The following is a 115343-nucleotide window of genomic DNA, read 5'->3' as shown; positions in this document are numbered from 1 at the left end:
ATTCCCAAAAACATAAACAACACATTTTTTGGTTTGAAGCAATTCTGAAAGTAAAACGAAGATTTCATTATTGACTTCAAAATTATTCAAAGGTTTTGCCTTCGGAACAAATAAGGAAATAAGAATAGTTTCGAAATTTTCCAATCCTTTTTTGATGGATGAAATATCTGAAATTTCCAGATTTTCAAAAGCAAATTCTGGTGAAGGTAATTTTGAATTTAAGGTTTTGAAAAAAGTATTCTCAACATTTTTATATAAACTCAATTTGGCTAATTGATTGTTTTTTTGAGATCCAAAAATTAGTTCAGAAATAGAATGATCAATAACTTTTGTAATGCAATTTTCGGCAATTTCAAGATTTAATTGAGAGGCTTTTTCGAAATTTAACTCGCCTGTTGCAGCAAAAGAATCATTTAAAAGACCCACTTTTTCTTTCGCATTCCTAATTCTGTTGAAACTTTCTTCGATTCTATCCGGCGAAGCATTTTTAAGAATGGTTTCAATTCCTTCGGGAACATTTTCGGCGAAGCATAAAATATCATTTCCGGCGTTGAAAGCTTCCCATTCCAATTCGCCTTTTGTTTCATACAATTTAGAAACGCTGTGCATGTTTAGTGCATCAGAAATTACCAAACCATCGTAACCCAATTTCTCACGTAAGAGCGTTTCGATAATAGGTTTTGATAAAGTTGCCGATGTGTTTTTTCCGTCATTCAAACTCGGAACCGCCAAATGCCCAATCATAATCGAGTCGACATTATTTTCGATTCCTTTAATGAAAGGATATAATTCGTTTTCTAATAATTCTTCAAGCGTTTCATTTAAAACCGGCAATCCCAAATGCGAATCGACATTGGTGTTTCCGTGTCCGGGAAAGTGTTTCAGACAGCCTAAAATGCCAACTTCCGACATTCCTTTTAAATATTCGACAGCAAAATCAGCGACTTTCTTTTTGTTTTCACCAAAAGAACGATACCCAATAACCGGATTATTTGGGTTATTGTTGATGTCTGCCAAAGGCGATAAATTGTAATGAATTCCGGCGGCTTTTAAGTCCTGACCAATTTGTTTTCCAACTTCGTAAACCAAATTAGCTTTGTTTTCCGGTAAAGCGCCAAGCGTAATCGCGTACGGATATTGCGGAGTTTTTTCGATACGCATCGCCAAACCCCATTCGGCATCAATACTAATTAAAAGTGGGATAGAAGCCGCTTTTTGGTAACGAACAATCAAGTCTTTTATTTTTTGATAACTATCGTCATTAAAAACAACTTTTTTCTTGCTTTCATAATTCGTTGCAGCACTCGCCCGACTGTGAAAAAAGTCAATCCGCCAATGTTGTGTTCTTTAATCAAACGTTCGGTTTCCTGAATATTTTCTTCGGTATCGTTTATAAAAACAGCAGGAAAAAAGAATTGTCCCACTTTTTGTTTTAATGCTTCGGCTGTCATTTTCATTATTATAAAGTCTTTTTCATGCAAACGCTATTCTCCATTTTTTCATAAGGAGGATAATTCGGAATTATACTGTAACCTGATTTTTGGTATAAAGCAATCGCTTCGGGTTGTTTTTTTCCGGTTTCTAAAACTGTGTAAGGATATTTAATTTCTGCAGCCCAGCGTTCTAATTCGGTTAAAACCTGAGAGGCAATTCCTTTTTTTCGATGATCCGGATGCACGTACATGCGTTTTATTTCCACCGAATTGCTTTCTTTTTCTCTAAAAGCGCCACAACCTACGGCAATGTCATTTTCATAAAAAACAACCACATGTTTTATTTTATCAATTTTATTAAACTGATTATAAAAACTGTGATCTTCTCCGTCTCTAATGGCTAAATCTTTGTCTAATAAAGCAACAAGATTTACAAAATCAAGATCGTCAGAATTGGTTCTTTTCAAAGTAATCATGATAAAACTACTGTAAAATTATTGATATTAAAGCTTACTTTTCTTTTGTTTAGCCAATTTAGCAAGCTGTGCTTTAGTGTGTAAGGCTTTTTCCAATCGGTTTTTAAAACGGAAAAGTTTTGGTAAACCTTCCAAACGATCTTCAAGCGTGATTTCTTCAAAAACAACAATTGCTTTTTCTAAAACCCGAATTTCGTTGTCGATATCGTTTTGGTTTTTGTAGATCGTAGCCAATCTATCGTAAGGATGATTTCCTTTAAAGCTTTCCGCGACATTTTCTTCATATACTTCAATTGCTTTTTCAAAATTTCCTTCCTTTTCGAACTCAGCGCCTTTTAGGTTGCGTTCGTTTTGCAAATTTTCATTGATTTCCATAAGTAAGAGTTTGATTTGGGGTTAAACTTCTTCTGATTTTTTCCCAAAATCTTTTGGGAAAATTAAAAAACGGGACAAAATCAATCCCGGAATTGTCGCCAGCAGAACCCAGATAAAAAAGTGCTGATAGCCTAAATATTGTTGTATATAACCGCTTAACATTCCCGGTATCATCATTCCTAAAGCCATAAATCCGGTTGCAAGAGCATAATGTGCTGTTTTTGATTCTCCTTCGGCAACATGTATTAAAAACATCATAAAACCTGTAAAACCAAAACCGTAACCAAATTGCTCTAAAATAACAACGGCGTAAATATAATAAATAGAAGAAGGGTGAAAAAATGCCAGCAAAATAAATCCGATAATTGGAAGGTGCATCGCTAAAAACATAGGAAACATCCATTTGGTAAGTCCTTGTTTCGAAATAGCAATTCCGCCCAGAATTCCGCCCAGAGTTAAAGCGCCAACACCAAAAGTTCCGTAAATTATTCCAACAGCTTCAGTGTCTAAAGCCATTCCGCCAATATTTTTTGCATCTAATAAAAATGGACTTAGCATTTTAAGCAATTGCGATTCTCCTAAACGAAACAACAAAATAAAAGCCAATACCAATCCGATTTGTTTTTTCTTAAAGAAACTTACAAAGATAGTGGCAAAGTTTTGGTGGTGAACTTCTTTGTTTTCAACCGAATTGATTTCATTTCTTGGTGTAAAAACAAAATTATAAACCGTTATTACAGTCATTAATAAACCAACCGCAATCATCGTGTACGACCATGCTTTTGTATTATCTCCGTATTTATGTTCTAAATATCCGGCAAATAAAACGATTAATCCGTTTCCGGCTAAAAGTGAAAGTCGGTAAAAAGTACTTCTGATTCCGAGGAAAAAAGATTGCTGTTCTTTGGGTAAAACCAATAAATAGAAGCCGTCGCTGGCAATATCATTAGAGGCAGAAGCAAAAGCGGCGACCCAAAATATCGCCAATGTCATGATGAAAAATCCATTGGATGGTACCGTAAAACCGACCAGTAAAAACGCAATCGAAATAAGCAATTGCATCGATAAAAACCATTTTCTTTTAGTTCCGTTCAATTCAATAAACGGACTCCAAAGTGGTTTTATAACCCACGGCAGATATAATAAACTGGTATAAACCCCAATGTCTTCATTAGAAATTCCGAGATTTTTGTACATGATAACCGAAACGGAAATGATGACGGCGTAAGGCAATCCAGACGCAAAATTTAAAAGCGGAATCCAAAACCACGGAGATTTATCTGTTTTCATTCGGTTGTGCAGGTGTATAGATTTTAAATGTCTTTTTTGTGTCGATAGTAGTTGGGGTACTTTCGTTCGCAAAATAATCAATAAAAGTTACAGCGCAAGCTTTATACTGATTCATTTTTTCTGCAGGAATAGAAAATGAGATCGTACCGTCGATTTCATGCACCATAATCTTGTCTATTATCTGCGTTGCATCGTTAGTATTGATTCTCGAAATATGATCTGCACCGTAAACAACGATATAACGAACTTTGGTATTTAACGGCGATTTGATGTTGAAATAATATTTAAGACTGTCTTTTGAAAATTCATTTACCGTTGGAATATCAATTACAATACGCTTTAAATTAGGAACTGCAGGCGGAAGCGCAGGATATTTATATTGATTTTCTTCTAAAAGACGAACGATATCGAAGTTTTTGGTCATGAACCATTTTGAACTAAAATAAGCGCTTCCGCCCACTTTTTTGAAACTTCTGGCGTAATCAATCTGCGTTGGAATTTCACTTACATAATTCCAGCTTTTATCGCCATCGCCTCGAATTTTGTATGAAGCATGACCAATATAAAGAGCCGTATTATTCGAATTTTCAGACCACCATTTTACCAGTTTTGAGTAAGAAGCACGTGGATTATTCATGCTCCAATACAATTGCGGCATAATGTAATCGATCCATTTTTGGTCCATCCATAAAACAGGATCGGCATATAAATCGTCGTAATTGGAAGTCGATTGTGTCTCAGAACCTTTTGGATCCATCGATTTGTTTCGCCAAACCCCAAACGGACTAATTCCGAACTGAACCCACGGTTTACTTGCTTTTATTGTTGTAGAAATCGTATGCACAAAATTGCTCACATTCGCACGACGCCAATCGGCAAGGGATAAACCTGAACCGTATTTTTTGAAAGAAGCCGTGTCGTTAAAAACTTTTCCGGGAACGGTGTAAGGGTAAAAATAATCATCAAAATGAATCGCATCGATATCGTATTTATCCACAACTTCTTTTACCACTTTCGTTAAATGCGTCTGAACTTCAGGCAAAGCGGGATCGTAGTATAATTTCCCACCATATTCGATCATCCATTCCGGATGTTTGAAAATGTCGTGCGTTGGACTCAAAAGACCTTTGTTTAAATCGAAAGTCGCACGATACGGATTCATCCACGCATGAAATTCAAAACCTCTCGAATGCGCCTGCTCAATCATCCAGGCCAAAGCATCATAATACGGAGCCGGAGCCTGACCTTCTTTCCCCGTTAAAAAACGTGACCAGGGCGCCAGTTCCGAAGGATAAAAAGCATCACCAACACTACGAATCTGAACAATTACGGCGTTGTAATTTAGTTTTTTATAAGCATCTAAAATCTCGATAAAATCAGCTTTTTCTTTTTCTACGTTGTCAACGGCGGTTTTTGGCCAGTCGATGTTGACAACCGTTGCAATCCAGACACCTCTAAATTCATTTTTGGGATGCGTCACTTTTTCCTGCGAAAAGGCATTCCATCCAAGGGTTAATAAAAATAGGAGAGAGTATATTAGGTGCTGATTTTTATGCATTTCAATCTTTTTTAAACAGAAATCAAAAATAGTTTTTTTAGCGGACTATAATAAATAATTAAGAAATTATAATTTGTATGCTAATTGTTTGATTTTCATGTGTTTGTTTTTGAATAAATTTACGGTAAATATTAATAATGTATTGTGTGTTGTTTTTTTTGCCACGAAGGCACAAAGGCACAAAGTTTTTTATAAAAAAATCTGCTAAATCTGACCAATCTGCGTGAGAAAATTTTAAGCCACGGATTATAATATTTCACGCAGATTTAAAAAGATTTAAGCAGATGTACACAGATTAATTTATAAAAATCTAAAATTAGATCTGCCTAAATCTGTAGAATCTGCGTGAAAAAAATAATTCACGAAAATTTGTGCAATTTGTGGCAAAAAAAACTTTGTGCCTTTGTGCCTTCGCGGCAAAATCATTTTAATCTGGAAAAGAAATTTTGCCCATCGTAACGGAAGGAATTCCTTTTTTTGTTCCGAAATTAAAATCACCGCCTGCAACCGTTTCATTAGCTAAAAGCGCAAATAAAACTGCTTCTTTAGCATCGCTTAAAATCCCTAAATCATCGCTTTTATAAAATTCGCAAGGCAATAATTCCTTCAGCCATTTTACCAATAACGGATTATTTGCACCGCCGCCCGACATATAAACGTTGAAATTTTCAAGTTCATACGAGGTGTTTTTTGCTGCAAACTGAATCGCTTCGGCAATTGTTTCTGCGCTAAGCCTCGTTAAAGTGGCAAGCAAATCTGGTGCCGAAATATTTTGAAGACTTGTTTTTACCAATGCATTTTCGACAAAACCTTTATTGAATAATTCCTGACCAATTGTTTTTGGGAAGCTTTTCGTGAAGAAAGCATTGCTTTTTAATTCCGTTAAAAGCATTTGATTTACCGTTCCGGTTTGGGCAATTTCAGCATCTTTATCGTAACTTTTTTCAGGGAAATAATGTTTCGTAAAAATGTCTATTAACGTATTTGCGGTTCCGGTATCAGTTACGAAAACTTCCTCAGCGTTTTGGGAAGCAGGTAAATACGTAAAATTCGCAATACCGCCCATGTTGAGCATAATACGGTTTTCGCCTTTTTTGCTAAACAATAAATAATCGCCATAAACAGCCAAAGGCGCGCCTTCGCCACCCGCAGCAACGTGTTTTTGCCTGAAATCAGACAAAGTGATAATTCCGGTTTTTACCGCAATATGATCGCCGTCGCCAATTTGTAAAGTCGCATTTGGGAATTTTTCCTGCTGATGCAAAAACTTTGGAGCGTGCAAAACCGTTTGTCCGTGCGAGGCAATTAAATCGACTTCGTGTGCGGGAATGTTCCATTTTTCGAGACAATTGTTGACCAAACCGGCATGCAAAATCCCGATCCATTCGTTTAATAAAGCCAAATGCTGAAAATCGATCGTTTTCTGTGCAAACACTTTACGGATTTCGGTTTTAATCTCTTCAGAATAACTGATGGTTTCGAATTCAAGAATTTTTACAACCGTATTTTCGCCCGCACCAGAAATGGCACAAAGCGCAATATCAAGTCCGTCGAGCGAAGTTCCGGACATTAAACCTATTATTTTTCGGGTCTCTTTTTGAGCGATTTCGTGCAGCCAACTTATATTTTTATTCATTAAAATGAAGTTTTAGAAAAGCAGTTTTATTTGATAACGCTAAAATCAGATTTATTTGCATATAAATATAGTGAAAAAGGAATTTTTTATTTCTAAAATTCACTAATTCGGAAAAAGTAACTCAATTCTAAAAAGGCTAAAAATGCAGAAAAAGTTTTATAATTAATTGGTTAAGTTTGCCCGGAAATTCATCAGAATTGTTTTGTTGAATTCAAATCATCAATCAAACATTTAATCGTAAAAAACTATGAAAACATTTTTTTATTCTGTTGCCTTATTTATGCTGTCTTTTTGCATAAAGGCGCAGGAAAACAGTCCTTTTACAACAGGATTTGAAGAAACCATCTCTTCAAAAATATTAGGGCAGCAGCGCAAAGTCTGGATCCATATTCCGAATAGTAACGGAGGAAATAAAATTAAAGACAGAGGTAATTATCCTGTCATTTATTTGTTAGACGGAAGCGAAAATTTTAACACCGTTGTGAGTATTACAGAACACATGGCAGAATCGAACCTTTGCCCGCCAATGATTGTAGTTGGAATTTTGCATCAAAACCGATTGGTTGATTTAACAACCGGTACAGATAAAGAATTGCCAGATATTGTGGGCGGCGGCGAGAAATTTATGTCGTATGTCGAGAAAGAATTGATTCCGTATATCGATGCCAATTATCCAACAACGTCGTATAAAACTTTTATTGGTCATTCGCTTGGAGGTTTGACGGTTATGAATACTTTTTTGCATAATCCGGGTTTGTTTAATTCGTATGTTTCTCTTGATGCTTCGTTGTGGTGGGACAATCAAAAAGTAGTGAAAGAAGCCAAAACGATTTTGCCAACTCAAAATTATAAAGGAAAAACATTGTATATGGCAATGGCAAACCGTTTAGAAAGAGGCGTAGATACGGTAAGCGTTCAAAAAGACACAAGCGGAATTACGGGACTTATTCGCAGTAATTTAGCATTTATAAAAGAGTTGTCTAAAAACAAAAAGAACCAATTGCGTTACAAATACAAATTCTATGAAGATGACAACCATCCTTCGGTACGTTTGATTGGAGAATATGACGCGCTTCGATTTATTTTTGAATTCTACAAACTTAAAATTTACGACAGCGAATTAAAAAATCCTGATTTTAAATTAGATTCTTTATTAGTTGCACATTACAAAAATGTTTCTGAAAACATGGGTTATATCGTAAAACCCGGAGAAAGCCAGATTAACAATTTGGGTTACCAAATGATGGGCGCGAAACAATTGGCAAAAGCCGAAACCTTATTTAAACTCAATACCACAAACTATCCTGAAAGTGCCAATTGTTATGATTCTCTTGGTGATTTATATCTTGAAAAAGGCGATAAAGCAAAAGCGATTGAAACTTTTAAAAAAGCTTTAACCCTAAAAGCAATTCCGGAAACGAAAGAGAAATTAGAGAAGTTGTTGAAGGAGAAGAAATAAGATTATTTAATTATATATTAGGAAAGCTCAACTTTGGTTGGGCTTTTTTTGTGGACAAAATCAGGTATTTGTACTTGGTTGTTTAGAATTGTCAATTGATACATTTGAAGAATATGATTTATCTCTACAAATATGGTTTTCCGTAAAAAAAATGTAAATCAACATTCTACATTTGAAAATTGCGTTTATGAGCGAGATGCTCACGCCCCTGGAGAATCATTTTTGCTACTGTGCAGAGAATTGACTAAACCCAGATAATCATTTAAATAGCAATAGAAACACCAATATACACTAAAAATATGGAAGCAGATTTAAAACTAAAACTTGAACAATTACACAAAAGAGTTGATTCATTAAAAGATCAAATTAATACCGAAGAAGCTACTAAAAATGCATTTGTAATGCCATTTATTCAAATTTTGGGATTTGATATTTTTAATCCTACAGAAGTAATTCCAGAATTTATATGTGACATTGGTACAAAAAAGGGCGAGAAAATAGATTATGTAATTAAGAAAGATGGTGAACCCATTTTAATTATTGAATGTAAACATTGGAAAGAAAATGTTGATGCACATAATTCACAACTTCATAGGTATTATCATGTTTCAAAATCCCGTTTTGGAGTTTTAACGAATGGCCATACTTATAATTTTTATACTGATTTAGAAAAACCAAACATAATGGATGAAAAGCCATTTTTTACATTAGACTTGGCAAATATTTCTGATTCCAGCTTAAAAATTCTTGAAAATTTTACCAAAAGCAGTTATAATTTAGAAAATATTTTAGACTCGGCAGAAGCATTAAAATATATAAAAGCAATAAGAAATGAATTTGAAAAAGAATTACAAAATCCGTCTGATGAAATTGTAAAAATGTTAGTAAGCAAATTCTTCAATAAACCATTAACTGCATCAAGGTTAGTAGCTTTTAAAGAATATACAAAGAAAGCTTTTTCTAACTCTATAAATGAATCAATAAATTTCCGGCTTAAAAATGCATTAAATATTGGTGAAACTATTCCATCAAAAGAAAATCAAAAATTATCTTCTGTAGATGAAGAAATTGAAACACCAAGATTTATTACAACCGAAGAAGAAATAGAAGGTTCACAAATTATTAAAGCGATTTTAAGAGAATCAATTCCTGCTAATAGAATATTTTTTAGAGACACACAATCTTACTTTGGAATTTTATTAGATGATAACAACAGAAAACCACTATGTAGACTACATTTTAATTCTGCTAATAAATATGTAGAGTTATTTCACAATGGGAAAGATAATGGTGAAAAGCAACCTTTGCAAAGTCTTGATGAAATTTATAAATTCAAGAAAGAATTACTTTCTACTATAAAGAACTATGAATAAGTAATTACTTGTGATATTTCCGAGGTCTTTTCAATTGTCCTGATTTTCGAAATCTGCTGGCGCGAGCGTCTCGCTCGTGAACACAAAGAATTCCACAATACAAATAAAAAAATAAAAGCTAACAATAATCTAATAAATAGATAAGAGGGATTAATCTATTCTTGATTTAGATTGCGTTCACGAGCGAGACGCTCGCGCCAGCTGGGGCATAATCTGTTCACTTAAAAATTGAAAGGTTCATGAGCGAGAAGCATTCGCCAGTAGCGATGAGTATCTATTTTTTGATCATTTGGAATTAAACTAAATTACAGATGCCAGATCGAATATTTTTAATGGATACATATTAGTATTCATATCTCTAACACATTGTATTACTGCGTATTTGGCAATGTTTGAACGTAAGATATTTACATTGTTTCTTATGTCAGTATTTAAGGGTAAAGTTGACTTAAATGCCATTACAAAAAATATCTCTTTATTCAATATTGAATGAATGAAATTGTTTCTTACAATTAAATTTCCAGTATTGATTGGTTGAGAGTTGTAACTATTTATTATACCATCTAAAAATTCGTATGTTCCTGAATTTTTATCATTAGAAAATCTGGTAGAAGACAGAACAATTTGATTTGAAAGATCTCTTAATTTTCCGTCAAAGCCATTTTTAACATGTATGAAATACATAGAGTCTTGATCTTCATAAAGTAAATCACATAATTCAATATTTTGACTAATTACTTTGTCAAAAACTCTAAAACCGGTAATACCTAAATAAGTCATATTATAGTTACCTTCGGTAATGCCATTTTGCCAACCAATAGTCAAAATATTATCCCTTAAATAATTTTTAGTAATCATCTCTTGACACCTAGTGTTGATAGAATGTATAAAATCGTTTTTAACTTTGTAATAATTACTATCAATTAAAAATATTGGTTGTCCATTAACATTTAATTCGCAAGTAATATGTTGAGTAAACATTGCATGTGTTTTTTGAATAGTTCCTTTAAAACCATATACTCTAATACCTGAAAGAATATAATTAAAAGTTAGTGGATTAAAATCTTTATAGAGAAATTTCAAGCCCTCTAAATAGAGTTTAGTCCTATCATTCCCTGTGTAAAAAGGTATCTGTGTTCCCCTTGAAAAAATCTCATATCTATCACATTCATAAAATTCTTGCAACTTTGACGGATGAACAAAATCTATATCAAGTTTGGAAGGTCTTGCTGCACTGGATGGAATGAGGCGATCAAACATATCGAGCCTAATACGATAATATAATTCAAGTCTATAATCATAATCAATAATGTTCCTATCCTTAACAAGGACAAATGATGTTAAAGAGGTAGTAACTCCTGTGGACAAAACTTCGGACATCATTTTAAATATATTATGTATTTCTTGAAAGTTGACCCTAGCTTTAATACAGAAATATGAGGAAATTTCGAGATAAATTTTATCAGATGTAAAAGGAATAAAATCGAATACAGTATTGATAAGATCTTCACGTAGTATTAAATTAATTTTGCTTGGAATATTTGTAAAATTAAGACTGTCTGCAAGCTTTTGCCCATCTCTAAAAGTTTCACTTTGCTGGCTCAACTTTCCTGAAATACCTCTAGTTGTTATAAAATTTATTACGTCTTCTTGTAGATCGGCTAAATATTCATAAAATTCCAAACCATAGCGATAATTAAGATATCGTGAAATTACTTGAATTCCACTTCCGCCAGCAAAAGCAAAAATTTGATTGTCAATTTCTGCAAAAAGCGCTAAAGACAACTGTTGCACCGTAAAAGTCTCATTAGCTGTTATTCCAGTAGGTAAAAATGAAGCCCAATGAGATTCTTTTTCATCTTCATTATAAATATAAGTATAATAAGTTACAGAATCGATTGATTTTATTGGAACTGGGATTCCATCAGAAGCAATATCACCTATTTTATTTCTGTGTTTATCAACAATGTGTTGAATTATTTCAACAGTAGTTGTAAAATTTCGAAATTCATAAAATGCTTTATCAATCTGAAAAATCTTTATTTCATACTTGGCTTCTGAATCAAAAAAATTAGTCATCCTTACTAGCTTGTTTAATTAATATTATACTTGTTTAAAACAAAGTTTGATGTTTGATAATCAATGATTTTACGGAAATCCATAATCTCACTAAAATTTGTTTTAAACAAGTATAATATTAAATAAGTATAAAGCAATGCGTACTTATACGGGTTTTTAAGAAATTAGAATAAGTAATAACGTGGATTTAAACCACTCTTGGAAGTCTTTAGAAACCAAAAATTTTATTAAAAGTTATGCGCTGTACAAGTAGAGAGACTTTAGAGATCAAGTAGTGGTATAAAAGATCTTATTTATTGGTTAAAAGAGTAAAAGAATTTAAAGTATCTTGGAGATTATCCCATAAGTCGGTACTCGAACTGATTTGTGGTGAATATGATATTTCAATAATAAAAAAATACTTCTCATTTTCTGTAACCATGATCCATTTTTTATTTTGAAATTTTGAGATTTGTTTGTTGAACTTGACATTATTTAAGGTTATTTCGGTACCTGCTAAAATTTGCTTCTCATTTGCAACCAACTTGTCAATATTTAACCCAAGAACCATTGAATAAGATGTGTAAAAACTAGGAAGTTTTAGAGGTGGTGCTAATGAGTCCTTCGGTATTACGGAAAGTAGAAACGCTTCTTTTGCTTCTAAGGAATCAAATCCCAATAATTGTTTTCTGTAATCTAATAGTTCTTCAAAGTATTCCTTTTTTTCTTCAATATCGGTTGTATCATATCCATAGTCAGATGTATCCAAAAGTATTTTACTCTCTTTCTTAATAAAATCATCTATGATGTCATTCCCGGTTTTATCAGTAACAGAGACTATAGTTTTTGATTCAGTGTTTTCAAAATAGTAATATGTGGCATTAAGTATTAATGAACCAATCCTATTTTGTTTTAATCCTGTTTCAATATTTTCTTTAGTCATTAATTTACTATTGATATTGATAATTTTTAATAATCCGTCAATACCTTTTTCAGATTTAATATTTGTCCAATTTTTATTTGGTTTTTTAAATGCAAATCCAAACTCGGAATTGATGAAGTATTCATTTGTGTTTAATGATGATAATGAACTATATGACAACTCATTAATATTTATCTCATTGCCTCCAAGTTTAATACTTAAGCTTGTTTTAGTTTTTATAAATTCAGACAATATACCCAATGCCATTATAACAATTGAAAAGAACATAAATACTTGTGCACTTTTTAAAAATAAAGCATTTGGTTTTTCTTTTTCTTGCTCTCTCTTAATTAATTGATATGACATAAAAGCCAAAAGAAAACCTAAACCAATTGAGCCTATTTTTAAAATTTCAACAATATCTAATTTTTCTAAAATCCCCGTGATTTCTAATGTCCCCATGATATATCTTTTGTAAATTTTATTTAAAAAAATACTATACTAATTTCTTTATAAGTAATTTTTTTCAATTACTTTATTAGATTTTGTGCCGTAAATAAGAGCTATTTAAAGTTGATATAAAAATAGTTTTAACTTTTTCCATTATTTCTGTAATAAGAAATATCAAGAAGCAAATTAGTAATTTAATACCTAAAGTAACCAAGTATATCTACCTGTTTTTATGCCAGTAAAGAAATTAAACAAAAACCTCGACTTTTTACAATCGAGATTTTTCATTATTAAAGTCACAGCAAAAACCTTATTCCAAATTCAAATAAGTATTTAAAATTTCTGCTAATTTATTCAGCCAAAAAAAGCTGTCTTCTAAGTTAATTAGTTCGTTTTTAAGAGTTGAGTCTTGGCGCAGAATTCCTAAGGCAATGATATAATTTAGTTTCCTTATTGCTCTGGACATTTCTTCGGGATCTATGGTGTCATTAAAAAAATTGGTTAGCCTTTTTTCGGCTTCTTTTGAAAGTGAATTTGTACTCATAATCTATGCATTTAGGAAATATATTGGGTGATTATTGACTAAACCTTCTTATAAAACTTAAAGCCCTAGCCCTGATGGGAGGGAAAATCCTTTTGTGGTGAGGTTCACCACAAAAGATTGGAAGGACAGCAGGAAATAGCTTCTAATTAAAAATAAAGATTTTACGTAGGCAATTTTTAATTCAGAACTCCAAATAAAATAAGTCCTATTCTGATACACTTGCGTCTTTTGGTTAATTCTTTTGGTTTTTCACAGTTTTAAATTCGAGGCTTTATAAACGCCTCATTTTAATGAAACTGTTCACGCCATTATTCTTTTTTATAGCCTTGTTTTTCTGGAGTTTAGATAGTACAGCCCAATTATTTCCGGTTCAGTTAACACCTGTTTTTAATAGTCCATATAGTGTCAAACTATCAGATTATGCCACAAGTACCGACACCAAATTGCGGTTAATGATCAATCCAACAGACATTTCGATATCACAGCGACAAGTACGATTGAAACTTTACATTCAGGGAAACGGGATTAATATTCAAAGTAGTGATTACCTGCAGGGACAACGTCCAATATTTATTAATGGAGGAGAATTGCAGACTTTAACCAATACCGATATTTTTACTTTATTCAGACTCGAAAACCTGCAGGGAATTACTGCTCTCCAATACGCCAATGGATTACCCGAAGGCATGTACAGTTTTTGTTTTGAAATGTATGATTTTATCACCAATCAAAAAATATCGCAAAAAAGCTGTGCGAGCTTATATTTGATTTTAAATGATCCACCGCTTTTAAATACGCCACAGAAAAACGAGCAGATCGCCTCGAGCGACTTTCTTAATATCATGTTTACCTGGACACCACGCCAGAAGAACGCAACCAATATTTCGTACAAGTTCGAATTAAAACAATTAGTAGATCCAACATTAGACCCACAGTTTGCATTTCAAATGTCTCCCATTTTATATGAAGAAACACTTTTTGGAACAGCTTTGCTGTACAATTTAAATATGCCAATTCTTATTCCGGGAATGCGTTATGCATGGCGTGTAAAGGCAATATCCACAACGGGACTTTCAGAAAATGCGGTTTTTAAAAATGACGGATATAGCGAGATCTATTCTTTTAAATATACTCAAAAGTGTGATCCGCCAACATTTGCTTTATCTGAAATTGTGTCTCCAACGAGTGTAAAAATAAATTGGCAGGGATTGCCGGATCACAGCAAATATCAGGTTCAATACCGGAAAAAAGCAATCGTAGAAACCAACAACCGAGGCAAGGAAAAAGAGAAAGTCTTTGAGTGGTTCTCTACTTATAGCCAAAATAATCAAGCTTTGCTGACCAATTTAGAACCTGAAACAACCTATGAATTTAAAGTAGGTTCAACTTGTACTTTAGAAGGTGATGGTGTGCAGAGTTTTAATTATTCTAATACGAACACTTTTAAAATTCCGAAAAAAGAAAACGGAATCGCCAGTTATAACTGTGGTATTGTTCCTAAAATTAATATTCAGAATCAAAAACCGCTTACGAATTTAATTCAGAGCGAAACATTTACCGCTGGCGATTTTCCGGTAACTGTTTTGGAACTGCAGGAACAACATAGTCCTTATTCGGGAAAAGGTTATATAATAGTGCCTTATTTGGCGGATACTAAAATTGCCGTCGAGTTCAATAATATTCTTATCAATACAGATTATCAATTGATTAGCGGTGTGGTTGAAACCAGTTATAATCCGGATTGGAAAAATGTTACCGATATTGAAGACTTCACAGGCGAAGGCCAGGGAGGGCAAATTGAAGAAACGGTCAAATTTGAAATAAAAAACATCGTTATCAACGCCAATGGCGATATTGTAGTCAATGGTAAAAATGGGGAACAGGTAACAATTCCGGGAGGAAAAGATACTGTAATCACTGATAGCACAGGAAAAGTATACGGGGTAGACAGCAAAGGAAACGGAAGCAGTCAGGGTACAGAACCTGCGCCCGGAGGAAAACCCACTCCGGAGAATACTGATGGCGTTGATAAAAGTGGTCAGGCAACAGCTTTTACGGCACAAGGAGTTACAATTGCTTTTTCAGGAAATGGAAGTAAATATGCCTTTGATGTGATGCCAAATAACGCAACAGCCACAATACAAAAGTTATATAAAAAAGTGGATGATGCTGCATTACCTTATAAAGCAGTTTTAAATGGAGATACTGATACAGTTGTAGCCACGGTAACCATTACCGATACGATTGTAAAACCGGACAAAATTGTTTTTAAAACCCAAAACGGAGCGAATGTGTCCTTTACCAGAAATGGAAAAACATTTATACTTACTGTAAAAGGAAACCAAACTTATGCAGAAGAGCAAATATTAGCTGTGATTCAGCAGGGTGAAAGATGGAAAGTGATTGGCGCTTTTATGCTGGTTCATATTTCGGCGAAGGAAGTAAATTTGGTTTTAGTCCCATTAAATAAAGAAACTCAAATTCCGCCAAATGCAGAAAATGAGATCAGTGCAGTTTATAAAAAAGCAGGTATTAAAATGAATATTACAAGATCTGAAAAAGTTAATTTTACAGATGCTGATGGAAAAATAGAAGTAGGAGACAGTGATTTTTTTGAAACTTACACAAATGAAGAACAAACGATCAATAATATAATAAAAAAATCCGGTAACTATAAATCAGATTCTTATTATTTAATTTATTCTGATTTGCCTGCAAGTAATCCAGCTATTAAAGGATTTATGGCTCTAAAAGGACAGTTTGGATATGTTTTTGCAAGTGGTGATAATAGAATTGCAGGCCATGAATTAGGCCATGGTATTTTTGGTTTGGAGCATCCCTTTAAAAATAAAACAGAAGAAGGCAAAACGGACTTTTTAATGGATTATGGAAATGGACTAAATCTTTGGCATAATGACTGGAAACAAATTAATGATCCTAAATTTAGATTGTATTTGTTTCAGGGGGATGCTGAGGGGGATTTTAATTCTCTTCTCTATGATATCTCCCAAATTGAAAAAATCGATTTTGAATATGATGATTTAACTCCTGAATCTTATTTTAATTTAGGAAAAGTAGATGTATTTGGTGGTGGAGATAGAATCGTAATAAAAGACAAAACAGGCAGGGTTACAGATTTATTTACTTCACCTAATTATACTCCTGAAATGTGGAAAAAGATAAAACAAAGATTTTGGGTTTACAGCCAAAGTAAAACAACCGAAAGCTATAAATGGAGTAGCGGTTATGAAAATTATACTTTATGGCAAGGCGGAAAAAACAGCAATTTTTATGGAAATATAGGAACTCTAATCATGATTAATACGGGAAAATATCTGTCGTTAGATTTTGACGACTTTAAGCTAAATATGATGGGTAGTATTTATATAGGACCAAGCAATCCGATTGAAAATACAGGTTTCGATATTGTTGTTAAAAAACCGACTTATAATTATGATAGAGAACCACAGGATTTGGTTGATGCATCAGCAAGAGCTCATGATGTAGGATATGATTTTGTAGGTGCCGAGGGAGCTTATGGTGCGACAATGGATAAAGGGCCCTTCAAGCAGACATTCAGCTTGTTCGAAGTGCTAATAAAGTTATTGATATGTATGCAAAGAAAGAAATTGATCCCTTTACTAAAAATCCTATTTCTAAAGAAACATTAGAACGAGCTAAAAAAGTTGTCACATTATTTTCGGTACTGTGTAAAATTAAAGGCATTGATAAAACAGAAAGCATTATTAAACAAAAAGCAATGTCTCAAGCATTAGATGTATGGTTGAGTAATATAAATTTGACAATAAATGATGTTATCAACCCAGTAGATGAAGAAGGAAAAAAACAAAAAAGATATTAGAATGAAAATTATAAAATGGTTGGCTATTTTGAGTTTTACGGCGATTAGTGTTGTTGTATTATACTGGGTTGGTTTTGCACTACTTTTTTCTTACGGTGCAGGAGCTGGGGGAGCAGGAAGGATTACAGCTTATAAATTTAAAGGAGAAGTGAATGATATTAAAGCAGTATTCGATAAAACATTTGATAAAAGAACAATTCATATTCGAGATTCAATAGTGGATGGCGATTATAGAGGAACGTTTGATACAAAACTTTTGATAATAAATTCAGACAAGAGTAATATGCAGTATATTATTAAATTACCGCCAAGTGAGGGAAGTTTTTACTTTTATCTTATTTATATAAATGGTAAAATCAATGATGATTTTGGTTGGTTTTCTATTGAAAAATATAGAGGTATTAATCTATTTGAAAGTGAAATAATAGATCCATTATCTAAAAAGTTTGAAAGAATTGAAGAATAGCAATGCAAAAAAACATATAGATGAATGAATCGGTAATAAGAAAAATATTAAAGTACTTAATGATAATTTTTATTGTAGGGTACGTATTTAATAAACTATTATTCTATGGATTAATTTATATTTACTTTCATCGTCCAGGTCCAAGCGGTCCTGATGAAATGAAAGAATATGAGTTTAATACAACAGTTGAAAACTTAAAAAACGAATTACAAACAATTTCAGATAAATCAATCTATATCTCTCACCAGGACTCGGTTCATGGTAGATCAAAAATAAATACAGTAAGAATATTTAAAGATGGAGAAAAATTAACCTATTACTTAGAATTAGATGAGAGAGAATATGATAAAAATGTTCCCGTTAAGCTAAGTTTGTATTTAATAAATGGCAAAAGCGAAGATGATTTTGGATGGTTTTCAAAAGAAAAAGCAACAAAAATAAAGCTTTTCGAGGATAATATTATAGATCCTTTATCTAAAAAGTTTAAAAGAATAGAAGTAAAGGATTGAATTCGTTTTATGAGATTCCAATATTTAAAAAAGTACTATCAAATAAAAACCTTTGAACCTTTGTCCCTTTGCACCTCTGAACCTAAAAAAAAACTATTTTTGTAATTCATTTTCAGGTAATAAATAAATGTCAATACTTAAGGATTTAGAACAATTATCAGCGTCGTTGGAAGGAACACTTTTATACGATGATCTTCATAAAACGCTTTATTCGACCGATGCTTCGGTGTACAGGATTAAACCAAAAGCGGTTGCCGTGCCTAAAACGATAGCAGATATTAGTAAACTGATCCGGTTTGCGGCGCAGCACAATATTTCGATTACGCCAAGAACCGCCGGGACTTCGCTTGCCGGACAAACGGTTGGCGATGGAATTGTGGTTGATGTTTCTAAGAATTTTACCAAAATCCTGAATTTTGATCCGATTAAAAAAACAGTTACGGTTCAGCCCGGCGTGATTCGCGACGAACTGAATTTGTTTCTGAAACCGCACGGTGTATTTTTCGGCCCGAATACTTCAACTTCAAATCGTTGTATGATAGGCGGAATGGTGGGCAATAATTCTTCGGGAACAACTTCGATTCGCTATGGTGTGACGCGCGATAAAATTGTCGAAATCAAAGGAATTTTAAGCGATGGTTCTGAAGTGGTTTTTAACGAACTGACTTCAGCGGAATTTATCGAAAAAACCAAAGGAGATACGTTAGAAAATAAAATATACAAAAGCCTTTACGACGAACTTTCGGTAAAAGCAACGCAGGATGAAATTATAAAAGAGTTTCCGAAACCTGAGATTCACAGAAGAAATACAGGTTATGCCGTTGATATTCTTTTAAAATCGGATTTGTTTGGCGGAACGGAACCCACAATTAACGTCGGGAAATTACTCTGTGGAAGTGAAGGAACACTTGCTTTTACAACTGAAATTACGCTAAAAGTAGACGATTTACCGCCTGCGAATAATATTATGGTCGTGGCGCATTATCACAGCATTCAGGAATCTCTGGAATCTGTTGTCGTGGCAATGAAACATCATTTGTACACCTGCGAAATGATCGACGATACGATTTTGGATTGTACCAAAACGAATCGCGAACACATCAAAAACCGTTTCTTTTTGCAAGGCGAACCCAAAGCGATTATGATGTTTGAAGTAGCTTCGCACGATGCTGAAGATGCTGAAAATCAGGCGAATGCTTTAGTTACCGATTTAGAAAAAAATAATTTTGGTTACGCGCTCGTAAAAATTTACGGGGCAGATATTGAAAAAGTAAACGAACTTAGAAAAGCCGGTCTCGGACTTTTAGGAAGTATTGTTGGAGACGACAAAGCAGCCGATTCTATTGAAGATACTGCGGTAGAGTTAAGCGATTTGCCAGCTTATATTGCCGAGTTTTCAGCCATGATGTTACGTCACGGACAAGGTGCGATTTATTATGCACATGCAGGTGCGGGAGAACTGCATTTGCGTCCGGTTTTGAATTTAAAGAAAACATCTGACTTAAAACTTTTTAGAACCATCGCAACCGATGTAGCGATTTTGGTTAAAAAATACAGAGGTTCGCTAAGCGGTGAACACGGTGACGGAATTGTGCGCGGAGAGTTTATTCCGTTTATGATTGGCGAAACGAATTATGAACTGCTGAAAAGAATCAAATTAGCATTTGACCCTAATTCGGTTTTGAATATCGGAAAGATTGTGAACGCTTTAAAGATGGACGAAAACCATCGTGTGGTTTCGGGCAGGGTAGAACCGGATATTAAAACGTTTCAGGATTTCTCAGACAGTTTAGGAATTTTACGTGCTGCCGAAAAATGCAATGGTTCTGGTGATTGCCGAAAATTACCATCGGCAGGAGGAGCGATGTGTCCGAGTTATCGTGCGACCAAAAATGAAAAAGAAACCACGCGTGCGAGAGCCAATGCATTGCGTGAATATTTGACGTATTCTGAGAAAGAAAATAAATTTGACCAGAAGGAATTATATGAAGTTTTTGAGTTGTGTGTGAGTTGTAAAGCCTGCGCCAGCGAATGTCCGAGTAATGTAGACGTTGCAACCTTAAAAGCAGAGTTTTTATATCAATACCAAAAAGCAAACGGTTTCTCGACCCGAAATAAGATTTTTGCACACAATGCAAAATTGAATAAAATGGGAAGTTTGTTTCCTTCGATAACCAATTTTATTTCGAATCAGTCGCTGGTTAAAAAAAGTATGGGAATTGCTACGGAAAGACAAGTTCCGCTTTTGGCAAAAAGAACGTTCAGAAAATGGCATGAAAATCATAAACCTACAGTTACGGATTTTCCAAACGGAAGATTGTATTTATTTGTAGATGAATTTACCAATTATTATGATGTAAATATAGGAATCGATGCCTTCGAATTATTAACTAAATTAGGATATCAGGTTCTGGTTATCGACCATGAAGAAAGTGGAAGGGCATATTTATCTAAAGGTTTTTTAGAGGAAGCAAAAAAAATAGCAAATCACAATGTCAATATTTTTAAAGATTTGGTTTTAGGCAATGCACCTTTGGTTGGTCTTGAACCTTCGGCCATTTTAACTTTCCGTGATGAATATCTTCGCTTGGCAGATGATAAGGAAGAAGCAGAGAAGTTATCCCGAAATGCTTTTACGATCGAAGAATTCTTTAAAAAAGAAATTATCGATGGTAAAATTACGCCCGATTTATTTTCTGAAGAAAAGAAAGAAATCAAGATTCACGGACATTGTCATCAAAAATCCTTGAGTTCGGTTGAAGCAACTTTCGCGATGCTGAATTTGCCGAAAAATAATACAGTTACGATTTACAATTCAGGCTGTTGCGGAATGGCGGGATCTTTCGGCTACGAAAAAGAACATTATCAGGTAAGTATGCAAATGGGAGAAGATACGCTATTCCCAAAAGTGCGTGCTACCGCCGAAAATGTTAAAATCGCCGCAGCAGGAACCAGCTGCCGCCATCAAATTTTTGACGGAACAAAACGTGAAGCACAGCATCCGGTAAGTATTTTGAGAAGCTGTTTGCGTTGAGAGATGGCACGCGGATGACGCTGATTCACTTCGTGAAAACGCAGATAAGCGCGGATTTTTTGTTTCACGCAGATTTGGCAGATTTTAGCAGATTTATTTTAGATTTAGCAATAAATAAAATCTGCTTAAATCATTTTAAATCTGCGTGAAAAATTTAATCATTATTTCAGGATTAAAAGAATCTGTGTGAATCCGTTCCATCTGTTAAATCAGTGGGCAAAAAATAATTCGGGAAAATTCGAGAAATTCGTGGCAAAAAAACTTCGTGTCTTAGTGCCTTAGCAGCAAAAAATAATTCCCAATAAAACAAAATCGTTTTATATATTTGAAATCAGGATAATTTTTGCATTATTTGCAAAATAAAAGCATAAAGTCCGAAAGAAATTAATTTTAAACTAGAAAATACAATATGGCATTATCAGGTTTATTCCGAAAAAAGACGGTACAAGATATTCTGAAACAAGTTGCAAAAAACGAAGCAGACGGTCATAATGCGTTAGGAAAGCATTTGACGACCAGAGATTTAACTGCATTTGGAATTGCAGCAATCGTTGGTGCAGGAATTTTTAGTACGATCGGAAAAGCCAGTGCAGATGGTGGGCCAGCCGTTATTTTCTTGTTTTTATTTACAGCTCTTGCCTGTAGTTTTGCCGCTTTTGCTTACGCCGAATTTGCCTCAATGGTTCCCGTTTCCGGAAGTGCTTATACATATTCGTATGTCGCTTTTGGAGAAATTATCGCCTGGATTATTGGTTGGGCATTAATCATGGAATATGCCGTAGGAAACATAACTGTCGCCATATCGTGGAGTGATTATTTTACGGGACTGCTCCAGAGTGGTGGAATTCATCTTCCGCAATGGATTCAGATGGATTATCTAACCGCTTCAAACGGATTTAAAGATGCCACAGCTTTAATGCAGGGCGGAAAATCTTTCGAAAATTTAAGTGCTTCTTTGCAAGCCGCACATACAGCCTGGACAACAGCGCCAACAATTGGATCTTTTCATTTTGTGGCTGATTTACCGGCTTTGTTTATCATTATTTTAATTACAGCCTTGGTTTACCGTGGAATGAAGGAATCTCGTAATGCGAGTAATGTCATGGTTGTTGTAAAACTTTGCATTGTTCTTTTAGTTATTGCAGTTGGGGTATTTTATGTAGATACAGCCAATTGGGATCCGTTTGCGCCAAATGGTGTAAGTGGAGTTTTAAAAGGAGTTTCAGCCGTTTTCTTTGCGTATATTGGTTTCGATGCTATTTCTACAACAGCAGAAGAATGTAAAAATCCACAACGTGATTTACCACGCGGAATGATGTGGGCAATTATCATTTGTACAATATTATATATAGCCATTGCTTTGGTTTTAACCGGAATGGTGCGTTATAATGAATTAAATGTTGGAGATCCTCTAGCGTTTGTATTCGACAAGTTAGACCTAAAATGGATGTCTGGAATTATTGCAGTAAGTGCTGTAATTGCCATGGCGAGCGTTTTATTGGTTTTTCAAATGGGACAGCCGCGTATCTGGATGAGTATGAGTCGTGATGGTTTATTGCCAAAGAAATTTTCTACAGTGCACCCAAAATTCAAAACACCATCTTTTGCGACAATTGTAACCGGTTTTGTGGTGGCGATTCCAGCTTTGTTTCTGAATCTGACAATGGTTACGGATTTATGCAGTATCGGGACCTTATTTGCCTTTGTATTAGTTTGCGCCGGAGTTTTGGTTTTACAAAATAAACCTGAAATTCCGAGAGGAAAATTCAAAACGCCATATGTAAATTCAAAATTTATTATGCCCGTTTTAATGATTGCGGGATTGTACTATGCATTTGCTTTCAACAATAAAGCGACAATGGCTTTCATTAATAATGAAGTACAAACTAACGACGCAACAACAATAATTACTTCATTAGATAAAGAAGAATCTGCAAAAGTTTTCAATTATTTAGAAAGTATCGACGTTAAAAATAAAACTGCAGAAACCTCAGATTTAGAGCATTTATTAAGTCAATACCAAGACGACGAAGCAAAATATGCAGAAGTTGTAAAAGGTTTGCCAATTAGCGATTCTCTAAAATACGAATCAGGTTTCAGCTTATTCAAACACAAAATCCCAATGTGGATTTTCCTTTTCGTTTTAGTTGGATTAGCCGTTTGGGCATTCAGAAAAAACTTGTCTTTAATTCCGCTTTTAGGATTAATCTGCTGCCTTTACATGATGGCCGAATTAAGTGTCTGGAACTGGATTTACTTCACAGTTTGGTTACTAATCGGGTTATTTATTTACTTTACTTATAGTAGAAAAAACAGTAAACTAAACTTCGTAGAGAAGTTATAAGTTTGATTTATAATTATAAATGAAAAGCCGTTCTGAGATTGATCAGAATGGCTTTTTTATTTTGTTTTTTATAAAAATATATTCTTATTTCCTATAGGCTTTTTCTTAAGTTTGCAGCTTGTAAATTTTAATTTAATTTTTTAAACAGATATGAGTTTCCTGAAAAATGTATGGGGCAAAAAAGATGCTCCAATAGAATCGTATAGTGATTTTTGGAATTGGTTTTTAAAACATGAAAAAGAGTTTTTCAAAATTGTTCAGGATGGAAACAATATACATAAAGGGTTTTTAGATAAAATCGCACCAAAATTAGGTGAAATTCATGATGGTTTTTATTTTTTGACCGGAATGTTTAATAATCAAACCGCAGAGTTGATCCTAACGCCAGACGGAGCGATTAAAAATATTTATGTGGTAGAAGAGTTAGTCGATGCGGCCCCAAAAATTGAAGGCTGGAAGTTTACGGCTCTTAAATCTGCATCAGATATTAATGATGTTGGCATAACTTATGAAAATTTTAATTTTGATAAAAGCAATTTAAAATTTTATCCTAATATTCATAACGACTATCCGGACGAAATTGATTTGACAATTGTTTACGATCATTTTGAAGAAGATAAAAAAGCAGCTGTAACAAATGGTGTTTATATTTTTTTGGATAATTACTTAGGAGAATTGCACTCTGTTACTCTAATAGATAATATGAAAGTGGTAGGCACAAATGATATTTCTCAAGAATTAATACCAATCGAAAAATTAAAAGATTATCTAGTTTGGAGAGAAAAGGAGTTTGTCGAAAAATATGAAGGGACAAGACATAATACGGAAAATGATGGTTACGCAACTTTTGAAGGAAAAAGCCAAGAGCGTGGAGTTATTTTAGCAATAATCAATACAACGGTTTTAGAGTGGGATAAAAAAGCATCTCATCCCTGGATTTTTATTGTTGCAATTCCATTTGAAAAAACAGACGAAACAGGTTTGCCTGATGATGTGACGTATAAGTTATTAGATGAAATTGAAGAAGAAATAATGTTTAGCCTGCCAGATTCTGATGGATATCTAAATATTGGAAGAGAAACAGCAAACAATAAAAGAGAAATCTTTTTTGCTTGTAAAGAATTTAGAAAACCACCAAAAGTTGTAGACGCATTAATCAAAAAATACAGCCAGACTTTTGAAATAAGCTATGAGATTTACAAAGATAAATATTGGCAATCTTTTAGACATTTTGAACAAAATTAAAGCAAAAGCCGTTCTGATCGATTTCAGAACGGCTTTTTTATTTTGCTACAGATTAAAACGATTAATAAGATTTTATTTCACGCAGATTTTGCAGATTTAAGCAGATTAAAATAGATTAAAATAGATTTTTTTTAGCGAATTGCAATAAATAAATCTGCGCAGATCTACTTAGATCCTTTTAAATCTGCGTGAAATATCTTAGCGATTCTCTGCGAAAACTCTCGGCGCAATAATTAGTGAAAATTAGTGAAATTCGTGTTTCAAAATTCCTAATTCCACCATACATTCCTTCATCATCTCATAAGTACGCTGAATATCATTATCCAAACCAATCGAAAAACGAATCAAGCCATCCGTCAATCCCATTTCGTGTTGTTCTTCCAGCGGAATTTCACTCGAAGTTGAGGTTCCCGGCGCGCTGAAAAGTGTTTTATAAAACCCTAAACTTACCGCCAAATAACCCAAGTTTCTTGCCTGCATTAATTCCATTAATTCATTGGCTTTTTCTAAAGTTCCAACATCAATCGTCATCATTCCCCCAAAACCATATTCCGGATTAATCATCGTTTTGTACAATTCATGGCTCGGGTGACTTTTCAATCCCGGATAAACTGTTTTTAAACCGTCAGCTTCAAATTGATCCGCCAGAAAATGCGCGTTATGACTGTGTTGTTTAATTCGAATATGCAGTGTTCGAAGATTTTTCATTACCGAAGCCGATCGCAAACTATCCATCGTAGGTCCCAAAAGCATACTTGCACCGGAGTTTACATTTTTCAGAGAATTGATAAATTCTTTAGAAGCACAAGTCACACCGCCAACCGTATCGCTGCTTCCATTTATGTATTTCGTCAAACTATGAATCACGATATCGGCACCCAATTTTGCAGGCGAAACAGACAAAGGCGAAAACGTATTGTCAACCACCAATTTCAAATTATGCTTTTTTGCAATTTTAGCCAAACCTGCAATATCAGCAACTTCCAATAGCGGATTACTTACCGTTTCGCAATACAAAACCTTCGTTTTTGGTGTAATTGCGGCTTCAACAATATCCAGTTTTGTAATATCAACAAAGCTTGTTTCAATTCCGAATCTCGGAGTAAAATTCTTCAAAAAAGCATAGGTTCCGCCGTAAATCGTTCGGCTTGAAACAATGTGGTCACCCGCGCCGCAAAGCTGTAATAGCGTAGGTGTAATCGCTCCCATTCCCGAAGCCGAAACATTTGCCGTTTCTGTACCTTCCATCGCCGCCAAAGCCTGATCCAAATACAAATTACTTGGCGAAGAATGGCGCGAATACAAATAGCAGCCCTCCATATTTCCCTCAAAAGTATCGAACATCGTTTTTGCCGATAAAAATGTATAAGTAGAAGAATCAGAAATTGACGGATTCACTCCCCCAAATTCCCCAAAGTATTGCAAATCCTGAATTTTATCTGCTGGATTAAAGTCTTTCATATGTTTTAGTTTTTTTATTTATAGTTTGTTGTTTATAGTTTGTTATTGCAATTGATTTTTGATATTGCAATTGATTTTTGATATTGCAATTGCCATTGGAATTTGGAATTTTAATTGAAGCTATTCCAGCTTTCCGTTTCAAGTCCTCATAAAAAAGGCAAAGTTTCTAATGGTCTAAAAAGAGCTTCCTCCGGTCGCTTTTTTAGCCCAAGAAACTTTTGCCTTTTTACTCCGGGCTTTCCACTTCTATCAGGGCTAGGACACTCGTTATCAATAGAAATTCTATCCAAAATAACGTCTTAATAGAAAATTAATCAATCATGTGTTTAATAATTAGATTTTAAAACTATTTAAATTAATTAATAAAGATTATTAATCTAAATTTGTTTAAATATTTCCAAATCAATAGATTTTCTTTCATCTGAACAAACCATAAACTATAAATATGACTTTAGACGCCACCGATAAAAAGCTCCTCGTTTTATTACAAACAGATAGTAAAAAAACGACTAAAGAATTATCATTAAAATTGAATCTTTCAGTAACAGCAGTTTACGAAAGAATCAAAAAACTAGAGCGCGAAGGCATCATAAAAAACTACGTCGCATTGGTAGATAAAACCAAAATAGATAAAGGATTTGTAGTTTTCTGTCATCTAAAACTCATTCAGCACACCAAAGAATTCCTAACCAAATTCGAAAGCGAAGTCATCAAACTCAACGAAGTTTTAGAATGCCATCACGTAAGCGGCGATTACGATTACATTCTAAAAGTATTGGTAAAAGATATGGAAGCGTACAGGGAATTTCTCGTAACAAAACTAACCTCGCTTCAACATATAGGTAGCACACAAAGTATGTTTATGATTAGCGAAGTGAAGAATTCGACGGTGATTTTTAAGGAAGGGACTAAGGTTCTGAGTTTAGGAACAAAGGCTCAGAGGTACAAAGTGACAAATTTTTTTTAATTCACTAAGATTTTTAGTTGATATGGTTTTTAGGTTTTTTATTTTGAATTGCCTCCAGCTTTAGCTGGAGATTTTAGGTTTGAGAAGGAAAAGGCTTTAGCCAAATGATAAAGTTTGGCTAAAGCCTTTTATTCTTACCTGTTTTTTACATCCAGCTAAAGCTGGATGCTATTCAATTCAGTTATCGCAAAAACTTTGCGACTCTGCGACTTTGCGAGATTAAAAAAGAAAAACTTAGCGATCCTTCCAAAACTCTTAGCGAACTTTACTATTAAATTAAAATTAAAAAACTTTGCGTCTTAGTGCCTTCGTGGCTAAAACCTCCACCCCAAAATTTCACACAAAAAACATTGAGATTTAAACTTTAAACAAAACTTTATTCCTTAATTTTGTATCGCTAAAAATAAAATTAACAAACTATGAGTTCATTTGACGTAGTCATTATAGGTTCAGGACCGGGCGGATATGTATCAGCAATTCGTTGCGCACAATTAGGTTTCAAAACAGCAATTGTAGAAAAGTATAACTCTCTTGGCGGAACCTGCCTTAACGTAGGTTGTATCCCTTCAAAAGCATTATTATCTTCTTCTCATCATTATGCAGAAATTGCTCATTTTGCAGATCACGGAATCGAGGTTTCGGGAGATGTAAAAATCAATTTAGAGAAAATGATTGCCCGCAAACAAGCAGTTGTAGATCAAACCGTTGGTGGAATCAACTACTTAATGGACAAAAATAAAATTACTGTTTTTACTGGTTTAGGTTCTTTTGTAGATGCAACGCACATTGCAGTTGCAAAAGCTGACGGAACATCTGAAACTATCGAAGCAAAATATACTGTAATTGCTACAGGTTCAAAACCATCTTCTTTGCCTTTTATCAAAATTGATAAAGAAAGAATCATCACTTCTACAGAAGCATTGGAATTAAAAGAAGTTCCAAAACACTTAGTAATTATTGGTGGTGGAGTTATAGGAATCGAGCTTGGACAAGTTTACTTACGTCTTGGTGCTCAGGTTTCAGTAGTAGAATTCATGGACAGAATTATTCCGGGAATGGACAGTTCATTGTCTAAAGAATTGACTAAAGTATTGAAAAAACAAGGAATGAAATTCTACGTTTCTCACAAAGTAAAATCAGTAGAAAGAAATGGCGATGCTGTGGTTGTTCAGGCTGAAAATGCAAAAGGAGAAACAATTACTCTTGAAGGAGATTATTCATTAGTTTCTGTTGGTCGTCGTCCATATACAGACGGATTGAACGCTGACAAAGCAGGAGTTAAAATCTCAGACAGAGGACAAGTTGAAGTAAACGACCATTTACAAACAAATGTTCCTAATATCTATGCAATTGGTGACGTTGTTCGCGGTGCTATGTTAGCACACAAAGCAGAGGAAGAAGGAACTATGGTTGCTGAAATCTTAGCAGGTCAAAAACCACATATCGATTATAACTTAATTCCTGGTGTAGTTTATACATGGCCGGAAGTTGCAGCAGTTGGAAAAACAGAAGAGCAATTAAAAGCAGAAGGAATTGCATATAAATCTGGAAGTTTCCCTTTCAAAGCGTTAGGACGTGCAAGAGCAAGTGCTGACTTAGACGGATTTGTAAAAATTCTTGCTGACGAGAAAACAGATGAAGTTTTAGGAGTTCACATGATTGGAGCACGTACAGCAGATTTAATTGCTGAGGCAGTTACTGCAATGGAATTTAAAGCTTCTGCAGAAGATATTTCAAGAATGAGCCACGCGCATCCAACTTTCGCGGAAGCGGTAAAAGAAGCAGCATTGGCAGCAACAGAAAATAGAGCAATACACGTATAATTTCTTACGTAAATCATATTTTAAACCCGTCAGAATTAATTTCTGTCGGGTTTTTCATTTTATATCAAATTTTAATACCTAAAAAAATATAAACCTGAAGAAAAATTTTGTAAATTAGATGTGTAATTCTGATGTTATCTTTATAATTATAAAAAAGACAACATCATGAAAAATAGATATATAACTCCGGTTTTAATAGGAGCAGGAATTGCACTTTTAATTTATTCCTGCAAATCTAAAATTCCAAAAAAGCTGTTGCTGTCACCAATTTTGATAAAGCAAAGTATTTGGGAAAATGGTATGAAATTGCCAGATTAGATTATAAATGGGAGAAAAATTTAAACAACGTAACTGCCGAATATTCGCTAAACGAAGATGGCACTATAAAAGTTGATAATAAGGGCTATAATGTCAAAAAAGACAAATGGGAAGAAAGCATCGGGAAAGCCAAGTTCGTCAAAAAGGACAACGTTGGTATGCTTAAGGTCTCATTTTTTGGTCCTTTTTATTCTGGTTATAATGTAGTTGCGATAGATCCGGATTATAAATATGCACTTGTTACAGGCGAAAGCCTAAAATATATGTGGATACTTTCGAGAGAAACTTCAATACCGGAAAACATCAAATTAGATTACCTTAGAAAAGCTCAGGAAATTGGTTACGACATTTCTGAATTGGTTTGGGTAAAACAGGGTCAACGCTAAATTATTTTTACCGCAAAGAACACAAAGATTTTAATCTAAGAATATCTTTGAAAATCAAAAAGTTCGCAAAGCTAAATCAATACAAAGCTTTGCGTCCCGAGGCTTCGGGATGTCTTTTTATAAAAGCTAAGAGTAAAAAAAACTTAGCGATCTCTGCGGTAAAAACGCCTTTGATTCATTTTTTTCGATCCTCATAAGTTTTAGAATTGATCCATAAAACAGGATAGGAATTAAAAACAAAACCCGACATTGTAAGTGCCGGGTTTTTTTATGTTTGAGTAAAATTAAATTATGCTTTAAAAACACTTCTGTAATTATCCCAGTATCTGTAGATTAAAAATAAATTAGCAAGGAACAATAGTGCTGCAATTGGCAAACCTTCGGGAGCCAGAAAATAATTGATAAACAAAATGTTTACCGTTATTGGTAAGATCAAAATATTTGCTAATGTTACATAACGTCCGGTTACAAATGCAATTCCGCAAAGCAATTCAATTGATTTAGCCAAAGGCATTAGATAAGTTGAAGCCATTAAACCAACATTGAAGGCTTTAAAATTTCCTGTAGTTTCTGGTTCTGGCATTAAATGGAAAAAATAACTGATTGAAGCAAAAAGCAATAAAAGACCAATCAGGACGCGGATAATAATGGTTGCAATTTTCATAATACTAGGATTTAAGATAGGTTAAAAAATATAATTTATTTTGCTGATAAACATTACAAATTAAAATTCCCTAATAAATAAAAATCTGTTTTTCGGCCAGTTTTATTGAGAATTTTATAATCAATACAATCCTATTTTGGGATTAATTTAATCCTATATCAAATATAATGAATTTTTTCTTATTAAATTGTCGTTTAATTAACAGTTTTATTGTTTTATGATATATTTTCTATAAAGAAAAAAACCTCCCAAACAGATTAATATAAACGGCCAAAGATTTAAGAAGAAGACAAAAATCGCTTCCAGGATATACCAGCCATTTTTAAGAGCATCAATACTCTGAATACCTAAATTAGGTTTGTAGGCATTACTGTCTTTTTCACTTGCAGAAATTTCCTGTTTGATAGTTTCGTTTTGATAAAGCTGTAAAGTAACCGTGCTAAAATTAACCTGATCCTGTAATGATAAATTATCAATTGTTCGGTTATCATTGGCTTCTTTTTGGTTAGCCAAAGTATTTTCCGCATCCATAATATCATTTATTTTCCTGCCTTTTTCATCAATCGCTTTTTCAACCCTTTTTTCGTTTAAGACACTTCTTTTTTGCGAAAGCTGATTGGCTAATAATTTAAGTGAAACATCATCGGCTTTAATGATTCTGAAATCCAGAAAATCAATTTGTCTGGCAATACTTTTTATAACCGTATCAAGTTGCGTATTGGGTACGCGGATCGTAATATTATTTTCTACAGAATATTTAGTGGTTTCGAGTGTGCTGTCCTGACTGATTTTTGTTTTAATCTGATCATGAATGTTGCTTTGTAAATTAGTGTAAGTAACAAAACCTCCAAATTTAGCAACAGCGTTTTCAATTGCATAAGTAGATTTGACAACATTTTTAACCTTGAATTTAATATCAGCCGTTCGAATAAATTTCTGTTTGCTGTCTTTCTTTTCGACCGCTGCTGATGATGAAACAGCCGTGCTGTCTGTAGTTGTGTAATCTGCAGTCGCCTCTCCTAAACTGTGGTCTGCTTTTTTACAAGAAAATAGTAATGCGATGATTACTAAGGCTGTTAAGCCTAATTGTGCAATTGTTTTCATAAAATTTTTTAAAGTTGATTAATGAATAAAGTTTTGAATATCATTAATGATGATTTTTTGTTAAAAAAAATAATTTTGTTAATGCGCGCTAATTCGATATACTAAAAAGTGTGCCAATAATTTTTGAGTATTCTTTTATCGAAGGATTTTTTTGTCGTAATTTTGAAGTCTAAAATTTATACCTTTTTGAGAGTTTCCATTCATAAACATATTCCCCATCCAGAGCAGTTTAAGCAGCAACTTTTGGTATGGTCACAGCAATTTCGCGAAGTCGTTTTTTTGGATAGCAATTCGTATCCGCAAGAATATTCGAGTTTTAATTGTATGTTGGCGGTAGATGCTTTTACGTCTTTAAAAACAGATTTTCATAATGCTTTTGAAGACCTGAAACAATATCAGCAAACCACAAAAGACTGGCTTTTTGGATACTTAACATACGATTTAAAGAATGATGTCGAAGATTTAAAATCAGCAAATTTTGACGGATTGGATTTTCCGGATTTGTTTTTCTTTCAGGCTAAAAAAATATTTATTCTGAAAGAAAATCAGCTTGAAATCCAGTATTTATTGCTTTGTGATGATGAAGTTGAAGAAGATTTTGAGGAAATAGTTAAAAGTGAAAAATTAGAATATAAAAGTCAGGAATCTTTAGAGATCGAACAAAGAATCAACAAAGAATTTTATATCGAAAAAGTAACAAAAATGTTGAACCATATTCACGCAGGGGATATGTATGAAGCCAATTTTTGTATGGAATTTTTTGCCGAAAATGCGATTATAAATCCGCTTGAAAAATTTCAGAAACTGAATGAAATCTCGCAAGCACCATTTTCTGTTTTCTTTAAAAATAACAAACAATATTTACTTTCAGCATCTCCTGAGCGATATTTGAAAAAAGTAGGAGATAAGTTAATTTCTCAACCTATTAAAGGAACTTCAAAACGATTTATTGATCCTATTGAAGATGAAAAATCAAAACAATTTCTGGAATCAGATGCAAAAGAACGTGCAGAAAATATTATGATTACCGATTTGGTTCGCAATGATTTATCGCATACAGCGCAAAAAGGTTCGGTTGAAGTTGTGGAGCTTTGCAAGATTTATTCGTTTTTGCAAGTTCATCAAATGATTTCGACCATAACTTCAAAATTAGATCCGCAATATTCTTCAATTGATGTTTTAAAAACCACTTTTCCAATGGGAAGCATGACGGGCGCACCAAAAATTTCGGTAATGAAAATTATCGAAAACCTGGAAGAAACCAAACGTGGTTTGTATAGCGGAGCCGTTGGGTATTTTACTCCGGATGGTGATTTTGATTTTAATGTGGTTATTAGAAGCATTTTGTATAATCAGGAAAATCAATACGTTTCATTTTCAGTAGGAAGTGCCATTACATCGCAATCTGATCCTGAAAAAGAATACGAAGAATGTTTATTGAAGGCTAAGGCAATGCATGAAGTTTTGAGATGAAATATTAGCCACGAATTCACGAATTTTTTATTTGACAAAAAAATATTAGCCACAGATTAAAGGATTAAAATGATTAAAAAAAATCTTTTGAAATCTTCTAATCTGTGGCAAAAAAATCTGCTTAATCTGCGTGAAAAAATTAGTGCTAATTCGTGCAATTCGTGGCAAAAAAACACACGCTTAACAATTCATTTAAAAATAGATCGAATTTAATTTTTTACATTTATCAAATGTTTTCAAATTTTCAAAATTATATCGTTTCAAGATTTCCATTTTTGGAAGGAAAAAAATATTTCTAGCCGTCAGTGGAGGATTAGACAGTATGGTTTTGCTGTATTTATTTCAGCAATTGCCTTACGAAATTGCTGTTTTACATTGTAATTTTCAACTTCGGGGATTAGAGAGTTTTGGAGATCAGGACTTCATTCAAAACTATTGCGATCAAAATAATATTCCAATTTTTACAACCCAGTTTGACACTGAGGCTTTTGCAAAGGATTATAAACTTTCTACACAAGTTGCAGCACGTGAATTGCGTTATAGCTGGTTTTATGAACTTTTGGAAACCGAAAACTTCGACTATATTTTTACCGCTCATCATGCCGATGATAATCTGGAAACTTTTATTATCAATTTAACGCGAGGAACAGGATTAGACGGTTTAACCGGAATTCCGGAGCAGAATGATAAAATTATACGTCCGCTTTTGCCTTTTTCGAGAGAAGAAATCCTGAAATATGCCGAAGAAAATAATATAGAATGGCGCGAAGACAGCAGTAATGCATCAAATAAATACCTTCGAAATAAAATCCGTCATGATTTGGTTCCGATTTTGAAAGAAATCAATCCCAACTTTTTGAATGCGTTTCAAAAGTCACAATCGTATTTGCAGGAATCAAAAGAAATGGTTGAAGATGCATCGATTATGATTTATCAGCAAGTGGCAAAAGAAGCAGGCGATGATATTCATTTTGATTTAAATCAGCTTAAAAAATTACCCAATTACAAGTCTTATTTGTACCAATGGTTGAACGAATTTGGTTTTGTGGCTTGGAATGATATTTATGATTTGGTTGATGGTCAGTCTGGTAAACAGGTTTTTGCTGCAGAATTTCGATTATTAAAAAATAGAAATACCTTGATTTTGAGTCCGATTTCTGAAGAAGACGAAACAGAAGAATATCAAATCAATGAAAATGAAGAAGACGTTAATTTTCCCTTAAAATTGAAGCTTTGTCGGGTAGATGACATTACAATAGATTCAAATAAGTCTATCTTTGTGGACGCCGAAAAAATCCAGTTTCCTTTGGTTTTACGTAAATGGAATGAGGGAGATGTTTTTCATCCTTTTGGTATGAATGGCCAATCTAAAAAAGTGAGCAAACTTTTTAAAGATGAGAAATTGTCGCTTATTGAAAAAGAAAAAACCTGGATTTTATCTTCTGATAATCAAATTGTTTGGGTTGTAGGGATTAGGCAGGACGAACGTTTTAAAATAGAAAATACCACTAATAAAATACTTAAAATAGAATTACAATAATGAACTTTACTCAATCCTATCAAGCTTCAATATCAAAAAGTGTCTGGAATAAAACCATTGTTTTTTTGTTATTTTTCATTTTTGCTTTTGCAAAAGGTAATGCTCAAATTTTAGAACCGGTAAAATGGACTTCTAAAATTGAAAAAAAGGCAATAACGCCGTTTTAATTTTTGATGGTACTATTGAAAAAGACTGGCATATGTACTCGCAATTTACTCCGGAAGGAGGCCCGCTTGCGTTGGAGATTGTCTTTAAAAATCAAAAAGGAAACTACGAATTAATAGGCAAAGCCAAAGAAGGAAAAACCAGAACGGCTTTTAATGACGTTTTTGGAGTAAATGAAACTTTCTTTGAAGGAAAAGCACATATCGAACAGGAAATTAAGATTATAAACCCGAATTTAAAAACAGTTGATGTTGATTTTGACTTTCAGGTTTGTAAAGAAGTTTGTATCAATTCTAATAAAAAATTCTCAATCAGCGTTCCTTCTACTTTTAAAATGGATGCCGTTCCTGCAATAACAGAATCAAAATTAGACGAAACAAAAGTTCCGGCTTTGGTTGTAGATACTGTATCAAAAGCACCAGCTTCGGAAATAAAACAAGTTATTAAAACTGATAAGGCTTTGGCGGAAGCTAATGAAGAAATTCCTGCACCGGCATCTTCAAGAAGTTTGTGGTCAATCTTTTTTATTGCTTTTATTTCAGGATTTGCGGCATTGTTAACGCCTTGTGTGTTTCCAATGATTCCAATGACAGTAAGTTTCTTTACAAAACAAAGTAAAAGCAGGGCGAAAGGAATTAGAAATGCTATTATTTATGGATTTTCGATTATCGCTATTTATGTAATATTAGGATTAATTGTTACTAAGGTATTTGGTGCAGATGCTTTAAATGCTTTGTCTACAGATGTTTGGTTTAACCTGATATTCTTTGTTTTATTGATTGTTTTTGCGGTTTCATTTTTGGGAGCTTTCGAAATTATGTTGCCAAATTCATGGGCAAACAAAGCAGATCAGCAAGCAGACAGAGGCGGAATTGTTGGAATATTGTTTATGGCTTTGGCTCTTGCAATTGTTTCCTTTTCATGTACAGGACCAATTGTGGGAACGTTATTGGTTGAAGCAGCTTCAAATGGAGGAATCGCACCAGTTATTGGAATGTTAGGATTTTCATCTGCAATGGCTTTACCGTTTATGCTTTTTGCGATGTTCCCGGGTTGGTTAAATACATTACCAAAATCGGGCGGATGGCTGAATACCGTTAAAGTAGTTTTGGGATTTTTAGAATTGGCTTTAGCATTCAAATTTTTATCAAATGCAGATTTGGTTCTTCAGTTACATTTACTAGAAAGAGAAGTTTTCTTAGCGATCTGGATTGCTATTTTTGGAACTTTGGCTTTTTATCTTTTCGGAAAAATTACATTGCCACATGATAGTCCGTCGAATCATATTTCAGTTGGAAGATTATCTTTCGGATTGATTGTTTTGACTTTTACAATTTATTTAATTCCGGGACTTTGGGGAGCACCTTTAAAATTGATAAGCGCTTTTCCACCGCCTCAGACATATAGTGAAAGTCCGCTTGGATTTGGAGGTTCTGGAGGAGCAGGTAACGGTGTTGTTTCTGAAAAAGGATTACCAGAAGGAGCAGAGTTAGGGCCACATGGTATTATGGTTTTTCATGATTACGAAGATGGTGTAGCTTTTGCAAAATCAATCAATAAACCGATCATGCTTGATTTTACAGGATATGCCTGTGTAAATTGCAGAAAGATGGAAAACAATGTTTGGTCTGACGAAAGAATTTTGCCCATCTTAAAAAATGATGTCGTACTGATTTCTCTTTATGTTGATGATAAACGCGAATTGCCAAAAGAAGAACAATTTGTAACAGCCGCAGGAGATAAAATTATAACTGTTGGCGACAAATGGACCGATTTTATGATCTCAAAATATAAAACGAATACTCAGCCTTTATACATTATAACTGACTTAGAAGGAAAAAATCTAAACGATACCAAACCAACAATTAGTTATGTGAGTACCGAAGAATATTTGGTTTGGTTGAAACAAGGGATTTCTAATTTTAAATAAAGAATAAAGAGAATAGAAGAAAGAGAATAGAATAAAGAGAATAGAAGAAAGAGAATAGAATAAAGAGAATAAAGAGAATAGATGAAAGAGAATAGATGAAAGACTTCTATTTTAATCTAAAATCTGCGATCTACAATAATCAAAAAAGCGCTCTGAATAAGAGCGCTTTTTTTTGGTTAGTTTTGTTTTTTTGGTTTTGGAAATTGATTATTATAAGTATTCTCCGTGTTGAGAAATGTCTAATCCTAATTCTTCTTTTTCTTCAGTAACTCTTAGAGGAGTAATTTTATTTACAACGAAGAATAAAATGTATGAACCTACGAAAGCAAATACAGAAACAAGTACCAATGCTTTTAATTGTGTTAAGAATAATGTAGCATCACCAAAGATTAAACCTTGATTGTCACCAACAACTGAATTTACTGTGTTAGACGCAAATACACCTGTTAATAACATTCCTACCATTCCTCCAACACCGTGACAAGCGAAAACGTCAAGAGCATCGTCAATTTTTCCTTTAGGGAATTTGCTTACTACAAGGTTACTAATTACAGCGGCAATGATACCAATTGCTAAAGCGTGAGGTATGCTTACGAAACCAGCAGCAGGCGTGATGGCAACTAAACCAACTACAGCACCAATACAAGCTCCCATAGCAGATAATTTGTGACCTAAAATTTTATCAAGGAAAACCCATGCCATAGCAGCAGAAGCAGCAGCAATTGTAGTAGTTCCTAAAGCTTGAGCAGCAAGACTTCCGGCTCCAACAGCAGAACCTGCATTAAATCCAAACCATCCAAACCATAATAAACCTGTACCTAATAATACATAAGTAATTCTGGCAGGGTTTACTTTTTGAACTTTACGTTTTCCTAAAAAGATTGCTCCGGCCAAAGCAGCCCAACCAGCACTCATGTGTACTACAGTACCACCAGCGAAGTCAAGAACTCCCCATCCAAAAAACAATCCGTCAGGATGCCAAGTCATGTGACATAATGGAGCGTATATAAATATGATAAATAAAACCATGAACAATAAGTAAGCCCAGAAACGAACACGCTCTGCAAAAGCTCCAGTTATTAATGCAGGAGTGATAATAGCAAATTTTGCCTGAAATAAAGCAAAAAGAATCATCGGAATTGTTGGTGCCAACTCCCAGGCGGTATTCGCGCTTACTCCCTGAAAAAATATATTTGATGAAGGATTTCCGATGAAACCACCAATTGATGGTCCAAAACACAATCCGAATCCAATTACTATCCAAAGTACAGTAACAATTACCATTGCCATGAAACTTTGAAGCATAGTACTGATTACGTTTTTCTTTCCTACCATTCCTCCATAGAAAAATCCTAATCCTGGAGTCATTAATAATACAAACGCAGTTGCAACAACCATCCATGCAGTATCACCTGTATCAAGTTTTAATTCAACAACGTGAGCGCCTAATGTTTTTGATTCAGTAACAAATGAGATAGAAAAAATAGATAGTAATAAAATCGTGATAAGAATCACGCTTAAAATAATTTTTCGCATAGTTATTTAGTTTTAAATTTTTGATAAAAATATAAAATCAATCAACACCCCTATAAAAAATAGAGTCTAATGTTTAATTTTTGTTAATATTTCATTTTAACCCCTCAGTTTTGAATGTATTTGTTAAAACGGACTTAAAATTTACAATTTGGCAACATTTTTTTAGTCTGATTTGAGAATTTACATACTTTTCCTGTTTTTTTATTAATTTTTTATGATTGAAACACATGGATTATTGCCGAAAATCGTCTTATTTTTTATGTTGATGATGTATATTTGATCTTTTTAACATTTTTTATAATTAAAACTTAAGAATGGAAATTCAGAAAATTAAATGGGGAATTATAGGTTTAGGAAACATTGCCAATCAGTTTGCTACAGATTTACAATTGCTTGAAGATGCCGAATTAGTTGCCGTAGCTTCCCGAAATAAGGACAATGCAAATGCGTTTGCACAAAAATACAACTGCCCTAGAGCCTACAATTCTTACGATGCTCTTTTTGCAGATAAAAATGTAGACATTATATATATTGCCACTCCGCATAATTCTCATGCTGAATTATCTATTAAAGCATTAGAAAACGGTAAACATGTTTTATGCGAAAAGCCAATGGCACTTTCATATAATGATGCTGTTCGAATGATTGAAGCTTCAAAAAAACACAATAAATTTTTTATGGAAGCTTTCTGGACACGATTTATTCCGTCGGTTCAGGATGCTTTGGCAAAAGTGAAAAACGGAGAAATTGGAGAGGTAAAATATCTTAAAGCCGATTTTAATTTTATTGGAAATGAAACACAGGGAAGCCGGTTATTTGATAAACAAAGTGGAGGAGGAGCTCTTTTTGATGTTGGCGTCTATCCTTTATTTCTCTCTTATATAATGTGTGGAATTCCAAAAACTACATGTGCAAAATCTATTTTTCACGAAAACGAAATCGATTTACAGACATCCATAATTTTAGAATTTGAAAACGCACAAGCCATTTTGCATACTTCAATAGTGTCAGAATCTGATATGAAAGCCGTAATTGCAGGAACGAAAGGAAGAATCGAACTCAACGCGCCATGGTTTATGGCAGATGGTTATTCGATTATAAAAGAAGAAAAAGAAACCGCTTTTAGTTTTCCGAATTTAGGAAAAGGATATTCGTATGAAGCTATAGAATGTCATAACTGCATTAGAAACAATCAAATAGAAAGTAAACTTTGGTCACATCAAAATAGTTTGGATTTGAGTAAGATTGTGGAAGGAATTAAAAATCAGGTTGGATTAGAATTTTAGTTTTTATATTTTGTAGTAAAAAAGCTATAAATTAAATATTTTTAATTAGTTTTAAAAATATTTAATGAAAGAAATATTATGCTGATTAAAGTTTACGGAAGCGCCGTTTTTGGAGTAGAAGCCACAACCATTACTGTGGAAGTTCATATGGATAAAGGTATTGGTTATCATTTAGTTGGATTACCAGACAACGCCATAAAAGAAAGCAGTTTTAGAATTGCAGCTGCTCTTAAAAATAACGGATTAAGTCTTCCGGGGAAAAAAATAACGATCAATATGGCGCCCGCCGATTTGCGAAAAGAAGGTTCTGCGTATGATTTGCCATTAGCAATTGGGATTTTAGTAGGCTCAGATCAGATAAAAGCACCCGAAGTAGAGCAATATGTTATTATGGGAGAACTTTCATTAGACGGAAGTTTACAATCTATAACCGGTGCTTTGCCCATTGCCATAAAAGCCAAAGAAGAAGGTTTTAAAGGATTTTTTCTGCCAAAGCAAAATGTAAAAGAAGCCGCAATAGTAGCAGGATTAGATGTTTACGGAGTCGAAAACTTACAAGAAGTAATTGATTTTTTTGAAGGAAGAGGAACGCTTGAACCAACCGTAATAGATACCAGAACCGAATTTTATAAAACATTAGATTTTCCTGAATTTGATTTTTCTGATGTTCGCGGACAAGAAAGTATAAAACGCTGTATGGAAATTGCGGCTTCAGGAGGTCATAACATTATTTTGATTGGTCCGCCCGGAGCCGGAAAAACAATGCTGGCCAAAAGATTACCCAGTATTTTACCGCCAATGACGTTGCGTGAAGCACTCGAAACCACTAAAATTCATAGTGTTGCCGGAAAGTTAAAAGAAGTAGGTTTAATGAATCAAAGACCATTTCGTAGTCCGCATCATACTATTTCGAATGTTGCTTTGGTAGGAGGAGGGAGTTATCCGCAGCCTGGCGAAATTTCGATGGCGCATAATGGTGTTTTGTTTTTGGATGAATTACCGGAGTTTAAACGAGATGTTCTCGAAGTAATGCGTCAGCCGTTGGAAGATCGTGAAGTCACGATTTCGAGAGCAAAATTTACCGTAACCTATCCGTCGTCGTTTATGTTGGTGGCGAGTATGAACCCGAGTCCGAGTGGATTTTTTAATGATCCGAGTATGCCAAATACTTCTTCGCCACACGAAATGCAACGTTATATGAGCAAAATTTCAGGGCCGTTATTAGACCGAATCGATATTCATATTGAAGTAACGCCTGTTCCTTTCGAAAAATTATCAGACGACAGAAAAGCAGAAAGCAGTGTCGAAATCAGAAAACGTGTAACAGCCGCTCGCGAACTTCAATCACTTCGTTTTGAAGCGTTTCCAAACATTCATTACAATGCGCAAATGAATACCAAACAAATCAGGGAATTTTGCGCTCTCGACGAACAATCAAAACAATTATTAAAAACAGCAATGGAAAGATTAAATCTATCCGCAAGAGCGTATGACAGAATCCTGAAAGTTGCCAGAACAATCGCAGATCTTGATGCTTCGCCACAAATTATTCCGGGACATATTGCAGAAGCGATTCAATACAGAAGTTTAGACCGTGATGGATGGCTGGGGTAATTTTAGATTTTAGATTTTAGATTTTTTTTCGACCGTTTTGTCAGACTGAGCGTCCCGAGGCTTCGGGAGAAGTCCCGCAAAGTTTTTTCACGCAGATTTAAAAAGATTTAAGCAGATTTTTTTTAAAATTAAATCTGCCCAAATCTGCCGAATCTGCGTGAAAAATTCTTTTAATTAAATCTGTAGTACAAAAACTTTGCGACTTCGCGACTTTGCGAGATTAATACTTCAGCTCTTTTATTCAAACTTCAAACTAGCATTCTTCGACATTAAATACGAAGTCAGTTTTTTTATTTTGCCGTTTTCCATTTCAAAAACATCACAAAAAACAGCATCCAGAAGACCTCCATTTTTCATGCTTCCCTGAACAGAACCTTCTGCAATTACAACATTGTTTTCTTCAATCAGTTTTACAATGTGAATAATGGGGCTTCCAACAAAATTTTCATTTTCAATTTCCTTGTCAAAAGCTTTTTTGCCAACATGCTGATAAATTCCGGGCATTTCCCAAACAATATCATCGCTAAGGCAAGCCAGAATTCTTTCATGATCGCTCACTCTAAAAGCGGCCATATATTCGTTTACGGTTTCTTTATTTTGTGTCATGATTATTAGTTTTAGGTTGATTGTTAGTTGTTTTAAACAAATTTAAAAAATTAACCCACTTTGAGCGCAATTAATTTTACATATAGAAACATAGCTTTATACAATGGGAAAGTCGATATAAAAAGATAAGATGACGATTCCTGAAACTTTTAATTTTTAATTCTCAATTTTTAATTAAGTTCAATTGTATTCTGAATATCAATTTGTTCCAAAAAATATTCGTCATGCGAAACAACGATTAAAGTTCCCTGATATTCATTAATTGCCTGAGTCAGAATTTCGATATTCTGAATATCTAAATTATTCGTTGGTTCATCCAAAATAATAATATCCGGTGCCTGATTGCTTATGGTTAAACAGCAAAGTATCAAACGCATTTTTTCTCCACCACTCAAAGCACTGCATAATTTTTCTAAATCATTTTGCGAAAACAAAAACCGATTCAATCGCATTCGTATATCATGTTCCTGTAAACCAGAATTATTGAATTTTTCTGCCTGTTCATAAATTGTAAGCTGGTTATCAATCAAAGAATAATCCTGATCGATATAAACTATTGTCGATTCTGCTTTGTAAACAGTGCCTTGTTTAGGAGTTAATTTTTCGGTAATAATTTTAATCAAAGTTGTTTTTCCTGAACCGTTTTTTCCTTTCAAAGCAATACGATCGCCACTTAAAATTTGAAAGTTTAAATTCTCTTTCCAAAGCAATTCATTATTGTAGCTGTAATTAATATCAGTAGCGGTAAAAAGTATTTTTCCTTTATGAAGTTTGGCATTATCAAAACCAAATTTCATTTTATCAATTTCAGGTAAACCCGAACGCAATTCTTGTAATTCTCCAGAAATTCCGCCAATTTTTTCGGCATGCATGCTTTTTGTTTTTGAGGTACTGTTTTCGGCATTATTGCGTAGAGTATTCATCATTATTCTTGAAACTCCGGCTTTTTCCTGTTTCTTTTTTCCGCGTGCATCCAGTTTTTGCTGGCGTTCAAGTGTTTCGCGTTCCTTTTCTTTGGCTTTACGTAAAGCCTTTTCTTTACTATGAATATCCTGATTTAGAGCATTGTTTTCTATTTGTTTCTGTTCGGCATAAAAGTCATAATTACCGCCATAAACCGAAATTCCGTGTTTGGTTAATTCGTAAACCGTGTTTAAAAGATTCAATAATTTCCTGTCGTGGCTTACAATCAGCAAAGTACTCAAAGTAGTTTGTATGAAATCGTACAATAGTTTTCTTGCTGCAAGATCCAGATGATTACTTGGCTCATCCAGCAAAATAAGTTCGGGCTGATGAATCGAAATTCCGGCGAGGAAAATCTTTGTTTTTTGCCCGCCGCTCAGCGTTTCCAATTTTTGAGATAAATCTAAATCCTGTAATTGCCAATATTGCAAAGCTTCATTGCAGCGATCTTCAATAGTCCAGTCGTCGTTTAGGATTTCCAGATTTTCTTCGGTTACATTACCGTTAAGAATTTCTTTGAGAGCATTGAGTTTATCATCAATTTGCAAAGCTTCGGCAATTGTTAAATGATTAAACTGCCCAAAAATCTGAGGTACATAATAGGATTTTGCATTGGCTTTGAGCAAACCTTCAGAAGGCTGTAATTCGTCTGCAATAATTTTTAATAAAGTTGATTTTCCAACACCATTGTTGCCAATCAAAGCGATTTTTTCCTGCTTATTGGCAGTAAAAGTAATTTTGTCGAATAGCAAATCTCTATTCGTATGTAAATATGAAATGTTTTGTAAAATAAGCATAATTTCTTTCTTTAGGGAATAAACAAATGAGCAAACTGTTGAGCAGATTGCTTTTATAATTGTCTGAAAGAAATTTTATTTCACATAGAATGTTGTAGTTGATTTATCTGTGCAAAGATATAAAAAATATTTTTTTACACTATTTATAAGATTTTACAAGTTTGCTTATTCTTTATTTTCTTTTGGATACAAAACTCTAAAAGCATTAGAAACAGCCTGATGTAATATAGTGCCATGGTTTTCGAAAGGGAGATATTCAAAATGCACGTTTATATTTTTATTTTCAACACACATGATTTTGTCAGCTAAGAAACTAGCATCATCTTCCATAACTCTCGGTATTTCAGTTGGTGTAATTCCTTCATTACCAACTGCAATATAAATATCGATAGGCTGTTTAAAAAGGGCCAGCAAAGGCAACTGATCATCATTTAATATACAGCCATTATCCCACCATATACTTGGACTTATTATGATATATTTATTAAAAAGGGATGGTTTTGTAAATAAGATTTCAGTTTCTAATAATCCGCCTAATGATTGCCCGATTATAGTTTTCGAGTTATTGGTCTTGTATTTCCTTTCGATAACAGGCTGTAATTCTTTTTCAATAAAAGAAATAAATTTATCCGAATGGCCAGATGTCGGATAGGCTTCTTTGTCTTTTTCAATTGTAGTTGGAAAAGTAAAATCCCTTCTGCGATCTACTGTTGCAATTCCCACAACAATTGATTTTGGAACCTTATTGACCCATTCGAAACTATTAAATTGTACCAAACCGGCGATATGAATAAAGTCTTCATTTGCCGAACCGTCCAATAAATAAATTACAGGATATTTTACAGCATCTGCAGGATTGTAACCTTCAGGTAAATAAATGTTTATAATTCTTTTTTCTCCTAATTCTTTAGAATCAATTTCTTCAATTACACCTAATACAAAGGGTTTTGTTGTTGCTGTTGATTTATTTTTTTGTCCAAAAATCGTTAATGAGAAAATAAAGAAAAAGAAAATTAAGATTTTGTTCATTTGTTTTATTTGAATAGGTACTGAAATTTTGAAATCAAAGTTAGGATTAAAATGTCAATACTTAATTTAATTACTTTGTAATATTCCACAAACTCATTTTTCGTCTCGTTATAAAACCCAGTTTTTCATAAAGTTTAATGGCTCCGATATTACTTTCAACAACGTGCAGAAACGGAGTTTTATTTTCTTCAAAAATAGCATTTACAACATGCGTAATCAATTGTTTTGCGTACCCTTTTCCGGTATGATCCGGATGCGTAACGATCGCGCTGACTTCGGTGAAATCATTCATTTTCATGCGTTCACCCGTAATGGCAACTAATTGATTTTCTTTAAAAATTCCGAAATAATTTCCCAATAAAGGTGTTTTATTTTTAAAATATCCCGGCTGCACCAAATTCACCAAAGCACATAATTCTTCATTATGAATTTCTGTTAGCCTTACAATTTCAGTATCAATAGAAAGCTCAATTTTCTCGTAAACAATCATCTGAAGACAAACTAATTCTTTGTTAATTTTTACAGCATCAGAGATTTCAGGTTTTTCACCCACTATAAAAAAGTTATCGTTTAAAGTCGAATAATGATCGATTGCACCAGCAATATTTTCAGAATCAATAAAACCGCCAAACGGACAATAATCAGGATTATAAAATTTGGTGTTTCCGTAATCAATCGCAAATCCTTTATGGGTTTCTGATAAAGAATGCCAAACGGGATTGTCTAGTTTATTTTCTTCTAAGGTTTTCATTATTAACGTTTTTTATCACTGTACTATTTTAGCCTTCAATATTTCTTCCAGGTCAATAATGCTTTTTCTACTTTCAAATTTAAAACCCAAAGAAACCATTACAATTCCTATTATGAGCATAAAAAACGGAATTAACATAAATATTCCGGTTTCAGAATTTAAACCCTCTCCGAATATTATATTATACAATACCGCTAAACAAGCAATAGAAACTCCGCCTAACCAAAGAATCATAAAGGCTTTGACAAAATCAATCAAACCCATTTTGACATTTATTTTCGAACCATTGATGTCATCTGTAATTTCACCTTTGATCACAGGTAAAAATGAGTTTCGGTAGTTTATTGCTTTTTTAATTTCAAATCGATTTTGATAAACTTTACCAATATATGGCTTAGAATAAGAAAATCTGTTGGCACCAAGACCAAAAGATTTTTCGGCTTCAATTTCATTTTGAAGATGCGCAACTAATTCTTCTTTAGTAAATGTAGAACGGTAAACTAGTTCTTCAAAGGGTAATAATTTTTTTAGCATTTATTTTTTAATTGTATTGGTTTTAATTGTTATCACCATGCTTGGTAATCATTAATTATCCCCTAAATTTATTTTTCACAATAATATCTTTAAGCCTCGCTTTTAAATCTTCTCCAGTATCGTAAACCATTTGTTCGTTGTTCGGAAAAGGCACTGCGCGTTTGTTAAAATAAGAAATATAACTATCCTCGCAAGCACTTTTATCTCCTTTGTAAGTCGAATAAATATTTTCAAAAACAAATTCACTTGTAATAGGAAAAGTCTGTGCCAATTGATTTGTTTTCAAATCGACAAAATCAACCTTAGCAGTTACCTGGCAAGATTTAAATTGCTTGAACTCATACACATTAGCGCGAAGCATTCGGTAGTTGTCTACTTTTATTTCCTTGCCCAAACTATCTTTTACAGGTCTTCCACGGCTGTCTAAAAGCGTTTTTACACCATCTTTTATCTGTTTTTCCTTGATGAATTCTTTTTCTTTAATTTGCTCAGGCGAAATATTAATTTGTATAAAATTTACAATTAAACTGTAATCGTAAACAATATTTTTTTGTCTAACGTTATGGTAAACAGTCCATTTATCGTTTAATCCGTAAGTTTTAATATCCAATAAGTCATCCTGAAGTTGTTTCGGAATCACCATATTGGTTTCATTTTTAGCATAAATATCCACAAAATCAGTCCCTTTAAACTGTGCGTCTTCCATCAGTTTTTGTACATTTTTATATCCCGGATTAATACTTTCCAGATAGAATAAATTATCATACGCCTGTCTAAAATCCATTTTGTTTTTTGATTTTAAAAGCACCGAAGAAGTTTCATATAAATATTTAGAAAGCGCATTTTTGCTGCTCACAATCTGATCTGAATAATTATCAAACGGAAAACTGGCATTTTTGCCCTGTTTCAATAAAGGCAGCGGCAATAAAGGTCTTATTTTTTCCTGACGATTATTCAATTGCAGATATGTATTATAAATGCGCTCAGAATTTGCAGGATTAGCCTCTTTTATCATCACTTCAAGATTACGCAAATCCCTGTCTTTTGCTTTCGCAAACGCTTCTTCAAGCAAATAAACATAATCCTGTTTTCCTTTCGAATCTTTTTTTGTTTTCAAAGCCTCGACAGCGCGGTCGATTGCTCCGTCGTAATTTCCGTCGCTTAACATTGATTGCGTGGTTTTTACACCACACGAAGAAAATAGTATAAGTAAAACAGAAAAAAGTAAAGTAATTTTTTTCATCCTAAGACCAATTGATTTTTTCAGCTGTAAATATATCGGTTTTAGATTAATTGAGTTGTAAGAGAAATATCATTTTAAATTTATGAAGCAGAAGTTTTTGTTTCCATAATAACCACCTGTCCCGCTTTCGCCTTTATCTCTTCGTCCCGATAGCCATCGGGACTGCGAGGATACCGGCTCTATCGGGGCTAGATTAGAAATTTATTTTTTATAAGAAATTGAGATTGATACAACATGAAAAAAAGAAAAAAGAAATAACTCTAGATATATCGAAGCCACCAGTTTGATTTTTTCGCTTTATAGTCTCCATACCAAATACAAGGTTTATAAAGAATAACTACAATAGTGATCCAAATTAAATAAATCCCCCAGAGCGGTAATCCGCTTTCTATGTTTTTGGGTCTTCCAAAAGTTCCGGTTGCAAATTCGAGTTGTGACCAATCAAACCCTTGCGCAAAAAGCATGAAGAGTGTTATAGTATGAATTAGATAAAAATGAATGATAAAATAAAACAAAGGCACTTTTCCGTAAATAGCAGTCACTTTTTTAATTCCGTTATTAAATTGATCAGCAAAGGCAAGAAGTAAAAGCATAATACCTAAAGTAACCAGACAATATAGAAGAGAAGGCGGATATTTAGTAACATTCATAAAGGAAATAAATGTAAAAACCGCATCTTTTTGGGATGTCCATAATGCAGGATCTCCATAAATATTGATAAATCGCAGCATAATAAATAATACTAAGGCGCCAAAACCGAATTTTATAAATACTTTTTTCTTTCTTCTTTTGCCATTTCAAAATACCTTCCAAAACCAAATCCGGTTAACATAATTCCTAACCACGGAATTGGCGGATAACCCATAACAAAAACTTTTCCGGCAAAAAGCGGAACCGCAATTGGACTAAAAAATGGAGTTAAAACGGCTTTAAAAACCGATCCTTCGCTAAATGGGATAAGGGGTAAAAGATTATGACAAAAAATGATAATAAGTCCCGTAATTCCTAATTTTTTTGCGGGTATTTTTAAAAGTAAACCTAAAATAATAAACCCAAAACCTATTGTGGCTATGACTTGAAACAATAATGTATGAAAACCAATGTCAAAAAATAAACCAAAATTGACAACCGTAAATTCGAGAAATATCAGCCAAAAACCTCTTTTAATGAGATGTTGTTTTACTTCTTGTACATTATTTTTGCTTTTCAGCGAAAGATAGACGGAAGTTCCTGCCAGGAAAACAAAAATTGGAGCACACAAATGTGTAATCCAACGCGTAAAAAACAACAAAGGAGTTGTAGTTGCTAAATCTGTAGGATTTTGCGTGATAGCGTCAACGTGCATTAAATCGCGAACGTGGTCTAATGCCATAATTATCATTACAATTCCTCGTACTATATCAATTGAATTTTCTCTTTTCATTTTTAATTTGTAAAAAGTTAAATGTTAGAAATAGATTGATAGTATTCTGCTGATTTTAATGATGTGAATTTAATGTTTTTTTTGTCATAAATATAATACAAATATTTTATCCTTACAACCAAAATAGTTAGATGTCTTTTATTTTGATTTATTGTACAGATGTGTGTAAATGTGCAGAGCAGGGTTTAATTGGCATACTGACGTGAATTTACCGCTCATTCCAGGTGAGCCAACAAGAAGTTTTTAGTTTCTCAGTCCGGCCAATGTAAAACATTAAATTTATGACCATCGGGGTCAGAAAATCCAAAGAAATATCCTTTTTCAAAACTTTGCGGTTCGGCAAAAATTGCTCCGCCTGCATTTTTAACAGCCAGCAGCCATTGATGAACTTCATCTGTACTGTCGGCCGAGATCGAAAATATAATTTCATTTCCATGTTTCAAGTCGGCTACTTCATCGTTAACAGCCCATTTAAATCTTTCTTTTACAAAAAAATGAATGATAAAATTATCTTCTCCAAACATAAAACTTGTCAATTCAGTATTTGTTCCGTTTGGTTTAAATCCTAATTCACTATAGAATTTGGTTGTTCGCGCGAGGTCTTCGACGCCTAAATTGGCCCATATTTTTTTAGTTTTCATAAGATTAGTTTTTTAAAAATTAGATTTATTTTAACTGCTAAAATTTTTCTGATACTAAATTTAAGGAATTTTAAATTAAAATAGGAATGTTGACGCACTGCTGTGCGCCTCTACGGATTAGATTGGAGATATTGCCAATGTTTATTTAAGATAAAGATTGTAGTGTAGACGCACTGCTGTGCGCCTCTACGGATTTAGATTGGAGAGATTGCCAATGTTTATTTTACATAAGATTTTTTGTAGAGAAGCACAGCAGTGCGTCTAACGTTATGACAAGGACATGTAATCTGATTTATGTTATTTCTGTATTCTAATTTTTACCTGATAAACAATCTCCCAAAATACAATTGAAAAAACGGCATTGGCAAATATGGCTGTTTTAACCTGATACGGATCGTAATTTAAAAACAGGTGTAAATTTGTGAACTTCAAAGCTAAGAATAGGGATAAGGCTGCAATTGCAACAGAGCAGATTATATTTAGTAAAGCTGTCCATTTTAAGCCTAAGAAGGAATAAATAATATTTAAAACAGCAAAACCACAGCCTAAAGTGATATAAGGATCTGTTTTTAATTTTTCGCCCAATAACAATAAAAGAGGAGTTGAAGTAAGGTATAGAAAAAATAATATGGAGTAGAGCAGGATTCTAATTTGTGGTTTCATTTATTAAGTTACTTAAGATTAAAGTTGAGTTTTAAACATGTTTTATGTGGTAAGTTGGGAACACTTTGGGGTTTAGAGGACTAATATTCATCAAAAGATTTTTCATTCCAATCTGTTTTATTTAAATATTTCCCACAAAAATCATAGTGTTTTATTACTGCATTATCTGGATTCCTATTATATTGAAAAATCCATATTTCATTTTCTATAATTTTTATTCTGCGAAATTTTGTATTGTCACAAGCATCAGCAGAACAAACTAGAATTGTAGATTTCTTAAAAATCACTTTTCCATCTGTATTCATTACTTTGTCAACAATAGTTATTTTTTTGTGAGGCAATTTCCAAAAAATAAATTTTCGATTTCTTTCTCTTTTTTCCGTTTTTACTATTAAGTTTTTGACAGAACATTGTATTTCAGTGAGAATTGTATCTTGTAATGATTTGAATTTGCACATGCTAACCATCGAATGCGAAAAGAGACTAAATACTATTGATGTTAGAAATATTGTTCGCATTTTGATTTTGTAATTATTATGAGCAATTTGACTATTGCAAAATTGCATTTATTTTAGCTTCCGATTTTTCTTTAATAGGGCTATCGGAATGAAAACTCCAGATGATCAGAAATTTTCCTATTGCAAGATATTCTTCCGGATGTTCGTCTGTTGGTTCTTTGGCTTTTCCCCAAAGTAATCCCTGTAAAAAACTATCACCTTTAAATCTGTGATCAAATTCAAAATACATGATAGAGCCGCTATCTCCTTTACTTTTAAAACTTTGAATTTCTTTACTTTTTACAGTTCCAACAAAGCTGGCGTAAGTTGCAATGTCATTATAAAAATTGCAGGCCTGCGGAGAAACACAAATATGACCGTCGCTTAAAGTATAACTTTTGGGAATTTCTTTGCCTTTTAGTTTTAAATCAGCAATAGTCTGGCTGAATATAGTAGTAGTAAATAACAGAAATAATACCGACAGGGGAATCGTAATTTTCATAGGTTTTTATTTTAGTGGTAATTGAATTTTTACCAAGCTAAAATAATATTTTTATTTGAGGTAATTGAAGTGGATTTTGCGTTAGGAGTAAAATAGAATATTGCTTTTGCAAAGGCATTTGCTTTTAAATATAATATTTTACAGTAATGAATTTTATTTATCTTGAAAACGAGTGCGTTAGGGATAGAGGCGCTAACCTTTTGTGAAGTGGAACGGAACAAAAGATATAGCCGATCCCGAAGCTTCGGGACGACCCGGGGGGAACGCCAAAAAAATCCCATTTGCCTTTCGGGAACGGGAATAATTTTTTGTGCTATTTTAGAGTCTAAAAAGTTCCAATAAATTGCAACCCAATCATAGAATTTGAAATTTGAGGAATTAATTGTTTTTGCATTGAAAATTTTTTAGGATTTTCGTTAAAAGCATTAGATTCTTTTTTTGCCATTTGCTTACGACTGCTAATTACTATAGATCGCCCGATTATAGTACCGATTAATCCACCTACCAATAAGTCTGAAACCCAGTGATCGTGGCTTTTTATATCTGAAAGAAATACTGCAGTTACAAATGTATACGGTATCCAATAATTGTTGTATTCCATTTGAAATACTTTGGCAACAGCAAAATATGAGGTAGCATGAAAAGAAGGAAATGAAGTAGCATCACCTCCATGTGTCAGGTGAATTTGATTGTAGTTTCCAAAATCCCACTGATTTTTTGTCCAGGGTTCTTCGACAGGATTATTATCATTTATTCTTCTTTGAGGTCTTTTTCGTGATGCTATAGTTTTTAGAACTACCTGACTTATAACATAAGAATAGGCTAAAGATTTAATAGCATTTACAGCAACAACCTGACCTTTTTTATTGTTAATAGCTAATGAACCTGCATATAACCCAATGATTGGGTAAACAATATAGACGTCAGTTCCGATAACGTGAGGGATTGAGCTTTCAACTTTAGGTAAACTATACTTGATATTAGGTTCTACATTATCGTGCCAAAAACCGGTAGTATGTCTGTCAACGGCTATTAAACCAATTATTCCTGCTGTATAAATAGCAGTCCTTTTCCAGTCACTTGATATAGTGTGTCCCATCGCTGAAAAATCACCGGGCACACTAAGAACGCTGTTTGCTAGTACGGAACCGGCTACTTTGAATCGATTTTCTTTTTTGATTTTTAGGCTGTCATGTTTTATTTTTAAAGTGTCATGCTGAGAAAAGCAGGGAATAGAAAGTATGCTAAAAAAGATTAGGGTGTAAAATTTCATAGTAAAAACAATTTGAAATTAAAATTTATTTAAAATATTCATTAAGCTTCATATAACACAAAAAAGATGCTTTTTTGTAATTTTTACGGATTTTAAACTAGGCGATTATGTTTTTCATTTTGTTTAGTTGTCAAAAAACTTCAAACTTATTATCCCATTTTTTTAAAGATTAAATTAAACTTTGTTAACATATCGGTTTTGATTAACTGTAATAAAAAAATATTTGCCAAGATGTTAAAATTGAGCATCTTATAGTTTACAAAATAAACCAATCCCTATATCTAATATAGGGAAAAATAATGTAAGATTTTTAGTAACAACGATTTTTTTTGAATTTATTGGGGGATAAATAGGGTATTTTAAGGAGATAAAATGATTTTTTTGGGAAGATAATTTGGTTTTGAGGATTATGGATTTTTGTGGGATTGATTTTGAATTATTGAAAATATGGAGTAAAAATTGTAATGATAATGTATGAATCTCGTGATCTAATAATACTTTTTTGATATCCTTTTGACCTATTCCTTTTGTGGGCTTATTGCTGGCGCGCGGGTCACGCTCGTGCCTTTACGATTGCGTTCACAAGTGGGACGCGAATTTTAATTAAATTCACTCAAAACTTTATATTCGATTTCAATATTTGATGTATTTAAAATTTCAATTCTAAGACCTTTAAATCCAATGATTTTTCCTTCGTTTAAATCGTATTGTAATTCTTGAGTAAAAGCAGGTCTTACCATATCATTTATGAATTCTCGATATGAAAAGTTCACTGCATTTCCCGCTTTTCCATTGTAGATAAAAACTTTTTTAAAGCAATCTTCACAGTTAGCGTTTGTGTAAATAACGTTTTTTACTTTCAATTTTCCTTTTTGGTCTTTTGTTAAAAAACCATTAAAGGAATCTATGTACGGAACATAGATGTTTTTTTCTTTGTCAAAAGCAATACCAATAGTACCATTGTCTAAATAGTCTTTTTGATTTGAGTTAAAATATAATTGATAGTTTTTTCTATCTTTTAAAAAAGGCAGTATATCTCCAACCTTATAAGGAAACTTAACAAAATTAATTTTAAAATCTTGTAATTCTGTAATTTCAATAGCTTCTTGATAATCCTCTTGTCCTTGCAAAAATATTTCGACTCCAATTTCGCTTTTCAGGGGAATATTTAGTTCTTTCGTGTTGTACAATCGTCTTTTAAATTGGCCATTAGCTGTAAATGAAATAGACAAAATTATCAATAAAATTATTTTTTTATTTCCATGGCTTTTTTTTAAGTTCTAACTTCCTCATAATTTTATCGCACATTACTGTTTATAACTTATGAAAACCAGATATTTCGGCTAATGATAACTATTTTGAATTTGAAAAGAGATACTGCAATATTATAGTTTGTCAAACTACTATTTTATATCTGTTTATTTTCTAATGATTTTATCACTCCTAATTATATCATTTTTCTCAGCGTTATACTAATTCTTCCAGCTTCTGTTTTTGATTCTGGAATTGAATGTTGCCAAATTTCTTGAACCTCTTGTGTCATATAAATTAAACTTCCTTCCGTTAATTCATAACTTTCAAATAGTTCTCGATTTAATATATTTCTAAATTTAAGAGTTCTAACTGCTCCAACAGAAATAATTGCAATTCCAGTTCGTGGTTCTAAAATATCAATTTGGTCTGAGTGATAACCCATTTTAGATTTTCCGTCTAAATAATAGTTTATGAGGCAATTATTAGGTTCAAAACCAATTATTTTAGAAACTTTTTGATTAATCTTTTTTAGTTCAGGTAAGAATTCCTGAAACGGATATTCGATTTGAGAATAATTGTACGCTTTTCCAAAACTTGCCGTTTTTCTGGCAGTCATTCTTTCATCCCATGTAACATTCACTTTTAAATTTTCAAATAGCTCATTTGGTTTTTCGATAAAATTCTCCACAAATAAAATTCCTTCCATTTTTTTTCTTTATTTCAAATATATTTCTTTTTTCGCATAAAAGGATATAATGCTCTTATGAAAAGGCTTTGCGTCAGGGATAGAGGCGTTATACTTTTGTGAAGTGAAACGGAACAAAAGATATAGCCGAAAGCCGGCCCGGAGGGAGACGCCCAGAATATTAAATTTCAAGTTTTTAAAATTCCAAATTCCAAGCTTTGTCGAGTTACTTGCGGAGATTCTTCGTTCCTAAGAATGACATGATTACATAGTTTTACAAAAAAAGGTGATTTGTATAAGCAGTATTTAGAACATTGATATTATTGTTTTTTACTTATTTGAAATCCAAATTTTTCTATTTCTAAGGTATCAGTAATACGACTGTCTGGATCAACTATAATAGTTTTTGGATAATCGGAATTAAATTTAGCTAGGTAAAAAGAGTTAATTTTTAAATTATCAATACTTTGAGTTTCCTTGTCTGAATTTAATATACTATATTTTATTCCTGAGCCTGAGGTAGTAATTAAGGTATCATTTAAATAATAAGAAAAATAAAAATCGGTTGTTTTTGGAAACCTTTCTTTCTTTACATATTTGACAACAATATCTTTTCCTAAAGTCTTAATTTTATTCTGTATTCGTACTCCACGAATATGTAACGATCCAAATAAAATAATAAAGAATACTAGAAAATAATGTCCAAATTTAAAATTTTTCATCGACGATATGTTTGTTTTTTATCTAGCTAAAATATAAAACATTCTACTAACCTATTCGTGTAAGCAAACAATATTTGTCGATTTCTTGCGAGGATTTCTCCTTACGTCGAAATTACAAACGTGATGGCTACTTTGCGTGGGCTTCGACTTTGCTCAGCCTGACAATATTGAGCTTAGAATGTTATGATAAAAAATCCGTTTTAATCCGTGCTTTCGCAAAGCGAATCCGTGTCATCCGCGTTCTATATTGACGATTTGCTTTGTAGAGTTTCTTGCGAAGATTTCTCATTCTTCGAAATGACAAGATTGCGCAAAAAAATCCCGCCTCAATTAAGAAACGGGATTCAATAGATATTCTCTTTTTTTATTTTAAACTGTTGCAGCAATTTCTTGAGGCAACGGAATTTGATTTTTAAGTAAATCTTCGAAAGTTTCGTGTTGACGAATCAAGATTCCTTTTCCGTCTTTCCATAGAACTTCGGCTGGTTTGTATCTTGAATTGTAGTTCGAAGACATTGAGAAACAATATGCACCGGCGTTTCTAAAAGCTAAAATATCACCTTCAGTAATTTCTGAAATTCTGCGGTTGTTGGCAAAAGTATCAGTTTCGCAAATGTATCCTACAACAGAGTAAAAACGCTCTTTTCCTTTTGGATTTGAGATGTTTTCAATATAATGTTGTGAACCGTAAAACATCGGACGGATTAAGTGGTTGAAACCACTATCAACTCCGGCGAAAACTGTTGAAGTTGTTTGTTTTACTACGTTTACTTTTGCTAAGAAGAAACCAGCTTCGCTCACCAGGAATTTTCCTGGTTCGAAAATCAAGGTTAAATCTCTGCCATATTCTGCGCAGAAAGAATTGAATCTTTTTGATAATTTTTTACCTAATTCTTCAATATCTGTTTCGATATCATCTTTTTTGTAAGGAACTTTAAATCCGCTTCCGAAATCTAAAAATTCTAAATCTTTAAAATGTTTTGCTGTATCAAACAGGATCTCAGCTGCATACAAGAATACTTCGATATCTAAAATATCAGATCCTGTGTGCATGTGAATTCCCACGATGCTCATTTTTGTATTTTCAACAATTCGCAATATATGCGGTATTTGATGTACCGAAATTCCGAATTTACTATCGATATGTCCAACAGAAATATTAGCATTTCCTCCCGCCATTACGTGTGGATTGATACGAATACATACCGGAATTTGTGGATATTTTGTTCCGAATTGCTCCAGAATAGATAAGTTATCAATATTGATTTGAACACCCATTGCGGCAACTTCTTCGATTTCTTCTAGAGAAACTCCGTTTGGTGTAAAGAAAATTTTATCAGGATCATAGCCAGCATGAAGTCCCAATAAAACTTCTTGAATTGATACAGTATCTAAACCAGACCCCATGTTCTTTAATAACTGAAGAATCGCAACGTTAGACAATGCCTTCATGGCGTAATTAACTCTCAAGTTTTCTACCTTAGAGAAAGCTTTAGTTAATCTATTGTACTGTGATTGGATTTTTTCGGCATCATAAACATATAATGGACTTCCAAATTGGTCTGCTAACTGCAGTAGATCTTTTGCTTGCATTTTTATAAACTATTTTGAGCAAAGTTATTACACTTTTGAGTAACAGCAAATTTTTTGTAGAAAAATAACAAATTATAACAAATTGTTTAATTTTAAACAAAAATCGACTTATTTCGAATTTTTATAAAAAAATTTAGCCCACTGATTGTGCGGATTAAACGGATGGACACAGATTTTAATATAAAGATAAAAAAAAACTGCTTAAATCTGTTGAATCCGTGCAATCCGCGGGCTAAATTTCTGCAAAAAAAGCCGCTAAAATTCCAAGCATATAAACTCAGAACCTTAGCGACTTAGTATCTTAATTATAGAGTTGGTAAATCTCCGTTTCCTTTAGTTGGAAGGTTGGTAGAACCCATTAAGAACAAATCTACTTCTCTTGCCGCTTCGCGACCTTCAGAAATTGCCCAAACTATTAACGATTGTCCTCTTCTCATATCACCTGCAGTGAAAATGTGCGGAACATTTGTTTGATAATTTTTTGCCTGATAGTTGCTTCTCATATCTAATTCAAGACCTAATTGCTCGCTTAACGTTTTCTCCGGACCTGTAAATCCAAGAGCCAATAAAGCTAATTCGCAAGGCCAGATTTTTTCAGAACCTTCTTTTTCGATTAATTCAGGTCTTTGTCCTGGAGTCATTTTCCATGCTACTTCAACGGTTTTTAATCCTGTTAATTCTCCCTTATCATTAGAAATGAATTCTTTAGTATTGATTAACCAGTTTCTGTCGCAACCCTCTTCGTGAGAAGAAGATGTTTTCAACTGCAACGGCCAGAAAGGCCAAGGAGTTGATTCGCTTCTTCCAACCGGAGGTTTTGGTAAAATCTCAAAATTTGTTACCGATTTTGCACCGTGTCTGTTTGAAGTCCCAACGCAGTCAGATCCTGTGTCTCCACCACCAATAACGATTACATTTTTTCCGGTTGCTTTAACCTGATCAGGAATTGACTCTCCGTATAAAACTTTCGTTTGTTGCGTTAAGAAATCCATTGCCTGAACAACACCTTTGCTTTCGATTCCTTTTGTTGGCAAACTTCTTCTTTCTGTTGCTCCTCCGCATAAAACGATAGAATCAAAAGCGTTTAATTCTTCAATACTGAAGTTTACACCAACGTTTACATTTGTTTTAAAAGTAATTCCTTCAGCTTCAAGGATTGCTACACGTCTGTCGATAATTCCTTTTTCTAATTTGAAATTTGGAATTCCGTAACGTAATAAACCTCCAATTGCATTGTCTCTTTCAAAAACCGTAACGGTGTGTCCGGCTCTGTTTAATTGTTGAGCAGCTGCCAATCCCGCAGGACCTGAACCAATAACGGCAACAGTTTTTCCTGTTCTTGTTTTTGGTGCTTGTGGTTTGATCCATCCTTCTGCAAAACCAATTTCAACAATGTTTTTTTCGATGTTTTCGATAGAAACCGGATCTTTTATGATTCCTAATACACATGCTTTTTCGCATGGAGCAGGGCATAAGCGACCTGTGAATTCCGGGAAATTATTAGTAGACTGCAAAATTTCTAATGCACCCTGCCATTCTTCCTGATGTACCATGTCGTTGAAGTCAGGAATTAAATTTCCTAACGGACAACCACTGTGGCAAAAAGGAATACCACAATCCATACATCTTGAACCTTGTTCTTTTACTTTATCTTTTGCTAACGGAATAGTAAATTCGTTGTAGTTAGAAACACGTTCTGCTACTGCAAGATTACTTTCGTCGGCTCTGTTATATTCTTTAAATCCGCCTATTTTACCCATGACATTTTTAATTAAATTCCAATTTCTTTAAATTCCAAATTCCAATTTTTCATTACTATAGGCATTGATATTGCCATTGGAATTTGGAATTTTATTTTTTGAAATTGATTTTTATCCAGCTATTAATTCTTCTATTTTTTTCTCTTCTGCAATTCGTTGTAATGCTTTTTTGTAATCAGTAGGCATTACTTTTACGAAATGTTTCTGCTCATTTTCCCAGTCTGCTAAAATTCTTTTTGCTAATGGACTGCTTGTGTACAATGAATGGTTTTTAATCAATCGTCTTAGTTTTGTAACATCCTCTTCTTCTATCGGATCAAATGCAACCATTTCCATGTTACATAGAGTTGAATCAAATTTTTGATTTGGATCGTAAACATAAGCTACACCACCGCTCATACCAGCCGCGAAGTTTCTTCCTGTTTTTCCTAAAACAACCACTGTACCACCGGTCATGTACTCGCATCCGTGATCTCCAATTCCTTCAACAACAGCAGTTGCTCCAGAATTTCTCACACAAAAACGCTCTCCAGCCATTCCATTAATATAAGCCTCTCCGGTAATAGCTCCGTAAAGGGCAACGTTACCAATAATGATGTTTTCTTCAGGTTTGAAGGTTGCAGTAGGAGGGACTTTGATAATCAATTTTCCTCCGGAAAGTCCTTTTCCTAAATAATCATTACAGTTTCCGTGAATTTTAAACGACAATCCGTTTGTTGCAAAAGCACCAAAACTTTGTCCGGCAGAACCTTCAAAATCAACTAAAATAGTGTCATCAGGTAATCCTTGTGCACCATAGATTTTTGAGATTTCATTACTCAAAATGGCACCTACAGAACGGTCTGTATTTTTAATTTTAAATGTAACTCTTGTTTTTTCTTTTCTATAAATAGAAGGAATTGCTTCTTTGATGATTGCAAAATCCAATACATTTTCAAGTTGGTGATCTTGTTCAGTCGTATTGTGATTCGGAACCGTTTTCGCTTTTTCCGGTTTGTATAAAATTGATGATAAATCTAAACCATTGGCTTTGTAATGTTTGATCGCTTTGTTCACATTTAATTTTTGTGATTGACCCACCATTTCTTTTAAGGTTCTGAAACCTAATTGTGCCATGATTTCTCTTAATTCTTCAGCAATAAAATACATAAAGTTGATTACATGCTCCGGAGTTCCTTTGAAATTTTTTCTCAATTCAGGATCCTGAGTTGCAATACCAACCGGACAAGTATTTAAGTGACAAGCTCTCATCATGATACATCCCGAAGCTACAAGCGGTGCAGTTGCAAAACCAAATTCTTCAGCTCCTAACAATGCAGCGATAGCTACGTCACGACCTGTTTTCAATTGTCCGTCGCACTCCAAAACCACACGGCTTCTTAAATCATTTAAGATCAAAGTTTGCTGAGCTTCTGCTAAACCAAGTTCCCACGGAATTCCAGTGTGTTGTAATGAAGTTAATGGTGCAGCACCAGTTCCTCCATCATAACCAGAAATAAGAATAACGTCAGCTTTTGCTTTGGCAACACCGGCAGCAATAGTTCCAACACCCACTTCAGAAACTAATTTTACGTTTACACGTGCTTCACGATTTGCATTTTTCAAATCATAAATCAACTGAGATAAATCCTCAATAGAATAAATATCGTGGTGAGGCGGAGGCGAAATCAAACCTACATAAGGCGTAGAGTTTCTGGTTTCGGCAATCCAAGGCACTACTTTTTCTCCAGGAAGCTGACCACCTTCACCAGGTTTTGCCCCTTGAGCCATTTTAATCTGAATTTCTTTAGCATTTGTCAAATAGTTGATCGAAACTCCAAAACGTCCCGAAGCAACTTGTTTGATCGCACTGTTTCTGGAATCTCCGTTAATTTCTTTCTGGAAACGTTTTGGATCTTCACCACCTTCTCCAGAGTTACTTTTTCCGCCAATTCTGTTCATTGCAATTGCTAAATTCTCGTGTGCTTCTCTACTGATAGATCCGTAAGACATAGCACCTGTTTTGAATTTTTTCACAATTTCTGTCCAAGGTTCTACTTCATCAATAGAAATTGGATCTAAATTATTGAATTCAAACATTCCTCTAATAGTCATTAGGTTAGAGCTTTGCTCATTGACCATATTAGAGTATTCTTTATAACTTTCAGGACTGTTTAAACGAACAGCTTGTTGTAATTTAGCAATAGTTGTTGGATTAAACATGTGTTTTTCTCCGCCACGTCTCCATCTGTAAATTCCTCCAATTTCTAAAGGAAGCAAATTGGCCACTTTTGAATTTGGAAATGCTTTTTGAAAACGTTTCTTCACTTCTTTTTCTACTTCCATCAAGCCAATTCCTTCGATTCTTGAAGGTGTGTAAGGGAAGTATTTAGAAGTAAATGTTTTGTTTAAACCTAAAATCTCGAAAATCTGGGCAGCTCTGTACGAATGTAAAGTAGAGATACCAATTTTGTTCATGATTTTAACGATTCCTTTTGCAATCGCTTTATTGTAATTTACAATTGCATAATCAGCTTTTACACCTTTAATAAATCCTTGGTTAACCTGATCGTGAATGATTTCATTTACCATGTATGGATTGATCGCACTTGCACCATATCCAAACAATAAAGCAAAATGATGCGGTTCACGAGGCTCTGCAGATTCGATTATGATTCCGAATTTTGAACGAACCTGTAAAATGTTCAAAGAGTGGTGAATGTAAGAACAAGCCAATAACATAGGAATTGGAGCCATTTGCTCACTAACACCTCTGTCTGATAATATGATAACATTGCAACCTTCAGAAACTGCTTTGTATGTTGCCTGAACACATTTTTCAAGAGCGCGCTCTAAACCATTAACTCCTTTTTCTATTTTATATAAAGTAGAAATTGTAGCCGATTTAAAATCTGCGTGATCAATGTTTCTTATTTTATCTAAATCCTCGTTAGAAATAACCGGATTTTGGATTTTTAGTTTTTTACATTGTTTTGATTCAATTTCAAAAATATTGAAATCTCCACCAACCGCTAAACTGATATCAGTAATAATTTCTTCACGAATACCATCCAAAGGCGGGTTGGTAACCTGAGCAAATAATTGTTTGAAATAGTTGTACAACAATTGAGGCTGGTCTGATAAAACTGCTAAAGGTGTATCGTTACCCATAGAACTAATAGCTTCAGCTCCCTGACCACCCATTGGGTTGATGATTGTTTTTAAATCTTCAATTGTATAACCAAATAATTTTTGTCTCGTTAAGAAATCCAGTTTCTCAACAGGAGTTGGATTATTTGTGTACGGAACTTTAGATAAAGGCAATAAGTTTGCGTCTAGCCATTCCTGATAAGGGCGTTTTGTAACTATCGCTTTTTTAACTTCTTCATCCTCAATAATACGACCTTCGTTCATATCCACAAGGAACATTTTCCCTGGCTCTAAACGACCGTGCTGAATTACATCTTCGGGATCGATATCCAATACACCAATTTCTGATGACATGATTACGAAACCGCTTTTTGTTAAAGTATAACGAGAAGGACGCAATCCGTTTCTGTCTAATAAGGCACCAATTACGTTACCATCTGTAAACGGAATAGAAGCAGGACCATCCCAAGGTTCCATAATACAAGCGTTAAACTCGTAGAATGCTCTTTTTTCAGGAGACATTGTCTGGTGTTTTTCCCAAGCTTCAGGAACAACCATCATCATCGCTTCAGGCAATGAACGGCCAGTCATTAATAAAAGTTCCACCACCATATCCATAGACGCAGAATCTGATTTTCCTTCTAAGATAATTGGGAATAATTTTTTGATGTCTTCACCAAAAACTTTGCTTTGCATTAATTCTTCACGGGCACGCATACGGCTTACGTTTCCACGAAGCGTATTGATTTCACCATTATGACACATGTATCTAAATGGCTGTGCTAAATCCCATGAAGGGAAAGTATTTGTAGAGAAACGTTGGTGTACAAGCGCCAAACGAGTCACTAAATCGGGATCTTTTAAGTCAACATAATAACGGCTGATGTCTTCCGGCATCAATAAACCTTTATATATTATGGTAGTTGTCGATAAACTAGAGAAATAAAACATATGGCTTTCAGAGGTTTTTGATCCTCTAATAGCATGTTCAGCAATTTTTCTAGCTGCAAAAAGTTTTGCATTAAATTCATTTTCAGTTAACTCCTGACCGTTTTTGCTAACAAAAACCTGTTTAACTGTTGGTTCTTTTTCTGCGGCGATCTGCCCTAAATTCTCCACTTCAACAGGTACATCTCTCCAGCCTAAGATCTTTAAGTTCTGATCTTTAACTGTTGATTCAAATGTTTTCATGCAAAAAGATACCTGGTTTTTGCTTTTTGGTAAAAAAACCATTCCTACTGCATACTCACGCGTTTCAGGGATTTCAAAGTCACATACTTTTTTAAAGAAGTCATGAGGGATATCAAATAAAATTCCTGCTCCATCACCAGTTCGTCCGTCAGAACTCACTGCACCACGATGTTCCAATTTTATTAAGATGTCCAATGCTTTGTGAATGATGTCATTAGATTTAATACCATTCAAATTACAAATAAATCCTGCACCACAATTGTCGTGTTCAAATTCAGGCAAATAAAGCCCTTGTTCTTTAACTCTCATTCTTGATATTTTTTCTACAAAAATAAAGATTTCGTTAAACATAATGTATCAAAAATCTATTTTCACTTACATTTTTGTTGTAATAGTAGAAAAAGAGTTCTTAAATGATAATAACATTATAGAAACCATTGCTAAATGATAAAATCACAATATGTTTTAAATTATATTAGGAAAAATCCTTTGGGAGCTATTGAAATCACTGATTGTTTTGTTAAATTTCAAACGAAATAGTGTTTTTTAGTTAACAATTTACATACAATTGTTTAACCGTTTGTTTTCTTTTAAAAAGAATAACAATCTAATATGTATCAGAGTGGTTTTTTTAATTGAAAAACATTTTACTATTAAGTTGAATTTTGCTATTTTTGTCGCACTTTTATTCTGAACTAAATTCAGAACCAGACAAATTCTATATTATGAACATACACGAATATCAAGGAAAAGAAATTTTAGCAAGTTACGGAGTACGCATTCAACGCGGAATTGTGGCTAACAATGCAGTTGAAGCTGTGGCTGCTGCAAAACAATTAACTGCCGAAACCGGAACAGGATGGCACGTAATAAAAGCACAAATTCACGCAGGTGGTCGTGGAAAAGGTGGTGGAGTTAAGTTAGCTAAAAACTTGCAACAAGTTGAAGAAATTGCAGGACAAATTATCGGAATGCAATTGATTACTCCTCAAACTTCTGCAGAGGGTAAAAAAGTAAACAAAGTTTTAGTAGCTGAAGATGTTTACTATCCTGGTGAGAGTGAAACTTCTGAATTCTATGTTTCTGTTTTATTGAATAGAGCAACAGGTCGTAACATGATCATGTATTCTACTGAAGGTGGAATGGATATCGAAGAAGTTGCTGAGCACACACCACACTTAATTTTTACTGAAGAAGTTGATCCATCTGTTGGATTACAAGGTTTTCAGGCAAGAAGAATTGCTTTTAACTTAGGTCTTTCTGGAAATGCTTTCAAAGAAATGGTGAAATTCATCGACGCACTTTACAATGCTTACATTGGTTCTGATGCTTCTATGTTTGAAATCAACCCGGTTTTGAAAACATCTGATAACAAAATTATGGCTGTTGATGCTAAAGTAAATATCGATGATAATGCTTTATACAGACAACCAAAATATGCTGAAATGAGAGATATCCGTGAGGAGAACCCAATCGAAGTTGAAGCGAAAGAAGTAGGATTGAACTATGTAGATCTTGACGGTACTGTAGGATGTATGGTAAACGGAGCTGGTCTTGCAATGGCAACTATGGACTTAATTAAATACGCTGGTTTTGAGCCTGCTAACTTCCTAGACGTTGGTGGAACTGCTGATGCAAAACGTGTTGAAACTGCTTTCCGTATTATCTTAAAAGATCCAAACGTAAAAGCAATTTTAATTAATATTTTTGGTGGAATCGTTCGTTGTGACCGTGTGGCGCAAGGAGTTGTTGACGCTTACAAAAATATGGGTGATGCTATTAAAGTGCCAATTATCGTTCGTTTACAAGGAACAAATGCTGAAATTGCAAAAGAATTAATTGACAACTCTGGTATGCCAATCTTATCTGCTGTTCAGTTTCAAGAAGCTGCAGACCAAGTTAAAGCTGCATTATCTTAATCAAATAAGAAATTCAATTATATTAGGAATCCCTTCGATATTCGAAGGGATTTTTTTTGTTTTTAACCGCAAAGGACGCCAAGGTTTTTTGCCAAGGATTGTGAATACAAACGCAAAGTTAAATCAATAAAATTTCGCGGATTGTATTTCAGCATAGCCCGTGGTTTCAACCACGGGGACGTTCAGATATATTGTATGATATGCGTTGGGTTCCCGCGGTTGAAACCGCGGGCTATATTTGAAGATTGGTTTTGTAATTAAAATCTTTTTTATAAAGCAAAGTTGTTTGTCTAAAATAATTCGTGAATTCGTGGCTAAAAAACCTTGCGTGCTTTGCGTAAACCTTTGCGGTTAAATTAATTATTTCAAAACTGTAGACAATTCTACAAGTTCAAATGTTGGATCATTTTCGATAAATTCTTTCAGCATTGCAGCATGGCCTGCACCAAGTAAAACCATTATTTTTTCGTCTTTGCTTTCTGTTAATTTTTGAACTAAAGAATACATATATAAGTTTCGCTTGTACCAATTTGCAACTAAAGAAGCACCTGTAAAATCATCTGGTTTTCCGGTTCTGTTTGCGACTTCTAAGTACCATTGTATATTCTCTCTGTCAGTTTCTTTTTTATTAAAGTAAAGCATAAGTTCGGTTAAAGTACTTTTTGAAATTCTTTCGTTTTGATCCTTCTCGAATTTTTCCGTCATTTTTGTGTTCTTTTCCATTAAATCCTTCTGATCCGCTTTTTCCATGCTCATCATTAAACTGTCATATGGAAAACGAGTACGGTAATCAATTCCATATAATCTTTTGTGATTCAATTTTTTTGCAGTACGAAGTGCTAACTGCGTAATTTCATTTTTACTATTTTTAAAAAGACTGTCTGTGTTTTTATTATAAAACTTGTCTAATTCATTTTGTTGGGCAAATTTCCATTCGACAAAAATTTTATCTGGTCCAAATTTCTTGATTTTGTCACTTATGGTTTCAAGTTCTTTTTGGCTTTTCTCAGACATAATGTTGAACGTTTTGATTTGAGCGATATCATTTCCCGGATTTGCAAAATGAAAAGTTCCGATTAACAGAATTTGTTTCTTTTTCGTTTGAGCAGATGATAGGTTAAATGTAAAAAGGACTAGTAATAAAATGATTTTTTGCATGGTGATTTTGTATTTAAATTCATTGTAAATGTAGAGGCAGATTTCAAGCGTTTTTTTCGTTTTTGATGAACTACAAGTTTCATTGGATCAACTGCTGAAATTTTGCTTTCAAAATGTTTGTATAAAGTTTTTCATAGTTTGTCATCAAAAAAGTAGGGTTTCATATAAACACTGTTTTTATTTAAAGTCATAATTGTATTTTTGAACTTATAACTGATATTATGAAGCTTAAAATTCCTTTTTACTACCATATCATTCTTTTTCTCGGATTGTTTTTAACTTACTGTCTCTGGGATTACGGAATCAACAACCGAATTGAGATGGTACAGGAGACCACGTTCTATTTCTGGATGACCTCGACTTTTATTCTTTCCGTTTTTGTGGTTTATATTATCAATTTTTATACGGTATGCGATTGGTTTCTCAATAAAAAGAAAATTCATTTTTACTTTTTGAGTATTCCATTTTCTTTACTCATTTTTGCGGGTGTCAGATACTTTTTTCAGGAAGTGATTATGTTTCAATTTACGGGAGTTCATAATTATTCTGAAAGAAGCAGAGAAATAATCTTTTACATTAAAGACAATTTTTTCTTTGGTTTACCGTCTGTTATTTTTAGCATGCTGAGTTATTTGTTTTGGCAGTTCCAGCATACACAGCAACAAAATCAGGAATTACTTTTAGAAAACAAAAAAGCTGAATTTCAAATGCTGAAAGCGCAGGTTAGTCCGCATTTTTTGTTTAATACATTAAATTCTTTTTACAGTCAGCTGATTCTGAAAGAAGATGAAATGGCGGCAGATGTTTTGGTTCTTTCTGATTTGCTTCGCTACGTCATTACAGAAACAGACAAAGATGAAGCGGTGCTTTCAAAAGAAATTCAATTCATTCAAAACTACATTCATTTGCAGAAAAAACGATTTGAAGATCAGTTGTTTTTGGATTTTACTATTCAAGGAAATTATTCGAATGAAAAAGTTCTTTCGTCGGCATTAATTCATTTTGTAGAGAATGTTTTTAAGCATGGAAAATTTAATAGTGAAGAAGAAAAAGCCGTTATTTCAATCCGCATAAAAGAGGATTTTTTAGAAATTTCAACTTTTAATTATAATGTTGGAGGTGAAAATTATTCTTCAACCGGAATTGGTTTTGAAAACCTGACAAAAAGGTTAGAGTACACCTATAAAGACCAATTTGTACTTGAAAAAACAGAAGAAAACAATACCTTTAAAACCTATTTAAAAATACCACTAAAAAAATAATTTATGGCTTTAAAATGTATTATTGTTGATGATGAACCGCCTGCAACGCGTATTCTCGAAAATTATATTGGAAAAGTAAATTTCTTAGAAAAAGCAGCCGTTTTTAATGATTCATTAAAAGCATTAGAATTTTTAAATACACAAAATGTCGATGTTATTTTTTTGGATATTCAAATGCCTCAATTGACAGGTTTGCAGATTTCAAGAATCATTTCAAAAGATATAAAGGTGATTTTTACCACAGGATATCCTGATTTTGCTTTAGAAGGATTTGAGTTAAATGTGGTTGATTATTTATTAAAACCAATTTCATTTGAACGCTTTTATCAGGCTGTCACAAAATTGAATTCCGGACACAAAACGGTTGTTGCTGCTCAGAATACTGCACCCGATTTTTTATTCATTAAAACAGATGGAAAGAATAAATTTCAGAAGATTTTTCTGAGTGATATTTTGTATGTAGAAAGTCTTCAGAATTATGTTTGTATTCACACGAAACAACAACAGATCATTACACATTCATCCTTAAAAAATGTAGTAGAATCATTGCCTTCAGCAGATTTTATTCAGATACATAAATCATATGTTATTTCTTTGAAACATATTGAATCAACAGATAATTTTTCTGTATTTATAAATGGAAAAGAACTGCCAATTGGTGCCACTTTTAAGGATTCTTTCTTTGAGAAAATAGAAGAAAATAAAATTTAGGTTTTTTGATTTAACCGCGAAGAGCGCAAGTTTTTTGTTTATAGGATTTTATATAAACGCATCCCGAAGCCTTGGGACGCAAAGCTTTATGATAAAACTTTGCGAATATAGCCCGCAGTTTCAACCGCGGGGATGTCCAGATATATTGTATGATATGCGTTGGGTTCCCGCGGTTGAAACCGCGGGCTATATTTGAAGATAGGATTGTAGTTATAATAGTTATAATCCCTTTAAACGGAAAAGTTCGCAAAGCTAAATATAGCCTTGCGAACTTTGCGTAAATCATTGCGCTCTTTGCGGTTAAACCACGTATCGAACGAAACTATTTTTTATTTTTACCGTTTTTGTAAACCACTTTTTCTACAACCTGAATTTTTGGTGAAGCTGGTTTTTTCTTAAAAGGTTTTTTAGCCGCAGTTCCTGTTTTAGAAGGTGCTTTATCGCCTCTTCCTTTTTCAGCATCTTTTGGACTTGCTTTAAATTCAGGTCTTTCTTTAGAAGTTTCCTTTTTTGGGATTTCAGCTTTATGCTTTGCTAAAACGTCATTCGGGTTTTTAGGGTTTTCTTTTGTACCTCTCAAATGAATTACCAATCCGTTAAGGAAATTGCGCAAAACCTGATCTCCGCATTCCATGTAATTCTCATGATCTTCAGCTCTGAAAAAAGCTCCTAATTCTGATTTTGTAATTCTAAAATCGACTAATTCTAAAATTTCAACTATTTGGTCATCACGGAGCATCAAAGCCACGCGAAGTTTTTTTAAAATATCGTTGTTCGTCATCGTTTAATTTTTTACAAAGGTACATTATTTTAAAAAGAATGTCAGAACAAAATTACTCCCGTTCCCGTTCTCTCAGGATAATATGTTTTTCCATTTTTAATAGTAACACCGCTGGCAATATCTTCTGCCAATAATAAAGCGCCATCCATATCGACGTAATCTAATTCAGGAAGCAAATGTGCGATTGCACAAATTCCAACAGTCGATTCTGTCATACAGCCCACCATTGTTTTTAATCCCAGTTTTTTAGCTTCGGCAATCATTCTTTTTCCGGGTGTAATTCCGCCGCACTTCATCAGTTTTATATTAACTCCATGAAAATGATTGTGACATTTCGCAATATCACTTTCAGTAATACAACTTTCATCGGCTACAATGGGTAAAACCGAGTTTTTAAAAACTTCACGTTGTCCTTCCCAATCATTTGCTTTTAAGGGTTGTTCGACAAATTCAACATTCAAGCTTTTTAAAATTTCAGCATTCGACAAAGTTTCATCGACTGTCCAGGCGCAATTGGCATCAACCCTAAAAATGGCGTCGCTGTGTTTTCGTAATTCTGTTACGATCGCAATATCATCAGGAGTTCCCAGTTTTATTTTATAAATTGGCCACGGAAGTTCTTCCATTTTGGCAATCATATTTTCAATGCTTCCAATACCAATTGTATAATTCGTTAACGGATTATGTGAAATATCATAATTCCATAATTCATATAATTTCTTGCCCTTTTTTCGGGCATATAAGTCATGATAAGCATTGTCTAAAGCGCATAAGGCAAAAGGGTTATGGACTAAATGGGAACTTATTTTGTTCCAGAATTCATCAGGAGTTTCGTTTGATGTTGCTTCAATTAAAGTTCGGATCTGTTCAATATCATTTTGAAGAATTTCAATTGTAATATTATAGTACGGATTAGAAGTTGCTTCTCCAAAACCTGAAAAATCATCTTCCTGCAATTCAACAATAAGAGAAGGCTGAAAATCGATTGATTTTCTTGAAATTCTAAAAGTATGTTTTAATTTAAGGTCGTAGGCTCTTATTATTAGTTTCATATATGACAGTAAATATATTTGAAGCGTACTATTTTTTGTGTTTTATGTTTAAAAACAATATTTTAGCTAAAAATAATAAATTTGATGAATACCGAAGAAGAAAAGAGAAGTTTACTTTTAGAAATGATTGCTTTTTCGACAGTCGATGGTGAGTTGCACAAACGCGAATTAGAATTCTTGTGGCTTGTAGCACAGGAATTAAATATTGACCAGAAGCTTTTTCAGGATTTATTTCATCAGGAAAACATTCCACAAATTATAAAATCAGAATTTCAGCGTATTCAGCAGTTTTACAGATTGGCTTTGATTATGCATTGCGATGGAATTTTGCATGAAAAAGAAGCAAAAGCAATTCAGCAAATTGCCATTGAAATGGGATTAAACCCAACGGCTACAAAACGTGTTTTAGATTTAATGAAAAATGCCCCAAATGCAATGATTGATCCTAAAAAGCTATTAAAAGTTTTTCAGGAACAACACAATTAAGGCAATTGTTCCTGTAATTTTTTAATATCATCACGCAATTTTGCAGCCTGAAGAAAGTCTAATTCTTTTGCCGCTTTCTCCATCGATTTTCGTTTTTCACGAATCATTTTTTCTAATTCTGCTTTTGACATATAAGCCGTTTCCGGTTCGGCAGCAGCAGAAAGTGTATGTCCTAATTCGTATTCTACTAAAGGATTTTTGGTAAACGCACTTTCGATTTTTTTGTTTAAAGCCTGAGGCGTAACATTATTTTCGACATTATAGTTTATTTGTTTTGTTCTTCGATAATTCGTTTCATCAATCGTTTTCTGCATGCTTCCCGTAATTTTATCAGCATACATAATGGCTCTTCCATTTAAATTTCTTGCTGCACGACCAATTGTTTGGGTCAATGATTTATGATTACGTAAAAAACCTTCTTTATCAGCATCAAGAATTGCTACAAGCGAAACTTCAGGCAAATCCAGACCTTCACGAAGTAAGTTTACGCCAATTAAAACGTCAAAAATACCTTTACGTAAATCCTGCATAATTTCGATTCGTTCCAAAGTGTCAACTTCTGAGTGAATGTAACGGCAGCGAATGTTTACTTTGGTTAAATATTTGGCTAGTTCCTCAGCCATTCTTTTGGTTAAGGTAGTTACTAAAACTCTTTCATCTAACTCGCAGCGTACCTGAATTTCTTCAATTAAATCATCAATCTGATTTAAACTCGGTCTAACTTCAATAACCGGATCTAATAATCCTGTAGGACGAATGATTTGCTCGACATAAATTCCGTCAGATTTTTGTAATTCATAATCAGCCGGAGTTGCCGATACATAAATGACCTGATTTTGCAAGGCTTCAAATTCTTCAAATTTCAAAGGTCTGTTGTCCATTGCGGCAGGTAAGCGGAAACCATATTCAACCAGGTTTTCTTTACGGCTGCGATCGCCTCCGTACATGGCATGAACTTGCGAAACAGTTACGTGACTTTCGTCAACCACCATTAAAAAATCGTTCGGAAAATAATCTAACAAGCAGAAAGGTCTTGTTCCCGCTTGGCGTCCGTCAAGATAACGCGAGTAATTTTCAATTCCGGAGCAATAACCCAATTCCCGAATCATTTCTAAGTCGAAATTGGTTCGTTCTTCCAGACGTTTTGCTTCCAGATGTTTTCCTATTTCTTTAAAATAATCAACCTGTTTTACCAAATCCTGCTGAATTTCCCAAATAGCACCTTGTAAAACTTCCGGAGAAGTCACAAACATGTTGGCGGGATAAATAGTTAGTCTTTTGAATTTTTCAATAACTTGTGAGGTCTTAGCATCAAAGGATTCTATTTCTTCAATTTCATCACCAAAAAAATGTATTCTGAATGCATCATCAGCATAACTTGGATATACTTCTACAGTATCACCTTTAATTCTGAATGTTCCGGGATTAAAATCTGCTTCAGTTCTGGCATATAAACTTTGTACTAAACTGTGCAATAGTTTAGTTCTAGAAATAACCTGATCTCTGAAAATTTCGATTACGTTTTTCTTAAATTCAACAGGATTTCCAATACCATACAAACAAGAAACCGAAGCTACAACCAAAATATCACGACGTCCAGAAAGAAGGGAAGAAGTAGTACTCAAACGCATTTTTTCAAGCTCTTCATTGATAGATAAATCTTTTTCGATAAAAACACCTGTTACGGGCATAAAAGCTTCCGGCTGATAATAATCGTAGTAAGAAACGAAATATTCAACGGCATTATCAGGAAAAAACTGTTTGAATTCTGAATACAACTGTGCAGCCAAAGTCTTGTTATGTGCCAAAACTAAGGTAGGTCTTTGTACTTCCTGAATCACATTGGCAACTGTAAAAGTTTTACCGGAACCCGTAACTCCCAATAAAGTTTGATATTTATCACCATCGACAATACCTTGCGCCAATTTTTGTATGGCTTGTGGCTGATCGCCTTTCGGACTATATTCTGAGGAAACTTGAAACTTCATTTTTGGCGTATGAAAAATTTGGTTTTGTAAAGATACGAAGTTTGGAATCTATAAAAAAGGATCGCCACGAATTCACGAATTTCGATTTTTACATAAAATAATTCGTGAACATTCGTGTAATTTGTGGCTAAAAAACTATTTTAAAAAATCAATCATAGCATCATTCACAATTTTCGACTGATCAATACTTAGAAAATGCCCCGCATCTTTTATTGTTTTTGTTTTATTGTGGGATAAATACTTTTGTGCGCGCTCTAAACTATCTTCGGCATTTATAACATCTTGATCGCCAATTATAACCAAAACCGGATTGTCAATCATTTTTAATTCATCATCTGAAAAAGGATGCATTTTAAGCATGCTAGAATTTGATTTTGCGTATTTGTTGGCTAAATAAAATTGTCTTTTATAAACAGGACTAATTTTTTCGGGATGCGTTGAAAACGTTTCTAATGTTTTGCCGAATTTCTTTTCGCTTGGAAAAAGTTTCAGCATTAATGCTGATGACGTTTTGCCGACTTTATCGATAAATTTAAAAGTTTGTGCCGGACTCAGTAAAACAATTTTATCTATTGAATTTTTTCTTTGTGTGGCTAATAATGTAGCAATCCAGCCTCCGCGTGATGCCGCAACAATATCAAAGTTCTTTAATTTATAATGATTGAAAATTTCGTTATACAAAATAATAATTTCTTCTGGTGAAAGGGGTTTTGCGCTCAAGGTAGATTTTCCAGGTTCCATCATAAAGTCGATGGCGTAAACACGATGGTTTTTTGCTAAAGCTTTAATATTTGGATACCACATTGTTGAACTGGCATCCATTCCGTGAAGTAAAACCAAAGGTTTTTCATTTTTTGGTCCGGCCATAATAACGTGAGCTGTTCCAAAACTAGTTTTTATATCTTCTTCGGTATAAGGAACATCCCAAAGTTTGAGTGCCTTGTTGTAAGAAGTTATATAAGCGTTTTTTTCTTTTTTTGTCTGAAAAACATAATCGTCAAATTTTACTTTTTTGGAGGAAGCACAACCAACAATTAGAAACAATAAAAGAAATTTAGGTAGTAATTTTGACATAATGGTGAAATTCAATTTACATTAAAGGTAACATTAATATAAATTTCACGAGTATTATAATTTTGATTTAAAGTATCAAAATTATAATATTTTTGAATTTCTGCTGATATGTCTTAATTTTCTCTTTAACCTCATTATGAGAATAAAAATTTCCATTCTGAATTTCTTGTTCGGCTACTTTTAGTTCTTCATTATATTGTTCCTCATAATTTTTAGGAGTGGTTTTTCGGCAATCCAAAATTGTTTTCAAAGCTGATGATTCATCATCAATTTTTGCTACTTCAGAAATCAAAATATTTTTAAGTTCAAGGGTATTCATAAAGTTATAATTTGTAAACAACAAAACAATTTAATTAATAAGCATAAAAAAAGGGCTTTTTAAGCCCTTTGGTGTTTTTAAAAATAGACCCTGAAAGCGATGTATCCAAAATACATTTATGGTAGATGTTTCACCGCCACGCTGAATGAGGTATTACCTATTTATTTGTACAAAAATAATGCAAAAAAGTAAACAAAAATAAATACGTAAGAATTTTATTCTATTTTAAATGTTTTTTGCTGCGCCTCGCTCAAAAAAGTCCACGCTACAATTCGGCTTGTTTTTTGGCCTTGAGCCATATCAATTGTTTTTATTGAAGCTGCGTTTACTTTATTTAAGGTTCTATAAATGCTCGAAAGATTATCTCTTTTTGAAACCAAAGTTGTAAACCATAAACATTGCATTGCATATTTGGCGCTTTCAAAAATCATTTGGGTTACAAAGCCAAGTTCTCCTCCGTCACACCATAATTCGGCATTATGTCCTCCGAAGTTTAAAACCGGATTTGTATTTTTCTTTTCCTTTGGATTTAAGTTAGATACTTTTCGAACCGTACTTTGATTGGCGTCTTCGGCAGAAGAATGAAAAGGAGGATTACAGATCGTAAAGGTAAATCGGTCTTCCGGAGTAATAATGTTTTTAAAAATAAAACGTGATTCGGTTTGTTGCTGTAAACTTATCGCATCGATCAATTTTGGATTTGCTTCAATAATTTTGCTGCAATTTTGAATAGCGTTTAGATCTATATCTGTTCCTACAAAACTCCAGTCGTAAATGGCATTTCCTAAAATTGGATAAATACAATTGGCACCAGTTCCTATGTCTAAACCTAAAACTGAAGAACCTTGCGGAATAATTCCGTTATTGGTTTCTGCTAGTAAATCAGCTAAATAGTGTATATAATCTGCTCTTCCGGGAATGGGCGGACAAAGATAATTTTTAGGAATACTCCAGTTTTGAATATCGTAATACGTTTGTAATAATGCTTTGTTAAGCAATTTTACAGAAACAGGATTACTGAAATCAATAGTCTCACTTCCGTGAATGTTGATCGCAACGTGATTTTTTAGTTCTGGACAATTCGCGATAAGAAGTTCAAAATCATAACGGGAACGATGAAGATTTCGAGGATGTAAAATATTTTTTTCAGAATTGTCTGTTGCTTTCATTTTGTGAATTTGGGTGCAAAGATAGTCATTCCTTTTTCTTAAAATCACCATTTGATTTTAAGATCAGTTTTGCTCTGTTCTTTTATTATTCTAAAGTGCTATTTATTGAAAAATTGATTTTTCAAAGTTTTCAATTAGGAGGGAACCCTTTTGCTTATCTGTGTATTGAAAGTATACTGTAAAAACTTTATTTTTTATAAATGCTCCATAAACATCAGTACTTAGATAAGAATTATCGGGAAAGTTATAGTCAAATTTTGATTTGTTAAATTCTAAATTTGATATCTGTATTTTATCATTAGAATTCTTGCCAGTTATTTTTAGTTTTTTTGAATGAATCTCATTCATGTTTTTCTTTAAATTCATAAAGGCACTGGACTTTTTTAAATCAAAATCCCTATATGCTACAAAATAATTTAAACTGTCAAATCTCATTACGACTATTATCTTAGAATTATCTTCGGTTTCTATTTCGTATCCTTTTTTTCTATTTTCTTCATTTTTTTCTTTAAGCCAAGCCTTACTTTTAATTATAGTGCAGCCTTCAGGAACATTGATTGTCCAATTAAATTGACTGTCTTTGAAAGTTTTATTTTGTGCAAAAGAATAATTTATTATAAATAATACTACTAGGATTAATTTTATTTTCATTGATTGGTTTTTATAAATTGTGGCTTCTTGTTTGTGTTTTAACGTAATTTTCTGCAATAAATCATCTTATGGAAACGATTGCCCTAGCCCTGATAGAAGCGGTATCCTTTTTCTGGCTTTTTAGCCAGAAAAAGATACAAGCGGATAGCAGGAAACAGCTTCTAATCAATACATTCCATCAATAATAAATCGCCATTATTGTGCGTGATTGTTACAAGTCCGTCTTGAGCGACTGAATTGCTGCTGCCGGTTCTGTAGCCCATTGTAAGCGTATCATTTTGCAGAGGATATTGTAAATTTTTTGAATAAATACCGTTTACAACCCCAATTGGAATCAGGGAAATGGGAGTTTTTGCCGTATACCATTTCTCAAATTTATTGGGTAATAAAAATATTTTAGAATGATCGTCGAGAATTACAATTTTAAGTAAATTGCGATAACGAACGATATTGGTCAGGTTTGTAATGGTATGATCTGCGCGTTTTCCGGTCGCCCAAACAACGTTTACGGCAGGAATTTTTCTTTCGATTAAATAATCAAAAGCTTTTTCAAGATCTGTTTTGTTTTGATCCGGCGCGTATACAATTTCGATTGGATATTGCGAGGTTTTATAAATTTCGGGATCAAAACCACGATCAAAATCACCTAAAAGTACGTCGACTTTAATGTCCAGTTCGATAACTCTTTCAATAGCAGAATCAAGCACGACAACAAGCGGAGACCATTCCAGCAATTGTCCTAATAATTCGGGATTGCAAGCAGCTCCGTTGGCAATAATTAAAGCAGGTTCCTGATCGTCGCGAACTATATGGTGTGATGACATGCTGATTTTTTTGTGATGCAAAGGTACGGGTAGTATTTTAGATTTTAGAGTTCAGATTTTAAATTTTTGCCACAGATTAAGAGATTAGCATAGATGAATCTTTTAATCTGTGGCAAATATTTTTAAATATGCGTTTTTTCAATCTAAAATCTAAAATGCAATCTAAAATTAAATAAGACGCCTATGATAATTAATTTGTCCTAAATGATACGCCAAATGTGTGGAAAGATGAACCAGAAAATACCCTGTTGTCATTTCTTTTTCAAAAACAATTTGTGGATAAACAGCCTCTAAATCTGCTTCTGTTAATGAATCGAGAGCGTTATTGACTACTAAAATTGTAGCATCAATTTTGCTGATTAATTCTGATTTAGGAATATCTTTTAATGAAAATTCTAAAGGTCTGTCACGAATATAACCTGTTTTCCCAAGTTCGGCACCAATATAAGTATTGATGTTTCCTATTAAGTGCAAACAAAGATTTCCTGCAGAATTTGAAATATTTTTATCAATTGCCCAAAGCTGATTTTCACTTTGGTACGATTCTATCTCTATTTTAAGTTTGTTCAGGTCGCGGTTAAATAACGATTTTAAAGTTTCGATAAGCATAATCTTATTTATTTGGTTTTTATCGGAATCCAGATGTCTTCTTCAGAATTTGGATCGTCTTTTTTATATTTTTCACCCATAATTGCAAAATGCGGTCTTTCGTCAACCGTATATGCTGAATTTGGAAGCCATTCAACAAAAATAGAATGATAGGTTGTGTGTGCTTCACTTGCTGGGCCTTTGTGTGTAAAAACTGCATATAAACCAGCCGGAATAATTAAGGTTTCCATTTCAGAAGGAATTTCTTCAAAGTCTGTAACTTCTATCGCAGCCCATTTTTGAAAGGAACTACCGGGATCAAAATTATCAAAATGCCCAACCGGAAATACTTCAAGTGAATACAAATTAGAGTCAATTGAGTTTTTGATTTCTTTTCGGCGTGGCATAAAACCATTCCATAACTGAAATGTTTTATTTTCGATAAAATTCATTTTAATGTAATTGCCGATTAATTTTTTTTCTGCTAAATTTTCAATTCTGGCTTCCATGCTTATTCTATAGTAAATGTTTTTGAATCGGTTTCGCTAAGCGAAAAATACCCCAAAGGATAATTGCTTTTGTCTGTCGTGTTCATGATATTTCCTTTTACAGTGGCAGGTGGGGATTGGAATGGTCCGCCCACATTACTGCCGGCAATACTAACCAAAATACTCATGTAGTTATAATATTGTTTTGAAATACCATAATGTGTTATGTTGATTTTGTCTCCGGGTTTTAATTCATCATCATCTGAAAGGCTGAAAAATTCGTTTCCCTGAAAAAATTTATCGTCATCAACATAGTAATTTGAGGTAATTTTATTTGAGTATTCGTAATTGTACAAATAAAAATTGTCTACACCTGCCGGATCATTGTAAAAAGCCCTTACTTCAATGTCTTTTCCTGTAAATCCTCCTTCGTTATTTTGTTCCATTCGTGTTATTGGAGCAACAGATTTCATGATTTCGCTTGCAGTATAAGTATTTCCGTTGCTAATAACGGTTAAGGTATATTGCTCGTCGATTACAGGTTTGAAATTATTACAAACATATCGACCTGAGTTAGGAACTTCAACAAAATCAAATTGTTCTCCTGCACTGTTTTTTATAAATACAATTGCGTCTGAAACAGTTGGGATTACATTTTCAAAATAACCCGTTGTAGTGGTTAGTTTTATTGTTTGTTGTGCGCCTGTGGTTCCTTTTTGCCAGTTTATGGCGCCTTCGATTACTAATTTTGATGGAGCAGTATCTAAGTCAACATCAACAACTTCTTCACAGCTTGTGAAGAAAATCGATATGAAAAATACGATTAACAAGATTGCTTTTTTCATGATTTGTATTTTTAATTCTTTTGACAGAAAAGTGATTTTTAAAACTTGAAATTATAACTAACAGCAGGAACAATCCCGAAAATAGATGTTTTTACAGCCTCATTATAACCTGTATCGACATTTTGACGGAAGTTTATTGACGCTGCGTTTTGTCTATTGTATAAATTATAAATACTAAAAACCCATTCGCCTTTCCAGTTTCTGTCTTTATTGCTGCGTGGTGTTAAAGTAGCCGAAACATCAAGGTGATGATATGCCGGTAAACGATGTTCGTTTCGCAAACCATAACTCGGAACAGTAATGCCAAGATACTCGTATTGTCCGTTCGGATAAGTAACCGGCTGTCCTGATTGTAAGGCGAAATTAGCTCCAAAAGACCATTTTTCGTTTAAATTATAAGCAGAGGTAATGGCTAAATTATGTGTTTTGTCATAAGCAGAATTGTACCATTGTCCGTTATTTATTCCCGTTTCTTCAGGTGTTCTTCCCGGCGTTTGCTGTTCTGATTTTGACAATGTATAGGATATCCATCCATTAAATTTGCCTTCATTTTTCTTGAACATAATTTCTAAACCATAAGCACGCATTTGCCCGTTTAAAATAACCTGCTCTATGGCATTATTAGCAATCAAATCTGCACCATCAATATAGTCAAGACGATTTTGAATTTCTTTATAATAACTTTCGACTTCGAGAGAATATGCTCCATTATTTATATTTCTGAAATAACCTAAAGCAACCTGATCTGCAATCTGTGGTTTGATATAAGTGTCACTTGGCATCCAGACATCTAGCGGAGTAGGTGATGAGGTGTTCGAAATTAACTGAAGATATTGTGCCATTCGGTTATAACTCGCTTTTACCGCCTGATCGTCATTTAGCTGATAAGAAATTGAAAATCTCGGTTCCAGATTATTGTAGTTTTTTATGGATTTATTTTTGCCATAATATTCGGTTCCAATAGGCGTTCCTTTTTCATAAATCTCTAAATCTGAATTGAAAACAACAGGATTATTATTTTCGTATAAATTGATTGTTGAAGAACCTAAACGATAAAATAAACTATAACGCAGTCCGTAAGCGACTGTGATTTTTTTCGAAAGCTGATTTTCGGCATCAATATAAATGGCGGGTTCAAAAGCGTATTTTTTATCTAATTGATCCGGGTTAATTCCAGATTCTGCATTACTTGGTTTTATAGTTCCGGGATTGAATTCGTAATAAATTCCGTTTAAGCCGTAATTCAGCTTGAATTTATCTGAAATATAGTTTTTGAAATCGTATTTAATATTATAATTTTTGATTCCCGAATCCCATTTGAAACCAACGAAATCAAGATCTAAACCGTAATAATAATCGCTGTAAATCAAGGATAAATTCGAGAATAATTTATCAGAAAACAAATGATTCCAACGAAGGTTTAAAGTTGAATTTCCGTAAATATTCGTAAAACTTTTGTTTAAACTAAACACGTCACGACCAAAATAACCGGATAAATACAAACTGTTATTGTCGTTTAATTTATAGCTCAATTTGGTGTTTAAATCGTAGAAATATGCAGAGTTATCTTTATTTTCTTCGGATAATTTTAAAAATAAATGTGCGTAAGAAGCTCTTCCTCCAATTAAAAATGAACCTCGGTCTTTTACTATCGGACCTTCGGCAAGAATTCTGCTCGAAATTAATCCGATTCCTCCATTTACATGGAAATCCTTACTGCTTCCGTCTTTTTGATAAATATCTAAAACTGAGGAAGCTCTTCCGCCATAGCGTGCGGGAATTCCGCCTTTGTATAATTTTAAATCTTTTATAGCGTCAGGATTAAAAACAGAGAAAAAACCAAATACGTGTGATGAATTAAATATTGTTGCTTCGTCTAATAAAATTAAATTTTGATCTGCACCTCCGCCACGAACGTTGAATCCTGATGCACCTTCGCCTGCATTTGTAACTCCGGGAAGTAGTAAAATAGATTTTAAAACATCGACTTCACCTAAAACTACCGGCATTTTTTTTATGGTGGCAATCGAAAGTTTATTGGCACTCATTTCCGGCGATTTGATGTTGATTTTTCCTTTATTGTCGGTAATAACAACTTCCTGAAGTTCTTCGCCGCCGCCTTCGTTTAAGGCAAAATTATTTTTGGTATTTTGATTTAAAACAACTGTTTTTTGAATGGTTTGATAACCAACATAACTTATCTCGATTTGATGTTCACCTGATGGAATTGTAAGTGAATAAAAACCGTATTCATTAGTTGTGGTTCCAATTTTTAGTGCGGGAATGTAAATGTTGACGCCAATTAAGGTTTCATTGTTTTTAAAGTCGGTTATGGTGCCGCTTAAAGTAAATTTTTCCTGAGCAAATGAAGTAAAGATTGTAAAAATAATAATTAGAAACGTAGTAAACTTTTTTGTAATCATTGTTTTGATTTTGATTTACATAGATAATAATTCTTACTAAATATTATAGAGTAAGGTTTGTTAAACATTAGTTAAGAAAAAAAGACAACCGTTTCGGGTTGTCTTTTTTACTATTAATGTGTAAACATTTTATTTATTTAATTTCAGCAAGAATTGCATTGAATGTCGCACTTGGGCGCATTGCTTTGCTTACTAACTCCGGAGTTGGCTGGTAGTAACCGCCAAGAGTTTGAGGTTTTCCTTGAGCACCAATTAATTCAGCGTCGATTTTAGCTTCGTTAGCCTCAAACTGAGCTGCAATTGGAGTGAAAATAGCTTTTAATTCAGCATCTTTATTTTGTGCTGCCAAAGCCTGAGCCCAATAGAAAGCAAGGTAGAAATGAGAACCACGGTTATCAATCTGACCTACTTTACGAGCTGGAGATTTATCATTTGCAAGGAATTTATCATTTGCTTCGTCAAGAGTTTCAGCTAAAATAATTGCTTTAGAATTATTTAAAGTTTGTCCTAAATGCTCTAATGAAGCACCAAGAGCTAAAAATTCTCCTAGTGAATCCCAACGTAAATATCCTTCTTCTGTAAATTGCTCAACGTGTTTAGGAGCAGAACCTCCGGCACCAGTTTCGAACAATCCACCACCGTTCATTAACGGAACGATAGATAACATTTTTGCAGAAGTTCCTAATTCTAAAATTGGGAATAAATCTGTTAAGTAATCACGTAAAACGTTTCCTGTTACAGAGATAGTATCTAAACCTTTGATGATTCTGTCTAAAGTAAATTCAGTTGCAGCAACCGGATTTAAGATGCGAATATCTAAGTTTGTAGTATTATAATCTTTAAGATATTTTTGAACTTTTGCAATCAATTCTCTATCATGCGCTCTGTTTTCGTCTAACCAGAAAACAGCAGGAGTATCAGATAAACGAGCTCTGTTTACAGCTAGTTTAACCCAATCCTGAATAGGAGCGTCTTTTGCCTGACACATTCTGAAAATGTCATTTGCTTCAACGTTTTGCTCCATTAAAACAGTTCCTTTATTATCAAGTACACGAACAACTCCGTCAGCTTGCAATTGGAAAGTTTTATCGTGAGATCCGTATTCTTCTGCTTTTTGAGCCATTAAACCTACGTTAGGAACACTTCCCATTGTTTTAGGATCAAAAGCACCGTGTTTTTTACAGAAATCGATAGTTGCAGTATAAATTCCGGCATAAGAACGGTCTGGAATAACAGCGATTGTATCTTGTTGTTTTCCTTCTTTATTGTACATCTGTCCAGAAGTACGAATCATTGCCGGCATAGAAGCATCAACAATAACATCAGATGGAACGTGTAAGTTTGTAATTCCTTTATCAGAATTTACCATTGCCAAAGCCGGTCCGTTTTCGATTGCTTTAGTAATGTCAGCTTCAACTGCAGCTTGTTCAGGTCTTCCTGCAATTTTTGCGTAGATATCACCTAAACCATTTCTGGTATCAATATTTAATTCAGCAAATAAAGTTTCATATTTTTTGAAAAGATCAGCAAAATAAACTTCAACGATAGCGCCAAAGATAATTGGATCTGAAACTTTCATCATTGTAGCTTTCAAATGCACAGAAAGTAAAACACCTTCTTTTTTTGCTTCAGCGATTGCTTCAGCAGCAAAAGATTTTAATTTTTTTACACTTAAAACAGAACTGTCGATTATTTCGCCAGCTTTTAATGGTGTACTTGCTTTAAGAACAGTAGTTGTACCATCTTTTGCAACGAATTCAATTTTTACATCATTAGCGTCTGCAACAGTAAGTGATTTTTCACTTCCGTAAAAATCACCATTTGGCATAGAAGCTACTTTAGTTTTTGAGTCAGCAGACCAAGCACCCATAGAGTGTGGATTTGCTTTTGCGAAGTTCTTAACTGCTCTTGGCGCTCTACGATCAGAATTTCCTTCACGCAAAACAGGGTTTACAGCAGAACCTAATACTTTAGCGTATTTAGCTTTGATTTCTTTTTCAGCATCATTCTGAGGCTCTTCAGGAAAATCAGGAATTTTGTAACCATGAGATTGTAATTCTGCAATAGCCGCTTTTAATTGCGGTACAGATGCAGATACGTTTGGTAATTTAATAATATTAGCTTCTGGTTGTGTAGCTAATTGACCTAATTCAGCCAAAGCATCTCCGGTTTTTTGAGCATCTGTTAAAACCTCAGGAAAATTGGATAAAATTCTACCTGCCAACGAGATGTCTCTGGTTTCGATAGCGATACCAGCCGTAGCTGTAAATGCCTGAACAATTGGTAAAAAAGAATAAGTCGCTAATAATGGCGCCTCATCAGTTAAGGTGTAATAAATTTTTGAATTCTGTGTCATTTTTTTTTTATAATCGTATCGCAAAGGGTACGCGATGTAAAAGGTATAGTTGGCTCGAAATGAGCGGAGCAAATATAATAAAAACAGTCCGAAAACGGTGTAGTTTTCCGGATAAATACAGGAATTACGAAATTGTTATTTCGGCATCGTTAAATTGCTAATTCGATGATTTTGATATTAAAATATTGCTGTTTTGTTATTTTAAAAAAGTAAGCATAAAAAAAACTCGTTTCAAACAATATGAAACGAGTTTTTTTATAACAAAGAGATAAATGATTATCTTCTTTTATCTCTAATCTTAGCTTTTTTACCAGTAAGTTCTCTGAAGTAGAAAATTCTAGCTCTACGTACAGCACCTTTCTTGTTGATTTCAATTTTTTGTAAAGCTGGCAAGTTTACCGGGAAGATACGCTCAACACCAATAGCACCAGACATTTTACGAATAGTAAAAGTTTCTGTGTTACCAGAACCTCTTCTTTGAATAACAACTCCTTTAAAAAACTGAGTTCTTGTTTTTTCACCCTCTTTAATTTCGTAGAAAACTGTGATAGTATCTCCAGCTCCAAAAACAGGGAAATCTTTTTTAGCAACTAATTCGGTTTGAACGAATTTCATTAAATCTGCCATGATATCTTAAATTATGGTTTTTTATAATAGAGCAACATTCACGGATCTCGCCAGAGGTTAGTCTAATTCGGGTGCAAATGTAGTTAAATAAATTCAAATTCCAAATTTTTAAAATTCCAAATTCCAATTCAAAACGTCAAATTACAATATAAGTAAATTCCAAATTCCAATCTTTTAACTAGTTGATCAATTGGAATTTGGAATTTTAAAAATTTGGAATTTATTCTAACAGATCCGGGCGTCTGTTCTTTGTATGTTCATACGCCATATCTTCGCGCCATTTGTCAATTTTGGCAAAATGACCACTGGTTAAAACTTCCGGAACTTTCCATCCTTTATAATCTGCGGGTCTTGTGTATATAGGTCCGGAAAGTAAATTATCCTGAAAACTATCTGTCAATGCCGAAGTTTCATCGCTTAAAACTCCTGGAATTAATCGAATTAAAGCATCAGATAAAACCAAAGCGCCTAATTCTCCTCCGGATAAAACATAATCACCAATCGAAATTTCTTTGGTAATAAAATGATCACGAACACGCTGGTCTACACCTTTATAATGTCCGCATAAAATGATAATATTTTCATACATTGACATTGTATTCGCCATTTTTTGGTTTAAAGTTTCTCCATCTGGCGACATATAAATGATTTCATCATATTCACGCTCACTTTTTAAATGAGTAATACAAGCATCAATAGGCTGAACGGTCATCACCATTCCGGCGCCTCCGCCAAACGGATAATCGTCTACACTTTTTTGTTTGTTAGTCGTATAATCTCGCAAATTATGAAAATGAACTTCAACCAAACCTTTGTCGATGGCACGTTTCATAATCGAAGCCTCAAACGGACTTTTTAATAATTCCGGCAAAATAGTAATAATATCAATTCGCATTTTTCTTCAATATTTTCTAAGCGGCAAAGATACAAAGTAATATTTGAGAACTTTGAAAATATATAATATTTGAATTTTGAACGTAAATATTTTGCCGTTAATTTCATCTAATCTTTGTTATCTGTTAATTATGTAGTCCCTACGGGACAAAATCGTGTTGGTTAAATACTTTTTTGCTACCAATATTTTGTTCCTAACGGAACATGTTTTTCATACGATCTTGTGATGGAATGGTCTTTGCTTATATTTTTTTAATCACCAATATTTTGTTCCTAATGAAACATGTTTTTCATACGATCTTTGAGGACAAATGTTTTGGTTTTAATTTCTTTTTGGATCAATATTTTTGGTTGTGATGGAACATACTACTGAGATACTAAAAACAGTAATAATTTAGTAGCTTTATTCTTTCAAATTAATATATTTGCAATCTAATCTACCAATGAACATAAAATGATTTTTTATAATTCAATATTCCGCTAGGAATTATCTATTGGTAGAAAAAAATAATCCGATCACAAATTGTCCCGTAGGGACTACATATTATGGCAAATACATACACTCAAATTCATATTCATTTTGTTTTTGCAGTAAAATTTCGGCAAGCTATAATAAGTAATGATTGGAAAGATGAACTATACAAATACATAGCAGGAATTATAAAAAGTAACAATCATAAACTTTTAGCTATAAATGGTGTTGCAGATCACATCCATATATTAGTTGGAATCAGACCTGCTCAGTCAATTTCTGACTTGATGAAACATATTAAGCAAGATTCTTCAAAGTGGATTAATAAAAACAATTTTTTAAAAAATCATTTTGAATGGCAGGAAGGTTATGGTGCATTTTCATACATTAAATCTCAATTAAATGCCGTTGTAAATTATATTCAAAATCAAGAATTACATCATCAAAAGAAAATATTTAGGGAAGAATATATCGATTTTCTAGACAAATTTGAAATAGATTATGATGAAAGGTTTATTTTTAAGGAATTAATCTAGAAGACTCTATTTTTATAGAAATTATGATTTCAAAAAAAACAAAAATTCTTGCAATAACCGGCAGTAACAGAAAAAATTCAAGCAACTACAAAATTTTAAAATACATTTCGGAACATATAAAATCTGAATTCGAAGTTGAAATATTTGAAGAGCTGACTGAAATACCACATTTCAATCCTGATTTGGATAATGAGAATCCACCAAATACTGTTGCTTCTTTCAGGAATAAAATAAATGAGGCAGATGGCGTGCTAATTTGTACTCCCGAATATGTTTTTAGTTTACCGGGAAGTTTAAAAAATGCTTTAGAATGGTGTGTTTCAACTACTGTTTTTTCAAATAAAAATACTGGATTAATAACTGCTTCGGCCTCTGGAGAAATGGGGCACAAGCAATTATTGCTTATAATGAAAACGCTCGAAGCTAATTTTTTGGACAATACACAACTTTTAATTCAGGGCATCCGAGGAAAAATCAATGAAGAAGGAAAAATTATAAACGAAGAAACAGAAGTTGCGCTTCAGGATTTTATATGTAATTTTGAAAGTCAATTTAATTAAAGATTTTATTTAAAAGATTATTTTTATTTAAAAAAGATAAGATGATTTCCAGAAGAACTTTTGTTATTAATTCCGGTTTAGCTACTGCAGCAGTTTTAGCGATGCCATCTTTAGCTTTTACTATGAACAAAAAAGAAATTGGTTTACAATTATATACATTGCGAGATGAAATTTCGAAAGATGTAAAATCTACCTTGCAAAAAGTAGCTGCCGCGGGTTATACAAATATTGAAACTTATGGATTTTCTATAAAAGATCAGTTTTGGGGAATTTCGCCAACAGCACTTAAAAAAATCTTAGACGAAAATCAATTAAAAGCCGTAAGCGGACATTATAATTTAGGAAGTTTTTTATATGATGGAAACACAGCAGAGCTTATTGCGGCAATTGAAGCAGCAAAAGTTTTAAAAAGCGAGTATTTGACAATTCCCTGGGTTGATGAGCCATTTAGAAAAGATTTTAAAACAATAGCGTCACGATTAAATGAAGCTGCAAAAATGTGCAAAGCTTCAGGTTTAAAATTAGCGTATCATAATCATGATTTTGAATTTCAAGAACACGATGGAATTACCGGATATGAAATCTTACTAAAAGAAACTGACAAAGATTTAGTGTATTTTGAGTTGGATTTATATTGGGTGGTTCGCTCAGGAAATGATCCGTTAAAATTGTTTAAGGAAAATCCCGGACGTTTTAAAATGTGGCATGTTAAAGATATGGACAAATTAAATCAAGCTTTAAATACTGAAGTTGGTTCGGGTTCAATTGATTTTAAAACTATTTTTAAGGAAGCAAAACAATCAGGAATGAAACATTTTTTTGTTGAACAGGAGAATAATTACAATCCAAATTCTTTTGAGTCTATAAAAAACAGCTATGATTTTATTTCCAAAGAATTGCTTTAGAATAATTCATTTAGAAACCTTATTTTTGTAGGAATAAAATCAGAATAAATATGCAAAGTTTCGGAACAAGTAAAGAATTTATAAAAGGCGATGATATTGAATGGGAAGTAGTTGGTGAAGGAATCAAACGCAAAATACTGGCTTATGATGATAAAGTAATGCTGGTAAATGTTCATTTTGAAAAAGGTGGAATAGGTGTTTTACACGAACATTATCATTCTCAGGTAACTTATGTCTCAAGCGGTAAATTCGATGTTACAATTTCTGGTGTTACCCAAACATTAAAAGAAGGCGATAGCTTTTATATTCCGCCACATGCAATTCATGGTGTTGTTTGTCTCGAAAGCGGACTTTTAACAGATGTATTTAGCCCGATGCGGGAAGATTTTATGAAATCATAAAGTTTTAAAAATCAATATAATCTTTAAAATCAATCTCTGATTTGATTCTGAATTTGAAAATTTTTTACATTTTTTAAAGTCTTGGTTAAAATTAGATTGGTATTTTTGCAAAATGAATTTATCCAAAACGAATGTCTTATTTATGGCAGTTTGCACTGGACTTATAGTTGCAAATCTTTATTACTGCCAGCCTTTAATTGTTTTAATAGCCAACGAATTTAAAATTCCGGAAGCAAATGCAGGAACCATAACATATCTTACACAAGCCGGATATGCAATTGGTTTATTTTTCATGGTTCCGTTAGGTGACAAAATCGAGCGTAAAAAGCAAATTTTGATGACCACTTTTGCGTCGGTAATAGCCTTAATTTTAGCTGCAACAGCAAAGAGTTTCTTTCTTTTGCAAATTGCTTCTTTATTAATAGGAATCACTTCAATAGTCCCACAGCTTATTTTGCCATTGGCGGCTTCATTAAGTGCGCAGGAACAACGAGGAAAAGTTGTTGGAACTATTATGAGCGGCTTATTGGTCGGAATTTTACTTTCAAGAACTTTAAGCGGATTCATTGGTCAGGTTTTGGGTTGGAGATCGATGTTTTATATCGCAGCCGGAATTTGTCTTTTGATCTTTTTTGTAATTCAGAATAAATTCCCCATTAATAAACCTCAGTTTCAGGGAACTTACGGACAGTTAATTCAGTCACTTTTTACCCTTATAAAAACCCAGCCGGTTTTGCGCGAAGCTACCATGATTAATGTATTTAGTTTTGCACAATTTGGTGCTTTCTGGACTACAATGGTATTGCTGCTTTCCGGAGAACCTTTTCATTTTAATAGTGCGACAATTGGTTTATTCGGAATTGTTGGTGCATCCGGAGCTTTGGCAGCACCTTTGGTTGGAAAAATAGGGGACAAAGGCGGGTCGAGAGTAGCGGTGGGTTATGGCTGTTTGTTGATATTAATAAGCTTCTTGATTTTTTACTTTTCAGTAGAAAGCGTAATTGGTATTGCGATTGGAATTGTATTTATAGATATCGGAATTCAAGGCGTTCATATTTCAAACCAAACCCGTGTTTATTCCCTACTTCCGGAAGCAAGAAACAGATTGAATACTGTATTTATGTCGTTTAGTTTTTTAGGAACGGCTGCAGGATCTGCATACGGATTATTATTATGGAAATTAGGAGGATGGCACGCCGTAAGTATTGGTTGTGTTGGATTGTCTTTATTAGCATTTACAGTTTACGGACTTACTTATAAATCATCCCGACGCTTCGGGACTAAAAAATAGAAAGCACAAATTGATACAGAATTAATTTGTAAATTTGCAATCAAAATTAAAAATTACAACATGGAAAACGGAATATACGCTAAATTCAATACTAGTAAAGGTTCGATTTTAGTAAAACTTACACACGACTTAACACCAGGAACCGTAGGGAATTTTGTAGCTCTTGCAGAAGGAAATATGGAAAATAAAGTAAAACCACAGGGACAAAAATTCTATGACGGATTAACATTTCATAGAGTAATTCCTGATTTTATGATTCAGGGTGGATGTCCTAAAGGAACAGGAACTGGAGATCCTGGTTATAAATTTGATGATGAATTTCACCCAAGTTTAAAACATGATCGTCCGGGAGTTTTAGCTATGGCAAACTCAGGTCCTGCAAGTAATGGTTCACAATTTTACATCACTCACGTTCCAACTTCTTGGTTAGACGGAAAACATACTGTTTTTGGTCACGTAATCGAAGGTCAGGACGTTGTTGATGCTGTTGCTCAAGGTGATAATCTTGATGCAGTAGAAATCATCAGAGTTGGTGAAGAAGCTGAAAAATGGAATGCTATTGAAGCTTTTGTTGGTTTAAAAGGTGCACGTCTAAAAAGAGACGCTGCCTTAAAAGCTGAATCTGAAGCTAAAATGGAGCAATTAGCTGCTGGATTTGACAGAACAGAAAGCGGATTACGTTACAAAATGATTAATAAAGGAGACGGTAAAAAGGCTGAAGCAGGTAAAACAGTTTCTGTACACTACGAAGGTTCATTAGAAAACGGAAAAGTTTTTGATTCATCTTACCCAAGAAAAAAACCAATCGAATTTAGATTAGGTCAAGGTCAGGTTATTGAAGGATGGGACGAAGGTATCGCTTTATTACAAGTTGGTGACAAAGCTCGTTTTGTAATTCCGTCTGATTTAGCTTATGGAGCTGCAGGTGCAGGAGGGGTAATTCCACCAAACGCAACTTTGATTTTTGACGTTGAATTAATGGACGTAAAATAAGAAGCTTAAAAACAATTTAGTTTTGTTTTAAATAATAATCCCATTCGCCAGCCGAGTGGGATTTTTTTATATTTACTCAAAAATTAAAGCAAAATAATGAAAGCAAAAATCCTAATCCTAACCGCTGTAACTCTACTTTTAGTTTCATGCGGAACTAAAAAATCGGTTCCTGCTGTAGCAGCTACACCTACAGTTACCGAAACTAAAGCCACAGAATTAACACCTGAATTGGCGGAAGGAAAAAACCTTTATGATAACAGTTGCGCAAGATGCCACAAACTTTACGAGCCAAAGAAATTTAGTCAGGAGGAATGGAAGCCAATTTTGACAAGGATGCAGAAGAAAGCACATTTAGATGATGTTCAAATGGCTTCGATATCAAACTATATTACATCCCAATTATAAGTGTATTTAGAAAGGCATTCTTTAAACGGGATGCTTTTTTTATTTTAGTTGAGAACAAAAAAACACCTTCACAAATGAGGTGTTTTAAAATTTAAGAATGATGTACAGCCGTATTGTCTACAGCAATTATTTTTAAAGTTTTTATTCCGGCAGGCAATTCCCAATCGACTTCGTCATTTTCTTTAAAACCAATAATAGCAACACTTAAAGGCGCTAAAATTGAAATTTTTCCCAATTTTACATCAGATAGAGAAGGTAAAACAATTTGAATTTTCATTTGTTTTTTTGCCTTGACATCTTCAATTGTAACAAACGAATTGATTCTGACAACAGAATGATCTAATTCGCTTTCCTTGCTTATAACTGCGCGATCTAATTCTTGTGAAAGCTGATTGGCTTCTTTTGTGTTTGTTGAATTTTTACTTTTTAGTATCAGTTCTCTTAGAAACTGATAATCTGTTTTACAGAAAGTGGGTGTTGGTTTCATAATGATATGTATTATTTATTGAATTTTAAACTTGAATAATTGATTGATAGGCTGATAAAGCTTAAATTGTTTTCAAATGCATATTGCATTCGAGATAGGCTAATGAATGTTTTGAAAAATTTTAATTGAAAGAACCAAAAAATTATTTGAGAGAGAATTTACTCTTTCAAATAAAATAAATGATTCGTTTTTTGGTAAAAATCCTCCGCCTGAAAGAAGAAATTGAAATAGACGGAGGCCTAATTAATAAAGGCCTTACTATGTGAAATAAATGCAGCAGCAAGCGGTTTTCTTTTCAAAGAAAACAACAAAGATGTAGCTGTAAATATATTTATAGTACTCACAATGAGAAATGTTTATTGATCTGCAAATATAGGAAAAGTTTTCTAAAAAAGCTAAAATCTTATTTCCACTTAATACTACAGCCAATACTTGGTTTTTGAGTTTCGTTTAAACTTCTGTTGTAAATCAAGGCATCTATGGCGCTTCGTAAATCACTTCCACTTAACGGAATTCCGTTATTTGGTCTTGAATCGTCAAGCTGACCACGGTAAAATAAGCGATCTAAATTATCAAATAAATAAAAATCGGGTGTGCATGCGGCGTCATAAGCTTTGGCAACTTCTTGACTTTCATCAAATAAATAAGGAAAATCTATTTTATTCTGAAAAGCAAATTCTGTCATCATTTCCGGAGAATCCTGCGGATATTTTTTAACATCGTTGCTGGAAATCGCAATTATTCCAATTCCTTGTACACGGTAATCATTAGCGATCATAATAATTTCCGGTAATGCATGATGCACAACCGGACAATGATTGCAGATAAAAATCACAAGTGTTCCTTTTGATCCTTTTACATCTTCAAACGAGTAAACGTTATTAGAATTAGTATCTTTTAGTTTGAAGTTTGGAGCAATTGTTCCAAGCGGAATCATATTTGAAGAAGTTTGTGCCATTGTGTAAAAGTTCTTTATTCAAATTTAGATTTAAAATCTGAATAAAAAAGGATCAGGACTAAATGTTGTGGACAAACAGGATTTTTTTATGCTGTTAGTGATTTTAACCGCAAAGTTCGCAAAGATTTTTATTTTGCGGTATCGTAAGAAATTAAAAGTCCGCAAAGCTAAATCAATACAAACCTTTGCGAACTTTGCCTTTTTATAAAAGCTATAGTAAAAGAACACTTTGCGAACTTTGCGGTTAAATTTTTTTCTGCTTCTGCTGTCTATTTCTAAACTTTTGAATCTGATCCATAAATTTCAAATAAAAAAATATCCAAAGAGACATATTATTAAAAATAGCTCTTTGGATATTGTATTTAGGAAATGATATATATAGAAGATTTTATGAATTTAAGAAATCCAATAAATCTGAGTTTAATTTGTCTTTGTGTGTATAAAACAATCCGTGTGGAGCGCCTTCGTACACAATATATGTATTTTGACGGATGGCCTCTGCTGTTTTCTTAGATGTTAAATCTATTGGAACAATTTTGTCATCATCGCCATGAATAATTAAAGTAGGAACTTTTACAAAATCCAGTTCATCTCTAAAATCAGTATAAGAAAAAGATTCAGCACATTTTAAAGTCGCTCTTGGAGAAGCAAAAGAACACAACATTCTGTAATATTCCATCAATGGCGTACTTAACGGTTTGTTGATAATATTTACACCAAAAAAGGTTTTTCCAAAATTATCTACAAAACCTATTCTGTCTTCCTTAATTGCATTGGCTGTATTATCACTTTTTTCCTTTGGATGTCCGTCTGGATTATCAGTTGTTTTTAATAAAAATGGAACAACGGAAGAAATCAAGGCCGCTTTTGTAACACCTTTTCCACCATATTTGCTGAAATAACGAACAACTTCGCCACCGCCCATAGAAAAACCTACAAGAGTAGCATCTTCTAAATGTAACTGCTCGATAATTTCTTTTAAGTCATCTGTCAGAGTATCATAATCATAACCTTCCCATGGTTGCGAAGATTTACCAAATCCACGGCGATCGTAGGCAATTACGCGAAAGCCATTTTGCACTAAAAAGTCGATTTGATATTCCCACATTTCATTAGAAAGCGGCCAGCCGTGAATTAAAATTACCGGTTTTCCTTTACCATAATCTCTTACATATAATTTTACATTTGGATCTGTTTCTATATACTTATCAGTACATTGTACGGAAATATCACAATTTAAATCTCTAAGAGACGGGCTGCTATTCGTTAAAACATTTTCCATTTTATATTTTTTTAATTGTTAGCTTTATCATTTACATTTGTAAAATTAAAAGCTTCATCGACAAAAAAAGTTATAGAATTTGAGTCAATACTTACAATATTAATATCTTAAAATAATGGATTTAACCTGGAATGAATTTGAGAGAACCGATATGCGCGTAGGAACCATCATTGAAGTAAATGATTTTCCCGAAGCCAGAAAACCTGCTTATCAACTCACAATTGATTTTGGTGCCGAAATTGGCATCAGAAAATCATCTGCACAAATTACAGTACATTACAAAAAAGAAGATTTAATAAATAGACAAATTATATCGGTTGTAAATTTTCCAAAAAACAAATTGGAAAATTTATGAGCGAATGTCTTGTTCTTGGCGCAATAGGCAAGGAGGGAGACGTGATTTTATTAGCTCCCGATTTTAAAATAGAAAACGGTTTGCGTATTGGTTAATTTAACCGCAAAGTTCGCAAAGGTTCTACGCAAGGTTCGCAAAGTTTAATAACATAAGGCTTTGCGAACCTTCCTTTTTTTAACTTCAAATGTGAAAATCTTTGCGAACTTTGCGGTTAAATTTATTGACCTATTTTAGAAATTAATTTCTGCAGAATCACCTGCCCTTCTTCCCAATATTTTAAATCAGAATCAGAGTTAATGTGACCTTTTTGTCCTACGTTTACAAAATCACTTCCCCACATTTCAGCAAAATATTGTTTTCTTTCAAAAGAAGCATACGGATCGTTTTCACTCGCCACAACTATTGACGGAAAAGGTAATTTTGAAATGGGCATTGGAGCAAAATTTCTAATAATCTCCGGCGTATGTTGAGGTGAATCTACATCGGCGGGAGCGACTAATAATGCGCCAACAATATTTTTGTTACTGTTTAATGCCGCCCAATGGTTTACCAATGAAACCGCAAGACTATGCGCAACCAAAATAGTTGGTTTATCAAGTTTTGCAACTTCCTCATTCAATCTTTCGAGCCATTCTTCACGAACAGGCTCGTCCCAATTGTCCTGAACAAGGCGAGTTGAATTTTCGAATTTTTTATGCCAAAAAGTTTGCCAGTGTTTGTCACCAGAATTTCCCAGTCCGGGTAATATCAATAAGTTTGCTTCCATTGCCGTGGATTTTTTAAATTATTATTTTTTGATTTGTTTCTCTTTCAAAATACGATTTATTTCATTTATAAGCAACGGAAATGCAGGTTCTGTCATCCCGTGACCATATCCGTCTAATTCGTAAAGCTTAGTTTCTTTATGCCCCACTAATTTCATCATGCGTGCCATATATGCGTTTTCTTCGTAGCGCCCTAACATTTCTAATTCGCGATCTCCGGTAATTAATAAAAGAGGAGGAGCATCGGCACGAACATGAAAAAGTGGTGCAAATTCGTCAATTGTTGGCTGTTTTTCGGGAATTCCGTTTTCTCTTCTAATTTCAAAATGGGTAATGCACTGACCGCTAAACGGAATTAAGCCTGCAATTTTATTAGCATCAATTCCTTCTTTTTGAAGATATTTTTTATCCAAACCAATCATCGAGGCTAAATATCCTCCTGCAGAATGCCCTGAAACAAAAATTGCGGAATTATCACCGCCATAATTAGCAATATTATTAAATGCCCATGCAACAGCGGCAGCGGCATCATCAATGGCTCTTGCTGCTTTTGCTTTTGGAGATAACCTGTAATTAACGCCAATAATGGCAAACCCTTTGTTTTTTAAGGCTTCGGGGATTTCTTTGCTTCCTCCGGTTAAACCTCCGCCATGAAACCAAATTATTGTTGCGAAATTTTTAGTGTTTTTTGGGTAATAAATATCCAAAACACATCTTTCGTTAATATAAGCATCTGATTTATTAATTGCAGCGTTATAATATTGAATATTGGTTTTCGTTTCATATTCTGTTTTTTGGGCAAAAGAGAAAACTCCAATAAAAAAGCAAAGTAATACGGTTATTTTCTTCATAATATAAATTTTTACTCCACTTTAAAATCGCCTTCCAGACCATTCTCTGCATGCGAAGCAATCCAGACTTTAAAGTCGCCAGGTTCTGTTTTAAGTTCCATTTTATCATTATAAAAAGCAAGATCAGAAACAGGAATTGAAAATTGTACGGTTTTAGATTCTTTAGGTTTTAATTCGATTTGTACAAAATCTTTGAGTTCTCGAATAGGTCTCACAATACTTCCTGTAATATCACGAACATATAGCTGCACAGTTTCCGTTCCTGTCGTATTTCCTGTATTGGTGATAACAGCAGAAACGTTTAATTTTTCGGTATTATTATTTTTAAGAACTGCTTTTTCAATTTTTAAATTTTCATAAGAAAAGGTCGTGTAACTCAAACCAAATCCAAACGGATATTGAGGTTCATAACCCGCATCAAGATAATGCGAATTATTTCCCAGAGAACTTTGCCAGGCTTCGACAGGAATATCCTGAATCGCCACAAAAGTTTTAGGATCTGCCGGTCTTCCAGTATTTGGATGGTTGTAGTAAATAGGGATCTGACCGACTTCTTTTGGCCATGTTACAGGCAATTTCCCTGACGGATTTACAACTCCCAAAAGGATATCAGAAATTGCAGGGCCAGCCATTGTTCCCGGATGCCATGCCATAATTAAGGCATTTACTTTTGGCAATATAGCTCCTAAAGTAATAGGTCTTCCGGACATTATTACCAATACAATTGGCTTTCCTGTTTTCTGTAATTCTGCTATTAATTTTTCCTGTAAACCCGGTAAGTTAATATTGGCTCTTGAATGAGCTTCTCCCGAAAGAATAGCTTCTTCTCCTGCAAAAAACAAAATCACATCTGATTTTTTAGCTTCTGCAATTGCGGCTGCAAAACCTTCTTCAGACATAGATCGACTATGTGAAAGTCCGGCGGAATAAAATACATTATTTGCTCCAAAACTATTTTGTAATGCTTTTAGCGGCGTTTGAGAATCTTCTTTATTTCCGTCAAAAATCCACGTTCCTAATTGTTCTCGTGAGGCATCTGCCAAAGGGCCAATAACCGCTATTTTTTGATTGGATTTTAAAGGTAAAATCTGATTTTCATTTTTTAATAAAACGCTGCTTTTGCTCGCCGCAGTTCTTGCAGTTTGTAAAGCATCGGCACTTAATAATGAAAATTTTTCGCGGTCTTTAAAATACGGATTTTCAAAAATTCCTGCTCTAAATTTTATTCGTAGAATATTACGAACCATTTCGTCCAGTTGCTTTTCAGAGATTTTCTTCTCAGCAATCAGCGTTTTTAAATGATGGGCATACGATAAACTGGTCATTTCCATGTCAAGTCCTGCTGAGGCAGATTTTAATGCAGCATCTTTTTCGTCAGCCGCAAAACCATGTGGAATCATTTCAGTAACCGAATTCCAGTCGCTTACCACAAAGCCATCGTATTTCCATTCTTCGCGTAATATTTTTTTAAGTAAAAAAGGGTTTCCAGAAGCCGGAACTCCGTTTACGTCGTTAAAAGAACTCATGAAGGTAGCGGCTCCAGCTTTTGCTGCGGCTTCAAAAGGTTTTAAATATACATTTCGAAGCAAAGATTCAGACATGCTTACAGTGTTATAATCTCGTCCGCCTTCTGCAGCTCCATAAGCGGCAAAATGTTTGGCGCAGGCTAAAATTTGTCCCGGAACTGAAGGATCATTTCCCTGAAATCCTTTTACATAAGCAACTCCCAATCGTGATGCCAATAAGGGATCTTCACCTGGTGATTCTGCAATTCTTCCCCAGCGGGCATCTCTGGCTATATCAACCATTGGTGCATACGTCCAGTTAATGCATCTTGAATACGATTCGTTAGCGGCGATTTTTGATGTTTTTTCGACCAAATCCATATCCCAAGAAGCAGCTAGGCCTAAAGGGATCGGAAAAATAGTTTTATAACCGTGAATAACATCTCTTCCAAATAATAACGGAATATGATTGGGACTTTCTTCGACTGCAATTTTTTGTATTTCAAAAACAAGATTTGGATCTGTAAGATTTAAAATAGCACCTACTAAACCCTTTCGAACATCATTTTTAAGTTCTTCAGATAAACCTTTACTGCGGCTTGAAGTTCCTTTAAGGCATGCCTGACCAATTTTTTGTTCCAGGGTCATGTTTTTTATGATGTTGCCGATTTTCTTTTCAACATTTAAATCGGTTTTTTGGCTGTAGGATATTGATATTATGGAGAGAAACAATAATAAGCAATAATGTGGTTTTGTGGTTAGTGTTTTCAAGGTTAGCTTTTTTAAATTTAAATATATAAAAAAAGTCCAAAATGCAGGACATATTGGACTCGTACTTTTTAAAAAGTTATATTGGACTAAATATCGTCAAAATCGATATCTGTAAAGCTAGATCTTTGGCCTTCAGGTTTATCAGAACCATATTCTTTTTTAAAATCTTTTTGATGTCTTTCAGAGATTACTTCTTCGCCTTTGTGGTTCAAGACATATGAAGTCATTTCCTCTAGTATTTCGGCAAAAGCACCAAAATCTTCCTTGTACAAGTAAATTTTGTGTTTTTTAAAATGAAAAGAACCGTCTTCTTCGGTAAATTTTTTACTTTCTGTAATCGTGATATAATAATCGTCTGCTTTAGTAGCTCTCACATCAAAGAAATAAGTTCTTCTTCCTGCTCGTAATACTTTAGAAAAAATCTCTTCTTTTTCTAACATGTCATTTTCTCTCATAATACGTTCTATCATTTTTGGAATTAATAGTACTCAAAAATCATAAAAATTTATCTATTACGCAACAATTAAAGTAATTCTTTTTCCGAAAGTTGTTTTAAATATAACGATGCATAATATCCTTTCTGATTTATTAATTGATTATGAGAGCCTTGTTGGATGATTTTGCCATCTTCCAAAATGATTATTTTGTCGGCATTTTTTGCTGAAGATACCCGATGACTTACAATAATCGTAGTTTTATCCTTGCAAATTTCGAATAAATTGTTCAAAATCGTCTCTTCTGTTTCAGTATCAACGGCAGACAGACAATCGTCAAATAGCAGAATAGCAGGATTCTTAATAATCGCTCTTGCAATAGACACACGCTGCTTTTGTCCGCCTGAAAGCGTGATTCCTCTTTCGCCTAAAATAGTGTCATATTGTTTGTTAAAAGCAATGATATTGTCATGAACCACAGCATTTTTTGCGGCTTCCATAACTTCCTCGTCGCTCGCATTCTGATTGCCAAATTTGATGTTATTTTTAATGGTATCCGAAAATAAAAACGCATCCTGTGGCACAATCCCGATATTATTTCGAAGATCATTTAGGTTTAAAGTGCTTATTTCATTTCCATCAATTATAATTTTTCCTTCGGTAACATCATATAAACGAGAAATTAAAGATAATATTGTTGATTTTCCCGAACCCGTTTTTCCTAATATAGCAAGCGTTTCTCCTTTTTTCACAGTAAAAGTTACATTTTTTAAAGCTTCAATATTGGTATCTTCATAAGTATAACTTACATTTTCGAAAGAAATCGAGCCCTGAATAGTAGATGGATTTTCGTTGTTATTTTTAATTTCCGGTTCAATTTTCAAAAATTCATTTAAACGTTTTTGAGAGGCTTCTGCTTCCTGAACCATGGATGAAACCCATCCTAATGAAGCAACAGGCCATGTTAACATGTTTACATAGAGAATGAATTCGGCAATTGTACCGATGTTCGGAATCGTTCCGTTGATGTACATTACGCCTCCAAAATAAATCACAACCAAATTACTAATTCCGATTAAGGCAATCATCAAAGGCCCAAAAAGTGATTGTACTTTTGCTAAATCTAAACTTTTCTTTTTGCTTTCATCGGCAAGAGCTACCATATTATTTTGATGTTGATTTTCTAATGAATATGCTTTTATTACGCGAATTCCGGAAAATATCTCTTGTGAAAAACTAGAAACTTTTGATAAATATTGTTGAAAAGTGGTGCTTCTTTTATTGATTTCTGAACTCAGTTTAAAAATACAATAAGACAGAATAGGCAACGGCAATATCGTGTACAAAGTCAACAAAGGCGAAACATTATACATATATAAGATAACAATGGCAAAACGAATAAACGTATTGATCGTGTACATTACCGCGGGACCAACGTACATACGAACTTTAGAAACGTCTTCGCTAATACGGTTCATTAAATCTCCCGTACGGTTTTGTTTGTAGAAATTTTGCGAAAGATTTTCATATTGTTTAAAAACTTCATTTTTTAAATCAAATTCAATATGTCGCGACATTACAATTAAAGTCTGGCGCATCAGGAAAGTCAGGAAACCAGCAACAATTGCACTCCCAATGATTAACAGCACGTTGTGAATTAAATCCTGCTTGTAATAATTAATTATTATGGAAGATTTTTGATCGGCATCAGACAATTTTAAAAATTGCTCAATAACATTAAAAGAGTGACTGACAAGCTTTGGAGTGAATAAGAAAAAAATTTGTGCGATTATGGTTATTAAAATTCCAAAGGAAAAACTGTATTTATATTTAATAAAATATTTGTTTAAATAGCTTAATTCTTTCATTTTTTTAAGAGATTCAATATTAAGTATGTTTGATTTTGTGAATTATTCCTAATTAAAATTATAATAAACTGTAATTAAATCAAAATAAAAATATTGTGTAATTGTTATTTTAAAGATAAAAAATTAGCGCAAGTGTATTTTTTGATTAAGTTTGAGAAGTCTTTTTGACAAATTCATAATTTTAACAAATAAATAGTAACGCTATGGATGCAACTTTCGCAACTGGAAAGGAACTTCAAAAAATGGATCCTGTTTTTGGTCAGTTATCTTTTGACGATCACGAACAAATTGTATTTTGCAATGACAAAGATACAGGTTTAAAAGCAATTATTGGTATTCATAATTCGGTTATGGGTCCAGCTTTGGGAGGTACTAGAATGTGGAATTATAATACCGAATGGGAAGCTTTAAACGATGTTTTGCGTCTTTCAAGAGGTATGACTTATAAATCTGCTATTACAGGACTTAATATTGGTGGTGGAAAAGCTGTCATTATTGGAGATGCTAAAACGCAGAAAACACCAGAATTGATGCGTAAGTTTGGTGAATTTGTTCACTCTTTAAGCGGAAGATATATTACTGCCGAAGATGTTGGAATGGAAACAAAAGATATGGACACTGTTAGAGACGTAACACCTTATGTTACGGGTATTTCTGAAGAAAGAGGCGGATCTGGAAATCCTTCTCCAATAACAGCTTACGGTGTTTATTTAGGAATGAAAGCGGCTGCAAAAAGCCAGTTTGGTTCTGATGTTTTAGATGGTAAAAAAGTTCTGGTTCAGGGAATTGGTCACGTTGGTGAAGCTTTGGTTGAATATTTAACTAAAGAAGGAGCGATCGTTACAATTGCTGATATCAACGAAGAAAAATTATACGAAGTAGCTCAAAAATACAATGCAACAATTTTTACAGGCGAAGATTTATATACTGCCGATGTTGATATTTACGCGCCATGTGCAATGGGAGCTACCATTAATGATGATACAGTAAACAAAATTAAAGCGAAAGTAATTGCTGGTGCTGCCAACAACCAATTAGCGGATGAAAATGTTCACGGGCCAAGATTGCAGGAAAGAGGTATTTTATACGCTCCGGATTTCTTGATTAACGCTGGTGGAATTATCAATGTTTATGCTGAATTAGAGCACTACGGAAAAGCCGAAATCATGACAAAAACCGAAAATATCTACAACACAACTTTAGAAATTATCGATTATGCCGTGAAAAACGGAATGACAACACATAAAGCTGCCCTTACAATTGCTCAAAATCGTATCGATTTGAGAAAAATTGAAAACAGCAAAAAATAATAAAGACAAGTTTTATTGTTGAGAGTCTCAGTCTCAGTCACAGTTTTTTGATGTATCAAAGGCTGCGACTGAAAACTGGGACTTTTTTTATATCGATTATGAATTACAGTTTTGAGATATTTTTATGGAATTAAATTTTAATATCGTCTCTTTAATTCTTATTTTTGCAAACTAATTTTTAAATGTTCTTACAAGGTGGTAAATAGAAGACACATACGCGTTAAAGTAATGCAATCCATTTATGCAATGCATCAAAGCGGTTCTGATAATATGGAAAAAGAAGAGAAGTTTCTTTTTTACAGCATTGATAATATTCAGGACTTATATCTTATAATGCTTTCTTCATTGATTGAAATTTGCAAAAAAGAATCTGTTTTTTTACATCTTTCAAGCAAAAAACATCTTGCAACTGCTGCAGAACGTAATCCGAATGAAAAATTTATCAAGAACAAAATTTTTCAGCTTCTTGCCGAAAGCAATTCCCTTAGTATTGCTTTAGAAAATCGTAAAATCAACAACTGGTCTTTAAATGACGATTATATCATTTTACTTTTAAATGATATTAAAGCGAGTGATTTGTATGCAAAATACATGAGCACAACAAAAAATACTTTTGAAGAAGACAGACAGTTTATAATTGATTTGTTTGCAGAAGTTATTGTTCCCAATGAGAAATTATATGAGTATTTAGAAGACGATAAATTAACCTGGGTTGATGACATTCCGGTTGTAAATACACATATTATCAAACAATTGAAAGCCATAAAAACCGAAGATCCTGACGATTTTAGAGTGCCAAAATTGTATAAAGATGTTGAAGATAAAGACTTTGCAAAAGATTTATTTAGAAGAACAGTTTTAAACGAATCTATTTTTGCAAAAGAATACGATGATAAAACGCCAAACTGGGACAGCGATAGAATTGCTGAAATAGATACAATTATTTTGAAAATGGCAATTTGCGAATTTTTAAAATTCCCGTCGATTCCGGTAAAAGTTACTCTTAACGAATATTTAGAAATTGCGAAAGAATATTCTACACCAAAAAGTAGTATTTTTATCAACGGAATTTTAGATAATCTGGTAAAAGAACTTGAAGCCAATAAAAAGATGGTAAAAGCAGGAAGAGGGTTGATGTAAAATTTTAAAAGAAATTCCAATCTTTTGAAATTCCAAATTCCAAAAATGTCACTCTGAGCTAAGTCAAAGAGTTAAAATAAAATATTAATAATAAATCAAATCAAAAACAGAAATTAAATTATGGGACAATTAACTCAATTTGCGCCATTTCTATTAATGTTTGTAGTGATCTATTTCTTCATGATCAGACCACAACAAAAAAGAGCAAAAAACGAAAAAGAATTTGAAAGCAGCCTAAAAGTAGGTGACAAAATAATTACTAAAAGTGGTTTTCACGGTAAAGTTGTTGAACTTGCAGAAACAACAGTTGTAATCGAAACAATGTCTGGAAAATTAAAATTAGAGCGTTCAGCTATTTCTTTAGAATTGAGCTCTGCTTTGAATAAAAAAGCTTAACGCTTTTTAAAATTCCAAATAAAATTTTAAATCCCAAATTCCAAATGGAGTTTGGGATTTTTTTTGTCTTGAAATTTTGCAAGTAACGTTACAAAGATTTTAAATTCATTGTATGAAAAAAACATAGCCCGTGGTTTCAACCACGGGTACACAATCATAGTCACAATTCCTATCCTCGTGGTTGAAACCACGGGCTATGTTTAGTAAGATTATGCATTTTTCTATACAAAAAAACCTTTGTCAAAGTTTTAAACTTTGACAAAGGTTGGAATTTGGAATTTTCTTATTTGAAATTTCTAAAACTTACCTGTATTTATCATTCAAACCAACATTCCCTAAAATCATCGGAATCACTTTCTCGATTCTTGTTAGTTTAGTTTTCTCTTGTTTGGCTGTTTCAATGTATTCTAAAAACTCATATTGTTTATAAGGCGCGAATTTTTGAAAAGCTTCTGCCAAAGCCGGATTCAAATCCATTTCCTTTTGCAGCAATTCAGAAACTATGGCTTCTTTCTTTGAAGGTTTTATAATTTTTCCCTGCTTTTCATTTTCGATAGCTTCCAGAATATATTCTAAAACTTCTTTTTCGTTTACTTGTTCTTTTGAAGTAAATCGCCATTGACGCATCGATTTCGTTTTGTCTTCCTGAGCGTTAATGAGTCTGTTTTTTTCATCTTTTAGAAATACTCCATTCAGGAACCAAATTGCAAAATAATCCTTAAAACCTCCAATCCCGATAACATTTCTCTTGTTGTAAACATAAATAGGAGCGCCCCATTTTATGGTTTCAACAAGCTCGGTTTTATCAATAATTGATTTTAGGAAAAGAAGTTCTTCTTCCCATTTATTGACTTTATCCCAAACATGTTTTTTGTCAGAAATTGGATCCAATTTATCTTTTGCTTTTAGGTTTTTCAGTTACATCAAAAGCACCCTGAATGGCTGTTAATTCCGCAATTTTTACAATTACTTCGGTTGCTTTCTGGATACTTTCTGCAGGAACATATTCGTATTTTCCGTGAAAGTTATGTCCGCCCGCAAAAATATTCGGACAAGGTAATCCCATGTAGGATAATTGCGAACCATCAGTTCCACCGCGAATAGGCTTAATGATTGGTTTGATGTTTAGTTCTCTCATTGCTTTTTCAGCAATGTCAACAATATATTTTACCGGAAGCACTTTTTCTTTCATATTATAATACTGATCTCTTACTTCAGCAGTTACAATATCTTCACCAAATTGTTTGGCGAATTTTTTGTTGATTTTCCTGGCAATTTTTCCAATTAAATCTTTTTCTTTTTCAAATTTAACTTTGTTGTGATCACGAATAATCAATTCTAAAACCGTTTCTTCAATGCTTCCTGTTAAATGATGAACATGAAAAAAGCCTTCATAACCTTTAGTTTCCTGTGGTGTTTCTCCTTTCGGAAGTTCGTTAATGAAATCATTTGCAATCAACATCGAGTTGATCATTTTTCCTTTGGCATAACCTGGGTGAACGCTTTTTCCTTTAAAAGTAATTTTGGCTCCGGCGGCATTAAAATTTTCGTATTCTAATTCACCAATCTGGCTTCCGTCCATTGTATAAGCCCATTGAGCGCCAAATTTTTCTACATCAAAATGATGAGCGCCACGACCAATTTCTTCATCTGGAGTAAAGCCAATTCTGATTTTTCCGTGTTTGATTTCCGGATGCTGAATTAAGTATTCCATTGCCGAAACAATCTCGGTAATTCCCGCTTTATCATCGGCACCAAGCAAGGTTGTTCCGTCTGTTGTGATAATGGTTTGACCTTTATATTGCAATAAATCTTTAAAGTAGTTGGGAGATAAAATAATGTTTTTCTCTGCGTTCAAAACAATGTCTTTACCGTCGTAATTCTCAATAATTTGAGGTTTTACATTTGCTCCGCTAAAATCCGGAGAAGTATCAAAATGCGAAACGAAACCAATTACGGGAACTTCGTGATCTACATTACTTGGCAAAGTTGCCATGATATAGGCTTTATCATCTATAGTTACATCTTGTAAACCAATTGTTTTTAGTTCTTCGACTAATTTATTGGCAAGATTCCATTGTTTTTCTGTACTTGGAGTAGTTTGTGAGTTTGGGTCTGATTCTGTATCAATTGTTACATAACTGATAAAACGATCTATAATATGCTGCATTTCTTTAATTTTTAGCAAATATAAGGAAAAAGAGTTCGTTACGAATTGCACGAATGTCTACTAATTTATGGTTGAAGGGTGAGATAAAAAAGTTCGCCACGAATTTCACGAATTAGCACGAATCATTTATAATTTAAAAATCCAATTTCACGAATTATATTTCATGAAACTGGATTTAAGTTTTATTTGTAGACACTTCTAATTAGTGAAATTAGTGGCAAAAAAACTTTACTGCACACATCTAAAACCAATATGATTTGCGGGAGATTGATAATCGCCTTTTCCACGTGTTCCTACCATGTAGCGGGAACAATATTGATCTGTGCATAAAAATGAACCTCCGCGTTGTACCTTTTTAAGTAAGCCTGGATCTGCGGGATCGTATGATTTTTCGGCACCTTTTGGGTTTTTGGTTACTTGTCCGCTTTCGCTTAAAGTGGCATAGTAATCAGGAGTATACCAATCATTTGTCCATTCCCATACATTTCCTCCAATATCATATAAACCATAAGAATTCGGTTCAAATTGTGCCGTTGGTGCTATACCAATATAACCATCTTCGCCGGTATCGCCTTTTTCAATAGGGAAATGTCCCTGATAAATATTTCCCTGAAACTTTCCTTTAGGTTTTAATGTATTTCCCCAAGCATATAATTGCCCTGATTTTCCGCCGCGAGCTGCAAATTCCCATTCGGCTTCAGTTGGTAGTCTTTTACCGGCCCATTTTGCATAAGCAGCTGCATCGGCATAAGAAACTTGCACAACAGGATATTTCTCTCTGCCAATAATAGAACTCATTGGTCCTTCGGGATGTCTCCAGTCGGCACCACCAACGTAGCTCCACCATTGCATGTAATTATTTAAATCTACAGTTGCCGGAGTAGGGGTGAAAACTGCCGATCCTGCTATTAAATTTTCTAATGGAGCATCAGGATATTCTTCGTGTGTTGGTTTTTTTTCGGCCAGCGTTACATAACCTGTGGCTTTTACAAAACCAGCAAATTGCTCGTTAGTAACTTCAGTTTGATCCATATAATAGCCATCAACATAAACCCTGTGAATTGGCGCGGCATCTTTTGTAACACCTTTTATGCTGCATAAACTTTCGTCTTCGACGTTACTTCCCATAGAAAATTCTCCTCCCGGAATCCAGACCATGCCTTTTGGTGCTTTGCCGGAAGGTTTATTTTTATTTTCAATGGTGGGTTTAAAAACAGATTCGCCAGTAGCATGCGGAGTTTCGGCACAATCTTTTGCTGCGGCTATTTCATTTTTTTCTTTTGGAATAATCTTAGTATAACCAAATGCAATAGAAATAATTGAAAGGGCTAGTATTGCAAATATCCAATAGGTTTTATTTTTCATATTAATCAATTTTAATTGAAAGTAATTGCAGGAAAACAATCTGGTCAAAGTTAAATAATTATTCTAGTTATTCTATAGGGTTAATAAAAATAAATATTTATTATTTATCTTCTTCAACCTGAACAACTTCGTATTTATCTTTTCCATCAACTTGTACGGGTTGGTAGTAGGTTTCTCCAAATTTTACATATTTTACATCTCCTATAGTGACTTCTTCACCGCCTTCGGGCAAGTTATCTACTAAGGTTCCGGCTGTTGGTGCAACAACTTTATAGGTGCTGCCGTCTTTTTCATAATACGTTCCACCGTAATAATAATTATTGACGGTTCCGGTATTTACAGTTTGGGCACCACTCGGAATATTATTTACAGTTCCACCAACCGGAGCTGGTACAGCGGTATAACCACCACTTGTCGAGGTATACCAAACTCCCTGATCATAATGATATTGTGTGCTTTCAACGCTTACTACAATCGCTGTAACAGCCAAAGTTGCTACAAAAATCCCCATGGATGCCAAACCGGACCCCAGTAAAATGGTCTGTATGGATGAAAGAAATAAGGATTGTAAGCATGATATCTATAGCCGCCATAAACGTAAGGAGGGCGCACATAAGGTCTTGGACCGGGTCTTACAACAGTATTACGGTTGTTGCGAACATGTACACTATTGTTTACATTAATATTTACATTGTTTCTGTTCACCGTATTACCACTAATATTGGTGTTTCTGTTGCCGCTATTATTGATGTTGTTTCTGGTTGCTGAGTTTCTGTTGGTAGTTGTATTTCTATTTCCAGCATTTGTGTTTGAAGTATTGGCAGGTCTCGTAGTTGTATTGGTTGATTTTCTAACACCAGAATTATTAGAGCCTGGCCTTGTTTGCGTTGCAGGTCTTGTTTTTACAGCTCCACCAGCTCGCTTTGTGCCGCCGTTGCCACCCACTCGTCGTTGTGCTAAACCATCAATAGAAATTAAGAAAAATGATCCAGCCATACATAGTAGTGCCGCTTTTTTTAGTGTTTTATTTATACTTTTCATTTTCAGTGTTTTATGGTGTATTAAAATTATTAAAAAAATAAGAATAATCGTAAAAGTTAAAAATCATTTTTAGTTTTTATTTATGCTATGTGATTGTAAATAAGTTAAATGCGAATTTTGTTTTGTGATTTATAGCGAAATATCCCATTGTATTCTAAAGCGCCAGCCTGCTTCTAACGGCAAGGTTTTATCCTGAAAACTAAAATAGCTAAACTCTGATGTAAGTTTGTTTTTATGGCCTTTAAAAAACCAGTTGAAAGCAATGGTAGTTTCATCCTGCAAATTTTGTCTAATTGAGTTGTCAGGTCTGTAGGCGGCATGTCTTCCTGCCATTTCCAAATGTTTTGGCCACCATTCAAAAGCATTGTGAAAAAAATAACCAAGCTGAGCATAATAACCTTTCATCGTAGTGGTTTTGTTATTGTCCAGTTTATCAATAATTTCTTTAGTATGCCATTCGCTTTGCCACGAAAATCCACGATACATAAAAGCACTTTCAAAATTCCATTGGTTAACGCGATATTGTCCCGGCGCTCCGTCCTCCAATCCGTCTAAATAACCGCCTCCGGATTGCGAAAACCTCGTATATGGACTTCGGTTTGTAATGGCAGAAAAAGCAATAATTGGTGTCGGTTTTTCGTGAAATTCTAAATCACTTCCTTCAAAATCAAGAAATCTTCCGAGAAAATTCCATTGAGCACGACCAAAATACATAAGGTTATTATCATCGTTTGAAGTATTTCCTCTTCCGGTTCCTGTTAAAGCTGCCGCCCAATAGTTAAAATCAGAAATTCCTTTTCCTTTCAGATGTCCATACACTTCAACTCCCATTTGTCTGTCTACCGTAAACGGACGATTGATTAAAGACCGGTCTACAGTTTGCTGCTCTCCGCTGCTAATAAAACGTTCCCGGGTAAACTCAACTTTCCATTGTCCTACTTTCAAGCTAAGCCATTTGTATTTTTCGACCATTATTCTAAAATCAAGCAAATTCGACTGACTCAATTCATATTCCCAATAATAATTGAGCCAGGGCTCAAAAGCATGACCGCCCACTTTTAACCTCGCGCGATTGATTTTAAAAGTCGTTTGTTTATCCTGACTATAATCGTCATATGTCAACGGATCCTGATCATTTGGCGTAGAAAACCGAAATTGTAAACGACTCTGAAGCTGAAAAAGAAATTTATTATCGTTGGTTCGTAATTCAATTCCTTTTTCGCCATATCTAAAATGAATGAGTTTGGTTGTATCTTTTATTTGTTGTGATAAGCCTGAAATACTTAATAATAACAGAATAACCGGCAAATATCTTTTAAAATGGCATATGATTTTAATGCTGATGTGCATAGGCTTGATGTAAGACTGTTATTCATTTAAATCAAACAATTCTGAAACAAGAATTTTCTTAGTGTTTCAAAATTAAGTATTAAAACTTCCAAAAGGCAGGCTTAAAGGCGCTACATTGTTTCATTTTATAACTTGCAACGTTAAAAGTTTCATTTTGAGTTTCTTTAAAAATCATCACAATTTTAAAAGTTAAAAATTTAATTATTTTGTAATTAACTGGTTATGATGTTTTTGGGTTTTTTGAGTTGATTTGAGACCCCTTATTTATTTGTTTTTATAAAAAAGAGTCATTTTCAAGTATTATAATTAAATTTGCAACCGAAAAAATAACACAACAACTCTTATGTATAAATTGATAATTCGCCCAATACTTTTTTGGTTTGATCCGGAAGAAGTACATTATTTTACTTTTTCATTTGTTAAATTCATTTCAAGAATTCCAGGAGTTTCATCAATTATAAAATCAATTTACGAAGTCAAAGACACCCGTTTAGAGCGTGAAGTTTTCGGAATTAAATTCAAGAATCCGGTTGGATTGGCTGCGGGATTTGATAAAGATGCAAAACTGTATAAAGAACTTTCAGATTTTGGTTTTGGTTTTATCGAAATAGGAACTGTAACCCCGGTTGGTCAGGAAGGAAATCCTAAAAAACGTTTGTTTCGATTAAAAGAAGATCAGGCAATTATTAACCGAATGGGATTTAATAATGGCGGAGTTCTCGAAGCTGTAGAGCGTTTAAAAAAGAATTCAAATGTTTTAATTGGTGGAAATATTGGAAAAAATAAAGTAACACCAAACGAAAATGCCGTTGACGATTATATCATTTGCTTTGATGCATTATTTGATCATGTTGATTATTTTGTGGTAAATGTGAGTTCGCCAAATACGCCAAATTTAAGAGCTTTACAAGATAAAGAACCTTTGACAGCTTTATTACAAACTTTGCAGAACAGAAATGTAGAAAAGCAAAAAACAAGCACTCAAAAAATAAAACCAATACTTTTAAAAATTGCCCCGGACTTAACAGACGAGCAATTATTAGATATTATTGATATTATAAAAACAACTCAAATTGCAGGTGTAATCGCTACAAATACTACTATTTCCAGAGACGGGTTGCAATCTCAAAATCAATCTGAAATGGGCGGATTATCAGGAAAACCGCTAACGCAGCGTTCTACAGAAGTGATTCGTTTTCTTTCTGAAAAAAGCAATAAAGCATTCCCGATTATTGGAGTAGGAGGAATACATTCTGCAGATGATGCTATCGAAAAATTGAATGCCGGAGCGAGTTTAGTGCAATTGTATACCGGATTTATTTACGAAGGCCCGGCGTTGATAAAAGCAATAAATAAAAAAGTTTTAAAACAATTGTAATAACAAGGCCTGTACAATAAGTCCGACAGTTATAGCAACGCCAAAACTTATTAAAGTGCCAATTAAAACATATTCGGTAAGTTTTCTGTCTTTGGCTTCTTTTAGATCTCCAAACCTAAAAATAGATTTAGCGGCCAATAAAAAGCCAATTGCTTCAAAATGCCCGGTTAATATAAAGCAAAATACAAATAAGCGTTCTAATATGCCAATGTAATTTCCTGCATTGGCTAGTGAATTATCCTGATTACTATCTTGACTTTCCGGACTCCAGATAGAAATAATGGTTTTAATAAAAATAGAAGTTGGTTTTGTAATAAATAAAAATCCAGTTATTAAAATCCAGAATTGATTATCAAACCAGATAAAATTGATGGTTTTGTTTTGATAGAGTAATACGATCGCAATTAAAACTAAAATATGTGCAATTTGATCTGCAATAAACCAAGTGCGTTTTGTTTTATTTTGTTGAAAATTGAGTTTGATTAAATCAATGATTCCGTGCGAAATTGCAATTAAAATAGCATAAGGAATAAAAGCAATCTCCCATACTAAAATCGCTGCCAGAATACCGTGTAAAAGAATATGAAAATATAAATAAATACTTTTATGTTTTTTGGCTTCTTTATCTGCAACCCACGAATTTGGCTGCCATATAAAATCGCCTAATAAATGTGCTAAAAGTAGTTTTATAAATAAAATCATGGCTTAAGTTCTTTTATTTGTGTTCTAAAATATCGATCTAAATTCATAATCAAATCAAACTGGGCACGTTTTTGTCTTCGGCTTACAGCGGCCTGATTAATGCCTAATTTCTGTCCCAGTTCTTCTTGTGATAAGTTTGGGTTTTCTATTGCAACGGCAACAAATTGAGCCGGTTGTGCAAGCCAGTTATCCATAAAAGTTAATGCCAGACGAAGCATTAAATTCATTTTTTCATCAAAAACAATATCTCCGGTTTTCAGAGCTAAAGTCACCTTTTGTTTTTTTAAAGTTTCAAAAAGTTCTCCCGAATTTATAAAGGCAGTTCCATTACTTTCGGATATTTTTTCGGCGTTATGCGTTTTATCTCCAAAACCAATACTCATTCTTGCATCAGATTTTAGGGCTCTTAGATGTGCTTTTATTAAAATAGCAGCCAATAAAGCTTCTTCAGGATTTTTGACTTCCACCTGAAATTCATCTCCTCTGTAAATCTCCCATTGAGCAGGCATTTCTCCAAACGGCGACAGGATTTTTTTAAATCCTCTACCCAATGTTTAGACTTTTGCTGTCTTGAACCAATTATGTCTCCTGTAATTACGCTTGTCATATTCAAATATAATTAAAAATTAATTAACTTATATATTACAAATATACGTAATAATTATTAATATTACTCTTTTTGGTAATATTAGTTATAATTACAATATTGTGTAATTGTTCGAACTCATGGAATATAGATTTTAGAAAAACTTAAGTTAAATGCCTTTTTAAAATATGGAAAATCTATGTTTCTATGTATTTAACTGGACTTTTACGATTGCATTCAGTGCTTAAGAAAATTATAACTTTTATTTCTTTAAAAAAGAAACTAACTTAGCCTTCACAAAAGAATAAACTTTGAATAAAGAAATCAAAATTATCGAATGTCCACGCGATGCCATGCAGGGTATCAAAACCTTTATTCCTACCAAGAATAAGGTTTCATACATACAAGCTTTGCTTAGAGTGGGTTTTGATACCATTGATTTTGGAAGTTTTGTTTCTCCAAAAGCGATTCCGCAAATGCAGGATACAGCCGAAGTTTTGGCACAGCTTGACTTGTCACAAACTACAAGTAAACTGCTGGCTATTATTGCCAATACACAAGGCGCTGCAATGGCATCAGAGCATGAACCTATTCAATATTTAGGTTTTCCTTTTTCTATATCCGAAAATTTCCAGATGCGAAACACACATAAAACCATCGCAGAATCTTTGGTTACATTGGAAGAAATTCTGGAAATTGCTGATAAGAAAAATAAAGAAGTGGTAACGTACCTTTCAATGGGTTTTGGAAATCCGTATGGAGATCCGTGGAATGTTGAAATAGTAGGAGAGTGGACAGAAAAACTGTCGACAATGGGTGTAAAAATCCTGTCACTTTCTGATACAGTTGGAAGTTCAACGCCGGAAGTAATCACCTATCTTTTTTCAAATTTAATTCCGAAATATCCTCAAATTGAATTTGGCGCACATTTGCATACCACTCCAAATAGCTGGTTCGAAAAAATTGAAGCAGCTTCAAAAGCCGGCTGTACTCGTTTTGATGGTGCTATTCAGGGCTTTGGAGGCTGTCCGATGGCTACAGATAAATTAACCGGTAATATGCCTACCGAAAAGTTAATTTCCTATTTTACTTCAAATAAAAAAACAACAGGACTAAATTCTTTAAGTTTTGAAAGCGCTTATAATGAGGCTTCAAAACTGTTTGGACAATTTCATTAGAATAAAAAGTAGTATATTTATTACTCAATTTATAATAAGTTACATCAAATTAGCGTTGTTTCTTATTATTTAATCTACTTTTTATGGAAATACCACACTCAATCAGAAGGATTCATATATTCTTAGGCTTGGCATTTTTATTCTCTTCATGCGCAAGCGATTTAGATATTGATCAAATCAATAATATCAAACTCGAACCTGTTTTTGTAGCTAACCTGGCTTTTTTTGATGTTCCTGCAAATAAATTCATAGACGATGGAAGTGCACAGGAAATTGCAGTCGATGTTCAGCCTTTTAAAATTTTTAAAGAAAATCATTTCAAAGATAATCTGGTTAAGGCAGAACTCAATTTCGAAATAGAAAACACTATAAACAGAGCTTTTAGTATTGATTTTGTGCTTTATGATAAAAATGACGCAATCATCGAAACCATAACTTTTGAAGTTCCGGCATACACAGGAAGCCCGAATGTCATAAAATTTCCCACAGAAGTTTTCGAACAGGCAAGACTAGAGCTTTTGAAAAAAACAGTTGAAATTGGTTTTACTGTTAGAATAGCTGCAGGTCCAGCCTTAAATGAAAACAGTATAGGTAATTTGAAATTACGATCGAGTGCAACCGCATATATGGAAATCGAATGAGAAAAGTATATCTGATAATACTGGTTGTTTTCCAGTTTAGTTTTGCGCAAAACAAGGCGTTACTATATAATTTTACTTCAATTCCACAAGCTTCTTTAGTCAATCCTGGTGCCGATGTTTCGTATAAATATTATTTTGGAATTCCGTTACTATCCGGAGTTTCAGCGAATGTAGGTTCGAAAAGCTTCTCTGCGTATGATTTATTTGCTAATGACGGAGTTGATTTTACCGAAAAAGTTCGAAATATTATAAACAAATCATCAGCCAATGATAAAACCCATGTTAATGAGCAAGTCGAAGTGTTTTCAGGAGGTTTTAGAGTTGGAGGAGAAGATAGCCAGTCGTATGTGTCATTTGGAGTTTATCAGGAATTTGATTTTTTGATGTATGTACCTAAAGATTTAGCAATATTGGCATTAGATGGAAATCGGGATCACATGGGTAAATCCTTTAATCTTGCTGATTTAAATGTTAGAGCCGAAGCGCTTTCGGTGCTTCATGTTGGATTTCATAAAAAAATAAGTGAAAAATTAGTGTTAGGTGGTCGCGCAAAACTGTATTCGAGTGGCGCAAATGCAACATCAACAAATAATTCGGGGTTTATTTATACAGACGAAATTGAAGGCACACAAAATATTTACACCCAAGTAATTTCTTCAAATTTAGAACTTAAAACTTCAGGTATTGCCACTTTTACAAAAGATGAATACAGAGGAAGTGAGACCGAAGACATTATACATAACAGTTTTTTTAACGGAAGTTTAGGTTTAGGGGTAGATGCCGGAGTTACCTATTATTTTAAGGATAATCTTCAGTTTACAGCAAGTGTTATAGATTTGGGTTTTGTGAGGCAGTCTAAGGATATAGAAACACGAACCTATAAAGGAAGTTATACTTATAATGGAGTAAATCCTAATTTTGACGATATAGATGGACCAAGAAATGTTTTAGGAGAATTTGATAAAGCTATTCCGAGAGATACACTTTATAATAAATACACAACTTGGAGGCCAACAAAATTCTATTCTTCTCTTCAATATTCGTTTGGAGAATCAAGATATGGTGAAGAATGTGATTGCAGAGCCCAAAGCAAGCGCGGATATGCAAATTCTATTGGGGGTCAGTTGTTTATAATGAGTATGCCAAAAAAACCTTTTACAGCTTTTACGGCTTTTTATAAACGCAGTATTTTCGAAAAATTAGATTTTAAAGCTACTTATACATTTGATACGTTTTCGAATACAAATTTGGGATTAGGACTTTCCGGAACAATTGGAAAATTCAATATTTATGCTCTGGTCGATAATGTTTTTGAATATAAAGACGTCACCAAAGCCAATAGTATAGCGTTTCAATTTGGTTTAAATTTTATTTTTCCAGATTCAGATTAATTTTATAAATTCCAATACATAAATTCCAATACATAAATTCCAAATTCCAAACCTTTATTGCTGCATATTTTCAAATGGAGCAACAAAATTGGAATTTGGAATTTTTTATTTGGATTTTGAAGATTACGAATGTAGTACCTTTCTTATAGAGATAAAATTAAGAAAAACTTAGTATTCAAGTTTCCAATTTATTCACTATATTTGCACGCAATTCAACTACAAATTGCACCATGATAGCACACAACTCCAAGATTATCGGCGAAGGTTTAACTTACGACGATGTATTATTAGTACCTAACTACTCGAATGTGCTTCCTCGCGAAGTGAGTATCAAATCAAAATTTTCCCGTAATATAACACTAAATGTTCCTATAGTATCAGCTGCTATGGATACCGTTACCGAAAGTGCAATGGCAATTGCTATGGCGCAAGAAGGCGGAATTGGTGTTTTGCATAAAAATATGACCATCGAGCAACAAGCAGCGAAGGTTAGAAAAGTAAAACGTGCTGAGGCAGGAATGATTATCGATCCGGTAACATTACCAATGACTTCAACAATTGCAGATGCAAAAAATGCTATGAAAGAATTCGGAATTGGCGGAATTCCAATTGTTGACGAAAACAGAATCTTAAAAGGAATCGTTACAAATCGTGATTTACGTTTCGAAAAAAACGGAGCGAGACCAATTATAGAAGTAATGACCAGTAAAAACTTAGTTACTGTTGCAGAAGGAACTTCATTAGAACAGGCCGAAGTAGTTTTACAAGGTCATAAAATAGAAAAATTACCAGTTGTAAATGCTCAAAATGAATTAGTTGGACTAATTACTTTTAGAGATATTACAAAATTAACTCAAAAACCAATCGCGAATAAAGATACTTTTGGTCGTTTGAGAGTTGCTGCCGCAATTGGGGTTACTGGCGATGCAGTTCAAAGAGCTGAAGCGTTAGTTGCTGCAGGAGTAGACGCAATCATTATTGATACAGCGCACGGACATACAGAAGGTGTTGTAAACACATTGAAACAAATAAAAGCAAAATTTCCAAACATTGATGTAATTGTTGGAAACATCGCAACTCCCGAAGCAGCTAAATATTTAGTAGAAAATGGAGCCGATGGTGTAAAAGTAGGAATAGGACCTGGTTCTATTTGTACAACACGTATTGTAGCAGGTGTTGGTTTTCCTCAGTTTTCAGCAGTTTTAGAAGTGGCTGCCGCTATAAAAGGAACAGGAGTTCCGGTTATTGCAGATGGTGGAATTCGTTATACAGGAGATATCCCGAAAGCAATTGCAGCAGGTGCTGATTGTGTAATGTTAGGTTCATTATTAGCAGGAACAAAAGAATCTCCGGGAGAAACTATTATTTTTGAAGGAAGAAAATTCAAATCTTACCGCGGAATGGGTTCTGTTGAAGCCATGCAAACAGGTTCTAAAGACCGTTATTTTCAGGATGTTGAAGACGATGTTAAAAAATTAGTTCCGGAAGGAATCGTTGGTCGTGTTCCTTACAAAGGAGAATTGAACGAAAGTATGCTTCAGTTTATTGGAGGTCTTCGTGCCGGAATGGGATATTGTGGTTCAAAAGATATTCCAACTTTACAGGAATCCGGGCGTTTTGTTAGAATAACGTCAAGCGGAATTACTGAAAGTCACCCACACAACGTTACTATTACAAAAGAAGCT

The 115343-nt window shown here is 33.7% G+C and carries 98 protein-coding genes and 4 pseudogenes (2 of these 102 running past the window's edge); 38 read left to right on the top strand and 64 right to left on the bottom strand.

Going from position 1 to position 115343, the window contains the following annotated elements; translation table 11 throughout:
- The 7 genes from ACZZZT_RS21450 to ACZZZT_RS21420 all read right to left on the bottom strand — a co-directional run.
- A protein-coding gene (locus tag ACZZZT_RS21450) for a glycoside hydrolase family 3 protein (protein ID WP_463461863.1) crosses the window boundary here: on the bottom strand, positions 1-1233 show its 5' portion. 156 nt of this gene lie to the left of the window's left edge; 1233 of the gene's 1389 nt are visible here — the first part of the coding sequence; the start codon lies at positions 1231-1233; its stop codon lies off the left edge, out of view.
- 5 nt (positions 1234-1238) lie between these two features.
- Positions 1239-1457 (bottom strand): hypothetical protein, encoded by a 219-nt coding sequence (locus tag ACZZZT_RS21445; protein ID WP_463461862.1) that lies wholly within the window; start codon positions 1455-1457, stop codon positions 1239-1241.
- A gap of 2 nt (positions 1458-1459) precedes the next feature.
- Positions 1460-1909: a GNAT family N-acetyltransferase gene (locus ACZZZT_RS21440; RefSeq protein ID WP_073392950.1), complete on the bottom strand. Its 450-nt coding sequence runs from the start codon at positions 1907-1909 to the stop codon at positions 1460-1462.
- Positions 1910-1936: 27 nt separating this feature from the next.
- Positions 1937-2284 carry a tetratricopeptide repeat protein gene (locus ACZZZT_RS21435; protein ID WP_073392953.1) on the bottom strand — a complete coding sequence of 116 codons (348 nt, stop codon included), beginning with the start codon at positions 2282-2284 and terminating at the stop codon, positions 1937-1939.
- 21 nt (positions 2285-2305) lie between these two features.
- Entirely contained in the window at positions 2306-3574 is a 1269-nt protein-coding gene (locus ACZZZT_RS21430) for an MFS transporter (RefSeq protein ID WP_463461861.1), read from the bottom strand.
- Complete coding sequence (locus ACZZZT_RS21425) at positions 3561-5132, bottom strand: glycoside hydrolase family 10 protein (RefSeq protein ID WP_463461860.1); 1572 nt, start codon at positions 5130-5132, stop codon at positions 3561-3563. Before ACZZZT_RS21425 ends, ACZZZT_RS21430 begins: the two co-directional genes overlap by 14 nt.
- Before the next feature lie 427 nt (positions 5133-5559).
- Positions 5560-6768 carry an anhydro-N-acetylmuramic acid kinase gene (locus ACZZZT_RS21420; protein ID WP_463461859.1) on the bottom strand — a complete coding sequence of 403 codons (1209 nt, stop codon included), beginning with the start codon at positions 6766-6768 and terminating at the stop codon, positions 5560-5562.
- A gap of 247 nt (positions 6769-7015) precedes the next feature.
- On the opposite strand from ACZZZT_RS21420, the gene ACZZZT_RS21415 reads away from it, so the two are divergent.
- Together ACZZZT_RS21415 and ACZZZT_RS21410 are read left to right on the top strand one after the other, a co-directional pair.
- Positions 7016-8227, top strand: a complete 1212-nt coding sequence (locus ACZZZT_RS21415) for an alpha/beta hydrolase-fold protein (protein WP_463461858.1) — start codon at positions 7016-7018, stop codon at positions 8225-8227.
- Between the two features lie 299 nt (positions 8228-8526).
- Entirely contained in the window at positions 8527-9600 is a 1074-nt protein-coding gene (locus ACZZZT_RS21410; RefSeq protein ID WP_463461857.1) for a type I restriction endonuclease, read from the top strand.
- Positions 9601-9900: 300 nt separating this feature from the next.
- Here the strand turns inward: ACZZZT_RS21410 and ACZZZT_RS21405 are convergent, their stop codons facing one another.
- The 3 genes from ACZZZT_RS21405 to ACZZZT_RS21395 all read right to left on the bottom strand — a co-directional run bounded on the left by ACZZZT_RS21405 (position 9901) and on the right by ACZZZT_RS21395 (position 13574).
- Entirely contained in the window at positions 9901-11679 is a 1779-nt protein-coding gene (locus tag ACZZZT_RS21405) for a DUF6119 family protein (RefSeq protein WP_463461856.1), read from the bottom strand.
- A 289-nt stretch (positions 11680-11968) separates the two neighbouring features.
- On the bottom strand, positions 11969-13042 hold the full coding sequence (locus tag ACZZZT_RS21400) for a hypothetical protein (RefSeq protein ID WP_463461855.1): 1074 nt from the start codon (positions 13040-13042) through the stop codon (positions 11969-11971).
- 298 nt (positions 13043-13340) lie between these two features.
- The gene (locus tag ACZZZT_RS21395; RefSeq protein WP_463461854.1) at positions 13341-13574 is read right to left on the bottom strand and encodes a hypothetical protein; all 234 of its coding nucleotides are present in this window, start codon (positions 13572-13574) and stop codon (positions 13341-13343) included.
- Positions 13575-13864: 290 nt separating this feature from the next.
- Between ACZZZT_RS21395 and ACZZZT_RS21390 the strand changes: the two genes are divergently transcribed.
- The 7 genes from ACZZZT_RS21390 to ACZZZT_RS21360 all read left to right on the top strand — a co-directional run bounded on the left by ACZZZT_RS21390 (position 13865) and on the right by ACZZZT_RS21360 (position 25034).
- Positions 13865-17245, top strand: coding sequence for a fibronectin type III domain-containing protein (locus ACZZZT_RS21390; RefSeq protein ID WP_463461853.1), 3381 nt, complete (start codon positions 13865-13867; stop codon positions 17243-17245).
- Positions 17185-17436: a hypothetical protein gene (locus ACZZZT_RS21385; RefSeq protein WP_463461852.1), complete on the top strand. Its 252-nt coding sequence runs from the start codon at positions 17185-17187 to the stop codon at positions 17434-17436. The genes ACZZZT_RS21390 and ACZZZT_RS21385 overlap by 61 nt, the downstream gene beginning before the upstream one ends.
- A gap of 1 nt (position 17437) precedes the next feature.
- Positions 17438-17902: a hypothetical protein gene (locus ACZZZT_RS21380; RefSeq protein WP_463461851.1), complete on the top strand. Its 465-nt coding sequence runs from the start codon at positions 17438-17440 to the stop codon at positions 17900-17902.
- A gap of 20 nt (positions 17903-17922) precedes the next feature.
- Complete coding sequence (locus ACZZZT_RS21375) at positions 17923-18411, top strand: hypothetical protein (protein WP_463461850.1); 489 nt, start codon at positions 17923-17925, stop codon at positions 18409-18411.
- A 127-nt stretch (positions 18412-18538) separates the two neighbouring features.
- The gene (locus ACZZZT_RS21370) at positions 18539-21445 is read left to right on the top strand and encodes an FAD-binding and (Fe-S)-binding domain-containing protein (RefSeq protein WP_463461849.1); all 2907 of its coding nucleotides are present in this window, start codon (positions 18539-18541) and stop codon (positions 21443-21445) included.
- Between the two features lie 409 nt (positions 21446-21854).
- Positions 21855-23789 (top strand): amino acid permease, encoded by a 1935-nt coding sequence (locus ACZZZT_RS21365; protein WP_463461848.1) that lies wholly within the window; start codon positions 21855-21857, stop codon positions 23787-23789.
- Positions 23790-23939: 150 nt separating this feature from the next.
- Positions 23940-25034 carry a DUF695 domain-containing protein gene (locus ACZZZT_RS21360; protein WP_463461847.1) on the top strand — a complete coding sequence of 365 codons (1095 nt, stop codon included), beginning with the start codon at positions 23940-23942 and terminating at the stop codon, positions 25032-25034.
- 243 nt (positions 25035-25277) lie between these two features.
- On the opposite strand, the gene ACZZZT_RS21355 is transcribed toward ACZZZT_RS21360, so the two are convergent.
- Complete coding sequence (locus ACZZZT_RS21355) at positions 25278-26495, bottom strand: aminotransferase class I/II-fold pyridoxal phosphate-dependent enzyme (RefSeq protein ID WP_463461846.1); 1218 nt, start codon at positions 26493-26495, stop codon at positions 25278-25280.
- A gap of 445 nt (positions 26496-26940) precedes the next feature.
- Between ACZZZT_RS21355 and ACZZZT_RS21350 the strand changes: the two genes are divergently transcribed.
- The 4 genes from ACZZZT_RS21350 to ACZZZT_RS21335 all read left to right on the top strand — a co-directional run bounded on the left by ACZZZT_RS21350 (position 26941) and on the right by ACZZZT_RS21335 (position 29989).
- Complete coding sequence (locus ACZZZT_RS21350) at positions 26941-27462, top strand: Lrp/AsnC family transcriptional regulator (protein ID WP_463461845.1); 522 nt, start codon at positions 26941-26943, stop codon at positions 27460-27462.
- Positions 27463-27881: 419 nt separating this feature from the next.
- Positions 27882-29285 (top strand): dihydrolipoyl dehydrogenase, encoded by a 1404-nt coding sequence (gene lpdA / locus ACZZZT_RS21345; protein ID WP_302095111.1) that lies wholly within the window; start codon positions 27882-27884, stop codon positions 29283-29285.
- 165 nt (positions 29286-29450) lie between these two features.
- Positions 29451-29603: a hypothetical protein gene (locus tag ACZZZT_RS21340; RefSeq protein WP_463461844.1), complete on the top strand. Its 153-nt coding sequence runs from the start codon at positions 29451-29453 to the stop codon at positions 29601-29603.
- Positions 29573-29989 (top strand): lipocalin family protein, encoded by a 417-nt coding sequence (locus ACZZZT_RS21335; protein ID WP_463461843.1) that lies wholly within the window; start codon positions 29573-29575, stop codon positions 29987-29989. Before ACZZZT_RS21340 ends, ACZZZT_RS21335 begins: the two co-directional genes overlap by 31 nt.
- A 289-nt stretch (positions 29990-30278) precedes the next feature.
- Here ACZZZT_RS21335 and ACZZZT_RS21330 read toward each other — a convergent pair whose 3' ends face one another.
- Entirely contained in the window at positions 30279-30653 is a 375-nt protein-coding gene (locus ACZZZT_RS21330) for a DoxX family membrane protein (protein ID WP_073393000.1), read from the bottom strand.
- A gap of 207 nt (positions 30654-30860) precedes the next feature.
- Positions 30861-31757 carry a DUF4349 domain-containing protein gene (locus tag ACZZZT_RS21325; RefSeq protein WP_463461842.1) on the bottom strand — a complete coding sequence of 299 codons (897 nt, stop codon included), beginning with the start codon at positions 31755-31757 and terminating at the stop codon, positions 30861-30863.
- A 186-nt stretch (positions 31758-31943) separates the two neighbouring features.
- Here ACZZZT_RS21325 and ACZZZT_RS21320 point away from each other — a divergent pair, with 186 nt between their 5' ends.
- The 3 genes and pseudogenes from ACZZZT_RS21320 to ACZZZT_RS21310 all read left to right on the top strand — a co-directional run bounded on the left by ACZZZT_RS21320 (position 31944) and on the right by ACZZZT_RS21310 (position 36865).
- Positions 31944-33230: an anthranilate synthase component I family protein gene (locus ACZZZT_RS21320; RefSeq protein WP_463461841.1), complete on the top strand. Its 1287-nt coding sequence runs from the start codon at positions 31944-31946 to the stop codon at positions 33228-33230.
- 230 nt (positions 33231-33460) lie between these two features.
- Positions 33461-34770: pseudogene (gene tilS, locus ACZZZT_RS21315) on the top strand (tRNA lysidine(34) synthetase TilS).
- Positions 34770-36865 (top strand): annotated as a pseudogene (locus ACZZZT_RS21310) (protein-disulfide reductase DsbD family protein). Before tilS ends, ACZZZT_RS21310 begins: the two co-directional pseudogenes overlap by 1 nt.
- A gap of 210 nt (positions 36866-37075) precedes the next feature.
- Here the strand turns inward: ACZZZT_RS21310 and ACZZZT_RS21305 are convergent.
- On the bottom strand, positions 37076-38401 hold the full coding sequence (locus ACZZZT_RS21305; protein WP_042566579.1) for an ammonium transporter: 1326 nt from the start codon (positions 38399-38401) through the stop codon (positions 37076-37078).
- 314 nt (positions 38402-38715) lie between these two features.
- Between ACZZZT_RS21305 and ACZZZT_RS21300 the strand changes: the two genes are divergently transcribed.
- Positions 38716-39687, top strand: coding sequence for a Gfo/Idh/MocA family protein (locus ACZZZT_RS21300; RefSeq protein WP_463461840.1), 972 nt, complete (start codon positions 38716-38718; stop codon positions 39685-39687).
- Between the two features lie 78 nt (positions 39688-39765).
- Positions 39766-41301, top strand: coding sequence for a YifB family Mg chelatase-like AAA ATPase (locus tag ACZZZT_RS21295; protein WP_042566574.1), 1536 nt, complete (start codon positions 39766-39768; stop codon positions 41299-41301).
- Between the two features lie 237 nt (positions 41302-41538).
- On the opposite strand, the gene ACZZZT_RS21290 is transcribed toward ACZZZT_RS21295, so the two are convergent.
- The 19 genes from ACZZZT_RS21290 to gltB form a co-directional block, all read right to left on the bottom strand.
- Positions 41539-41907, bottom strand: a complete 369-nt coding sequence (locus ACZZZT_RS21290) for a nuclear transport factor 2 family protein (protein WP_042566573.1) — start codon at positions 41905-41907, stop codon at positions 41539-41541.
- A gap of 170 nt (positions 41908-42077) precedes the next feature.
- Positions 42078-43667 (bottom strand): ribosomal protection-like ABC-F family protein, encoded by a 1590-nt coding sequence (gene abc-f, locus ACZZZT_RS21285; RefSeq protein ID WP_463461839.1) that lies wholly within the window; start codon positions 43665-43667, stop codon positions 42078-42080.
- Between the two features lie 165 nt (positions 43668-43832).
- Positions 43833-44696, bottom strand: coding sequence for an alpha/beta hydrolase (locus tag ACZZZT_RS21280; protein WP_302095132.1), 864 nt, complete (start codon positions 44694-44696; stop codon positions 43833-43835).
- Positions 44697-44766: 70 nt separating this feature from the next.
- On the bottom strand, positions 44767-45447 hold the full coding sequence (locus tag ACZZZT_RS21275) for a GNAT family N-acetyltransferase (protein ID WP_302095133.1): 681 nt from the start codon (positions 45445-45447) through the stop codon (positions 44767-44769).
- A gap of 15 nt (positions 45448-45462) precedes the next feature.
- Positions 45463-45981: a hypothetical protein gene (locus ACZZZT_RS21270; protein ID WP_463461838.1), complete on the bottom strand. Its 519-nt coding sequence runs from the start codon at positions 45979-45981 to the stop codon at positions 45463-45465.
- 55 nt (positions 45982-46036) lie between these two features.
- Positions 46037-47224 carry a COG3014 family protein gene (locus ACZZZT_RS21265; RefSeq protein ID WP_463461837.1) on the bottom strand — a complete coding sequence of 396 codons (1188 nt, stop codon included), beginning with the start codon at positions 47222-47224 and terminating at the stop codon, positions 46037-46039.
- 260 nt (positions 47225-47484) lie between these two features.
- Positions 47485-47955, bottom strand: a complete 471-nt coding sequence (locus ACZZZT_RS21260) for a hypothetical protein (protein WP_463461836.1) — start codon at positions 47953-47955, stop codon at positions 47485-47487.
- Between the two features lie 32 nt (positions 47956-47987).
- Entirely contained in the window at positions 47988-48647 is a 660-nt protein-coding gene (locus tag ACZZZT_RS21255; RefSeq protein ID WP_463461835.1) for a DUF1624 domain-containing protein, read from the bottom strand.
- A gap of 251 nt (positions 48648-48898) precedes the next feature.
- Positions 48899-49288: a VOC family protein gene (locus ACZZZT_RS21250; RefSeq protein ID WP_302095138.1), complete on the bottom strand. Its 390-nt coding sequence runs from the start codon at positions 49286-49288 to the stop codon at positions 48899-48901.
- A 297-nt stretch (positions 49289-49585) separates the two neighbouring features.
- Entirely contained in the window at positions 49586-49951 is a 366-nt protein-coding gene (locus tag ACZZZT_RS21245) for a hypothetical protein (protein ID WP_463461834.1), read from the bottom strand.
- An 80-nt stretch (positions 49952-50031) separates the two neighbouring features.
- Positions 50032-50256 (bottom strand): hypothetical protein, encoded by a 225-nt coding sequence (locus ACZZZT_RS21240; RefSeq protein WP_463461833.1) that lies wholly within the window; start codon positions 50254-50256, stop codon positions 50032-50034.
- 244 nt (positions 50257-50500) lie between these two features.
- A complete protein-coding gene (locus ACZZZT_RS21235) occupies positions 50501-50950 on the bottom strand; it encodes a hypothetical protein (protein ID WP_463461832.1) in 450 nt (149 codons plus the stop codon).
- Between the two features lie 325 nt (positions 50951-51275).
- Positions 51276-52223, bottom strand: a complete 948-nt coding sequence (locus ACZZZT_RS21230; RefSeq protein ID WP_463461831.1) for a phosphatase PAP2 family protein — start codon at positions 52221-52223, stop codon at positions 51276-51278.
- 599 nt (positions 52224-52822) lie between these two features.
- Positions 52823-53464: a hypothetical protein gene (locus ACZZZT_RS21225; protein ID WP_463461830.1), complete on the bottom strand. Its 642-nt coding sequence runs from the start codon at positions 53462-53464 to the stop codon at positions 52823-52825.
- 206 nt (positions 53465-53670) lie between these two features.
- On the bottom strand, positions 53671-54183 hold the full coding sequence (locus ACZZZT_RS21220; protein ID WP_463461829.1) for an alpha-ketoglutarate-dependent dioxygenase AlkB: 513 nt from the start codon (positions 54181-54183) through the stop codon (positions 53671-53673).
- 299 nt (positions 54184-54482) lie between these two features.
- Positions 54483-54884, bottom strand: coding sequence for a hypothetical protein (locus ACZZZT_RS21215; RefSeq protein ID WP_302095143.1), 402 nt, complete (start codon positions 54882-54884; stop codon positions 54483-54485).
- A gap of 369 nt (positions 54885-55253) precedes the next feature.
- On the bottom strand, positions 55254-56477 hold the full coding sequence (lysA, locus tag ACZZZT_RS21210; RefSeq protein WP_042566561.1) for a diaminopimelate decarboxylase: 1224 nt from the start codon (positions 56475-56477) through the stop codon (positions 55254-55256).
- 305 nt (positions 56478-56782) lie between these two features.
- A complete protein-coding gene (locus ACZZZT_RS21205; RefSeq protein WP_463461828.1) occupies positions 56783-58237 on the bottom strand; it encodes a glutamate synthase subunit beta in 1455 nt (484 codons plus the stop codon).
- A 111-nt stretch (positions 58238-58348) separates the two neighbouring features.
- Positions 58349-62866 (bottom strand): glutamate synthase large subunit, encoded by a 4518-nt coding sequence (gltB, locus tag ACZZZT_RS21200; RefSeq protein ID WP_463461827.1) that lies wholly within the window; start codon positions 62864-62866, stop codon positions 58349-58351.
- Positions 62867-63282: 416 nt separating this feature from the next.
- Between gltB and sucC the strand changes: the two genes are divergently transcribed.
- On the top strand, positions 63283-64476 hold the full coding sequence (sucC, locus tag ACZZZT_RS21195) for an ADP-forming succinate--CoA ligase subunit beta (RefSeq protein WP_042566560.1): 1194 nt from the start codon (positions 63283-63285) through the stop codon (positions 64474-64476).
- A gap of 360 nt (positions 64477-64836) precedes the next feature.
- Here the strand turns inward: sucC and ACZZZT_RS21190 are convergent, their stop codons facing one another.
- The gene (locus ACZZZT_RS21190; protein ID WP_463461826.1) at positions 64837-65634 is read right to left on the bottom strand and encodes a DUF5694 domain-containing protein; all 798 of its coding nucleotides are present in this window, start codon (positions 65632-65634) and stop codon (positions 64837-64839) included.
- A 221-nt stretch (positions 65635-65855) separates the two neighbouring features.
- Between ACZZZT_RS21190 and ACZZZT_RS21185 the strand changes: the two genes are divergently transcribed.
- Both ACZZZT_RS21185 and ACZZZT_RS21180 read left to right on the top strand, forming a co-directional pair.
- Positions 65856-66896 carry a sensor histidine kinase gene (locus ACZZZT_RS21185; protein WP_463461825.1) on the top strand — a complete coding sequence of 347 codons (1041 nt, stop codon included), beginning with the start codon at positions 65856-65858 and terminating at the stop codon, positions 66894-66896.
- 3 nt (positions 66897-66899) lie between these two features.
- Positions 66900-67607: a LytR/AlgR family response regulator transcription factor gene (locus ACZZZT_RS21180; RefSeq protein WP_463461824.1), complete on the top strand. Its 708-nt coding sequence runs from the start codon at positions 66900-66902 to the stop codon at positions 67605-67607.
- A gap of 322 nt (positions 67608-67929) precedes the next feature.
- Here ACZZZT_RS21180 and ACZZZT_RS21175 read toward each other — a convergent pair whose 3' ends face one another.
- Both ACZZZT_RS21175 and ACZZZT_RS21170 read right to left on the bottom strand, forming a co-directional pair.
- Positions 67930-68388, bottom strand: a complete 459-nt coding sequence (locus ACZZZT_RS21175) for a DUF1456 family protein (protein WP_042566559.1) — start codon at positions 68386-68388, stop codon at positions 67930-67932.
- Between the two features lie 41 nt (positions 68389-68429).
- Positions 68430-69440 (bottom strand): dipeptide epimerase, encoded by a 1011-nt coding sequence (locus tag ACZZZT_RS21170; RefSeq protein WP_463461823.1) that lies wholly within the window; start codon positions 69438-69440, stop codon positions 68430-68432.
- A gap of 84 nt (positions 69441-69524) precedes the next feature.
- Between ACZZZT_RS21170 and ACZZZT_RS21165 the strand changes: the two genes are divergently transcribed.
- Positions 69525-69926, top strand: coding sequence for an excinuclease ABC subunit B (locus ACZZZT_RS21165; RefSeq protein WP_073393058.1), 402 nt, complete (start codon positions 69525-69527; stop codon positions 69924-69926).
- Here ACZZZT_RS21165 and uvrB read toward each other — a convergent pair.
- The 13 genes from uvrB to trmD form a co-directional block, all read right to left on the bottom strand.
- A complete protein-coding gene (gene uvrB, locus ACZZZT_RS21160) occupies positions 69923-71914 on the bottom strand; it encodes an excinuclease ABC subunit UvrB (protein WP_463461822.1) in 1992 nt (663 codons plus the stop codon). The two genes, ACZZZT_RS21165 and uvrB, sit on opposite strands and share 4 nt — an antisense overlap.
- 135 nt (positions 71915-72049) lie before the next feature.
- A complete protein-coding gene (locus ACZZZT_RS21155) occupies positions 72050-72988 on the bottom strand; it encodes an alpha/beta fold hydrolase (protein ID WP_463461821.1) in 939 nt (312 codons plus the stop codon).
- Positions 72989-73055: 67 nt separating this feature from the next.
- Entirely contained in the window at positions 73056-73307 is a 252-nt protein-coding gene (locus tag ACZZZT_RS21150; RefSeq protein ID WP_073393062.1) for a hypothetical protein, read from the bottom strand.
- 215 nt (positions 73308-73522) lie between these two features.
- The gene (gene rlmF, locus ACZZZT_RS21145; protein WP_463461820.1) at positions 73523-74476 is read right to left on the bottom strand and encodes a 23S rRNA (adenine(1618)-N(6))-methyltransferase RlmF; all 954 of its coding nucleotides are present in this window, start codon (positions 74474-74476) and stop codon (positions 73523-73525) included.
- 102 nt (positions 74477-74578) lie between these two features.
- On the bottom strand, positions 74579-75127 hold the full coding sequence (locus ACZZZT_RS21140; protein WP_463461819.1) for a hypothetical protein: 549 nt from the start codon (positions 75125-75127) through the stop codon (positions 74579-74581).
- Between the two features lie 161 nt (positions 75128-75288).
- Positions 75289-75951, bottom strand: coding sequence for a thiamine diphosphokinase (locus ACZZZT_RS21135; RefSeq protein WP_463461818.1), 663 nt, complete (start codon positions 75949-75951; stop codon positions 75289-75291).
- Positions 75952-76119: 168 nt separating this feature from the next.
- A complete protein-coding gene (locus ACZZZT_RS21130; protein ID WP_073393068.1) occupies positions 76120-76560 on the bottom strand; it encodes a DinB family protein in 441 nt (146 codons plus the stop codon).
- An 8-nt stretch (positions 76561-76568) separates the two neighbouring features.
- The gene (locus tag ACZZZT_RS21125; RefSeq protein WP_463461817.1) at positions 76569-77048 is read right to left on the bottom strand and encodes a GyrI-like domain-containing protein; all 480 of its coding nucleotides are present in this window, start codon (positions 77046-77048) and stop codon (positions 76569-76571) included.
- A 2-nt stretch (positions 77049-77050) separates the two neighbouring features.
- Entirely contained in the window at positions 77051-77872 is an 822-nt protein-coding gene (locus ACZZZT_RS21120; RefSeq protein WP_463461816.1) for a DUF4249 domain-containing protein, read from the bottom strand.
- Positions 77873-77910: 38 nt separating this feature from the next.
- Positions 77911-80295: a TonB-dependent receptor gene (locus ACZZZT_RS21115; protein ID WP_463461815.1), complete on the bottom strand. Its 2385-nt coding sequence runs from the start codon at positions 80293-80295 to the stop codon at positions 77911-77913.
- A 133-nt stretch (positions 80296-80428) separates the two neighbouring features.
- Positions 80429-82651 carry an NADP-dependent isocitrate dehydrogenase gene (locus tag ACZZZT_RS21110; protein ID WP_463461814.1) on the bottom strand — a complete coding sequence of 741 codons (2223 nt, stop codon included), beginning with the start codon at positions 82649-82651 and terminating at the stop codon, positions 80429-80431.
- A 276-nt stretch (positions 82652-82927) separates the two neighbouring features.
- On the bottom strand, positions 82928-83278 hold the full coding sequence (gene rplS / locus ACZZZT_RS21105; RefSeq protein WP_042566433.1) for a 50S ribosomal protein L19: 351 nt from the start codon (positions 83276-83278) through the stop codon (positions 82928-82930).
- A 220-nt stretch (positions 83279-83498) separates the two neighbouring features.
- Positions 83499-84173 (bottom strand): tRNA (guanosine(37)-N1)-methyltransferase TrmD, encoded by a 675-nt coding sequence (gene trmD, locus ACZZZT_RS21100; protein ID WP_059116141.1) that lies wholly within the window; start codon positions 84171-84173, stop codon positions 83499-83501.
- 545 nt (positions 84174-84718) lie between these two features.
- Between trmD and tnpA the strand changes: the two genes are divergently transcribed.
- The 7 genes from tnpA (at position 84719) to ACZZZT_RS21065 (ending at position 89735) form a co-directional block, all read left to right on the top strand.
- A complete protein-coding gene (gene tnpA / locus ACZZZT_RS21095; RefSeq protein WP_463461813.1) occupies positions 84719-85180 on the top strand; it encodes an IS200/IS605 family transposase in 462 nt (153 codons plus the stop codon).
- Between the two features lie 23 nt (positions 85181-85203).
- Positions 85204-85740: an NADPH-dependent FMN reductase gene (locus ACZZZT_RS21090; protein ID WP_463461812.1), complete on the top strand. Its 537-nt coding sequence runs from the start codon at positions 85204-85206 to the stop codon at positions 85738-85740.
- Positions 85741-85781: 41 nt separating this feature from the next.
- Complete coding sequence (locus ACZZZT_RS21085) at positions 85782-86645, top strand: sugar phosphate isomerase/epimerase family protein (RefSeq protein ID WP_463461811.1); 864 nt, start codon at positions 85782-85784, stop codon at positions 86643-86645.
- Between the two features lie 50 nt (positions 86646-86695).
- A complete protein-coding gene (locus tag ACZZZT_RS21080; protein WP_042566428.1) occupies positions 86696-87046 on the top strand; it encodes a cupin domain-containing protein in 351 nt (116 codons plus the stop codon).
- Positions 87047-87188: 142 nt separating this feature from the next.
- Complete coding sequence (locus ACZZZT_RS21075) at positions 87189-88337, top strand: MFS transporter (protein ID WP_463461810.1); 1149 nt, start codon at positions 87189-87191, stop codon at positions 88335-88337.
- A gap of 60 nt (positions 88338-88397) precedes the next feature.
- A complete protein-coding gene (locus tag ACZZZT_RS21070) occupies positions 88398-89330 on the top strand; it encodes a peptidylprolyl isomerase (protein ID WP_042566426.1) in 933 nt (310 codons plus the stop codon).
- 96 nt (positions 89331-89426) lie between these two features.
- Positions 89427-89735, top strand: coding sequence for a c-type cytochrome (locus ACZZZT_RS21065; protein WP_073393082.1), 309 nt, complete (start codon positions 89427-89429; stop codon positions 89733-89735).
- A 91-nt stretch (positions 89736-89826) separates the two neighbouring features.
- Here the strand turns inward: ACZZZT_RS21065 and ACZZZT_RS21060 are convergent, their stop codons facing one another.
- The 3 genes from ACZZZT_RS21060 to ACZZZT_RS21050 all read right to left on the bottom strand — a co-directional run bounded on the left by ACZZZT_RS21060 (position 89827) and on the right by ACZZZT_RS21050 (position 92462).
- On the bottom strand, positions 89827-90222 hold the full coding sequence (locus ACZZZT_RS21060; protein ID WP_463461809.1) for a GreA/GreB family elongation factor: 396 nt from the start codon (positions 90220-90222) through the stop codon (positions 89827-89829).
- 403 nt (positions 90223-90625) lie between these two features.
- Positions 90626-91180: a thioredoxin family protein gene (locus ACZZZT_RS21055; protein ID WP_463461808.1), complete on the bottom strand. Its 555-nt coding sequence runs from the start codon at positions 91178-91180 to the stop codon at positions 90626-90628.
- 388 nt (positions 91181-91568) lie between these two features.
- Entirely contained in the window at positions 91569-92462 is an 894-nt protein-coding gene (locus tag ACZZZT_RS21050) for an alpha/beta fold hydrolase (protein ID WP_042566422.1), read from the bottom strand.
- A gap of 115 nt (positions 92463-92577) precedes the next feature.
- Here ACZZZT_RS21050 and ACZZZT_RS21045 point away from each other — a divergent pair.
- Positions 92578-92912: pseudogene (locus tag ACZZZT_RS21045) on the top strand (tRNA-binding protein).
- A 122-nt stretch (positions 92913-93034) separates the two neighbouring features.
- Here the strand turns inward: ACZZZT_RS21045 and ACZZZT_RS21040 are convergent.
- The 5 genes from ACZZZT_RS21040 to ACZZZT_RS21020 form a co-directional block, all read right to left on the bottom strand.
- Positions 93035-93583, bottom strand: a complete 549-nt coding sequence (locus ACZZZT_RS21040; protein WP_463461807.1) for an RBBP9/YdeN family alpha/beta hydrolase — start codon at positions 93581-93583, stop codon at positions 93035-93037.
- A 21-nt stretch (positions 93584-93604) separates the two neighbouring features.
- Positions 93605-94432 (bottom strand): alpha/beta hydrolase, encoded by an 828-nt coding sequence (locus ACZZZT_RS21035; RefSeq protein WP_463461806.1) that lies wholly within the window; start codon positions 94430-94432, stop codon positions 93605-93607.
- Between the two features lie 11 nt (positions 94433-94443).
- Entirely contained in the window at positions 94444-96708 is a 2265-nt protein-coding gene (gene bglX / locus ACZZZT_RS21030) for a beta-glucosidase BglX (RefSeq protein WP_463461805.1), read from the bottom strand.
- A gap of 86 nt (positions 96709-96794) precedes the next feature.
- A complete protein-coding gene (locus ACZZZT_RS21025) occupies positions 96795-97163 on the bottom strand; it encodes a PUR family DNA/RNA-binding protein (RefSeq protein ID WP_026981839.1) in 369 nt (122 codons plus the stop codon).
- A gap of 68 nt (positions 97164-97231) precedes the next feature.
- The gene (locus ACZZZT_RS21020; RefSeq protein WP_463461804.1) at positions 97232-99010 is read right to left on the bottom strand and encodes an ABC transporter ATP-binding protein; all 1779 of its coding nucleotides are present in this window, start codon (positions 99008-99010) and stop codon (positions 97232-97234) included.
- Between the two features lie 203 nt (positions 99011-99213).
- On the opposite strand from ACZZZT_RS21020, the gene ACZZZT_RS21015 reads away from it, so the two are divergent.
- From ACZZZT_RS21015 to yajC, 3 genes are all read left to right on the top strand, one after another.
- The gene (locus ACZZZT_RS21015) at positions 99214-100320 is read left to right on the top strand and encodes a Glu/Leu/Phe/Val family dehydrogenase (RefSeq protein WP_042566416.1); all 1107 of its coding nucleotides are present in this window, start codon (positions 99214-99216) and stop codon (positions 100318-100320) included.
- A gap of 228 nt (positions 100321-100548) precedes the next feature.
- Complete coding sequence (gene nusB / locus ACZZZT_RS21010; protein WP_073394248.1) at positions 100549-101460, top strand: transcription antitermination factor NusB; 912 nt, start codon at positions 100549-100551, stop codon at positions 101458-101460.
- A gap of 120 nt (positions 101461-101580) precedes the next feature.
- Complete coding sequence (yajC, locus tag ACZZZT_RS21005) at positions 101581-101856, top strand: preprotein translocase subunit YajC (RefSeq protein WP_042566415.1); 276 nt, start codon at positions 101581-101583, stop codon at positions 101854-101856.
- A gap of 303 nt (positions 101857-102159) precedes the next feature.
- Here yajC and ACZZZT_RS21000 read toward each other — a convergent pair whose 3' ends face one another.
- The 5 genes and pseudogenes from ACZZZT_RS21000 to ACZZZT_RS20980 form a co-directional block, all read right to left on the bottom strand.
- Positions 102160-102747, bottom strand: a complete 588-nt coding sequence (locus ACZZZT_RS21000; RefSeq protein WP_463461803.1) for a YdeI/OmpD-associated family protein — start codon at positions 102745-102747, stop codon at positions 102160-102162.
- A 1-nt stretch (position 102748) separates the two neighbouring features.
- On the bottom strand, positions 102749-104026 hold the full coding sequence (pepT, locus tag ACZZZT_RS20995; protein WP_463461802.1) for a peptidase T: 1278 nt from the start codon (positions 104024-104026) through the stop codon (positions 102749-102751).
- Positions 104027-104254: 228 nt separating this feature from the next.
- Entirely contained in the window at positions 104255-105391 is a 1137-nt protein-coding gene (locus ACZZZT_RS20990; protein ID WP_463461801.1) for a formylglycine-generating enzyme family protein, read from the bottom strand.
- Positions 105392-105491: 100 nt separating this feature from the next.
- Positions 105492-106387 (bottom strand): annotated as a pseudogene (locus ACZZZT_RS20985) (DUF6515 family protein).
- Between the two features lie 174 nt (positions 106388-106561).
- The gene (locus tag ACZZZT_RS20980) at positions 106562-107740 is read right to left on the bottom strand and encodes an OprO/OprP family phosphate-selective porin (protein WP_463461800.1); all 1179 of its coding nucleotides are present in this window, start codon (positions 107738-107740) and stop codon (positions 106562-106564) included.
- Positions 107741-108125: 385 nt separating this feature from the next.
- Here ACZZZT_RS20980 and ACZZZT_RS20975 point away from each other — a divergent pair, with 385 nt between their 5' ends.
- Positions 108126-109160 carry a quinone-dependent dihydroorotate dehydrogenase gene (locus tag ACZZZT_RS20975; RefSeq protein ID WP_463461799.1) on the top strand — a complete coding sequence of 345 codons (1035 nt, stop codon included), beginning with the start codon at positions 108126-108128 and terminating at the stop codon, positions 109158-109160.
- Here the strand turns inward: ACZZZT_RS20975 and ACZZZT_RS20970 are convergent.
- The gene (locus tag ACZZZT_RS20970; protein ID WP_463461798.1) at positions 109146-109862 is read right to left on the bottom strand and encodes a DUF3307 domain-containing protein; all 717 of its coding nucleotides are present in this window, start codon (positions 109860-109862) and stop codon (positions 109146-109148) included. The genes ACZZZT_RS20975 and ACZZZT_RS20970 overlap by 15 nt on opposite strands.
- Positions 109859-110413: a hypothetical protein gene (locus ACZZZT_RS20965; RefSeq protein WP_463461797.1), complete on the bottom strand. Its 555-nt coding sequence runs from the start codon at positions 110411-110413 to the stop codon at positions 109859-109861. Before ACZZZT_RS20965 ends, ACZZZT_RS20970 begins: the two co-directional genes overlap by 4 nt.
- A gap of 346 nt (positions 110414-110759) precedes the next feature.
- Here ACZZZT_RS20965 and ACZZZT_RS20960 point away from each other — a divergent pair, with 346 nt between their 5' ends.
- The 4 genes from ACZZZT_RS20960 to guaB all read left to right on the top strand — a co-directional run.
- Positions 110760-111626, top strand: a complete 867-nt coding sequence (locus tag ACZZZT_RS20960; RefSeq protein WP_042566406.1) for a hydroxymethylglutaryl-CoA lyase — start codon at positions 110760-110762, stop codon at positions 111624-111626.
- Positions 111627-111709: 83 nt separating this feature from the next.
- Positions 111710-112267 carry a hypothetical protein gene (locus ACZZZT_RS20955; RefSeq protein WP_463461796.1) on the top strand — a complete coding sequence of 186 codons (558 nt, stop codon included), beginning with the start codon at positions 111710-111712 and terminating at the stop codon, positions 112265-112267.
- Positions 112264-113658 (top strand): DUF5723 family protein, encoded by a 1395-nt coding sequence (locus ACZZZT_RS20950; RefSeq protein ID WP_463461795.1) that lies wholly within the window; start codon positions 112264-112266, stop codon positions 113656-113658. The genes ACZZZT_RS20955 and ACZZZT_RS20950 overlap by 4 nt, the downstream gene beginning before the upstream one ends.
- Positions 113659-113888: 230 nt before the next feature.
- Positions 113889-115343, top strand: the 5' portion of a protein-coding gene (guaB, locus tag ACZZZT_RS20945) for an IMP dehydrogenase (protein WP_042566403.1). Its footprint extends 18 nt past the window's final position; 1455 of the gene's 1473 nt are visible here — the first part of the coding sequence; it begins with the start codon at positions 113889-113891; its stop codon lies beyond the right edge, outside the window.

This window comes from Flavobacterium sp. AC274 (genome assembly GCF_979258275.1).
The sequence above is the reverse complement of the archived record's forward strand: the minus strand, read 5'-3'. Positions and strand labels throughout refer to the sequence as shown.

What these genes read in the sequence shown, in the direction of transcription:
- ACZZZT_RS21445 (WP_463461862.1), bottom strand. Translation starts at nt 1,457, where the DNA reads ATGAAAATGACAGCCGAAGCATTAAAACAAAAAGTGGGACAATTCTTT.
- ACZZZT_RS21440 (WP_073392950.1), bottom strand. Translation starts at nt 1,909, where the DNA reads ATGATTACTTTGAAAAGAACCAATTCTGACGATCTTGATTTTGTAAAT.
- ACZZZT_RS21435 (WP_073392953.1), bottom strand. Translation starts at nt 2,284, where the DNA reads ATGGAAATCAATGAAAATTTGCAAAACGAACGCAACCTAAAAGGCGCT.
- ACZZZT_RS21430 (WP_463461861.1), bottom strand. Translation starts at nt 3,574, where the DNA reads ATGAAAACAGATAAATCTCCGTGGTTTTGGATTCCGCTTTTAAATTTT.
- ACZZZT_RS21425 (WP_463461860.1), bottom strand. Translation starts at nt 5,132, where the DNA reads ATGCATAAAAATCAGCACCTAATATACTCTCTCCTATTTTTATTAACC.
- ACZZZT_RS21420 (WP_463461859.1), bottom strand. Translation starts at nt 6,768, where the DNA reads ATGAATAAAAATATAAGTTGGCTGCACGAAATCGCTCAAAAAGAGACC.
- ACZZZT_RS21415 (WP_463461858.1), top strand. Translation starts at nt 7,016, where the DNA reads ATGAAAACATTTTTTTATTCTGTTGCCTTATTTATGCTGTCTTTTTGC.
- ACZZZT_RS21410 (WP_463461857.1), top strand. Translation starts at nt 8,527, where the DNA reads ATGGAAGCAGATTTAAAACTAAAACTTGAACAATTACACAAAAGAGTT.
- ACZZZT_RS21405 (WP_463461856.1), bottom strand. Translation starts at nt 11,679, where the DNA reads ATGACTAATTTTTTTGATTCAGAAGCCAAGTATGAAATAAAGATTTTT.
- ACZZZT_RS21400 (WP_463461855.1), bottom strand. Translation starts at nt 13,042, where the DNA reads ATGGGGACATTAGAAATCACGGGGATTTTAGAAAAATTAGATATTGTT.
- ACZZZT_RS21395 (WP_463461854.1), bottom strand. Translation starts at nt 13,574, where the DNA reads ATGAGTACAAATTCACTTTCAAAAGAAGCCGAAAAAAGGCTAACCAAT.
- ACZZZT_RS21390 (WP_463461853.1), top strand. Translation starts at nt 13,865, where the DNA reads ATGAAACTGTTCACGCCATTATTCTTTTTTATAGCCTTGTTTTTCTGG.
- ACZZZT_RS21385 (WP_463461852.1), top strand. Translation starts at nt 17,185, where the DNA reads ATGTATGCAAAGAAAGAAATTGATCCCTTTACTAAAAATCCTATTTCT.
- ACZZZT_RS21380 (WP_463461851.1), top strand. Translation starts at nt 17,438, where the DNA reads ATGAAAATTATAAAATGGTTGGCTATTTTGAGTTTTACGGCGATTAGT.
- ACZZZT_RS21375 (WP_463461850.1), top strand. Translation starts at nt 17,923, where the DNA reads ATGAATGAATCGGTAATAAGAAAAATATTAAAGTACTTAATGATAATT.
- ACZZZT_RS21370 (WP_463461849.1), top strand. Translation starts at nt 18,539, where the DNA reads ATGTCAATACTTAAGGATTTAGAACAATTATCAGCGTCGTTGGAAGGA.
- ACZZZT_RS21365 (WP_463461848.1), top strand. Translation starts at nt 21,855, where the DNA reads ATGGCATTATCAGGTTTATTCCGAAAAAAGACGGTACAAGATATTCTG.
- ACZZZT_RS21360 (WP_463461847.1), top strand. Translation starts at nt 23,940, where the DNA reads ATGAGTTTCCTGAAAAATGTATGGGGCAAAAAAGATGCTCCAATAGAA.
- ACZZZT_RS21355 (WP_463461846.1), bottom strand. Translation starts at nt 26,495, where the DNA reads ATGAAAGACTTTAATCCAGCAGATAAAATTCAGGATTTGCAATACTTT.
- ACZZZT_RS21350 (WP_463461845.1), top strand. Translation starts at nt 26,941, where the DNA reads ATGACTTTAGACGCCACCGATAAAAAGCTCCTCGTTTTATTACAAACA.
- lpdA (WP_302095111.1), top strand. Translation starts at nt 27,882, where the DNA reads ATGAGTTCATTTGACGTAGTCATTATAGGTTCAGGACCGGGCGGATAT.
- ACZZZT_RS21340 (WP_463461844.1), top strand. Translation starts at nt 29,451, where the DNA reads ATGAAAAATAGATATATAACTCCGGTTTTAATAGGAGCAGGAATTGCA.
- ACZZZT_RS21330 (WP_073393000.1), bottom strand. Translation starts at nt 30,653, where the DNA reads ATGAAAATTGCAACCATTATTATCCGCGTCCTGATTGGTCTTTTATTG.
- ACZZZT_RS21325 (WP_463461842.1), bottom strand. Translation starts at nt 31,757, where the DNA reads ATGAAAACAATTGCACAATTAGGCTTAACAGCCTTAGTAATCATCGCA.
- ACZZZT_RS21305 (WP_042566579.1), bottom strand. Translation starts at nt 38,401, where the DNA reads ATGCGAAAAATTATTTTAAGCGTGATTCTTATCACGATTTTATTACTA.
- ACZZZT_RS21300 (WP_463461840.1), top strand. Translation starts at nt 38,716, where the DNA reads ATGGAAATTCAGAAAATTAAATGGGGAATTATAGGTTTAGGAAACATT.
- ACZZZT_RS21295 (WP_042566574.1), top strand. Translation starts at nt 39,766, where the DNA reads ATGCTGATTAAAGTTTACGGAAGCGCCGTTTTTGGAGTAGAAGCCACA.
- ACZZZT_RS21290 (WP_042566573.1), bottom strand. Translation starts at nt 41,907, where the DNA reads ATGACACAAAATAAAGAAACCGTAAACGAATATATGGCCGCTTTTAGA.
- abc-f (WP_463461839.1), bottom strand. Translation starts at nt 43,667, where the DNA reads ATGCTTATTTTACAAAACATTTCATATTTACATACGAATAGAGATTTG.
- ACZZZT_RS21280 (WP_302095132.1), bottom strand. Translation starts at nt 44,696, where the DNA reads ATGAACAAAATCTTAATTTTCTTTTTCTTTATTTTCTCATTAACGATT.
- ACZZZT_RS21275 (WP_302095133.1), bottom strand. Translation starts at nt 45,447, where the DNA reads ATGAAAACCTTAGAAGAAAATAAACTAGACAATCCCGTTTGGCATTCT.
- ACZZZT_RS21270 (WP_463461838.1), bottom strand. Translation starts at nt 45,981, where the DNA reads ATGCTAAAAAAATTATTACCCTTTGAAGAACTAGTTTACCGTTCTACA.
- ACZZZT_RS21265 (WP_463461837.1), bottom strand. Translation starts at nt 47,224, where the DNA reads ATGAAAAAAATTACTTTACTTTTTTCTGTTTTACTTATACTATTTTCT.
- ACZZZT_RS21260 (WP_463461836.1), bottom strand. Translation starts at nt 47,955, where the DNA reads ATGCTGCGATTTATCAATATTTATGGAGATCCTGCATTATGGACATCC.
- ACZZZT_RS21255 (WP_463461835.1), bottom strand. Translation starts at nt 48,647, where the DNA reads ATGAAAAGAGAAAATTCAATTGATATAGTACGAGGAATTGTAATGATA.
- ACZZZT_RS21250 (WP_302095138.1), bottom strand. Translation starts at nt 49,288, where the DNA reads ATGAAAACTAAAAAAATATGGGCCAATTTAGGCGTCGAAGACCTCGCG.
- ACZZZT_RS21245 (WP_463461834.1), bottom strand. Translation starts at nt 49,951, where the DNA reads ATGAAACCACAAATTAGAATCCTGCTCTACTCCATATTATTTTTTCTA.
- ACZZZT_RS21240 (WP_463461833.1), bottom strand. Translation starts at nt 50,256, where the DNA reads ATGAATACAGATGGAAAAGTGATTTTTAAGAAATCTACAATTCTAGTT.
- ACZZZT_RS21235 (WP_463461832.1), bottom strand. Translation starts at nt 50,950, where the DNA reads ATGAAAATTACGATTCCCCTGTCGGTATTATTTCTGTTATTTACTACT.
- ACZZZT_RS21230 (WP_463461831.1), bottom strand. Translation starts at nt 52,223, where the DNA reads ATGAAATTTTACACCCTAATCTTTTTTAGCATACTTTCTATTCCCTGC.
- ACZZZT_RS21220 (WP_463461829.1), bottom strand. Translation starts at nt 54,183, where the DNA reads ATGGAAGGAATTTTATTTGTGGAGAATTTTATCGAAAAACCAAATGAG.
- ACZZZT_RS21215 (WP_302095143.1), bottom strand. Translation starts at nt 54,884, where the DNA reads ATGAAAAATTTTAAATTTGGACATTATTTTCTAGTATTCTTTATTATT.
- lysA (WP_042566561.1), bottom strand. Translation starts at nt 56,477, where the DNA reads ATGCAAGCAAAAGATCTACTGCAGTTAGCAGACCAATTTGGAAGTCCA.
- ACZZZT_RS21205 (WP_463461828.1), bottom strand. Translation starts at nt 58,237, where the DNA reads ATGGGTAAAATAGGCGGATTTAAAGAATATAACAGAGCCGACGAAAGT.
- gltB (WP_463461827.1), bottom strand. Translation starts at nt 62,866, where the DNA reads ATGAGAGTTAAAGAACAAGGGCTTTATTTGCCTGAATTTGAACACGAC.
- sucC (WP_042566560.1), top strand. Translation starts at nt 63,283, where the DNA reads ATGAACATACACGAATATCAAGGAAAAGAAATTTTAGCAAGTTACGGA.
- ACZZZT_RS21190 (WP_463461826.1), bottom strand. Translation starts at nt 65,634, where the DNA reads ATGCAAAAAATCATTTTATTACTAGTCCTTTTTACATTTAACCTATCA.
- ACZZZT_RS21185 (WP_463461825.1), top strand. Translation starts at nt 65,856, where the DNA reads ATGAAGCTTAAAATTCCTTTTTACTACCATATCATTCTTTTTCTCGGA.
- ACZZZT_RS21180 (WP_463461824.1), top strand. Translation starts at nt 66,900, where the DNA reads ATGGCTTTAAAATGTATTATTGTTGATGATGAACCGCCTGCAACGCGT.
- ACZZZT_RS21175 (WP_042566559.1), bottom strand. Translation starts at nt 68,388, where the DNA reads ATGACGAACAACGATATTTTAAAAAAACTTCGCGTGGCTTTGATGCTC.
- ACZZZT_RS21170 (WP_463461823.1), bottom strand. Translation starts at nt 69,440, where the DNA reads ATGAAACTAATAATAAGAGCCTACGACCTTAAATTAAAACATACTTTT.
- ACZZZT_RS21165 (WP_073393058.1), top strand. Translation starts at nt 69,525, where the DNA reads ATGAATACCGAAGAAGAAAAGAGAAGTTTACTTTTAGAAATGATTGCT.
- uvrB (WP_463461822.1), bottom strand. Translation starts at nt 71,914, where the DNA reads ATGAAGTTTCAAGTTTCCTCAGAATATAGTCCGAAAGGCGATCAGCCA.
- ACZZZT_RS21155 (WP_463461821.1), bottom strand. Translation starts at nt 72,988, where the DNA reads ATGTCAAAATTACTACCTAAATTTCTTTTATTGTTTCTAATTGTTGGT.
- ACZZZT_RS21150 (WP_073393062.1), bottom strand. Translation starts at nt 73,307, where the DNA reads ATGAATACCCTTGAACTTAAAAATATTTTGATTTCTGAAGTAGCAAAA.
- rlmF (WP_463461820.1), bottom strand. Translation starts at nt 74,476, where the DNA reads ATGAAAGCAACAGACAATTCTGAAAAAAATATTTTACATCCTCGAAAT.
- ACZZZT_RS21140 (WP_463461819.1), bottom strand. Translation starts at nt 75,127, where the DNA reads ATGAAAATAAAATTAATCCTAGTAGTATTATTTATAATAAATTATTCT.
- ACZZZT_RS21135 (WP_463461818.1), bottom strand. Translation starts at nt 75,951, where the DNA reads ATGTCATCACACCATATAGTTCGCGACGATCAGGAACCTGCTTTAATT.
- ACZZZT_RS21130 (WP_073393068.1), bottom strand. Translation starts at nt 76,560, where the DNA reads ATGCTTATCGAAACTTTAAAATCGTTATTTAACCGCGACCTGAACAAA.
- ACZZZT_RS21125 (WP_463461817.1), bottom strand. Translation starts at nt 77,048, where the DNA reads ATGGAAGCCAGAATTGAAAATTTAGCAGAAAAAAAATTAATCGGCAAT.
- ACZZZT_RS21120 (WP_463461816.1), bottom strand. Translation starts at nt 77,872, where the DNA reads ATGAAAAAAGCAATCTTGTTAATCGTATTTTTCATATCGATTTTCTTC.
- ACZZZT_RS21115 (WP_463461815.1), bottom strand. Translation starts at nt 80,295, where the DNA reads ATGATTACAAAAAAGTTTACTACGTTTCTAATTATTATTTTTACAATC.
- ACZZZT_RS21110 (WP_463461814.1), bottom strand. Translation starts at nt 82,651, where the DNA reads ATGACACAGAATTCAAAAATTTATTACACCTTAACTGATGAGGCGCCA.
- rplS (WP_042566433.1), bottom strand. Translation starts at nt 83,278, where the DNA reads ATGGCAGATTTAATGAAATTCGTTCAAACCGAATTAGTTGCTAAAAAA.
- trmD (WP_059116141.1), bottom strand. Translation starts at nt 84,173, where the DNA reads ATGCGAATTGATATTATTACTATTTTGCCGGAATTATTAAAAAGTCCG.
- tnpA (WP_463461813.1), top strand. Translation starts at nt 84,719, where the DNA reads ATGGCAAATACATACACTCAAATTCATATTCATTTTGTTTTTGCAGTA.
- ACZZZT_RS21090 (WP_463461812.1), top strand. Translation starts at nt 85,204, where the DNA reads ATGATTTCAAAAAAAACAAAAATTCTTGCAATAACCGGCAGTAACAGA.
- ACZZZT_RS21085 (WP_463461811.1), top strand. Translation starts at nt 85,782, where the DNA reads ATGATTTCCAGAAGAACTTTTGTTATTAATTCCGGTTTAGCTACTGCA.
- ACZZZT_RS21080 (WP_042566428.1), top strand. Translation starts at nt 86,696, where the DNA reads ATGCAAAGTTTCGGAACAAGTAAAGAATTTATAAAAGGCGATGATATT.
- ACZZZT_RS21075 (WP_463461810.1), top strand. Translation starts at nt 87,189, where the DNA reads ATGGCAGTTTGCACTGGACTTATAGTTGCAAATCTTTATTACTGCCAG.
- ACZZZT_RS21070 (WP_042566426.1), top strand. Translation starts at nt 88,398, where the DNA reads ATGGAAAACGGAATATACGCTAAATTCAATACTAGTAAAGGTTCGATT.
- ACZZZT_RS21065 (WP_073393082.1), top strand. Translation starts at nt 89,427, where the DNA reads ATGAAAGCAAAAATCCTAATCCTAACCGCTGTAACTCTACTTTTAGTT.
- ACZZZT_RS21060 (WP_463461809.1), bottom strand. Translation starts at nt 90,222, where the DNA reads ATGAAACCAACACCCACTTTCTGTAAAACAGATTATCAGTTTCTAAGA.
- ACZZZT_RS21055 (WP_463461808.1), bottom strand. Translation starts at nt 91,180, where the DNA reads ATGGCACAAACTTCTTCAAATATGATTCCGCTTGGAACAATTGCTCCA.
- ACZZZT_RS21050 (WP_042566422.1), bottom strand. Translation starts at nt 92,462, where the DNA reads ATGGAAAATGTTTTAACGAATAGCAGCCCGTCTCTTAGAGATTTAAAT.
- ACZZZT_RS21040 (WP_463461807.1), bottom strand. Translation starts at nt 93,583, where the DNA reads ATGGAAGCAAACTTATTGATATTACCCGGACTGGGAAATTCTGGTGAC.
- ACZZZT_RS21035 (WP_463461806.1), bottom strand. Translation starts at nt 94,432, where the DNA reads ATGAAGAAAATAACCGTATTACTTTGCTTTTTTATTGGAGTTTTCTCT.
- ACZZZT_RS21025 (WP_026981839.1), bottom strand. Translation starts at nt 97,163, where the DNA reads ATGAGAGAAAATGACATGTTAGAAAAAGAAGAGATTTTTTCTAAAGTA.
- ACZZZT_RS21020 (WP_463461804.1), bottom strand. Translation starts at nt 99,010, where the DNA reads ATGAAAGAATTAAGCTATTTAAACAAATATTTTATTAAATATAAATAC.
- ACZZZT_RS21015 (WP_042566416.1), top strand. Translation starts at nt 99,214, where the DNA reads ATGGATGCAACTTTCGCAACTGGAAAGGAACTTCAAAAAATGGATCCT.
- nusB (WP_073394248.1), top strand. Translation starts at nt 100,549, where the DNA reads ATGCAATCCATTTATGCAATGCATCAAAGCGGTTCTGATAATATGGAA.
- yajC (WP_042566415.1), top strand. Translation starts at nt 101,581, where the DNA reads ATGGGACAATTAACTCAATTTGCGCCATTTCTATTAATGTTTGTAGTG.
- pepT (WP_463461802.1), bottom strand. Translation starts at nt 104,026, where the DNA reads ATGCAGCATATTATAGATCGTTTTATCAGTTATGTAACAATTGATACA.
- ACZZZT_RS20990 (WP_463461801.1), bottom strand. Translation starts at nt 105,391, where the DNA reads ATGAAAAATAAAACCTATTGGATATTTGCAATACTAGCCCTTTCAATT.
- ACZZZT_RS20975 (WP_463461799.1), top strand. Translation starts at nt 108,126, where the DNA reads ATGTATAAATTGATAATTCGCCCAATACTTTTTTGGTTTGATCCGGAA.
- ACZZZT_RS20970 (WP_463461798.1), bottom strand. Translation starts at nt 109,862, where the DNA reads ATGATTTTATTTATAAAACTACTTTTAGCACATTTATTAGGCGATTTT.
- ACZZZT_RS20955 (WP_463461796.1), top strand. Translation starts at nt 111,710, where the DNA reads ATGGAAATACCACACTCAATCAGAAGGATTCATATATTCTTAGGCTTG.
- ACZZZT_RS20950 (WP_463461795.1), top strand. Translation starts at nt 112,264, where the DNA reads ATGAGAAAAGTATATCTGATAATACTGGTTGTTTTCCAGTTTAGTTTT.